We start from the raw sequence: 81,887 nt of genomic DNA on the forward strand, positions 1-81,887 counted from the left end.
TTGCAACTACTTCAAGCATATATGTTTTTCCACCATCTAATCCTGCAAGCGTAAACGTAAGATCTTTTGGTACTGGATCACGATAAAACTCTGAGAATGCTAACAATTTATTCTTTATTTCGCCCGTTTGCTTATCTCTAGCTTGTACACGATAAGAGTGAACAAGAAGGTTATCCAACGCTTGTGGGAATGTTACTGTTGCCGCATTTTCTGTTACATTTGATACCGAAAGCTTTGCATCCTTAGCAAAGTAAGGTTTTTCTTTATCACGATCTTCTACATGTGTAAAAGTTTCTTTCTTTGCTGGTAATTTAATTTTCCAAGGCTCACCTGTCCAAGAATTTGTATGGAAATCACGACGATTGATCGTTACTTCTTCATCATCTACTTCTACTAATAAACCTTGGCTTAATGTACTAGCTCCTGGCGGGATCGTCCCTTGTACTTTACCACCTTCAACTTCCATATAACTTACTGAAGATGTACCAACTGATGTAAAGTCTTTTTGATGAATCGATCTCGGATCATCTAACGGATAATGTGAATGACCTGAAAACGTAATAACTTGTGGATATTCTTTTAACACCTCGTTAATTTTCGCACTATCTTTTGTTCCCCACTCTTGGCTACCGTATACTGTATCTTTAATATGTTGGTGTAAAAATACGAAAATTGGTTTTTCTGGATCATCTTTTTGTGCCTTTGCCATTTCTTCTTTTAACCAATTAATTTGCTTGTCTGAATAATATCCATGAGTTGTCCCATCTTCCGGAGACATGACAAGGAAATGATACCCTTTTACCACTTTGTGATAGTAAATCGATTCCATTCCTGTTTTTTCTAAGAAACGCTTCTGTGCGCCCTCTACAGATAAACCGTTCCAATAATCATGGTTACCAAGAGAATTCATTCGCACAGCATCTTTATTTGCATTTTCATTATACACTTGCATGAAACGATCATATTGTTGCAGTGATCCTGAATCAGTAAAATCTCCCACAATTACAAACGCATCTTGTTTAGGTGCAAGTGTATTTAGTTGCTCGATTGCTCGTTTCCAACGAAACGTATCATCTGTTCCACTATTCTTAATATGTACATCACTTACAACCGGAAAAACGATCTTCTTCTCACTCGGTGCCTTTTCTTGCTTCTTCTCTTCCGCTTTAACTGATGTACCCCACGGAAATGATACAAATGCTAATACAAAAACCATTAATAATCCAATAAGACCTTTTACTTTGCGTAAAGCTGTTCTTTCCACATGAATCCCCCTCATATAATAAATTAATTACATTGGTTATTGTATCGAACATATATTAACTTAATTTAAACTAAAAATTTATTTTGTTTAAATTTTGTAAATATACAGTCAATTTTATATTAAATGCCACATTTACATAAAACAAGTACTTTTTGTCTAATAGATAACTAACTTTTTCCTATAAAAACTATGAAGAGATATAAGCCTATGAAACTATCACGATTTTATTTTTTTTATCCATTCTTAACACATCGGCCATGCTTCCACATTTAATAGTAGTAAAAGACTACTTAAAAAGGAGGGGGTTGTATTGAAGAATAAAAAAAACATTGGCTGTTTTGCTCCTTTGTCTATCATTTGCCCAGATCCTTGTCCACCTCCCCCTCCTCCAGATCCAGATTGCGAGCGAGTAACAAATGAATTTGCAGGAAATTTCCTTATAACGAATAACAACATTCCCTCCGCCAAAGATGAATCACAATCGATGATACTGTGGCAAAGTGATGGAATGCTGCCTATATCAGGCACTGTCTCGGTTTACAATAGTACTAGCAGCACAGAAGCAATTACCATTGAAATCGTTGGAGCAGTAACCAATATTTTCACTGTGTTTCCTGGTAATACAATATCGTACACAGGAAAAGACTTACAGTCAGTTAATATTGCTAATATCCAACATAACCCTTCACTATATTTAGAAGGCAAGTACTGTTGCCAATTTACATGTTGTTTATAAAATACCAATCTTATTACTTCCTCAATTAAAAAAGCATACCATTTGCGGTATGCTTTTTTATGAAATCGGATAACGTACTGTAATACAAAACTCACCTTGATTAACAGTTGTTCCTGTTGTAGTAATTCGAACAGTCGTAAAATATCGTACAGTGAAAGTACCACTACTTTGTGGTTGTACGGTAATTGTATCAATTACTGTAGCACCTACTAAAAAATCAACTGTAATTGGAGCCGCACCTACATCATATTTCACGTAACCTGAACCATATACTTCTTGCGTGATATTATTTGTATATACAATTTGAGTACCAGCACCTGTAATAGACCAGTCTGTACATACTTGATCTTGTACAAGCGTTTTATTAGAACAACAAGACAAACTGGAACTTCTCATTCCCATTTTAATCCTCTCCTATTCTGCTATGAAAGTGGATAACGTGTTGTAATACAAAATTCTCCCTGATACGTTCCAGCAGGTGTTGCAGGTAACACAACTTGTATAATGTCAAAACGCCGATACGTAAACCCGATACTCGTTCCTGGGTTTAATGTTTGTGTATCTATTACAGTACCAGCAGAATCAAGCGCCTCTACAGTAATTGGTCCTGGTCCAACATCATATTTAACAAAACCAGTCCCCACTACGTTTTGGTTAATATTATTTGTATAGAGAACATTATCAATTGCTGTTGCAACTACAGTAGCAGACCACGGACTACACACTTTATCTTGTACATAATTTTTATCTGGACAACAAGTTAATGCTGCCCCTGAGCACTCACAAGACATAGTTGTTTCCCCTCTCTCTTTTATATTCCCTATATGTGTATGTCCTTCAGAGTCTTTTGCCTGTACTATTCATCTATTTTCAAAAAATATACAAATATCAATGACTAGATAGATTCCGTGCTGTTCCTTTTTTTCATAAATTTATAGGTTAATATACCACCGACAACGATAACGACGACTAGTAATATCGGTAGCATATATTGCCCCACAACATCCGCCGCTTTTTCCCAATGCGGACCTAATTTCATTCCAAAATAGACATATAAAGTTGTTAACGGGAACATTGCTACAAATGTATATATACTAAATTTCCATATGTTCATTTTCGCCATACCACATGGAACAGAAATAAGCGTTCGAACGCCAGGTACAAAGCGTCCAACAAATGCTACAACTGGTCCATATTTCTCAAAGAAATCATCTGCTTTTTGGATTTGTTCTTCTTTAATAAAGAAGTATTTCCCGTACTTTATTAATAGAGGACGACCACCGTAATAACCGAGTGCGTATAACGTTAACGGTCCTGTCGTTCCGCCAAGCGTTCCAGCTAATACAGCTAGCCAAAAATTCATATCACCCTCGTACACCCAATATCCAACCATAGGCAAAACAACTTCTGCGGGAATAAATTCAAACGTTAAAGCCAATACAACTCCAAAATAAGAAAACTGCTTTAAAAACTCAATTATATCTAAAATAATTTGCTCCATATTTTAACTCCTATCCTACATTTACGTTATGCTTTTCTTGTAATTGAACTGGCGCCATTTTTACAATTCGGTTCAAAATAAATAACACAATCCCAATATCATCTAAAATACCGATGAACGGTAAGAAGTCTGGAATTAAATCGAACGGCATCGCTACATAACCAACTAAAAAAGCAATGGATAAGATTTTCTTCTTTATTGAAACCTCTTTTGAAGTAAAAAAGTCAAATAGGAATGGAACAAATCGGCGAACATGAAATACAACTCTTAATCTACTAATAAGTTTTTTCATTTTTATTTCTCCTCTCTTTGTATACAAAAAGGCCCCTACCAAATATGGTAAGGGTCCTAAAAAAGACAATAAGGGGCCTTTACCATTGCTGGTAAAGGTCTCACTAACAACGAAACGTTGCCAATAAAGCCGAGGGTTTCTCCCTGTAATGACGACTTTACTGTAATAAGTTACTCCCCTTTATATACACAATTTTATACAATCACATTAAAATATTTTAGAGGGCTTGTCAATATCTTTTATATTCCAATCCCTTCTGTAAAAAACAAAAAACGTATAGGAAATTTCTTACTATCTCATAATATACATAATCATTTTTGAATGAAAGGAGAGATTTCATTTGCATACCGTATGGAAAGGTGCACTTTCACTTGGACTATTAAATATAGGAATTAAACTATATAGCGCCGTAGAAGAAAACGACATAAAATTTTTAAGTCTCCATAAAGAATGCTTAACACCTATTAAATATAAAAAATTCGCTCCCGATTGTGCGGATGAAGAAGTCGATGATAAAGATATTGTAAAAGCCTATGAATACGCCCCCCATAAATACATTATTATGGATGAAAAAGAATTATCTGCGTTGCAAAAAGCTCACGAACCACGATCTATTCGTATTATATCTTTTATCCAAAATAACGAAATTGATTCTGTTCTCTATGATCGTTCTTATTTTATAGGCCCTACTCCAGGACACGAAAAATCATATCTATTATTAAAAGAAGCCCTTGAGCGTACAAATAAACTTGGTCTTATCCATATTTCCATTAGAAAAAAACAACATTTAGCTATTATCCGTAACTTTGAAGATGGACTTATGTTGCAAACTATTCACTACCCTAATGAAATTCGCGATATAACAAATACACCTAACTTACCAAGTAATGAAAATTATCCTATCCAAAAACAAGAACTCACCGCAGCAATCAACTTAATTCACCACCTTACAAATCCTTTTGAACAAGAAATGTATACAGATGAGTATAAAGAAGCCCTTACCGAATTAATCGAAGAGAAAATTGAACAACAGGAAAAAACGGAAACAATCTCTCCTGCTCCAAACATCATCAATATTATGGAGACATTACAAGCAAGTATTGAACAAGCAAAAATAAAAAGAGACAATAAAACAGAAAAAGAGGCCAAATAAAATTGACCTCTTTTTCTTTAAAGCGGATTACATTTCGGCATTTCAAGTCCAGATGATTGAGCTAATTTTAATAAATAATAACATTCCTCTCTTGCCATATGATCTGCCATTCTCGCTGATAATACACTTAATACTTCATTCGACAACTCGAGTTCTTCCACTTCATGTAAAAAATGTGAAAATAATTTTAATTCAAGTGAAACATCTTTTGTAAACTTCTTTAATGCAGGAAAATGATGAAGCTCTGTTCTTAAATACCCCGTCATTTCAACTGCCTTCAAATAAAACCGTTCAAAGTGCTTCTCGAATTCTTCACTTTTCTCTTTTAATCTTTTTTCAACAAGATCTAACCCACCAGAAATAGAGCCTGCATGACCAGCTGCATCTGTTAACCAAACGAGATGATAATGAAGTTCATGAAAAACAGGTGGAATTTCCCCCTTCTTCAAAAACTCTAAAACTGTTATATACTCTTCCACTTCGTTTACCATATGATTAATAAAAGTCGGCGTAAAATGAATTGTAATTTTCCCTTCCAACTGTTTCTGTATAATATTTAATTTAAACGTCCGGATCTCCTTAGCTGCTTGTTCTGCCTCTTTGGAAAATGCCACAAGATTCACATTACGAACTTTATTTAACAGATTCGTAAATGTTTCAACAAAATAAGTAGCTTTCTTTATATCTTCTTTTTCCTTTGGAGCTAACGCATCAAGTAAAAACTGCGCATGATCAGTAAGTACCTTTAGCCAAAATTGATGCTCAAACAACGCACTTTCTTCATAATTTCTCTCCACCAAATCCCCTCCGTCTATTCATCCTTCTCTACCACTTGAAGTTTATATCCATCTGGGTCTTGTACTACAATACTCCTCGCGCATTCATTTTCTGTATATAAAATTTCATAAAACGCTAGCTTCTTTTTCAATTTCTCTATGTCAGAAATCGTAAATGTTAAATCCTCACATGAATCTGTAACACTTTTTTCCTGCCCACCTAACATGCGATTCATAACAAAACTAATTCTCGTTGAATCGGCATCATACCAAACCCCCGTTACATCTAATTGTGGTCTTTCTAAACTAGGTTTAATTCCTAAAATCCCTTCGTAAAAATATAACGTTTCCTTTAAGTTTTTCACTTCCAATACAATGAATTGTTTCACAGTCTCCACATTCATTCCCCCCGTACCTATTACTTTTTTATATGTGTCATAAATGCTCATTATGTCTGAATACAATACGTAGTAATGAACATGTAAGGAGGTTTATTCGTGAATAAATATATGAGATCATTCGTGCCCTATCATAGTCCTCAAGATCCTTGCCCTCCTATCGGAAAAAAATATTACTCTACTCCTCCTAATTTATTTTTAGGCTTTCAACCGCCAAACTTACCACAATTCACGCCAAAAGAAGCGCTACAAAAAGGGACTTTATGGCCTGTTTTTTATGACTATTATGAAAATCCTTATAAAAAAGGGCGGTGACTACTGACGTGACTCAATCGCTACCAGAAGAATATTATGAGCTGTTACTGGAGCTTCAAGAACTAGACTTTGTACTAGTCGAACTCACTCTTTATTTAGATACACATCCAGATGACACTGCCGCGATTAATCAATTTAATGACTTTTCCTATAAACGAAGAGTATTAAAACAAAAGATGGAAGAAAAATACGGGCCACTCCAACAGTTTGGAAACAGCTATTCTAATGCCCCTTGGGAATGGAGCAAAGGTCCTTGGCCATGGCAAATATAAAGGAGAGAAACTATGTGGATTTATGAAAAAAAATTACAATACCCTGTTAAAGTAGGAACTTGCAATCCCGCACTTGCAAAATTATTAATTGAACAATACGGCGGTGCAGATGGAGAATTAGCTGCTGCACTCCGTTACTTAAATCAACGTTATACAATTCCTGACAAAGTCATTGGCCTACTTACTGATATTGGTACAGAAGAATTTGCTCACCTTGAAATGATTGCTACAATGGTTTATAAGCTGACGAAAGATGCGACTCCTGAACAAATGAAAGCTGCTGGTCTTGACCCTCATTACGCTGATCATGATAGTGCACTCCACTACCATAACGCTGCCGGTGTTCCATTTACTGCAACCTATATACAAGCTAAAGGTGATCCAATTGCCGACCTATACGAGGATATTGCGGCTGAAGAAAAAGCACGCGCAACATATCAATGGCTTATTAACTTATCAGATGATCCAGATATAAATGACAGCCTACGCTTCTTACGTGAACGAGAAATCGTCCATTCACAACGTTTCCGAGAAGCGGTTGAAATTTTAAAAGAAGAACGTGATAAAAAAATATTTTTTTAAAACACGTATCCTAGTGATATGTGTTTTTTTACGCTATAAGTTAAATCCTTCCTATTAAACATATAAATAGTATATTTATTCGATTTAATGCATTATTTTTTAATTTTTTCAAAATTCCCTATTGCTTTCTAGTCATCAGACCTTTAAAATAATAACAGTTACTCGACAAATTGTTTGAATTTTCGACAAAAACACTCATTAGGAGGATTTTCTTTATATGCGTACAACTTTAAAACCAGCGCAAATACTTTCGATTAGTTTATTACTATTCGCAGTTTTCTTCGGTGCTGGTAATATGATTTTCCCGCCCCTTCTTGGCCTTTCTTCCGGAGAAAATATGTGGATTTCCATTACAGGATTTATTATTACAGACGTCGGTTTATCTTTACTAGCTATCGTCGCTGTTGCCCTTGCCGGTGGTAGTTTTAACACTTTAGCAAGCCGTGTTCACCCAAAATTCGCAGCAATATTTGCTATCATTATTTATCTTTCAATCGGCCCACTATTTGTTATTCCACGAACTGGATCTGTATCTTACGAAATTGGGATTGCACCACTTTTCCCAGACCAATGGTACTCTATGTTAGTTTTTAGTGCGATTTTCTTTACAGTCGTCTACTTCTTATCATTAAATCCATCAAAATTAGTAGATCATATCGGAAAAATATTAACACCAATTTTACTTGGAATTATTGCGATTATGGCAACAAAAGCAATTCTTTCACCAGGAACGTTTGCAGAACCTGTTGGTGACTATAAAGAAATTCCGTTTTTCAAAGGATTTCTTGAAGGATTTTTAACGTTAGATGCAATCGGTGCACTCGTACTATCAACAATTGTTGTAAATGCAATTCGCCAAAACGGTATACAAGAGAAGAAATCTATCGCCAAATATACAATTATTTGCGGAAGCATTGCAGCTCTATTTTTAACAATTGTGTACTTCTTACTCGGTTATATCGGGGCTTCAAACGGCAACTTAGGACAATTCGAGAACGGTGGTCAACTATTAGCGACTGTTATGTACCACTTCTTTGGGACAAGCGGTAATGTTTTATTAAGTATCGCCATTATCTTTGCTTGTTTAACGACAGCAATCGGTGTTGTAAGTGCATTTTCCAACTATTTCGCAACAGTACTAACAAATGTTTCTTACAAAAGGCTCGTACTATACGTTTGTATTTTCAGCTTCGTGATTTCAAACTTAGGTTTAAGTTTATTAATCAAAATTACATTACCTGTATTAATTATTTTATATCCAATTACGATTATTTTAATTTTCGTATCATTTATAGATAAATATACGAAACGTAAACCTTCTGTCTACATCGGGGCAATGATCGCAGCATTCCTTATTAGTTGTATTCATGCACTTGATAATGTGGGAATGATACCAAGTTTTATCGCTAATATCGTACACACGATTCCTTTTTATAACTTAGGAATCGGTTGGATCGTTCCGGCAATAATTGGTGGTATAATCGGATACTTTATTCCGCAAACAGAAGCTGAAGGCGAAGTTTCTACAAAATAAAGTAAAGAAGCAAGCATGAGATACATGCTTGCTTCTTTTTATTTTCACATCGTATGCTTAAAAGTAAATAACTCTTCTTTCGACTGCACAACAGATTGTTCCTCTTCTACAACACCCTTCTTTAGCTCTCCTCCCAACCTTACTTTCATCATCGCCTCTTCGATACTTTTTACAATCATATTTCCTGAAAAAATAGTAAGTCCAAAAAATGTAATCGGAACGAGAGGGATCCACGGATTCACTGTTAATGACCTAAAGTATACTCCAATTAAACCTGACCATTCATGCGTATAAGATTCCACCTCTTTTATTTGTCCACCAAACATTACAGTCCCACCAAAGAACACTTCAAGTAATCCTAAGTGCAGTAAAATAGTAAGAGTCTGCGTAAACTGCTGAAGAAATACGAGTATAAACGTCATATAGAGGTGCGGAAAAAGATGTTTTATAACAATATGTCTTCTCGATCCACCTAATATGCGTGCGGCATCAACAAATTCTTCCGTTCGCAATTTACGAACTTCCTTCGCAACATACAGTGCAATAACTGGCATTACAAGCAGTACAAGTAATACCACTTGAAACGAAGCCCTTTCAAAAAAGGTTGTTGTCTCCTCTCCGCTTCCAAATGTATTTGCAGATTGAAGAAAAAAATACGCAATCATAACTGTCGGAATAACTGTAAAACTATCAAAGAAAGCCTCAATTTTTGAAAATTCTCTTTTTATATACGTTCCGAGTACGACACCGAAAAACACACCTATTACCATTCTAAGTGCCGCAATTAAAATAGATATACCAATCGTCCACTTCGCGCCCTCAATGACTAAATGTAACAGGTCATACCCTTTCCGGTCTGTCCCGAGTAAAAATTGTAATGAAGGTGGAAACGGTGGCACTTGTGGATTTTCATCCGCATCATATTGCAATGTAACTTGTCTAATATGTCCATCATTCCATAACGTATTTCCGATGCTCAAAAGAACTAATAGGAGAAGAAACCCAATACTTATCCAAAATCTTTTATCACGTTTTATATACGTCCACATATTATAATCTCTCCTTCATCGCAGCCGGAATGAGATAATGAAACAATTTAAATAAAATAAAAATCGGAATATATATAAGAAGTACACTAACAATGAAAACCTCAACTCTAATACCGAAATACGATTTCAAAAACATAAAAATACCACCCGTATTAAAAATCCATTCTATAATATATAAATTAGATAACATAAAAAAGATATTCGTTTTCGCAAAGAATAATGTACTAAGCAACACATTTCGTAAAATATGGCGATTTAAAATATGAAAGCGCCCCAGCCCTTTCGCCTTAGCAAATAGTACATAATCTTTTTCTAGTTCATTTTCAAAACGAAGCACGATCATTTTTACAAACATAATCGTAGTCGGGATGCTCAAACACAATATTGGCAACCCCCTAATCGACTCGCCTCCAATTGAAGCAATTTGAAAAGGTAAAAAACCTGTTTGTTTAAAAAACCATACAACTAAAATTTGTGATACTAAAATAAGAAGGATATCTGGAATGGATTCTAGGAAGATAAGAAATGATTTAATTCGATGTTGTATACGCGGTGAACTACTCATAATTACATAAACAATACAAAATGCTACAAATAATGAAATGAAAAAAGCAGCTAAAAATATAATAATTGTTTCTTTATAATGGACAAACAACTGTGGAAATAAAAATTTATCTCCCACATATTTAAAATTGGAGATGTCCATTAAATTCACAAACACTTCTTGTAAACTCTTTATGTACTGTGATGCATGCAGCTCAAATCCATAAAATAGTTTCGGCAATGTCCCTAAACAAATAATACCCAAAATCGAAATAATAAATTGAAACGTCACTTCCATCCCATTCAAAAATACTTTTTTGACCATTTTCGCCCTTCTCTCTCTATAATTTACCCCTTAATTTTATTCTTAATTTTCTGAATTGTAAATATTTAATATATAAAAAATCGCTAGGTTATGACCCTAACGATTCTTTATGTAACTGTTTTTCTCTTTTCGCAAACGGCATATACAAAATAAAACATCCAATAAGCGCTGCGAGTTCTAATGAAATAATATAGTAAGGATGTGGTCCTAACATATCAAGTAATGAAGCTGTTTCTGGCTTATGAGCTAAAAACATATAATTACCACCTGTTTTGTAATTTACAAACGAAACAATCGGAATCAATATGTTTAAAAATATCATTGTGCGTTTAATAGATTGTACTGTCGGACGATATCCTTCCACCCAAGTCATAAAGAGTGGCGCCCAAATGAGCAATATATGCGCGATAAAATATTCAATGAACCGAAAATGCGGAAAAGCATACTGCAAGTTTGGCGTTAAAATGGCTTGTGATGCACCAATAATTCCTGTAAAAAATACAATCTCATATATACGGTAACTTTTCGTTATGATCATAATTGAAGCTAACAACAAACTAATCGTACATAACTCAAACGGTAATGAAGTGGCTAGCTCAAAAATCCCTGCTTTCCACTCCCACATATGAAGTCCAATTTCACTCCCTATAAATAGAAATGCAATCGCATATCGAACCGTTATATTCCACTCATTTTGACGTAATACATCTTGGTATTGATATAAAAAAACGATTCCCACCAACAGAATAAATAATATAATGGCATGTTGCCTTGAGTAGGGAATAAACGGTTTTAATGGATGCGCACTAAAATAAGCTTCCATCTTCCTTCCTCCTCTCCTTCATACAATATTATTGTAAGAAAAAAAACACTCGTCAATTCATTTGCTTACACTGGGACAAGCTCTACCTTACATTTACATATTCATACCTTACAAAACTGTAAGGTTATTGTAAGCTAAAACGATTTGTCAGATTCTTTCCCTCTTCTATACTTAATGTAGATACTAAAACGAACGAAAAGGTGATAAATAGATGAAGAAGAAAAATAAAGTGTTAATTACTAGTGTAGTAGCAATCGGAATTGCAGCTGGATCATACTTTGCATTTGCTGGCGGCGGTTCAGAAGTAGCAATGGCATATAGCGGATATAAAGTAACAGAAAAAAAAATTGAAAACGCACAAAAATTTGGCGGTGAAGTCATTCCAAACGGCATCGAAACAATTTCATTTGATCCAACAAAAGGAACGTATGAATTAGCTGTAAAAAAAGGTGATGAAGTAAAAAAAGGGCAACTCCTTTTTAAATACAATGACCCTACTGCGAAACAAGGTGTAACAGAAGCAGAAATGCAAAAGAAAATCGCACAAAAAGAAGTAACATTGTTCCAAAAACAAATTGATGCTGCGAAACAAAAATTACAAAAAGATAAAAATGCAGGCCTTCCTGCTGAAGCATTAAAAGCATCAGAAATCGAGGTACAACAATTAGAATCACAGCTTGAAATGAAAAAGTTTGAAGTTGAAAAAGCTGATGAAATGATTAAAGCAGCAAAAGAGAAAGTAAACACACTTTCTGTAACGAGTCCTGCTGATGGCGTAATTGATGATATCGTAAAAATCGCTGATGAAAAAACAGGTATGAGCGGTATTACACTTCGTCATGCTGGTCCATTTAAAGTAAAAGGTCAACTTTCTGAATATGAGCTTGCTAGTATGAAAGTTGGGCAAGAAGTTACTGTTTCATCAAAAACCGTTGCTGGTAAGACTTGGACAGGAAAAGTAACAGAAATCGGTTCTACTCCATTAAAGAGTATGGACGAAAACAAAACAGTTTCTAACTATCAATTCACTGTCACGTTAGATAATAGTGAAGAATTACAAAACGGCTTCCACGTTTACGTAACAAGTAAATCTGGCGAAGCAACTGGTACAATTGTTCCGAAAAGCAGCATCGTGAAAAAAGGTGATAAAAATGTTGTGTTTGTTGTAAAAGACGGTAAAGCGAAAGAACAAGCAGTTACTGTTGAATTCGAGACTGATAGCGAAGCAAAAGTTTCTGGAGTGAAAAAAGGAGAGGAAATTATTTCTAAACCTGAAAAAGACTTAAAAGATGGTATGGAGGTTGTCGCCCAGTGATTAACTTAAAAGGCATCACGAAATCCTTCCAAAATGGTGCAGAGTCCGTTCAAATATTACACGGAATTGACGTAACACTGAACCAAGGAGAATTCACTTCGATTATGGGACCTTCTGGTTCTGGTAAATCAACATTAATGAACATTATTGGTTGTTTAGATAAACCGACGACAGGTACGTACGAACTAGCTGGTCAAAACATTTCAAACATGTCTGAAACAGAACTTGCACACGTACGTAATAAAGAAATCGGATTCGTATTCCAAAACTTCATGTTATTACCAAGACTTACAGCACTTCAAAATGTAGAGCTACCTCTTATTTACGCTGGAGTTGATAAAAAGGAAAGACGTGAGCGCTCATTAGCTGCTTTAACAAAAGTAGGTTTAGCTGATCGTGCTACTCACTTACCGAACGAATTATCAGGTGGACAAAAACAGCGTGTCGCTGTTGCACGTGCAATCGTAAATAACCCGAAGTTTATCTTAGCCGATGAACCAACGGGGGCACTTGATACGAAAACAAGTACACAAATTATGGACCTCTTTTACGAATTAAATAAACAAGGCTCAACAATCATTATGATTACCCATGATCGTGAAATTGGGGAAGCAGCAGCACGTCAAATTGTAATTCGTGACGGAAATATCGTCCAAGATTGGAGAGGTTAATTTTGAACACGAGTGAAAATATACGCATGGCCCTTTCCTCTATCTTTGCTCATAAAATGCGTTCTATTTTAACGATGTTAGGTATTATTATCGGTATTAGTGCCATTATTACTATCATTTCAATGGGTGATGGTACAAACGCAAAGTTTAAAAAAGAGTTAGGCCAAGGGAAAGATAACGAAGTAACGATTTACTACAACAATCCTGACTATGGAACAGATAATGCCAAAATTACAGCTGATATGCTAAACCGACTGCAAACTGTACCAGGCGTTAAAGATGTATATCCAGATGTAAGTATGAAAGTAAAAGCATCTGCTGGTTCAAAAGATGTAAATCTTGATTTAAAAGGCGGAACAGGCGCCTTTATGACAGATTCGAAGATAAAATTAGTTCACGGTCGTGAATTAAACGACAGTGAGCTAAACCAAGCAATCCCTGCTGTTATATTAAATGAAGAAGCTTTCAACAAATTATTTAGTGGTTGGGAATCAAATCAATACGCAGATATAAAAGGAAAGCCGTATAAAATAGTCGGTGTATACGAAACGAAAAATGACTTTGGAATGCCTATGCCTGAGGGTTATACATCACTTGAAAACGCGCCTGTCATTTCAGGAGTAACTGAGTATGACTCTGTAAGATTAACAATGACCTCTCCGGCCGAACGTAAAAGTGTAGAAAAACAAGCCGTTTCTGTTTTAAACGAAATGAAAGCTCCTAAATTTGAGCACAAATTCGAAGCACAAGACTTAGGTGAATTTACGAAGCAATTAGATGAATCAATCGGTATGATGAAAATGGTATTCGGTGGTATTGCCGCTATCTCCTTACTTGTTGGTGGTATCGGTGTAATGAACATTATGCTTGTATCTGTAACAGAGCGTACACGTGAGATCGGTATTCGTAAAGCTCTTGGTGCAACGCGTGGTAAAGTATTAACACAATTCTTAATTGAATCTTGTATTTTAACAGGACTCGGTGGTTTCATCGGTTTCATGCTCGGTATCTTCTTCGCTTGGATCGTCTCCATCTTTGCTGGATGGCCACTCGTTGTCTCAAAAGAACTTGGACTTCTTGCAGTAGGTATCTCCATGTTAATCGGTATTATATTCGGTCTACTACCAGCTAACAAAGCTGCAAAACTGGATCCAATTGAATGTTTACGATATGAATAAACAAAAACGTAGGAGTATATACTCCTACGTTTTTGTTTATCTATTAAATCATGTTTCTTCTATTATATATGTTTCACGTTATAAACATCTTTCATTATTTTAATCTACTAAATCTATTATAGAATCCTATTATTGCAAAAATACTATGTGAAAGTCGAAAATCAAGGCGTAATTTTTTCCATCCCTCGACTTATTTTGTAACAATTATAGCGATATTTTATTAAATTTCACCTCATTTTTATTTCTCCACAACTAAAATAGTTATTTTTACATAACTACTTTTCTGTTCCGACAGCAAAATACGCCATTTTTGTAATGATTACGAAATAATTACGTAATACTATAGAAATACTATTAACCTATCAGAAATTGAAATACTACCTTTTTTATGCATCATATGCTCTAACCTCCCCTAAAAACTATAAGAAAGCGCTTTTAGGATATTACTGGAATTATTACAAAATATTAATGACCCGTTACGAAAGCTTTGTAATTTTATGTTTTTCGCAAATAAGAAAATAATGGTTGCTATAATGAGGTCAACGAAAACAAATGCAATGGAGGCTATTATGAAAAAATTTATGGGTATAGCAACAGCAGCGGTTTTTGGTCTTGGGATTTTCACAACATCTGCTAAAGCAGAAACAATCGTAACGACTGATGTACTAAATGTACGAGAAAACCCAACTACTGAATCAAAAGTTGTAGGAAAATTATTAGATGGATATAAAGTTAACGTTTTACATACAGAAAACGGATGGTCAAAAGTGAAATTGAATAGCGGTAAGGAGGCTTTCATTAGCGCTGACTACACAAAAGACACTTACTACGTAACAGCTAACGTATTAAACGTACGTGCTGGTGCAAACACAGACTCAGAGATTCTTGGGAAATTGAAACAAGATGACGTAATCGAAACAACACACCAAGTTGAAAATGGTTGGATCCAATTTGAATATAACGGAAAAACAGCTTACGTTCACGTTCCTTACTTAACAGGTAAAGCTCCAGTTAAAGTTCAACCAATAGTTAAAGCTGAAAAAACAACTACAGTTCAAGACACAGCTAAAGCCGTGGCAACAACTAAAGCTCGTGAAGTAGCTGAAACGCAAGCAAAAGCTAAAGCGGAGGAAGCAACTAAAGCTCGCGAAGCAGCTGAAGCTCAAGCAGCAGCTAAAGCTCGTGAAGCAGCTAAGGCTCAAGAGACAGCTAAAGCTCAGGCAGAAGCTAAAGCTCAAGAAGCAGCTGAAGCTCAAGCAGAAGCTAAGGCTCAAGAAGCAGCTGAAGCTCGTGAAGCAGCTAAAGCTCAAGCAGCAGCTGAAGCTCAAGCAGCGGCTAAAGCTCAAGAGGCAGCTAAAGCTCGTGAAGCAGCTAAAGCTCAAGCAGCAGCTGAAGCTCGTGAAGCAGCTAAAGCTCAAGAAGCAGCTAAAGCTCGTGAAGCGGCTAAAGCTCAAAAACCAGCTACACAACAACCTGTTGCAAAAGAAACTGAAACAAGTGCACCATCATCTTCTCGTGAGTTACGCGTTGTAGCAACAGCTTACACAGCAGATCCACTTGAAAATGGTTATAAAGCAGGCGACCAAGTAAAATCAGCTTTAGGTCACAACTTAACAGCTAATCCAAATATGAAACTTATTGCAGTTGACCCAAGTGTCATTCCATTAGGTTCAAAAGTATGGGTTGAAGGTTACGGAGTAGCAATCGCTGGTGATACTGGTGGAGCTATTAAAGGAAATAAAATCGACGTTTTAATGCCAGATAAAGGCACATCTAGTAACTGGGGACGTAAAACAGTTACAGTTAAAGTATTAAACTAGTTTGTAAAAAAAGAGTCAGTCTCATTGAGGCTGACTCTTTTTTTATGATTCTTACATTCTTTCTCCTTCACTCCCGTCCAATTCTATATACGATAGACTACCATTTCAACAGAAAAAAGAGGATGCCACAGCATCCTCTCCTTCTCTCCCCTATTCCACACAAGTAAACTGCGTCCAAGCTCCTACATAATCTAGTAAGAATAACTCTTCTTCTGCAATTGTACCGACAATATTTTTTCGTTCATCTATCGGCATTTCTTTTAGAATGATTTGTAATTCGCCTTTATACTTACCAAATGAGTTGTTACCAATCACAACTTGCCCTCTTTCCTGTCGTACACTTTCGCGCACCGGGAAGTCATAGTCTTTGTACTTTTTACGTACTTCTGTAGAACGTACCATATATTCTGTTATGTCACCGCGTCTTACGTGTAATTCTTGCAGCGTAGCTCTCTTCTCTACTTCAGTCGCCTCGTCTACAAAGTTTACTTTCAGCTGTAACATGTAACGATTTAAGTTTCCTAGTTTCTCTAACTCTTCTTCACTCGCATAAGCATTTCCTATAATCACATCATCAATTAACCCTGTTGCCCATAAATGTTTTGCTTGTACTTCAATTGGTAAATTACGATGCTGTTCTAACGTACATAATCCGTCATTAATATCCCATGGACCGATGTCACCTGCATGTGACGTAATAAATGCTGCTGTGCGAATACCATACTTTTTAAAGCGTTCACTACAGCGAATGAAATAGTCATACGGAAGTCCAGTAAATTTTTGCGGATAGAAGTTATGACAACCGATTAAAGCTGACTTATTCGCTTGATGCGAAAGAATATTTTCTAAGTACGCAATATCATTACTTACGTTCAGCTCAATTTTTAAGCCGTACGGATTATTCGTCATTTTCGCTTCAGTTAATCCGTCAAACCCTAAATCTAATCGAATACCGTCTGCACCTAACTCTGCGAAAAATGATAGATCACTATAACTAATACCGAGCTGATCAAAGACAGCCGGAGCTACATCTAAAATCACTTCCATATTGTTATCTTTTGCGTGATGAATAATTTCTTTAAATTCAGCTACAATCTCTTCTTTCGGACGATTCACAGACAATAAACAAGTGAATATTCTTGAAAAACCGTGGCGTGCCGCTGCCGAAATGTATGCCATATCTTTTTCTTTCGTTGAATGCTCTGGATAAAGTGAAATTCCTAATTTACGCTCCATGCTTTTGCATCTCCTTCACACGTTGTATTAATGCCATGCTCGTAAATCTATATTTTGCAGATAAACATGTTGCACATAAAATCGTTGGTACAATAATTACGTACGGTGATTGTAAGCTTAGCATTACATAGGCACCCATTGAACTACCGATAAATACAATTGATACTAGTAGTAAAACTAATAAAGATTTACTTTGTACCCATTTTGAATAATGTGCAATACACTGCCCCGCTACAAATGTAATTAAGATGATAATTGCTCCGAGCATTCTGTTTTCTCCTCTCCTGCTAATTGTTGTTTCTCATACATTTTGAAGAACGGATAGTAAATAACGAATGAGATAACAAAGTTAACAAGTACAAGTACACCAGCCATAATTGTCCAGTCCGTACTAATAATCGCTGCAATTGGTGCTAACATCGTAAATGGCAGTTTCGCCATCATCATCGGAATCATACCTGAAACAACTGCGAAATATGATACTGTCGTTGTCACTAACGGTGTAATAACGAACGGAATAATTAAGATTGGGTTCATTACAATTGGTGCCCCGAAAATAATTGGTTCGTTAATATTGAATAAGCCTGGCACGAATGATAATCTACCTAACTCTTTTAAGAACTTAGATTTAGAGAACATAAACATAATTACTAAAGCTAACGTTGAGCCTGATCCACCAATCCATACGAACCATTGAATAAATTGCTCTGTAAATAAGTTTGGTAATTGATGTGCATTTCCTGTAGCTGTGAATACTTCCATATTTTCAAGAATTGCAGAATCCCACATTGGACGAATGATCGGTCCTAAAATCGCAGGGCCATGTATACCGAATGACCAGAAGAATACGATTAAGAATACTGTTAATAAACCGCCGAATAAATTATTTCCTACTAATACTGATTTTAGTGGTGCGATTAAATATGTGATTGTTGTATTTACATCAAATTTCAAACCGTAGCGAATGCCCCAGAATAAAAGAATAACTGCTAACGTTGGAATTAATGCTGCAAACGAATTTGAAACTGCTGGTGGTACACTATCTGGTAATTTAATTGAGATATTATGCTTAATCATAAAGTGATAAATTTCTACTGCAATTAAAGCTGTAACAATTGCGCCGAATAAAGATGTTGCACTTAATGTTCCTACTGAAATGTATCTACCTGCATCAATAACACCTGGTACGGCTTTCGTAATTTGAATGGGTTCAACTGATGCTAGTAAAAAGGCGAGTACAGATAATAACCCTGCACTTAACTGATTGAGCTGATAAAAATTCGCGAGCGAAGCGCCTACCCCAAATGCTGCGTATAACGCCATTAGTCCTACTGTAAATCGGAATGGAATATCTAAAATATGGCGAAACGGTGCAATCCATTCCATATATGCATCAATTGGTAAGTTTAAAAAGATAACGAAAAATGATCCGACAATCGTTAACGGTAATGTAGAAATAACCCCGTTTCGAATTGCTAATAAATGTCGCTGTCCGGCAATCTTTTGTGTTGTTGGCATAATCTTTTGTTCCATAAAACTCATAAAGCCATTCATCAAAACCCCTCCTCTTTCTCTTTTCTATGAAAGAATGAAATAAAGTTATAACATTATAATGTTTATATTTAAAAAAATATAATTATGCTAAAACTAATTGTTCTGCTTGTTTCAATACTTTCAAACCATCACACATGCCATAATCTCGTTGGTCTATAATCGCAACTGGTATATTGTATGAATTTGCAAGAAACTCTACGGCTGGAAATAAATATTTCACCTGTGGCCCAATTAAAACAACATCAGCATTTTTTATTTCCAGTTTCACAAGTTCTGAATCAACTGCTTTAATTTTATAATCCTTCCCTTGTTTCATTGCCTCTTCTTGCATTTTTCTTACAACCATACTCGTTGACATGCCTGCTGCACAACATAATAAAATGTACATCTTATACTGTCACTTTCTCTTCTATTCGTTTATGAAGAGTGATAAATTCTTCAGCAAGTTCTTTCACTGTAATTGCATTCATTAAATGATCTTGTGCATGCACTAACAGTAAACTGATTTCTGCATGATTTCCTCTTGCTTCTTCTTGAATTAAGTCTGTTTGAATACGATGAGCTGCTGAAATTTCTTCCCTAGCAAGTTTCATCTTTTCACTCGCATTCTCAAAATCTCCCTGTCTTGCAAAAGCGATTGCTTCAAGTGCCGCGCTTCTCGCGTTGCCACCATGTAAAATTAACGCAAATGGAGTTTGCATATCAGTCATTTTAAATTCCCCCAAGCCATCTTTTTTCTATATTGTTATCTTATTATGAAAACGCATACAATTAAACATAAAAAACTTCCGTTGTGTAACGGAAGTTTTTATATACTTCTCTTATAACGATAATAATATCTCTTGAAAATCTTCAACCACTTCAGCCTGAGCTAATTTCTCTATCGTATTTTGATTAGACATAATATCATATAAAAAATCATAAAGCTTTTGTAAATCTTCATTATTATTGCGCTTTACACTAAATAAAATAATAACTTGTACTTTCTTATCTCCCCAGTCAACCGCTTTATTAAGTGTACAAAACATCAAAAATGTTTTCTCACTTAATAACTGCATCGGATGTGGAATCGCAACTAAATTTCCAACCGCTGTAGGAGATGTATTCTCTCTTTCCATAACAGAGTCATAAAAGTGTTCTGGTACATAGTTTTTCTCAGCAGCTTTCTCACATAAAAATCGGATAACCTCTTCCTTCGTAGAAGCATTGTGATTTAAAAAGATTAAATCTTCCTTCATATATTGCTGTACACTAGTATTCACATGCGTAAATAACTGCTGACCAATTGACTTAATCTCTTTATCATCAAATATTGAGTTTACTTTTATAACAGGCACAGGTAAACCACTTGGTATATGAATCGTACTAATAATACAATCTATCTTTTCTTTGTAGAGATCTTCTACTTTCAATTGATAATAACCGGTAATTCCCACAATCTCTAATTTATCTCGGAACTGTGATAGAATTTTATATTTCAATAGTTGGGCACTTCCTTGACCAGTTGCACAAACTAATAAACATCTTTTCTTTTGATTCTGTTCCTGTAAACGGCTCATCGCTCCGCCGAAGTGAATCGCAATATAACCAATTTCACTTTCCGGAATCGATTCTCCCGTATATTCACCAATTATATCTCCAACGAGAACCGCAATTTCAAAAGCATACGGATAATTCTTTTTCACTTCTGCCAAAAGAGGATTTCTCGTATTTAACTTATACTTCAAACGATTTAATAACGTTTTTAAATGAACACCAAACCCAAATAATAATTCTTCATCATAATAAAAAATAAGATTCCGTTCTTCCGCTACTTTAAAAAGAATATGTTGCATGAATGCATATAGATCTTTTCCTAATAGTTCTTCCACATTTTCATAACGATCTTTCGCTGTAACAGCAGTACTTAATAAATGCATCGTCACATATAAAACTTCTTCTTCTGGAAATGAAAGATGCAACTCTTTCTCTAAATCCCCTAAAATCTCTTTCGCAATTGTGTATTCTTTCTTTATTATAAGTTCAGCTTGCTCTACATGTAGTCCTTTCATATAATGTTGATCTTCACAACGCTTTAATGCAATTGCAATATGAATGACTAAATTATCAATTTCTATATCTGATAAGTATATCGTTCCTCCTTCGATATACTTTAATATAATCGAACGGATAAGCGGTATATGAGGTAGCGATAAGTATGTATCATTCTGCTCAAATTGCTCATGAAACGGAGTATGGTCATAACGCGGTAAACCATATTGTGATAAACAAGAACGAATATGAAACTCCTCTCCGACAATACGTATACCATAATACGGTCTCTTTTCAATTTGTAATTGATAGCGACCACATATATCTGTCACATCTTTCATAATTAAATTTACAGTCGATTTACTTACATAAATCTCCTCTGCTAACTGTGAAAGCTTCACATACCCATCTGTCGTTAAAATACGTTGTAGAATGTAAGCTATCCTTTCTTCGTAAGAAGTTGGGATCTTTTCCGTCTGTTTTTGAAATAGACTCACGCAAAACTCTTCAAACTTCTTCGCTTGTATAATTTCTAGTTCGTATCCAGTCCCTCTTTGCGATTCAATTTTCGCTCCATTTTCTTCCAATATATCATTTAATAATTTTATATCTTTTTGAATCGTCTTCGTTGATACATGTAAACGGCTCGCTAAAAAAGCTCGATTTAACATCGATTTCTCTTCTAAAAACTCCTCTAAAATAGAAACTAATCGCTGATGCACCTTTGTCATAGCTCTTCCTCTCGCAATTTATATATAAAAAGGAAAAAGCTGCTGAAATCAGTAGTTTTTCCCTTTTATTTTATCTATTTCTTTAATGTAAATCCGAATTTATCCCATGCTTGCAAATAATCTAATAAGAAAATCTCTTCTTCTACAATTCGACCAACTACATTTGTTTTTCCTGTATTCACCATATCTTTTAATGCAATTTGCAATTCACCTTTATATTGGCCATATTGCTCATTATCAATTAGAAGATCGCCGCGCTTAATTTCACGTGTATGATGAGGTTTAAACTCTTCTTTTTTATATTTCACACGGCTTTGTGTAGAGCGAATCATATATTCAGATACATCCCCGCGATAAAAATGAGGTTCGTCTAATACGATAATTTTTTCTAGTTCTGTCGTTGTATCATATAACTCTATATCAAATGTTTGTTTCTCTTTATTTAATGCACCTAGTGCTTGTAATTCTACTTCTGATGCATAAGCATTCGCAATAATAACATCATCAATTAATTCTGTTGCAAATAAATGCTTCGCTTGTGTTGTCATTGGTAATTCACGATGCTGCTCTAACGTACATAATCCTTCTGTTACTGGCCAAGGTCCATATGTTGCATCAAATGATGAAATAAAAGCAGCCGTTCTCATACCGTAATCTTTAAATTGTTTCGAGCATTTCATAAAATGATCATATGATAATCCGGAATAACGATGCGGATAAAAATTATGGCAACCAATTAAATTTTCGCGATTTGGTCTATGACTCATAATGTTATCTACATACTTCGTACCGTTACTCATATTGATCTCAATTTTTAAGCCATACGGATTGTACGTCATAATTGATTCTTCTAATCCTGAGAAGCCAACATCTAAACGAATACCGTACGCACCTAGTTCATGGAAAAACGATAAATCGTTATATGAAATACCTAATTGCTCAAAAACAGCTGGACTAATATCAACTAACACTTGGAATCCTAATGCATTTGCATGAGAAATCGTTTCTTTAAACTCTTCTATAATTTTCTCTTTTTCACCATCTACAGATAATAAACATGTAAATACACGAGTAAATCCGTATTTACTTGCTAATGTTAAATACTCTTTATCTTTCTCTACTGTTGAATGTTCTGGATAAATAGAAATACCTAATCGTCTCATATGTACACGCCTCTTTCTTCATCATATTGTAAACCTTTTCAAATATATGTAGCGAAAAAGTATATATCCCCTTCTCATTCACTACTTTTTGAATCCGCTTTCTTTAAAGAAAAAACAATTTCTATCATTCATAACAACTACCAGTCTATACATCTATACTTTACATCTTTTTTTCATAGTTGTGTAGTCTTTCCACAAATTTGTCAGTTTTTTACCTCGAAAATTGTTGTACGTTTTCAAGGCACCTTCCTTGACTGTTTCATTGGCCAATACATATACTCGAAAGAAAAGAGAAATTTTTTATATAGGGGATGAATATATGGGAGAAGCAATACTCGTAAAACGAGAACCGTTATGGACGAAAGAATTTGTTGCGCTAATTCTAGCAAACTTATGTATGTTTTTAGGATTTCAAATGTTAATTCCGACTTTACCTGTTTATGTGAAAGAAATTGGAGGTACAAGTTCCAATATTGGATTTGTTGTCGGTATGTTTACTGTTGCGGCACTTTTTGTTAGACCGCTAACTGGAAATGCCTTGCAAAAATTCAGCAAAAAAATCATTTTAATGATCGGTACTGCTATTTGTTTACTCGCTATGGGTAGTTATCTTTTCGCTTCAACTGTTTTCCTATTGCTTGCCGTTCGAATTTTACACGGAGCTGGTTTTGGTATTACAACGACTACATATGGAACTGTCGTTTCCGATTTAATTCCGCAAGCTCGCCGCGGTGAAGGCATGGGATATTTCGGTCTTTCTGGAACGATTGCAATGGCGCTCGGTCCACTTATCGGACTTTGGCTTATGCAAACATATAACTTCACGATTCTTTTTTTATGTGCACTTTCCTGTACAATTGTTTCATTAATATTAACGAAACTACTTCAAATCAAAAAATCGCCGCAATCACCACAGCAAACATCTGGTACCTTTCTCGATGGATTTATTGAGCGCAAAGCTTTACTTCCTTCATTATTAATATTATGTATTACATTAATGTACGGGGGAATCGGAAGCTTTATTACGTTATTTGCTACGGAAGTCGGCATTGCTGATATAAGCCTCTTCTTCTTATTTAATGCACTTGCAATCGCTGTTACTCGTCCATTTTCCGGAAAGTTATATGATGCAAAAGGTCATTCCTTCGTAATTATTCCAGGAGTTATTATTACGTTTACAGGGATTATTTTATTGTCGTATACAACTACCATTCCAAGCTTAATTATTGCAGCAGCATGCTACGGAAGTGGTTTCGGAGCGATTCAACCTGCACTACAAGCGTGGATGATTGACCGAGTAGCACCGCACCGACGAGGAGTCGCAACAGCTACATTCTTCTCAGCATTTGACCTTGGAATTGGTGCTGGCGCGATTATTTTTGGATTCATTGCACATTTTACAAACTACGCAACTGTATATCGTTATTCCTCTCTACTACTTATTGCTTTCCTGTTCATTTACATTACAAGTGTAAAAAAACAAAAGCATGGTGATAAAAATACGGAAAAAGCTGCTGGATAATTCCAGTGGCTTTTTTACGTATTTTTGACTTTATAAAACTACATGCATTTTCCTACATATTTTTTTACCTTTCATCAAAAAATATACGATGAACTCACAGACGCTTTCCTTCATATACAAATGAAAAAAACTATTCTAAAGAGTGTGATTTCTTTACAAAAATACGATTTACAAAAGATAAAAACCAATAAAATACAGCTGTTTCTTTAAAGAATTGTAAACTTTTTATCCCTTTGTAAATTTAGTGTAAATTTTACTGATAAATCGTTTACAGTGGCTCACGGTTTAGTTAATAATTACATCGTACATGAAATTTAAGGAGTGGAATGCGTGGAATACAATGTTCAAGATATGATCTTCCAGTTCATTGGTGGATTAGGTATTTTCTTATTCGGAATTAAATACATGGGCGATGGACTGCAACAAGCTGCTGGAGATCGTCTTCGTGATATTCTAGATCGCTTTACAACAAACCCACTGATGGGTGTACTAGCAGGTATGTTAGTTACCGTATTAATCCAATCAAGTTCAGGAACAACCGCTTTAACAGTCGGACTTGTAAGTGCTGGGTTTATGACATTAAGACAAGCAATCGGTGTTATTATGGGTGCGAACATCGGTACGACAGTTACTGCATTTATTATTGGAATTAAAATCGGAGAATATGCTCTTCCAATTATGGCAGTTGGAGCTATCTTACTATTCTTCTTTAAAAATAAAAAAGTACATTCTTTAGGTCAAGTTATATTCGGTTTTGGTATGTTATTCTTCGGTTTAGAACTAATGAGCACAGGTATGAAGCCTCTTCGCTCTTTAGAATCATTCCAAGAATTAACGGTTAGCATGAGTGATAATCCAATTTTAGGTATTGTTGTTGGTACAGTCTTCACTTTAATTGTACAAAGCTCAAGTGCAACAATCGGTATTTTACAAGAACTATTCGGTCAAGGTGCAATCGATTTACAAGCTGCCCTTCCTGTATTGTTTGGTGATAACATCGGTACAACAATTACAGCTGTATTAGCAGCAATCGGTACTTCAATTGCTGCAAGACGCGCAGCATTAGTTCACGTTATCTTTAATATTGTCGGTACAATCATCTTTACAATTTTATTAATACCTTTTACAAATTTAATTCAATACTTCCAAACGTCATTAAACTTAAATCCAGAGATGACAATTGCATTTGCACACGGAACATTTAACGTAACGAATACAATTATTCAGTTCCCATTCATCGCTGTATTAGCATGGATTGTAACGAAAATTATTCGCGGGGAAGATGCTGCTATCGATTTCAAACCGCAACATTTAAATCCAATCTTTATTGAACAATCTCCAGCTATTGCTTTAACTGAAGCACAAAAAGAGATTATTCGTATGGCTGAGTTTTCATTACATGGATTAAAAGAAGCAAACCAATTTTTAAACACACAAGATAAAAAACACGCTGACATGGCTACTCAATTAGAAGGAGCTATTAACAACTTAGATAAAAAAATTACCGAGTATTTAGTTTTACTATCAGAAAAGCCGCTTTCACCTACAGATTCTGAAAAACATTCCGTTTTAGCAGGTGTCGTTGGCGATATTGAACGTGTCGGTGATCATGTAGAAAACCTTGTAGAACTTGTTGATTTCCAAATTTCAAACCGTGTTTCCCTATCAAACGAAGCACTAGCTGAATTAAATGAAATGCTTGAGTTAACGATTTCAACATTACAAGACGCAGTTGAAGCTTTAACAAACTTCGATACTGAACTAGCTCAAACAGTTATTGCAAAAGAACGTAAAATCGACCAAATGGAACGTGTTCTTCGTAAACGTCACGTATTACGTCTGAACGAACGTAGCTGTTCAGGTGATGCAAGTATCATCTTCGTTGATATGGTAAGTAACTTAGAGCGCATTGGCGATCACGCTGTAAATATCGCTGATGGTGTTTTAGGTGAACAAGGTAAAGTCCATTTAAAACAATCATTATAATAGGAAAGAGACGCTAACATGAGCGTCTCTTTTTTCATTTCATATTTACAACCGTTCTACCTTTTAACTTTCCTTGCAATATAAGTGTAAACTTCTCATCTAATTCTTCTAATGTACATTCTTCTGTATAAAATAGTAACTCTTTGTTTTCCCATTCATTTGCTAGGAGCGTCCATACATCTCTTCTCACATCTACTGGGCACTGTACAGAATCTACTCCTAACAGGCTTATGCCTCGCAAAATAAACGGATATACCGTTGTTTGTAATTCATGGCCTGCCACATTACCGCATGTCGTTATGCACCCGCCATACTTTACCGTTTTTAAAACTGTTTCTAACATATGCCCACCTACAGTATCGATAACTCCGGCGTATATTCCTTTAAGCATTGGTCTTCCTGATTCATCATTCAATTCTGCGCGATGAATCACCTTTTTCGCTCCTAGACGTAGTAGCATCTCTTCCTCTTCCATTTTTCCTGTCGCTCCTACTACGCTAAACCCTAACTTACTTAAAATACTAACAGCTACACTTCCTACACCACCTGTAGCACCCGTTACTAGTACATCTCCCATACTAGGCATTACTCCTGCTCTAATAAGTTTATATACTGATAAAGCGGCGGTAAAACCGGCTGTCCCGTACATCATACTTTCCTTTAATGACATTCCCTCTGGTAAAGGGACAACCCAAGACGCCGGCACGCGAATATATTCTCCGAAACCACCAGAAGTATTCATCCCTAAATCATATCCCGTTACAATGACTTGATCTCCCGCCTTAATGGTAGCATCTTTACTACTCACAACCACTCCTGCTGCATCAATTCCTGGCGTATGAGGATATGTTCTCGTAACACCTTTATTACCAGTGGCTGAAAGAGCGTCTTTATAATTTAGTGAAGAATAATGAACCTGTATGAATACGTCCCCTTCAGGTAAACTACTTACTTCTCTCTCGACAACGTTTCTTACAAACTGCTTATTTTCTGTTTCGTTCACAACGATTGCTCGGAATGATGTATGATTCATTATGTTCTCTCCTTTATCCGTCAAATTCTTCTTTATTATATAGAAGAAACAAGTAGACCTATTCATTTCTTCTTGGCTATATTTCAACAAATCTTACTTCTCTATTACTTTCTCACAATACATATTTTCATTTCTACTAAAAAACCTTATACTTATTCTACATCTGAAAAATAAAATATAGAATATCTGACTTTTTATAAATAAATTGAATTTTTACGAAATGTAAATGATTTGTAATGTTTTTTTTCGCTAAATTTCATTATAATAAGTGGATATGAGTGTCGTATTTCAATCCAAATGAAGGAGTACAGGAAATGGAGCAAAACCCATCTTTGCAAGAAAATACACGCAGTAACCCGAAAAAAAATAAGAAAAAAATAAAAGTTATTATAAGCGCTATACTATTCGTTTTATTAATAGGCGGCGGTTATACTTGGTTTTTAGTAAATAAAGCATCTTCTGCTGTTCGAAATGCCGCACATGATTTAGCGCGCGGTGATAAATCTGATTTACGTGATAGAGCTGTAAAACCTATTACAAACAATGTATCTGTCTTAGTAATGGGTGTTGATGAAAGCGATGTCCGAGGAAAAGAATATGGTGAAGCTATTAGAACAGATGCGCTATTGCTTGCAACGTTTAATAAAGATAGCAAAACTGTAAAACTATTAAGTATCCCACGTGACACATATACTTATATTCCAATAGAAAAGAAAAAAGATAAAATTACACACGCTCATGCATTCGGTTCTGCTAAAAATGGAAAAAATGGTGGACCACAAGCAAGCATTGATGCAGTTGAAAAATTAATGAATGTTCCTGTCGATTATTTTGTGAAATTTAACTTTAAATCATTTATAAAAATCGTCGATGACTTGGGCGGTATTGAAGTTGATGTACCAGTTGAATTTACTGAGCAAGATAGCAATGATAATGCAGAGGCAATTCACCTAGAAAAAGGTGTTCAAAAGTTAAATGGCGAAGAAGCTCTTGCTCTTGCTAGGACAAGACACATCGATAGTGATGCAATGCGTGGACAACGTCAACAACTCGTTATCGAGGCTATTTTAAAGAAACTAACAAGTGTTGGTTCTGTAACAAAAGTTGGCAACATCATTGATGATATTAACGGACAATTCGTTACAAACTTAACATTTGATGATATGCTTTCATTCTATAAGTACGGATCGGATTCAGAAATCGAGAAATTACAAATTCAAGGTGACGACTGCTATATGGAAAAAGGGGACGATACATGTAGCAAATCCGCTGGTGGCGGCCGAACGTATTACTACAATCCAGATAAAAAAGAATTAGCAAAGGTTACAAACGATCTTCGTACTCATCTTGGATTACCTGCATATACAAAAACAGACTCTGATTCGAAAAAAACAAGTACAGAGAAAACAAAAGAATCTAAGTCTGAAAATACAAGTGAACGCGAATCAAGTAACAATGAAATGAAAAATAAAAATAGCAATGAAGATACAGAAACATCGTCTAACGACAATGAATAATAAAGAAGCAGTTCTCTATGGAGGTAGAGTACTGCTTCTTTTTATTCCGTCACAATTAAAAATCAGAACTTTCTAACTATCTTTTTTAATATTTTTAAATTATAATAAATAGTAGCAATCTATTCCAATTATCAGGGGGCTCATACATATGAAAGCTGCAGTAAAACATAACATCTCAGATTTTAAAGACTACTTAAAGTCAAACGATATATACATGGAAGAAAATATAGATGAAAATGATGGTTCTGTTCATTTTTCAGTAGGATTAGAGACAGAAGCTGGCGCAAAAATTCAACTTATCGCTGCTTTCCAAAACGAACATCCTACTGTAGATATATACTGCTTCAATGTTGCTCACGTACCTAATGAAGCAGCAACAAATGATGTTTTACATACCATTAATGAATTAAATACATCTTATCGATTTGCAAAATTCACATTAAACAAGCAAAATGCAATTGATATTTCAACATCTCTTGCATTCTCAGAGCCAAACTTTAATCCAGCACTTGTCTTTGAACATACGAGAATGCTATATAAATTAGCAAATGACGAATATAAAAACTTAATGAAAGTGATTTGGGCATAAATAAAAGGATGGGCTGCAAGCAGCGCCATCCTTTTATTTCAATATCATATCAATCCACATCTTAATAGCTGTACCTACAATCAAAATCGATAACATATATTGCAGTGCTTTTTGATTGATCTTTTTCCCTACTCGCGCTCCAAGCGGCGCTGCAAAGATACTTGCAATCGCAATAATAAGAGCTGGAATTACAACTACTTGTCCAGTTATTACTTTTCCAGTTGTAATCCCTACTGAAGAAATAAACGTAATAGCGATAGATGTTGCTATCGTTGTACGTATCGGCAATTTTAAAATAACTAGCATAATCGGAACTAAAAGGAACGAGCCTCCAGCACCTATAATGCCTGATGCTCCGCCTACAATAAAGGCCAACAAGCTTGCTAACCATTTATTATATTTCACTTCATCACCATTATTTCGTTTCGGTACGAACATCATAATAGCAGCAATTGTTGCTAACGCTGCATAAACAACATTGACCGTATGTTCCTCCAATGCATTAGCACCAAAACTACCTATGAAACTTCCTATTAATATACTAGCTCCCATATACACAACGAGCGTTTTATCCATATCATTACTTTTCCGATAAGCCCATGCCCCTGCAAAAGTTGCAAAGAATACTTGCACCGCTGTAATACCACTCACTTCATGTGCAGTATAGCCAGTAAATCCTAGCAATACCGGAATGTATAAGATCATCGGATAATTAATAATCGCACCGCCAATTCCAACCATTCCTGATATAAACGATCCTATAAACCCAATTATAAAAAGTAATACGACTAAACTCACCTTATATCCCCCGCCTTCTAAAAAGAAGGTGATTTAAATGAATAAGTTTACATTCCCATCCGAAGCATCTGCTAAATAAGCTCCTACTCCTGCAAACTCTACCCCTTCCATAATCTCTTCCTCTTTTAACCCTAATAAATCTACTGTCATTTGACAAGCTACAAGTTTAATCCCCTGTTCTTTCGCCAAATCAATTAAATCTGGTAACGGCATCGCATTATGTTTTTTCATAATACCTTTAATCATCTTTGGTCCCATACCAGCAAAATTCATTTTAGATAATCCCATCTTATCAGCGCCGCGTGGCATCATCTTTCCAAACATTTTTTCTATGAAAGTTTTCTTTACCTCTACATGTTCATCTTTCCTTAAAGCATTTAATCCCCAGAAAGTATGAAAAATAGTTACCTCTTGATCATACGCCGCTGCACCATTTGCAATAATATAAGCAGCCATCGCTTTATCATAATCTCCGCTAAATAAAACGATTGTTGTTTTCTTCTGTTGTTCCATGTTGTTTTCCCTCCAATTACCTATAGGGGTATTTTTATTTTTATAAAAAATTGTTTCACCCTATTCTACTTTACCTTCCCACGCTAACATACCACCTACCATATTGATTGCTTGAAAACCGTAGCTCTCTAAAAATTGAACAGCTCGTGCACTTCTTCCGCCAGAACGACAAACGATAATATACTCTTTCTTTTTATCCAACTCATGCATACGAAACTCCAATAATCCTAGTGGAATGTTACACGCTTCTGGAATTTTCCCTTCAGCTACTTCTTCTACTTCACGTACATCTACGATATTTACTGCTTCTTTACGTACCAATTTTTCTTCTAATTCTTTTGCTGTCATTTCTTTCATTTACATTTCCTCCTCACAAACCATTCATACCGCCTGAAACATTGATAACGTGCTGAAATCCTAATTTTTTTAATACTTTTGCAGCCTGCTTACTTCTCATTCCACTTTGACAAAGAACAATAACTTCTTTCTGTTTATCTAATTGTTGCGCCTTATTAGCTAGTTCATTTAATGGGATATTCCGAAACCCTTTAATATTGTTCCCTCTATACTCACCAGCTGTTCGCACATCAATAAATTGTTTATTATTTTGTCCCATCATACGTTTTAATTCTTTTCCTGAAATGTTTTTTACTCCTCTAGCTGGTAAGAATCGAGAAATAATAAACCACGATACAAGTACAATTAAGATTATATTCAATATTGTCTTCACATCCATAAAGCTATTCAAACTCCTTCTATACTTTTTTCCTATCCAAATACATACTATAACTTTGAATATGGAACCCCTTCTTTCTTAAAAAGCGTATACTTAAATTCCGATCCACTTTATTATGAACAATAAGATGCAAAGGCTTATTTGGTATTTCATGATAATACCGTTTTAAATACGCATATGGTATACACATAATTCTAGAATTGTTATCACTGTCGCTCTCTGTATAATTTCGTACATCTACAATAACACTTTCAATTTTCCTTACTTGTTCTAACGAAATATATGCAACATTTAAAACGGGAATGTAACGTTTTACTAAACTTCCCAGCACCAATACTATTAGGGGTATAACTATATAGAACATATATGATTATCCTCTTTACTTTCAATAATAAGCAGATGATTTGCTCCTCCGCCTATTATTGAAATGCTATGCTTTCTTGATCCAGAACTTTAATTCACCATCTTCTTCCGTGTGTTTTAACACTTCATGACCGCCTGTTTGTGACCATGCTGGAATATCTTTAATCGCACCTTTATCTGTTACGTGTACTTCTAACACTTCTCCTGATTGTAATGCTTCCATTGCCTTCTTTGTTTTTATAATTGGCATTGGACACGCTAATCCTTTTACATCTAATACTTGCTTTACATTCATCTCATATACCTCCTGTTTTTATCATTAAGCCTTCTTAATCCAGAACTTTAATTCGCCTTTTTCTTCTGTATGCTTTAACACTTCATGACCGCCTGTTTGTGACCATGCTGGAATATCTTTAATCGCACCTTTATCTGTTACGTGTACTTCTAACACTTCTCCTGATTGTAATGCTTCCATTGCCTTCTTTGTTTTTACAATTGGCATTGGACACGCTAATCCTTTTACATCTAATACTTGCTTGGCATTCATTTCATATACCTCCTGTGTTTATTTCATTTGAAACCGAATTAATTATGAACAGCACAACGGTTTGGACCAATCTCCATTTCACGCTCTTCGTCTTCATTTGGATTTAATTGTCCCATATTTGTTTGACGAATTTCTTGATATGCATTCGGTTGAGGTGGTAAATTCTCTGTTACAACTTTACGGAACCCTCCCTCATCCTCAATATTTAAACCTGCATTATGCTCAAATAAATCTTTTAATTTTGCACTAACAATACCACTTTCGTCCATTTCACTTATTTTTGAATAATGAGCCGGTAACACAATTAAACTTTGAGATAGTTCTTTATATCGGCTATACAAAGTATTACGTAAATCACTTACCCAATCTTCAGCTTTCCCAGCAAGATCTGGACGCCCGATTGAATCTACAAATAAAATATCGCCTGATAATAAATAGGAATCATCTACAATAAATGACGTACTTCCAATCGTATGCCCTGGTGAGTATAATGCGTCAATTTCAATTTTAGTACCTCCCACCGTAATAACAGATCCTTCAACAAGCGGTTCGTATGAGAAAACAACTTCCTCCGCATCTTTTGGCGGTAACCAATACGTACCACCTACTTTTTCCGCTAACTTACGTCCTCCAGAAATATGGTCTGCATGTAAATGTGTATCCATTACATTCGTAATCGTAACAGCATGCTCTTTCGCAAATTCTTCATACGCTTCAACTGTTCTTACTGCATCAATAACTGCTGCTTCACCGTTTGAAACGACCATATAAGATAAACAGCCTTTTCCAAGACGGTTAAACTGATACATACTTCCGCCATTTTTTAAATCTCCAACTTTTACAGGCTTTACATATTCACTCCATGCCTTCATACCACCAGCTAAATAATAAATATTTTCTAATCCAGCCTCTGTTAATTGCTCTGCCACAAATATAGAAGACCCTTCTTTTGCGCATACTACTAAAACATCTTTATCTTTAGGTAATTCACTTACAATATGATCTACACCATCTAACAAATCAAAATACGGTTTATTTATAGATGAGATTTGTTTCCCTTCAATTTTCCAATCTTCATAATCCGTCTCATTACGAACATCTAAAATAAACAACTCTCCGAATAAAACTTTCTCTGCAACATCTTTTGCTTGTAATGATTTAACACTCATCTTTTTACCCCCTATGGTATATTTACATTTAAAAAAATTTAATTCTTTATATTCCCTTGCCACTCTAACATACCTGGAATGACATTTTTCACATTTTCATAACCTTTCTCTTTCAACATATGGCAAGCTACATCACTACGGTTACCAGTTCGGCAAACAACATAAATTTGTTTCGTCTGATCTAAAACTGCACTGTCTAACTCTCCTAACGGCACCGAAATGGCCGATGGAATATGACCAAAAGCGAATTCCGCTGCTTCTCGAACATCTAATACAATACACTCTTCATCGCTTAATAATATCTCTTCCAACTCCGTATTCGTAATTGTATGAGGATACTTTGCTACTTCGTTCACTTCATGCTCATGTGCTTTCCTAATGTAATGCATCAAAACATCGCCCTCTTGTTTCGTCCCGATATATTGATGCCCTACTTTATTTGCCCAGCTTTGTATATCTACTGTAGATCCTTTATCTGTTGCCTTAATTTCAATCACTTGTCCTGATGCCAATCCTTCTATCGCCTTCTTCGTTTTCACAATCGGCATCGGACAAGCTAACCCTTTACAATCTAAACTCATATCCACTTTTATACTCATAGTGATTCCTCCATAACTTATATACATATACCTGTAGGGGTATATTAAAATGTTTTTGAAAATCTGTCAACACTTACGTTTGACAGATTATCGGCTTTTTACAAGTAATTGAACAGCTTCTTTAATTAACTCTTCATTTGAACCATTACCACTTTCAAACTGTTCACGCAAGCATTGCTCTAAATTCGTTCCAACAACAAGTCCAATTGTACGATCAAGTGCAGAACGAGATGCCGTTAACTGTGTAATAACCTCTCGGCAATCTTTTCCTTCTTCCATCATACGAAGCACACCACGAACTTGCCCTTCAATACGTTTTAATCTATTTTTCATGTCTTGATTATATTCCATTGTATAATCACCTCATTACCATTATGTCACCATTTATAGCTTATGACAATATATTATACCCTGTAGGGTATTTTGTAAACCCCTATTTTAAACTTTTACCTTATACATTCACAAAATACAAAGCGAAACCTTCATCTATAGGCTTTCATCTTCCACCAAATTTTGAAGTGGAAGATGAAAAAATATCAATATACAATACGTTCTGTTGAGACTCCCACGACTAAAGTCGCAAGCCCTAATCCTTACGGATTGACGGGTGGGATTCTTGAATGACTAAACGTTCGCAGTCCATTTCTGTTTTGAACAGACTTCAAGATGAGGGCATCTCATTGCCCCTCCTAAGACAGTGCGTATAGCATCTTAGGCTGATTGACTGTTACCATCAATCACAGTTGCGTAGCGAATATTCATCGCCCCAACAATATCACGATGTTTCTCAAATCCACATCGGCACTTGTATTTTCTGTCTGGTGCTTTGTTCTTTTCAGAACATTTCGGACATGTTTGACTTGTATAAGCAGGGTTCACATATTCTACCTTAATACCAACTAAATTCGCTTTGTATTCAATGAATTGTGCTAAACGATAGAATGACCAAGTGTGTAGATTTTTCTCGTTTTTACGGCTTGTTCTTGCCGTCTGTCTAATATTCGTTAGTTGTTCTAAACGAATAACAGAAATGTTATTATCGGTTGCAAAGTCAATGATTTCACGACTTACTTTGTGGTCTTGGTCTTGCATCCATCTTTGTTCTTTATCATCAAGTTGTCGAATGGCATTTAATTTCTTATTTTCACCTAACTTCTTACGAACACTACGAAACTTACGTTTCATATATTTGTTTTGTCTACCATTGCCGAAGAAACGAACTTTATCATCGTCTGTGATGGCTACCGCAGGGACTTTAAGACCTAAATCTACCCCTAAAATCTTCGTTCCTGTTTTTTCATTTGTAGGAATTGTGACAGATATTTGAGCAATCCACTTATTAGATTTCTTCGTGATGCGAAGTGTACCTAGCTTGTGTGTTAACAAATTAAAATTGCGATTATATTTATCAGTTAATAAAGCACGAACCTTTAAGCGAGTTGATTTTCCATTTACCATGAGTGGAACTGAAATGTGCGTGAAGTCAAACGAATAGTTTTGATTGTTCCATACACAAACAGGTCTCTTTAGAATCGGAATAACTTTGTATTTACTTTTTTTCACCTTTGTAGAAAACACACTTTTAGCGTCTTTAATTGCTTGGTTCTTCACTGCGCTTGGAAGATTAGCTTCAACATCTTTTGTACTTTTCTTAGTGCTCTTCTTCGCTTCAGCCATTTCAGATACAAGTGTATTAATGACTTTGATATACTCATAGCTACTTTGTTCCAACAACTGAATTTGTTCTTTTGTTGGAAGCAATTTAACTTTGACTGTGATTGTTTGTGACACAATTTTCACCCCCTCGTCTTTTGATTTTCAACATACTGTTTAATTGTCTCAGTCGATACATTTCCAGCAGTAGAAACAAAATAGGAACGTGTCCATAGACTTGGCAAGTGTTGAAGATGAGGAAACTCTCCTCTCAAACGCTTCGATGTCACTCCTTTAATTTTCGCCATTGTGTCAGCGGGATAAGTGTTGGTAGTGTATGTAAGAACAAGTGAACGTGGTTTTTGTCGCATTCCATTGCGACAATAGCAACATCCATTTCTCCGCATATTTCTTGAACCAACTCTTTGAAACGTTCTTCTACTTTTGTGTTAAGAAAAATCTTTCTTCTGTATCGCGGGCAAAACACAAAATGGTAGTTAATTAATGACACAGTTGTTTTGGTTCTTCTATAATCATTTATCATATTCACATTGTATCAGTTTTACTTTTAAACTACACCACAAAAGATACCAATATTTTGGATACTTAAAGTACCACAAACTTAGCGATTTTAGTGGTACTCCGTATCCAACCTCACTTTCATCCCATGCCTAAAGGCGATGGGCTTTCCCGTTCGGAAAGGGCTGTAATACTGTTCCATACAATTTAAAACCACCATCTACATTCTTTACCTTATATCCTTTTTCCATTAACATGCGCGCTGCAACATATCCTCTCATACCGAGTTGACACGTAATATATATATCTTTATCCACTGGCACTTCATCCAAACGATCACGTAATTCATCTAACGGAATATTAACAGAGCCTTTAATCATTCCTTGTTTGAGTTCATTAGGCTCTCGAACATCAATAAGATATCCACCATTTTCAACAATACGATCTATTTCATGCCATTGTACTGTGTCCACAAAACCATCTACTATATTACTTGCCACATACCCTACCATGTTTACTGGGTCTTTTGCAGAAGAATATGGCGGGGCATATGATAATTCTAAATCTGGCAAATCAAGTACAGTTAAATTTGCTTTTATTGCCGTTGCGATAATATCCATACGCTTATCTACACCGTCACGTCCTAACGCCTGTGCTCCATAAATTTTTCCGCTATCTTTATTAAAAATTAATTTTATTAGCACTGGCGTAGCATTCGGGTAGTATCCCGCATGAGAATTTGCCTGTACATGTACTACCTCATAGGGTATATTTAATCGTTTTAATATTTTCTCATTTACTCCAGTCGAAGCAACTGTTAGAGCAAAAACTTTAGCTACAGAAGTTCCGAGCGTACCTTTATATAAAGAATCCGTATGACCATGAATAATATCTGCTAACATACGACCTTGACGATTAGCTGGCCACGCTAAAGGAATCATCGTTTCTATTTCTGTAACAAAATCTTTCACTTCTATCGCATCACCAATTGCATATATATGTGGGTCAGACGTTTGAAATTTCTCATTTACTTTTATCGTCCCTCTAACTCCTAATGCTAATCCTGCATCCTTCGCTAAACTACTCTCTGGTTGTACACCAATTGCTAAAATAATCATATCTGTTTTTATAACTGAGCCACTTTTTAAACGTACAACAGTCCCGTTCTCTTCTAACGTATCTACACCATCTTCAAAAACGAGCTCAACATCGTGTTTTTGAAGATGCTCATGCACATATGCCGCCATTTCATAATCGATTGGTGGCATCACTTGATTTGCCATCTCTACAAGAGTAACATCAATTCCACGTTCTCTTAAATTTTCAACCATCTCCACACCAATAAATCCGCCACCAATAACCGTCGCATGACGTGGTTTCTGCTCATCAACGTATGCTTTAATACGATCTGTATCCGGTACATTTCGTAACGTAAACAGTGCCTTCGCTTCTTCAATACCCGGGATAGATGGAACAATTGGTTTTGCCCCTGGTGAAAGAATTAACACATCATATTTCTCGTTATATGTTTCATTTGTCGTTACATTCTTTATCGTAATTGTTTTCTCTTCTTTATTAATCTGTACTACTTCACTCAATACACGTATATCTAAATTAAAACGCTTCGACATTCTTTCAACAGTTTGTACTAATAATTTTTGTCTTTCTGTAATGACACCGCCAATATAATATGGCAATCCACAGTTTGCGAATGAAATGTATTCACCGCGTTCAACCATAATAATTTCATCTTCCTCACTTAAACGACGAAGCCTTGCAGCTACTGATGCGCCGCCAGCAACTCCGCCTACTACAACTATTTTTCTGGACATATTTTAAACCTCCATAGTATTTAATTTTCTCAAACTTCACAAAAACCTATACCTGTATGGGTATATAATAAATTATAAAAAAGTTAATTTCAATCAATATGGCTTTCTTTCACAAATTTGAAACAAATAAAGTGAAACTTTAATCATCCCTCACCAATCGGGCTTTTACGGACAGTTGATCCCCCACCTAACTTCTTTGCTTCCGCTGAATTTTGAGGTGGGGGTCTTACTGCCCGGCAAATAGTGAGATAAAAAAGAACTTAGACCTTTCCAAGTTCTTTTGCGTGTAGTTCTATAACTTTCTGTAAGATTACACCAATGTATAAATATACGTTTTTAATAACTGAAATACACCTGTATTTAAATTTTCAAAATCAATAGCTTCTTCACATAAGGCTAGATCCATTCCACGTAAAATTCTTTAATGCCACAACCTGAGAAAACGGATCCCAACGGATTCGTTTTCTACAATGATATGTTTATTTTTTTCGTTTCATCTCTGTCATTAATCATAACCATCTGCGCCTTATTATTTGGCAAAAATACGATATATTTTCCCGTTCTCACATTCCTCCAAATAACTTTTCCTTCTTCGTCTGTTTTCCCTATTGAGATCCCAATTTCTCTACTGGGCTGAGGTGATTCGTCTTTCATAAGTATAATTTCAAAATCTTTTATTGGCTGTTTTTCTTTATTTTTCACATGAAAAGTTACAGAATTAACAACCTTACTAAACTTCTTTTCTTTATTTGCTATAGAACTAGACACTATGATGATGACCAATACACAACATAAAATCCATAAAAACTTATTATATTTATTCAGACCATTTTTTAAGATTATTAAAAACATCGTCTGTCACCCGGTTTCCAGAATTCCAAGAATTACTTCCTACTGTATGGGTAGCTATTATTGTTACACCCGTACGAGAATAGTCATGATATACAGGTGCTCCACTTTGACATCCATAAGTGTCCATCCTATATGTTAACATTCTAGGACTAGTGCCTTCAATTGGTCCATAATCTGTCCACATAGTATATTTTTCATTTCCTACTTTATCACACGGATACCCTGGAACTACTGCGAGTAACCCCTTTGGAGACTCTACATTAGTAGTTCTATATCCTAACCAACCTGTATAATCTCCAGGAGATCCATTTAATTTAATGGCTCCATAATCAAATTCCGAATCTCCATCATCAGTCCATCCACTTACTGAATAAAGCTTTGTCCAACTATAAGGCAAATACGGTGCTTGGTTTCCATTTCTACCAGGAGTCACAATAACATTTTTTGCCCATCCACCAAGCTTTTTATTGTAAACACAGTGCCCAGCTGTAAATACTGTATCTTTACTAATTAGCGCTCCTGTACACCCATAAACCTCTTGTCCATTAAATTGAATTACTAAGTGTACTATAGCCCTATAAGGATACAAAGTTGTATCAGTAACTCTAATTCGATCATCTCTTCCTATTATAGAATGTGTAAGGATATTAGATGGATAATTAAAATTACTGTCTCTTAATAAGTATCCCCAATCTTCCCCACCATGTTTACGCCCTTCAAATGAAGGTGAAACAAGATCTTCTCCCCTTCGATCATTACTATACAAAGATTGTTCTTGAAAAAGTACACGTTCCCCCTCATTTGAAACTGATGTCCACGGTACATCTTCTGCATACACCTTCTGATTCACCAAAAATACTGTACAAAAAAAGATAAAAAGAACACCAAAACTATAAAGAGCCAACCTACATCTTATAGAAATAAAGCTATCCAACATAACTTACCTCCTATACAAATGATAGCGAACAATTGAAGATCCCTTTATAAATTCTAGTTTTTCTTTTTTCAGAAGTCAATGTAATTAATAATGATAATCATTATTAATTACATTGACTTAACAAAATCACACAATTAGTCATATTCTTTACTCTGCGTTCAAAAATCTGTCTCATTAAAGGTTCACTTTATTACATAAACCCGTAACCTTCTTCACAATCAGCTCCGCAGTATTTTCCTCCGGTGGCATCAATAAATTTGTAACCGGCCCATACACAACAGGGCTTAATTCCACTTCATAACCACCATATGAAATTTCTTCCTTTGTCGGCAAGTAACCAATATATCCGTTCATATATCCACCAAAGAAAGCCAATTCATTTTGAAGATTCTCTTTCACTTCTAATGCCGTTTCCGAAAAAGGTTCCATCGGTATACCTGAAAACATACCATCATTCACTTGAAACAGTTGCACTTCTAAATCAATAGTTAAATGCCGAATACCTTGCTTATATTTCTCTAAAACGATAGTAAGCCATTCATCCGTATTCACGCCCCACTGCTTCTCAGCTAACCAAGCCATGCTTCGTATCTCATCAATTTCAGGGATATTCTTCAACTTCATTTGCACCATACTCGAAATCGTTCTTACATTTACAATTGGGCTATATGTAACTGTCGGTAACATCGTTAATACATGTCCACTAAGCGTGTAAGCCATTTGTGTTAATGCTTCCTTAGAACCTCGATACTTCGCATTCACATTACCAGCAGCACCTTGCACAATCATAACAGGACAGTTTACGATCTTCTCAAGAATCTCTCTTGTCATCCCCGGATAGTCTGCTGATAATGCATCACTATCACCTTTTAAAACATTCGGATGGGCCGTACAAAATACTATAATCCCAGTTAATTCCTTCGTTTCAGCATCTTTTATTGCTAACATACCAATTCGTTTATCTACAACACCCTCTATATTTGTTCCCATCTTCGCTCTTCCATCAGATGTTCTCTCTCTTCGGTTTACTCCAATATCACCTGTCGTAACACCCCAGCCAACTTCACATCGCTTCAAGTTGTTATTCGCAGTAACAGCACCTTGCACCACATTATTTACTAAAATCGTTTTATACGACCTTACTAAAGGTTGCTCACCAACAGTTTCTGGACCAGAATGTGTATGTGTATAAACAACTGTTATTCGCTCAAATGGAACATGAAGCCTACTTGCTACTCGCTCACGAATCATATTCGTATCTTCTACTAACATTCCAATATTATCAATACTTATAAACACAGTTTTCATTTCATCTTTTTCAAATACAAAAACCGTCCCATAAATACGCTCTTCAACATTATTTATTCCTGTCTCTCTATGGTATCCAACAAAATCAATGCCAACAGGCGGCGTAATATCCACCTTGCATACCCCTATTTTGCTCATTTGAATCGCTCCATTTCTCTATGTAACTCCCTTTTTTCAAGAATAGCATATTTGACTTTGTTCCAAATAAAAAAAGAACGAACATAGCATCCTATGTCCGTTCTTCCCCTCACACATACTTCCGATGCACCATCTTCCCATCATAAGAAAACACAACGCCCTTACTCTCTACAATTGACTCCATATGCACTGTTCTTCCCCACAGTTGATGAAGATATGGTAATACCTTTTCTAAGTATTTTAAATCGAGCTCGATTCCTTCGTAACTATGTTTAATGTATAATTCTCCGTTCTTTAAGTAGTCTCCATCTTCTACTACTAAGTACGGGAAACCACCATTTGTACGCATATTTACGAGTTGATCACGCACATGTTCCCACTCTTTATCTATTACTTTATATTCTTTTCCTTGGCGCTGGAATAAGTACATATCTTCTCGCATAACAAGATCTTTATTTAAATAGTTTCTTAGGAACGATACATCCCATTCGATTTCGCGTACTTCAAAGATTTTGTCTCGACCAGATCCTGGTTTTACGCCGCGTCGTTTCATTTCTTCAGTAGGGTTATTGTAGCGCTCCTCTATATCTTCAAACATTTTAATACCGAGGTAGTATGGGTTAATACTCGTTTTTGATGGCTGAACGACGCCCGCATTTAATTTTGCAAATTCGATTGCTTCATCAGATGTTAAGTCCATTTCGCGAAGTATGCGTTGATGCCAGAAGGATGCCCAGCCTTCATTCATAATTTTCGTTTCAAGCTGCGGCCAGAAATATAACATTTCTTCACGCATCATCGTTAATATGTCCCGCTGCCAATCTTCTAGCTCACGGCTATATTCTTCAATAAAGAGAAGTAAATCTTTTTCTGGTTGTGGTGGGATTTTCTTCTTTTTACGCACATTGGAGCGTTCCTGTTTTTTATTTCGATTATCTAAATTCCACAAATCATCGTATTGCGATGCCTTTTTCTTTTCTACTTCTTCCTCTTCTAAATCATCAATACTCCACGCAAGTTTTGGACGCATAAGCGACGGATCAATATGCTCTTGAATGGCAAGTACGGCATCTAAAAATGTTTCTACCTCTTCTTTTCCGTACTTATGCTCATATGCTTTCACCCGTTCAGCTGTCGCTGACATACTTTCTACCATATCCCGCTTCGTATTTGAAAAACGAATATTATTTTTAAAGAAATCACAGTGCGCTAACACATGCGCTACAATTAATTTATTTTGAATTAACGAGTTCGTATCTAATAAAAAGGCATAACATGGATCAGAGTTAATAACGAGTTCGTATATTTTACTAAGACCTAAATCGTATTGTAATTTCATTCTGAAAAACTGTTTTCCAAAACTCCAATGTGAAAACCGTGTCGGCATCCCATATGCACCAAATGTATAAATAATTTCCGCTGGACATATTTCATAACGCATCGGATAAAAATCAAGCCCAAATCCAGTCGCAATTTCCGTAATTTCCGCAATTGCATATTGCAGTGCTTTATCGTCACTTGCTCTCATTATTTTCCCTCCTTACACTTTCCCTTAAGAAAGTGTATGATTGAGAACAAGCTTTCATGAGGATTGATTGCATAATAAAAAGACACCCTCATAAAAACGAGAATGTCTCATCTATTAACCCTCAATAATCTCCATCTTCTCCGTAATCGGTGTACGAGCTTTTCCTTCTGGTGCTTTATCGAAATAGCCAAGGTGAAGAATTCCAACGATGCGTTGACCTCTAGTTAAACCAAGTCCTTCTATAAATAATGGATTGTAGTTTAATCCACCTGATTTCCAAACACAACCTAAACCGCGTTCCCAAGCAAGAAGTTGGAAGTTTTGCATAAATGCACATGTTGCAGCGTAATCTTCGTCACGTTGAATTTGACGTGGATCTTCATTTATGTAAACAACAATTTGTGCTGGCGTGCTTAAGAAACGATCCGATAAAATTTTACCGCGTTTCGCTCTTTCTTCTTCTGTGAAAGAGTTTAATACTGCGTCTACTAATTTCTGACGACCTTCTCCAATGTATAATTTACAATTCCATGGTTCACGATGTTTATGATTCGGTGCCCACGTTGCGTCGTTTAATAGTTCAATTAATAACTCTTTGTCTACTGCTTTATCTGTAAATGTACGAACAGAACGTCTTTCTTTAATCACATTTGCGATGGAAGTATATGTAGTCATATTTTTCTCTCCCTTATTTTTATCTATATGTATACGTTTATTGTTGATATTAATTTTCAATTTCGATTATACCTTAGTTTTTTAGTATTAATCAATGTTTTATGTTGGAAAACTTCCAAAAACTTCAGTTCATACTGTGAATAAAAAAACTTGATTTGTTCACAAGTATTTCACATTTTATGGAAATAATATGTGTACAGTTTTTCACATTATCCATCTAGGAGGAGTTTACATGTACAAAAAAATCGCAGTAAGTATGACTATGGCAGCATTATTATTCGGTGCAACCGTCTTCCCCACTTTCGCTGCTACGCCAAAAGAAGTCACATTGCATCATCATAAACCAATTTCAGAAGAAGAAATGCAGTCGCTCGAAAAACTCGGCTATAACAAACATGAAATTTGGAAAGCTGCCCACATTGCAAAAATGAGTAAAAAAGAAATTAAAGACGTTTTAGCTTACTATAAGCAAAATAATTCTTGGGAGAAAACAGCAGAGCATTTCGGGGTAGATCCAAGTAAGTTGAAAAAGCATCATATGAATAAAGAAACAAAAAAAGCACTACTGCAACAATTAGCAAATATGCAAAAATCTACACCAGACGGGCTAAAACAAAAAATGAAAGAATATAATATCGGATTACGTCAGCTCACGGTATTAACAATCATCTCTCAAAAAAGTAATACTCCCCTTGATGATGTACTAAAAATGAAAAAAGACGGAATGGATATGAAACAAATTGCAGAAAAATTAAATGTAAAAAAAGAAGATATACGAGCAGAAATGATTAAATTAGTGAAGTCTATTAAGGAAAAGAAAACAAATTAATATGCCAAAAAGGAAGAGTTTTTCAATACTCTTCCTTTTCTTTATGAACTTTCAATTTTTAAGTATAAATTCCCGTCTTTCCCAAAAACTAACACAAGGAAATGATATATGTTAGGGGTGAGAAAATGTTCGGTTTATCATCTAAGAAATCCAAAAATACTAATCCAAAAACACTTTGTTCTATTCCAGAATTTATACAAAGCATGACAGAATCTAGCGATTTTGTCTCTTATAACGTACTTGAAAATGAAACATTATGTTTGTTTTATTATAAATCTGTCGTGGAAGCACTTATTATTAAACAATTTATTTTAACTCCTCTAAAAAAGGAATCGGATCGAATTCAAAACATCTCTGATTTATGTAATATCGTCTCTATTGAAGATATTATTACCTCCCCTTCTATTGATGATATTCGTGAGAAATTATTAGGGGGATATATTTTATTACGCTTAAAAAACAATTCGAATCCCGATCAATATGCTTTAATTCGTGCCGAAAGTACTGTTTTAGGAATACGATTAAATAACGATACAGAAAATGAATATAGCGTAATCGGGCCTAAAATCGGTTTCGTTGAAAACCTTGATACAAATATACACTTATTACGCCGAAATATTGTAACAGAGCAACTCATATTTAAAGAAATGACCGTCGGAACTATGTCAAAAACGAAAGTAGCAGTTGCTTATATAGAAGGCGTTACAAATGAACAATTTATCAACACCGCCATACAACGGCTAGAAGACATTGACTTTGATGTCCCATTTGACGCAACTATGATTGAGCAATTTATTAGTGATAATAGCAATTCACCGTTTCCTGTTTTATTGCCTACAGAACGATTAGATCGAGCTGTATATGCATTGGTTAACGGACAAGTTTTAATTTTAACAGATGGCTCTCCATATGCTTTATCAGGACCGACAACGTTACTAGATTTTTTCATTTCTCCAGAAGATTATTATTTACCGTGGATGATTGGATCGTTCTTTCGCATTATTCGTTTTTTCGGAGCTATATTTTCTCTTTTTTCATCCGCTATTTATACAGCGGCTTTAACGTATCACTATCAAATGATTCCTGCTGATTTACTAGGACCTATTATTTTCTCAAGAGCGAACGTACCTTTCCCACCTATTTTAGAAGCACTCTTTTTAGAAATTACAATCGAATTGCTTCGTGAAGCAGGAGCACGTTTACCTACGAAAGTAGGACAAACAATTGGTATTGTTGGCGGGATTGTAATTGGGCAAGCATCTGTTGAAGCTGCTTTAACAAGTACAATTTTATTAATTGCAGTTGCTTTATCCGCTCTTGCATCTTTCACAACACCGACTGTAAAGATGTCTTCTACTATCCGGTTGTTACGCTTTCCACTTATTCTTTTAGCCGGCGCATTTGGTGGATTAGGTCTTATTGTCGGGTTTGTATTTATTTTAGCTCATTTAATTAAATTAAAATCACTTGGATCACCTTATTTATTACCTTTATATCCATTTCGTGGTTTAGGTACAGCAGAAGGTTTTCTTCGACTACCATTTAGTCAAACAGCACAAAGGCCTTCCTTCCTTAGACCCACATCAAAATGGCGCTATAACCCGAACAAAGTGAAGCAAAAACGTGATGGTGATAATCAATGAAAAAACTTTTCTTGTTCCTTATTATAATCTTTTTTGTTCTACAAACTGGTTGTACACAAACGTATATAGTGGATACACAGCGTATTATTCATATTGCTGGATTTGACATCACAAAAAATAAACAATTCCAAGGAACTATCTTATTCCCAGAATACACACATGGTGTAAAGTCTAAGCCAGAGACGCAATCAACATCTGCTCGTTCACTTGAAACAATCGCTTCACGATTGAACGCTAAATCTCCTCACAATGTTGTTGTAGGTCAAATGCGTGTCGTCCTATTTGGAAAGGCTCTAGGAGAACGCGGAATGGGAGAAATTATTACTAACTTACAACGTGATCCAAATATCGGACGTGACGTTCAACTAGCAATTGTAGATGGAACGGCCGAAGAGCTTTTAAATTACGGAAAAAAAAATGGTTCATTATATATCGCTGATTTACTCGAGCAAAATATAAGAAATGAGAACATTCCACAAACTGAATTAAACGTCTTTTTATATAATTACTACTCTTCTGTATGTGATGCCTATGTTCCTTATATAAAAATGGGTGATAATCATTCCGTCGCTGTTAAAGGGCTTGCTTTTTTAAGAGGCGATAAAGTCGTCATGTATACGGATAAAAGACATTCTGTTTTAGCAAAATTACTAATTAATCCTACAAAAAATGGGCGTTACGAAGCAGCAATAAAAAAGAATAAAAATAAAGGTATAGTGGTCATACAAAACTTAGCTGGGAAAAATAAATATGATATAGATCAAACTGGCGACATACCAAAAGTAAAAATCCATTTAAAATTAAATGGTTTAATTAAAAACTCTCCTAATTGGATTGATTTAAGAAAAGAAACAAATATCAACTATATAAAGAAACAAATTGAACGAAATGTTGAAAAAGACTGTGAAGATTTAATAAAACAATTTCAAAAAAAGGAAATTGATCCTTTAGGCATACGCGATGAAATTAGAAGTCATACGAGAAAATGGAATATAAAACAAATTCGAAATATGTATAAAAACGTAGCCGTAGATATAAATTTAGATCTTAATATTGTACAATCTGGAATCGGGGAATAGTGAGGTGAAATAAGCAATGAATACAATGAATAAAGCAAAGACAGTCTCTCCATACTTTGCCTTTATATTATTACATTCGCTTCAAATTGGAATAGGAGTTCTTGGGTATCAGCGTGTAATTTTAAAAAACGCTGGTTATGATGCCTGGATTTCTCTTATTATTGCGGGGATTACAACCCATATTGTGCTGTTTTGTATGTTAAAAATGTTAGAAAAAGACGGAGATTTAATTAGCATTCATACAACAACTTTTGGAAAATGGATTGGTTCTATATTTTCCGTGATTTTCACTCTTTATTGCTTATTATTTTGCCTTACTGTTCTTCGTACATATATGGAAGTGATACAAGTTTGGATTTTCCCTACCATTAAATTATGGAAACTAACCTTTATGTTTTTATTAGTGACTTGCTATATTATAAAGGGTGGATTTCGCTCTGTAACCGGAATATGTTTTTGGGGAGTCGTTCTTCCTATTTTCGTTGTATTCTTTTTAATTTATCCAATGAAATACGCTCATTTCCGTAATATTTTACCTATTTTTACACATTCACCTTTTGACATGCTTATATCTGCAAAGCAATCTGCATTAGAGTTTCTCGGCTTTGAAACAATCCTTATCTTCTATCCATTTATTGAAAAAGGTAAGTCTTTAAAAAGATGGGCTCATGCAGGAATTTTTTTTAGCACTTTGATTTATGTAGTTTTAGCTATTGTATCTTTTATGTATTATAGTGAAGGACAATTAAATCATACTATTTGGCCTACTTTAACGATGTTAAAAATAATTAAAGTTCCTTTCATTCAACGGTTTGAATATATTATTATTTTTGTTTGGTTTCTGATTATTTTGCCAAACCTTTGTTTAACTATTTGGTCATCATGCCAAACGATGAAGCGTTCATTTCATATTTCATTTAAATTTACATTACCGTTTTTTATTTTCATCGTTTTTACAGCTTCTTTATTTTTTAAAAACCGTGAAAGTATCAACACATTAAATACAGTACTATCTCAAGCTGGTTTATATATTGTATACGCTTATATCCCAATTTTATTTCTATTCCATTCAGTTCGATGGCATTTCAAAAATCGGTCAAAAAAATCTTCACCCGACACACCGTAATCTCTGATACAATTTGATTAATACATTTGTAAAGGGGACAAGCGAATGAAAAAGTATGTATTTTCTTTACTTGCAGTACTGAGTTTAATTCTTGCTGGATGCGGAAGTACTAGTACAAATGACCAAAAATCTTCTGAATCAAAAAAAGAAGAACATGACCACGCATCGCACACTCAGCAAGCTGACATTCAAGAGAAAACAAAAGGAGTCGACACACTTCCTACCTTCCTAGACAAGCTTGATCCACAAATGAAAGATATCTACACTGTCGCTGGACAAAATGCAGAACTATTAGATTGGATTCCATGTTACTGCGGTTGCGGTGAAAGTGTAGGACATAAAAATAATAAAAATTGTTTTATTCGTGAAATTAAAAAGAATGGTGAAGTTGTTTGGGATTCTCATGCAACGACTTGCGTCAATTGCCTAGAAATCGCAGTTGAATCTGCTTCGATGAAACAAAAAGGAAAATCAACGCTTGAAATTCGTAACTATATCGATAATAAATACAAAGAAAGCTATGGCAAACCAACACCTACGCCAATGCCAAAAGCTTAAAAAACGAGGACATACCTCGTTTTTTTCATTCACTTTTTTTCTTAACAAATTCTTTCAAGTGTATTTCTCCTTACTTATCACACACTATATATAACTCTCGGTAAGGAGGGTACACAGTGCAAACATATAACGACTATGATAAAGCTCTCTATTACACGTATTGCTGTAATTGGGATAAATTACTCGTTCTCATGGTTCAAACGAACGATCAATTATTTTCTAAGCGTATTGAGCATTTTTTACACGCTTATCAATACAGTAAAGAACTGCCAGAAGTTGATAAACAATTGCAGCTCCTATTTCAATATATTGACCACGCATCCCAAAAGTCACATATAGAAGAAGTAGAGCAAATTCAAATGTAAACTATAGCGCTATTCTCTTCTGGAGAATAGCGCTTTTTTTAAAATGTTCATATCAATAAAAGTTTCCCCGTATAAAACTTTTATTGATAAACATATTTTTTCTTTCTTTTCTGTACCACTTCATACTATAATTTAGTATGTAACTATTATAAGAGAGGTATAAAATATGGGACGAGAAAAAAAGCAAGAATATGCTTTATTTACCGCGTGGGGAGCTTCGTTTATTGCTACACTAGGAAGTCTATACTTTTCCGAAATCATGAAATTTGAGCCTTGTGTCCTTTGTTGGTATCAACGCATTTTCATGTATCCATTCGTTTTATGGCTCGGTATCGCTGTAGTAAAAAAAGATTATCGCATCGCAAGTTATTCTTTACCGATCGCAAGTATTGGTGCTTGTATTTCTTTATATCACTATGCAATTCAAAAAGTCGCAGCATTTTCGGCTGCAGGGGCAGCTTGCGGCCGTGTACCATGTACGGGAGAATACATAAACTGGTTCGGCTTTGTGACAATCCCGTTTTTAGCACTTATCGGCTTTATTACAATCGCTGTTTGTAGCTTTATTGTCATCAAAAACAAATAAGGAGATGAAAGAATGAAAAAAATGCTTATATTTGGCGGTATTATTATCGTCTTATTTGCGGCAATCTTTGCTGTAACTCAAATGGAAAAGAAAAATGCATCGACAGATGAAAAAGGTTACTACTCAAATAAAATTTCTCTTGAAGATCTCAATAAAAATATAGAAGATAAAAAAGAACAAACGATTTACTTTTATCAAACCTCTTGCGTTCATTGTCAAAAGGTCTCTCCTATTGTTGTACCTTTAGCGAAAGATTTAAATGTTGATATGAAAGTAATTGATATTGAAAATTTAAACGAGCCTTGGGATAAGTACGATATTAAAGGAACGCCAACGATTATTCATTTTAAAGATGGTAAAGAAGTAAGCCGTATTAGCGGAGAACAATCAAAAGAAAAGTTTAAAGAATGGTTTGAACAAACGAAAAAATAACGAGAAAAGGAAACTCCTTCTACACATGAAATGGACGTAAAATTCCAAACTAATGTATAAGGAGGGGGTTTTATGCCAGAAGTAAGATGCTCTGTTTCCAATTGTTCATTTTGGGGACAAGGTAACTTTTGTCAAGCAAGTGCGATTATCGTTCAGCCAGATGCGGATGAAACTGGTCAAACTGAAAATGAATCGTATACAAGTGCAGTTTTAACGAACGAGACGCTAGAAAGTTCTGTAGCAACAAGTGTAGAGACTTGTTGTCATACATTTAAGCCAAAATATTAAACATAAAAAGCATACGACTAATCGTATGCTTTTTTACATTCCCCTCCAAAAATCATGCATAATAAAAAAGTACAAAATAACGAGAACGGCTGTCCCGCATAACGTAATACGCCGATATATACTTTTCTCCCCTTCCCTTGCCTTAACAAATGCCCAAATAAATCCGAAGAACAATATTAAATCAACGTATGGAACATAAAACGAAAAGACGAGAAAAGCATACAAATACACGATAAATAAACAGGTCGTTACTAAGAAAACTTTAAACGCAAATTCACTTTTCATAATGTAACCGCCCCCTATCTGTACTGTATTATATTCAGCAAAGTACAATAGTTGCAGTTAAACTGGAAGTAGAAATAAGCTACCGTCTATAATACGGTAGCCTATTACGGAACATTATATTTTCGTTTATATATATTACTTAAAATCGAAGAAGGAATTTGCTCATAACGAATTTTTTCTCCTGTTTCATCCACTATATACAAATTGTTTCCTATATAATATATTCCATCTTTTCGTTTTGAGTACACTGCATATCTTTCGTTTGGCAATACCATTTTCACTTTCGTTAGCTGTCCATTCGGTTCTTGCCAATATATATCCACGCGATCTACTAACGTAAGCATACCAATTTGCTCTTCTTCTACTTTACGACCATTCCAGCTCACAACACGATAACCAAGCTTATTCGCTTCATATTCCGGGCTCGTATGAAACCGAGAAATGATTACTTTCGTCTGTAATTGAACTCGGTCATATAACCACTGTATATCCCTGTCATGCATACGAATACAGCCATTTGATTCCCTACTTCCAATTGTCCATTCCCGATTTGTCCCATGAATCGCATATTCATTTTTATCTAGTCCAAGCCATCTCGTACCAAGAGGATTATTTGGTGCACCACCAGCTATTTTTTTTCGATGGTATTCTTTATTTTTATATTTAGTTATAATACAAAAATTACCTTCAGGCGTAGGTGTACGATCTCTTCCAGTTGTTACGGGGAATGTTTTTGTATAATTTCCATTTTCAAAAAAAGACAACTGGTTTGTCGTAAGATTCACTAATATTAAATGATCTGTACTAGCAAAAGCACTAACCGGTAGAATGAAAAATAATAGTATGACGAAACATAGCTTTTTCATCTATACCCCCCCCTAGCGCTCACTATAATAAGTGGAATTAACTTTACTTTGCTCTTATAAATGAAAACTATCCATTTACAATAACGCCCCCATTTACATGTATCATTTGCCCGGTAACATAGGATGAATCATCAGACGCTAAATATACGTATGCTGGCGCTAATTCATATGGTTGACCAGGTCTTTGCATTGGAACATTGCTTCCAAACTGTGATACTTTTTTCTCATCAAAGCTCGATGGAATAAGTGGTGTCCAAATTGGTCCTGGCGCAACACCATTTACACGAATCCCTTTTTGCACTAATGACTGAGAAAGTGATCTTGTGAAAGCAACGATTGCCCCTTTCGTTGCGGAATAATCAATTAATGTTTCATTTCCTTCGTATGCAACGATAGACGCGGTATTTATAATGACATCCCCTTGCTTTAAATGAGAAAGTGCGGCTTTCGCAACGTGAAAATAAGAAAAAATATTAATACGAAAAGTCTTTTCTAGCTGTTCTGCTGTAATATACTCTAGTCCTTGCTGCGGATATTGCTGCGCAACATTATTTACTAAAACCTGTAAACTACCTAGCTGCTGGACGGTCTCTTGAACAACATCTTTACAATGCTGTTCATCACTTAAATCACCCGGCAACAATACGCACTTTACGCCTTCTTTCTCAACATATTGTTTCGTCTCATTTGCATCCCCCTCCTCATCTAAATAAGCAATCGCAATATTTGCTCCCTCTTTCGCAAAAGCGATGGAAACAGCTCGTCCAATCCCACTATCTCCCCCTGTAATTAATACATTCTTTCCTTTTAACTTTTCGCTACCTTTATAATTTGGATCTTCAAACTGTGGTAGAGGATTCATTAATGATTCAATACCAGGCTGTTTATTTTGATGTTGCGCTGGCATTGTTACAAAGTTTTTTTGCTGCGGCATAATTTCTTTCAACTCCTTTTTCTTATAATGTGCATAATAAAAACTGAAATTCGCACATCATATTACGATTAATATTCGAATTTAAGACACAAAATATGAATTGTTGTAAACTTTTTATGCAAAACTATTGCAAAATAGATAAAAAACGAATATTATATATAACTGTTGTGAAAATTATTCGTAAACAGAAAGGATGTTTATATGTTTAACCTTTCAAAACATAAAACTTCTATTAAAACTGAAATTATGGCAGGTATTATTACCTTCTTAACAATGGCATATATCATTGTCGTAAACCCAGTTATCCTTGGGGATGCAGGTGTTCCATTTGAACAAGCATTTACAGCAACAATTATCGCTGCTGTTGTCGGAACATTATTTATGGCGATCTTTACAAACTTACCAATCGCAATTGCACCAGGTATGGGATTAAATGCTTACTTCTCTTACTCTGTTGTAAAGGCTCATGAAGGCATGACTTTCGCAATTGCATTCTCTGCTGTATTCGTAGCAGGTATGATTTTAATTTTGTTATCATTCACATCTTTCCGTACAAAATTAATGGAAGCAATTCCTGAAAACTTAAAACATGCAATTACTGCTGGTATCGGTCTTTTCATCGCCTTTATCGGTTTACGTTTAACAGGTATCGTTACAAAAAATGAAGCAAACTTAGTTGGACTTGGTGATCTTCACTCTGCTCCAGTACTACTAGCATTAGCTGGACTTGGAATTACGATTGTTCTTATGTCTTTAAATGTAAATGGCGCACTATTTATCGGTATGTTATTAACTGGTATTATCGCTTTCTTCACGGGACAATTATCATTCTCAAACGGTGTTACATCAATGCCTGGATTACCAGAAGGAATTATCGTTTCAAATCCAATTACTGCTGTATCTGACGTAATTAACTACGGATTATACGGCGTTGTATTCTCATTCTTCCTTGTTACATTATTCGATACAACAGGTACATTACTTGGCGTTGCTCAACAAGGTGGATTTATGAAAGATGGAAAACTTCCAAAAGCTGGACGAGCTCTTCTATCTGACTCATTCTCAGCAACAATCGGTTCTATGTTCGGAACAACACCATCAACAGCTTACATTGAATCTTCTGCTGGTGTTGCAGCTGGTGGTCGTACTGGTTTAACAACTGTTACAGTAGCTGTTCTATTCGCACTAGCAGCATTCTTCGGACCATTAGTAAGTGCCGTTTCTGGTGTATCAGCTATTACTGCACCATCATTAATTATCGTTGGTAGTCTTATGATGGGTTCAGTTCGCCACATCGATTGGGACGCATTTGATGAAGCATTCCCAGCATTCTTAGTAATCTTAAGCATGCCACTTACATCAAGTATCGCAACAGGTATTGCACTTGGATTTATTTCATATCCACTTATGAAAGTGGCAAAAGGTAAATTCCGTGCTGTTCACCCACTTGTATATGTATTTGGAATTTTGTTTGCTTATCAATTGATATTCTTACCACATTAAAAAAGTAGAGCATCGGATTTCGATGCTCTACTTTTCTTTTATAACAATCATTCAAACTATAACGGTCCCTCCAAAATATGAAGGAGCTTATAATCTTTTAATATTTCTCTTCTACCTGTAATTCTTTACTATACTTTTGAATGAAAACTGACGAAACAACCATTACCATTCCTACACTAAATCCAATAAGCTGATCCAGTAGCATTTCATCATGAATGAACCAGCGCAGTAAAAATACCCCACCAAAAATAAGCATCATAATAAATCCAGTATGTCTAAGCCCTTTATATACATTTTCCATATGTATCACCTCTCCACATACCCTTTATCCATATTATACCATAAATTTTATTGAATATTGCCATCAAGTAGTCGTATCGTCCTCTGACAATATGCAGCTACCTTTTGATCATGTGTAACAACTAGCACTGTTTTTCCTTCTTTATTAATCTCTTGTAAAATACTCATAATTTTTTCCCCATTTTCTTGATCAAGAGCACCAGTCGGTTCATCAGCAAGTATAATTTTTGTATCTTGTGCTAAAGCCCTTGCTATCGCTGTTCTTTGCTGTTCTCCTCCTGATAACTCGTAAGGATATTTGTTAATATGCCTCTCAAGCCCTACCATTTTCAGCATTTCTTTTGATATTTGCATACGTTTCTTATGAGAAATTCTTCTATATATAAGTGGAAGCATTACATTTTCAATAATCGTATAATCATCGAGTAGCGAAAAGTTCTGAAACACAAATCCAACTTCCGTGTTTCTATACTTATGATAGTTTTGCTTTAATGTACTCGTATCCATTCCATCTAAAAAATACTTTCCAGCAGAGGGGCTATCGATTAAGCCAATAATGTTAAGGAGAGTAGACTTCCCCGAACCAGAGGGGCCCATAATGGCTATCATTTCGCCTTTTTCTATTGTAAGATTAATATCTTTTAAAGCACTAAAATTATTCTTTCCAAAGCCCTTAGCCACATTTGCGAGCTGAATCATCTATAACACCTCTTTCATATATGTATTTTTTATTTTTATTACATTGAAATAAATGATTGCATATATAACGAGGATCATTACAAGTGATAAAGCACCTATAACAACCAATGATTCTATAGAAACTTTTAACGTTCCAAAGAAAGATACTATACTATTTTCTAGCCCTTTCTGAATTTCAATTACTCCGCTATTCTCCCATTGAAAATACATTATTCCTATACATATCGCTAAAACGAATAGCAACATATACTCAATAATAAATGGAAGACATATTTGAAAAGTGCTTGCACCTAACGCTGATTTAATAGAAATATTTTTACGCTCCATATAAAGTTCTGCCATTGATGTCAATACAATAGATAGAAATGAAAAAAATAAGACTGTACCGCTTAATAATAAGGGGTATGACATATTATCAATACCTTGTTTTTCATTTTCTAACAATTTATTCGGGTTTGTAACATAATACGAATACCCCTTACCTTCTGTTACCTTTAATACTTTCTTTTGAAATTCATTTATATTTATCTTCTCATTTGTTTCTATAATTAACCCATTGTATAACAGTTCTACACTATAGAACTCTATTTCTTCTGTTCCAATTGGTAAAATAGCCATGTCATCTAATAATGTAATACGATTATCCGATATTTCACCGCTCCGAGGATATGTAAATGGTGAATTTTTTTCTAAAAAGCCAATTACTTTTAGCTTCATTTTTCCAGATGGTATAACATCACCAATAGATACCTTTTCTTTATAATTAGCCCCTAATATAACAGGTCTAATATCAAATACTGATTTATGAAATTCTGATTCCTCAAAATACCTTCCTTGTGAAAGTCGGATATGAAAGTACTTATTAATATCTTTATCAATAATAAGAGTCTTTATCGTTCCATTTGCTTTTTTTAAGCTAAGTGAATAGTTACGGAACAAATAATTTGTTGTATTTGTTATTGGTATCGTATTAGATAACCCTTGCATGAATTGTTGATAATCATTTTTCGCTTTTTCTTCGCTAAACAATGTTATATCTTGCGTCGCATAAAGTTCATAGAAATTTTTATGGGTCGATAAATTATTTGCTACTTTCATCATTTTTTGATATCCCGACAGATTACTAATAAATTCTATAGCTGAAGAAAATGAAATAATTAAAGAAATTACTATAATCAAACTTGGTAACAACCGTTTTTTCACAGATCGTATAGAATCAAATATAAAAAACATGACGACCACCTACGTTCTTAAATGTTTTCCAGGATATATATTTATAATGTGCTTGATTGGAATTACAGTAACAAACATTGTAAGAAAAATTATAAAAACAATATTACACACGAATACATATGGTGTTAACGGTTTTAATAAGTATGTCTGAAAATAAGTATGAATTGTTCCAGAAAACATTTCTAACACCAGAAAAACCAACAACATCGCCACTAGAGAAATAAACAAAATTTGAACATATAGTTCACAGTAAATAGATATATTAGAAGCACCTACTGCTTTTTTTAATGAAATCTCCCTTTCTTTTTTATAAATCCAAAACAACACCGCTGAAATACCCGAAACTACTGCAACAAGAATAAATTTATAATAATACTTATTTGCTGGATCTACATGTGTTACATTTAGTTCCTGAAAATCTCTTTTATTCAATATTTGAACCTCACCCGAAATTACTTCTTTGCTCTTATTCATAAATGTTTTTATTTCTTTATGGATAGATGATGTAGGGTTAACAACTGTTAATTGTAATTGTTTATTCGCGATAATACCTTTTTTAGATATAGTAGGTAAATTTTGAAGTGGAATGTATATGTCTGATACACCGATGTCACTGTCTTTTCTCGATATAGTGCCTATCTTTTTATATGTATCATCAAATTCATATAACTCCTTTACATTCGTTTGATCACCAACAACCATATTATTTACATTTTCACGATGAAAATATTGCCCTTCAGAAATATATGGCGTCCAATAATAATTATCTTTTAAGTTCACAGCTACAATTTTTATTGCACCTGAACTATTCAATGCTTTTAAATGCTCTACGTAAATATCACTTTTTACAAAAATATCTTGTATGACAGGAATTATCGCTTCCAATTCAATTGCATTCGCTATCGGAACATTTAAAATTTGATTTTTTTCTGGGAAACCAATTTGAAAAGCAGATATAAAATTCCGTTTAGACTCTGTTAAAAGTGCGGCTATTGATATGGAAAGAAAAGAAATAAAAAATGCCATAAGAAGAATGACTGAAAACAGTTTGTTGTTTTTTATATTTTTAAAGGCTAAATACATGTCTCTGCTCCTTTTAGATAAGAAGGAGATGATGCACATCCCCTTCTCCTTATCCAAATATTTATAAAGACAACTGTTTAATGCTTTTTACCACTGTAATCGTAAGTTACCGTTACTATCAAAAGTACCTTTGTGTGTATCTTCTTGATAGTCATTATTCTCATTAGCATAGTGCTCAGAATACAGGCCCTTTGCACCAAAAGCGTTATATGCACCATTACTAACCGTGGCATTTAATGCTCTTCCAGATTCATGTGATCCTAATTTATCCGAAGCACTTTCAATATATGAATAACTTCCTTTTGAATTAATAAAAGAAATTGCTACTGAACAACGAGATGCATTTTGATTCGTAGTTGTTTGAGCTCTGTAAGATAGTAGATTACCGCTTTTGTGACCGCTTAGAGTTGGATAGAATGCACTTGTTGAGATTGATGTTGCTAATAACATTAAAGTCGCAATCGAAAAAACCTTTCCCTTCATTCAACAATCACCTCGTAAATTAAATAGTTTTGTAGCGCTACATCGTCATAATACCTCTCAAGTAAATTCTCCTCAATAAGACACCCATATGTTTTACAAACTCTTTAAACACTTAAACATTCATACATTTTTAAAAAGTAACGGATAAGCAAGCAATACAAAAAAGACTGCAGAGAATTTCTTCTCCACAGCCTAATACTTATTTTTGCAAGAACGCTTTTAAATCTGCAAACTGTCTCTTTGCATCTTCATAGCCTTGCTCATATAGATTTTGTAGTTTTGCTGTATCTTTTTCCATACGATCTACTTGAAGCGGTACTTCTGGACGAATAACAAATAAATTACCCGCTTGTTCTTCTTTTTCAATGTAGTGAAGTGTTTCATTATACACTTCATAGCGATTTAGCATCGTGTTAACAAGATTCGGATATTTTTTATAAGCTTTCGCAGCAACCCACCCAAATCTTGATTTTTTCTTTGCGTAGCCATGATTTCGTGTTAAAATTACGACTGATTTTTTAAATCCATCTTCCTGTGCTTTACGAACTGGAATTGGATCAGAAATCCCGCCATCTAACAGTTGCTTACCACGATAATTTACTACTGGTGCAATGAAAGGCAATGAACTAGACGCTTGTAATAAATTTAGTGCATCATCATTCGTTCCTTCTTTTTCAAAATAAACAGACTGTCCTGTTTCACAATCCGTCGTTCCTACAAGGAAACGTTCTGGGCTATTAAAGTATGTTTCAAAATCAAACGGCACATGCTTTTCTGGAATTTCATGAAAAATGAAATCCATATCAAATAGCTGACGTTTTCTCCATAAATTTTTATACGATAAATATTTTGGATGTGATGCATAATCAATATTGACCGTTTTATTTCTATTTCTTTGTCTGGAAAGATACGACGCTGCATGACAAGCACCAGCTGATACACCGATTACATATGGAAAATATAAATCTTGTTCCATAAAGTATTCTAATATCCCGCCCGTATATACACCACGCATACCGCCGCCTTCTAATACTAACCCTGTATTTTCAAGCATGTTACTCTCTCCTCTATATATATTGACTCTTTAATTATTCACCATGTTAAGTATCTTTTTCTATTATATATGAGTTCTTTCAGAAATTATATTTAAAAGACTTGAGAAAATGGAATTTTTTCTTCCAATTATATTTCCAAATGATCGGAGACATCCTTTACGAACCTTTGAATAAAATCTTGTTCTTCTTTCGTGTATCTATCTAAAAGTAACAGCCACTTTTCTTCAGCTTGTTTATGCAATTTCTCATGAGCTTTATATATTTCATTTCCACTTTCCGTTAAGCGAAAGAAAATTTCTTTTTGATTGTCTAACATTTGCATCTTCTCAACGAATTTCTTTTGGAACAACTTTGTACAAACTTTAGAAATCGCACCCTTCGTCATTCCCATTTCTATCGTAATTGCCGTTACATTCATCAGACCATTTTTCCCGATACACTCGATTACATGTAACTCAGATAAAGACATACCACTTACACCTGTCTCACGAAGAAACTTCTCATTTTGTCCTTTCAAATGTTCTTCTCTTTTATGCAAAAGTGTACGAATGTCCGAAAGTATTTCCATTTGTTTCGTTGCATAATCCAATCTGTTCACCCCCTAAGTTTCCAAAGAAACAATTTAACTATATACCATTTTAAAATCATTTTTTCATATTTACAAGTGAGAAAAACATGTTAAACTAAATTTAGTTTCCAAGGAAACTAAAAAGAGGAGGTTAACATAATGAAAAAATCCAAACTACATTTCATTTTATATGTTGTCTGTATTAGTGCCTTACTTGGTTCCTTTGCTCAAAATATTTACACACCTATCTTGCCCATGATTCAAGGTTCTTTTCATACTTCTCTTTATCTTGTAAATGTAACAGTTTCACTTTTCACGTTCATTCTTGCAATTATGCAGCTCGTATATGGACCTTTCATTGATACAAAAGGGAGAAAATCTGTCCTTATCCCTAGTTTAGTCATTAGTACAATTGGTTCAATCGGATGTGCTTTTTCGGCAAACATTTATTTATTTCTCTTTTTTAGAGCTGTTCAAGCTATAGGAATAGCGGCTATACCTGTAGTTTCAGCAACGATTATCGGCGATTTATTTGAAGGAAAAGAACGCGGAGAAGCGATGAGCCTATACCAAATGTTACTTGCCCTCGCACCTGCGATTGGTCCTCTCATTGGTGGTTATCTCGGCAGTATAAATGGCCACTTATCTGTATTTCTATTTTTATCTATACTTGGCATTCTTTTATTAATGATAAACCTTTCACTACTTCCAGAAACAAAACCTACTGTAATGAAGCAACCGCAAGCAAAAAAGAATTACTGGTTTATCTTAAAAAATAAAACTGGATTTTCTATTACTCTTATTGGCTTCATTCAATTTTGTATTTACTTTTGCTTTCTCGTTTTTTTACCGAGTATTTTAACAAATTCATTTCATTTAACTGTAAAGGAAATTGGTCTTATGTTTGTACCAATGTCTCTTTCTATCATGCTGGGAAGTTTTTGCTACAAGTTTTTGCAAAAACGCCTCACAACAAAGCAAACTTTATTTATTACGAGTTTCTTCAATATTATATGTGTCGTTTTATTCTCTTTCACATATAGCATTAATATCCCATTCATCATTATCGTTACATCTTTGTACGGTTTTAGTATGGGACTTTCTATGCCAACTCACACTACTTTGTTAACGGAAGAATTCGTACAAGAACGCGCAACAGCTATCGGTATGTACAACTTCATCCGCTATCTTGGTATGGGCACAGGCCCACTTATAGGTGGATTTCTTTTATTTAACCAAAATTACTTTTGGATTTTCTTCCTAGGCGCAATTATATTTTTACTTGTAATCTTATATGCAATGAAAATGCTACGCTTCCCTGCCACACAAAAAGCAAAATAGAGACCTACAGATGGTCTCTATTTTAAACTCTTTGATCCGCAACAATATGAATATCAATATGTTTCGTCTGTCTCATAATTTCATTTACAATAGAACCTTTTCGAATTTCTTCCCACCGCGTTCTCGCTGATTGCCCAAGTAAAATTTGTGTTACTTGCAATCTTTTCGCGACTTCAATAATAACATCCGCTGGCTTTCTTCCTTTTGCTTCTTCTAATACAAAACTTGCATCAAATTGATTCGTGAGCGCCTTCCACTCTTCAATTGTTTGTTTTTTACTAGCTGAAAGAGAATCTATATTTTCTCTTTCAACATTGAATACATACAATTCAGCGTTTAAGCGATCAGCCATGCGCCAGCCCCGTCTTATTAATTTCTCTGCTGTTGAACTGTACTGTACACAAACGAGAATTTTTTCTTTCACTCCGATTGGTTCTATCACTGTTTGACTAATCTTTTCGTCCATATCGTCAGCGACTTCCCGAAGTGATAATTCTCTTAGTGCTCCTAAATTATTAAGCGTAAAGAAATTTTGTAAGCTTTGCTGTATTTTTTCTTCCTTATATATCTTTCCATCTATTAGTCTTTTCCTTAACACTTCCGGCGTTGCATCAACGAGCTGAATTTCATTTGCTTTTTGTAAAATAAAATCTGGAATTCGTTCTCTTACTTTTACATTTGTAATTTGAGCTACAATGTCATGAACACTTTCTAAATGTTGAATATTAAACGCTGACAATACGGATATACCAGCCTCTAACAATTCTTGTACATCCATATAACGCTTCTTATTTTTAGAGCTGGGAATATTACTATGTGCAAGTTCATCCACTACAACGACTTGCGGCGCACGCTTTATAATTCCTTCCACATCAAGTTCATAAAACACTTTCCCTTTATACTCTATTTCTTTTAAAGGAACCTTTTCTAAATCAGCAATTGCGTCTTCTGTCTCTTTTCTCCCGTGCGTTTCAATTAAACCAATTACAATATCCATACCGTCCTTTTTCATCTCTCTAGCATCATAGAGCATTTTATAGCTTTTCCCTACTCCTGGAGCTGCTCCTACATATAGCTTTAACTTCCCACGATTTTGCTGACGAATATATTCTAAATATTCCTCTGGCATTCGCCTTTGAAACGTCGGTTTATAGTCATCTGCATACAAAACACACACAACCTTTCTTTCGAAACAACACTACCTCAATCCGTTAGATTGAGGTAGCACTGTTACTATTTCAGTAGTTTCTGTAATTCTAAATTTAACTTTAAGACGTTTACGCGGGTCTCTCCAAATAAACCAAGTGCCGCACCTTCTGTTTGATCTTTAATCAATTGCTCTAGCGTTTCTTTCGGAATTTTCGTTAATTTCGAGATACGCTCTACCTGTACGGAAGCTGCCTTCGGACTAATATCAGGATCAAGCCCTGAACCTGAATTTGTCACTAAATCGATTGGTACTTCTGTAACTGGAACGCTCGGATTTTGTTTCTTCCACTCTTCAATACTTTTCTCTACTCGTTTCTCTAAATCTGGATTAGACGGTGCATAGTTATTTGAACCAGACGCTTCTGCTTTATATTCAATACTAGAAACACGCCCATGAAAATAACGTGGATCTATGAAATTTTGACCGATTAATTTAGAACCAATCACTTCATTTTTATCATTATATATTAGACTTCCATCCGCATTATCCTTCATTACTGCTTGTGCAATACCAGTAATAATAAGCGGATATACAAGTCCACACAACACTAAAAATGTAAAAGTAATCCGGATGATTGGTGATAGTATACTTTGTTTCTTCGCCATCTCTTTCCCCTCTTCCTTATATGAACAAGCCGACAATCATATCAATTACTTTAATTCCAATGAACGGTACAATCACTCCACCAAGCCCATAAATAAGTAGGTTTCGGCCCAGTAGTGCATTCGAACTCATCGGTTTATATGCGATACCTTTCATCGCCAATGGAATGAGTAATGGAATAATAACTGCATTAAATAGTAATGCTGATAAAATCGCTGACAGTGGTGATGTTAGTTTCATAATGTTCAATGCTTCCATTTGCGGAATCGCAAGTGTAAACATTGCTGGAATGATTGCAAAATATTTCGCGATATCATTTGCAATACTAAACGTCGTTAACGCACCGCGTGTCATTAACAATTGCTTACCGATTCCTACTACCTCAATAATCTTCGTTGGATTCGAATCTAAATCAATCATATTCGCTGCTTCTTTCGCAGCTGTCGTACCACTATTCATCGCCAATCCAACGTCAGCCTGCGCTAATGCCGGTGCATCATTTGTACCATCACCTGTCATCGCTACAAGTTTCCCTTTATCCTGCTCTGCTTTAATAACTGCAATTTTATCTTCTGGTTTGCACTCAGCAACAAACTCATCTACTCCTGCTTCTTTTGCAATGGTTGCTGCTGTTAATGGGTTATCCCCTGTACACATAACCGTTTTAATCCCCATTTGACGTAACTGTTCAAAACGTTCACGCATACCAGGTTTTACTGTATCTTTTAAATAGATTAAACCGTAAATACGATTATTCACTGCAACTACAAGTGGTGTTCCGCCCTCTTTTGAAATGAAATCTGCTTTTTGATTTACATCTTTCGGAATTGTTCCACCTTGTGACTGAACCCATTCAATCACGCTACCGACAGCACCTTTTCTCACTTTCGTTCCGTCCTGTAAATCAACACCACTCATTCTCGTTTCTGCTTTAAATGGAACAAACTCACCTTGTTCCGCAAGTTCTCTATTATATGATATAGATTTCGCTTGCACATACTCGATAACAGATCGACCTTCTGGTGTTTCATCTAAAACTGAGCTAATCGCAGCCCACTTTCCAACTTGCTCAATCGTTTCATTTCCTACAGGTAATAATGTATGAGCCATTCTGTTCCCGAAAGTAATCGTACCCGTTTTATCTAAAATAATTGTATTAATATCGCCAGCAGCTTCTACTGCTTTACCCGACATTGCTAACACATTAAACTTTGTCACACGGTCCATCCCGGCAATACCAATCGCTGATAATAATCCACCAATTGTCGTTGGAATTAAACAAACTAACAATGCTACAAGTACAGCTGTATCAATTTGAAACCCTAAATAATTTGTGAAAATCGGCAGCGTCACAACAACGATTAAGAAAATAAGCGTTAAACTCGTTAATACTGTATTTAAAGCAATTTCATTCGGTGTTTTTTGGCGAGCAGCCCCTTCTACTAAAGAGATCATTTTATCAATAAATGATTCACCAGGATTACTCGTAATGATAATCGTAATCTCATCACTTACAACCATCGTACCGCCTGTTACGGAACAAAAATCACCGCCAGCTTCTTTTATTACAGGAGCTGATTCCCCTGTAATCGCAGATTCATCAACAGATGCTAATCCTTTTATGACTTCCCCATCACTTGGAATCATTTCTCCTTGTTTTACAATAACAACATCACCTTTTCTTAGATCCGTTGCTGAAACTTGAACAATGTTCCCATTTTCTTTTACAACATTGGCAAACACATCTTTCTTCGACTGTTTTAAAGAATCGGCTTGCGCTTTCCCCCGTCCTTCCGCTAATGCTTCTGCAAAATTAGCAAATAAAACTGTAAATAAGAGAATGAAAGAAACTGTTATATTAAACCATCCTGGTACACTACTAGAATGACTTGGAAGAAACGATAAAATGAACGTAATGATAAATCCAATTTCTACAACAAACATAATCGGATTCTTTATCATGACTTTTGGATTCAATTTCGCAAAGGATTGTTTCATCGCATTTGTTACGATATCACGATCCATCGTTTTCGCTTGTCTAACTTCATCTTCTACAACATGCATTTGTGACTCATTTACCCTTTTTTCTTTTACTACTACCGGTCTCATCATTTACCCTCCATTACTTCAATGTAAGAAATTCTGCAATTGGACCGAGTACCAACATTGGGAAGAATGTTAATGCACCGACAATTACAATTGTTCCGATGAAAATGCCGCCAAATAAACTATTATCCGTACGGAACGTTCCGACTGTTTCTGGCACAACCGTCTTCTCTTTCAATGAAGCTGCAACAGCTAGCATCGTAATTAAACTGAAATAGCGTCCTAAAAACATAACTAAACCAGTTGTAATATTCCAAAACGGTGTATTATCTGCTAACCCTTCAAATCCAGATCCGTTATTCGCAGCTGATGACGTATACTCATAAACAACTTGTGTTAAACCGTGGAAGCCCGAGTTAGAAATCGCTTCTGTTCCTAAATGTGTAGAAAGAGCTAATGCCGAAAATCCTAAAATGAGCAATGGATGAAATAGTATCGTTACCGCAATTAATTTCATTTCCTTACCTTCAATTTTCTTACCTAAAAACTCTGGTGTCCGTCCAACCATTAATCCAGATATAAAAACTGCGATGATCGCATACATAATAATGTTCACAAAGCCTGCTCCAACGCCGCCGTATACTGTATTTAACATCATATTTACGAGCGGAACTAGACCGCCAATTGGTGTTAACGTATCATGCATCGTATTCACCGCTCCAGTTTCAGCAGCTGTCGTTACTGTTGCGTATAGTGAAGAAAATACGGTTCCGAACCTTACTTCTTTTCCTTCTGTACTTCCTTGTACATGTTCAATACCCATTTCATTTAGTGCTGGATTCCCGTTTAGTTCAGATGTCGTAATTGTTATAAACCCTAGTAAAAACACCATGAATAGTGAAATGAAAAGGATGCGACCTTGTTTTTTATTTCCTACCATTCGTCCGTACGTAAATGGAAGTGCTGTTGGCAATAACATCATAAGCATCATTTGCAAAATATTACTCATTTGCCCTGGATTTTCGAAAGGATGCGTAGAGTTGGCTCCGAAAAATCCACCGCCGTTATTTCCAAGTTCCTTAATGGACACGAATGATGCAACTGGCCCGCGTAAAATACTTTGTTTCGCGCCATCAATCGTTTGCGCCGTAACTGCCCCGTCTAACGTTTGTGGTACACCAAGTGCGACAAAGACTAGTGCCGCCATAAATGCGATAGGAAGAAACACTCTCGTTAATGCTCTCGTAAAATCAACGAAAAAGTTACCGAGTTCTTTTCCAGCAAGCCCTCTTATAAATGCCATAACGAGCGCTAACGTCGTTGCCGGTGCTGCAAACATTAAGAATGTAATTCCGATTAATTGTGATAAATAAGATAAACCATTTTCACCGCTATAATGCTGTAAGTTCGTATCAGCCATAAAACTAATTGCTGTATTAAAAGCGAGCGTAGGCTCCATTCCTTCAATGTGTGCTGGATTTAATGGCAATACTCCTTGTAGTCTGAAAATGAAATATACGACAACAATCATAAATCCATTTAATAAAACTAATGATAATGCGTACTGTTTCCACGTTTGATTGTATGCTTTTACACCCGTAATTTTAAAAATAAGTTTTTCAAAAGGCCCGAATACTTTATCTAGCTTTTTACTACCTTGAAAGGCTTTCTCTAAATAAATTCCCGTTGGCTTTGCCACAAGAATAAACAATAGCATTGTAATAACGACTGCAACCCAGATCATAATGAATAACTCCCCCTAATTAAAACTTTTCCGGATTTAATAATGCATACACTAAGTACACCGTAATTGCTGCAACAATAACTGATAAAACAATCATCATGATTGCTTCCCTTCTTTCACAACTTTATCTGACCAACTTGCAAGGCTTATCATCGATGCAACTAACACAACAAAAATCCCGATCATTACAACATCTAACATGGCTATTCCTCATTTCTAATTGTTAAAATTTACCATTAAAATATTAAAAAAGAACACTGAGCTCTACTCAGTGTTCAAAAAATGAACAACAAAAAGTAAACCTCCTCTCTAAACGCTTACGAGGTTAGCTGTCGGATTCGGGCCTAAAGAGTAGCCCTACTTTCAAAACTGAAAGATTCACCCCAAGTGACGATGCACAAAATTGGTTCCCCCGCTCCATTTCTGGAACTCAGCGATTTTAGGTTTTTTTGGAAATTTTATGAATGATTTATGAGAGTAAATATACTCCTCTATATTTCACTTGTAAAGAGCTAAATTACTGAAAATAAGAAAATATCTATCTGTTTAAACGCTTACATTGAGTGTTATTAATATTTTTTCATCTGTTTTCTCGTCTTTTCTTTCTTTTTCACATAAATGATCTTTTAAATACGAAATAAAAAGAGCGAATGACATGAAGTGCATAGCTTGTTGCACTTAGCATTCGCTCTATTTTTATTCACTATTTATTCTCCTCGTAAAAAAGCACGTAAATTTCTCCCGCGAATATAAACTTGTGACAATTCTGCATGTAGCTGCTCATATTCGATAACATCTGTTTTTAAATATAAAGCATCTTTCGATGGCAATATGATATAGGGCCTTGGAAAAATAGGATCAAGTACCACCAATTCTTGAACTCGCTCTACCGATACCGCCCAACGATTCGCTATATCTCCTAGTAACAACACCTTCATCTTCTTCTCCCCCGCCCTATTCAAAAAATAAAAAAGAAATATTATCACAATTCGTAAACACGACAAATGTAGCTCCAATTGTTTCATAGAGCCTCGCTGGGTATCGTTTATTCCTTGTAACAACAGTAATAGGTGCTTGAAAAGAAAAGCGAATGTGTTCTGTAAAGAAGCTAATAATTGGAAGCTCATCTCCTAGTAAAATCACCTTCTTAATACACTCACAAACACTAGCAAAATCCTGCTCCTTACTACAGCTATACGTCCAATCAAACCCACAATTCCTCACTTCAGCCGCTATCTCTTCATTTGCGGTAAAAATAATTAACTCATGTTGAAACGCTACTAAATCTATTAAACTATTTACCTTGCTTTCTTCTCCAACACAAATAAGTGTTAGTTCCATATACCTCATCCTCCTTAGCATAAAAGAACTCAAACATAGATTGATATTCCCCTATACTAATCAGATCGATGAGGTGATGTATCCATCATGGCACCATCCTCTCTCAAGACGCTTACGAAGTTAGCTGTCGGATTCGGACTTTGAGAGTAGCCCTACTTTCAAAATTGAAAGATTCACCCCTAGTGACACTGCACAAATTGGTTCCTCCGCTCCATATAATTGGACTCAGCGTATTACAAAAAATATATTCTGGCTGATATATTACTCTTGTATCTAGAAAAAGTAAACAGAAAAAAAAGCCAGTTATACAACTGACTTTTGTCTACTTATACATGTGCTTTATTCAATTTATATGCAAAATGATTCGTCGGTCCATGACCACTTCCAATATGTAGCGGCTCTTCAATTGCTATACTAATAAATTGTTTTGCTTCTTGAACTGCCTCTTCAATTGAGTATCCTTTCGCAAGTCCAGCTGTAACCGCTGAAGCAAATGTACACCCGCTTCCATGCGTTTGCTTTGAAGGAATTCGTTCACTTCTAAATTCAATAAACTTTTCTCCATCAAAAAGTAAATCAATTACTTCATTACCTTGATATTCTGCATGTCCGCCCTTCATAAGTACATATTTCGCCCCTAATTCATGCAATACTTTTGCAGCCTCTTTACTATCTTCAACGTTATGAATTTCTAGCCCCGTTAACACTTCTGCCTCAGGAACATTCGGCGTTACAACTGTTGCTACTGGCAATAAATATTCTTTTAACGCTTGTACTGCTTCTTGCTGTAATAATGATGCACCGCCCTTAGCAATCATAACAGGATCTAGTACAATATTATTCCAGCCAAATTTATTAATATGTTCTGCTACAATTTGAATAATTTCGCTGCTAAATAACATTCCTAATTTCACAGCATCTGGTGTTAAATCCGTACCAATTGAATTCAACTGTTCCGTAATACCTTCTAACGAAACTGGATATACCCCTTGAACGCCAAGCGTGTTTTGAGCAGTAATTGCCGTAATAGCCGTCATCCCATACACACCAAGCTCTTGGAATGTTTTTAAATCTGCTTGAATGCCGGCACCGCCACCGCTATCAGATCCTGCAATTGTTAAAGCTTTATTTACTTTCATCCCACTCATCCTTTTCTATCCAAAATAACGATGATAAACTGTTTTTGCTTCACTTATATCTTTCGTTCCATGTACAAGTACACGACCATCTTTAAAAGCAACTAATCTCTTTTCTTCCACAGAAAATGATAATAAATATGGATTTACATTTAAATCATTTACACGATCATGCAGCAGCTCTTTGTATCGTTCAAAATCCATTTCCTCTTTATGAGGTGGTCTAATTTGAACTGTATTTCTCCCGCATAACACTGCTGTTTTCGATGTATTTTCTTTGTTTAAATAAGGATATAATGCATTCTCTCCGCACGAAGGGCAATTATGTTTACGAAGCTTTTGCACATTCATACATGAATATTCATTCTTCCATACATCAAACGATACAAGTCCATCTCGAAGTGATTCGTAATCTTCCACTAACAGTTTAAGTGCTTCCGTTACTTGATGAGAAACGACGAGAGATACAGCAGGTGATATAATCCCCGCTGTATCACATGTCGCTCCGCCAAGCGGAATCGATTGTAATAAACAAGATAAACATGGCGTTTTACTAGGAAGGATTGTGTAAGAAAGACCATAACTTCCTACACATGCTCCGTAAATCCATGGAATAGCATATTTTTGTGCCATATCATTCACAATGAAACGCGTTTCGAAATTATCAGTTGCATCAATCATTACATTAACGTTTGTAACGAGTTCTTCTAACTCCTCAGCTGTTACATCTTGAACGAGCGCTTCTACTCTTACTTCACTATTAATCTCTTCTAGACGCTTCTTCGCTGCTACAGCTTTCGGAAGATTATTTTTCACATCACTCTCTGCATACAATTGCTGCCTTTGTAAATTACTCCAATCGACATAATCCCGGTCAACAATCGTTACTGTACCAACACCAGCTCTTACAAACATTTCTGCATTTGCACTACCTAGTGCGCCTGCACCGATAATAAGCACATGCTTTTCCCTTATCTTTTGCTGTCCTTCTTCTCCAATTGGAGAAAATAGTTCTTGGCGAGAATATCGATTATTCAACTACGCTCATTCCTTCTAAAGGACTACTTGCCGTTGCACAACGTTTACGTGCAATACGACCTGCTTCAAAGCCTAAACGGCCTGCCTCAATACTTAATTTCATTGCTTGTGCCATTTTAATAGGATCTTTTGCTCCTGATACAGCTGTATTTAATAACACACCATCTGCTCCTAATTCCATCGCAAATGCCGCATCAGCCGGGCTACCGATACCAGCATCAACGATAACTGGTACTGTCGCTTGTTCAATAATAAAGCTCAAATTCAATGGATTTACAATACCAAGTCCTGATCCAATTGGAGATGCTCCTGGCATAATCGCATGCACGCCAAGTTCTTGTAATTTACGTGCTAATACAACATCATCAGATGTGTACGGAAGTACGATAAATCCTTCTTCTAGTAACATTTCAGATGCCTTTAACGTCTCTACCGGATCAGGTAATAACGTTCTATCATCACCAATAACTTCTACCTTTATCATGTCGCAAAGCCCTGAAGCTTTTGCTAATTTTGCAATACGAACAGCTTCTTCAGCATTTTTTGCTCCGGCTGTATTCGGTAATAACGTATATTTTTTTACATCAAGTCTCTCTAATAAATTAGGCTGCTTTGCATCAAATATATCCATACGACGTACTGCGAACGTTAAAATTTCTGCCTCAGATACATCAATTGCCTTTTGCTGCACATCAAAATCAGGGAATTTTCCTGTTCCTAATAAAAGTCTAGAATGAAATGAAAATGGTCCAATGTTTAACATAATCAACCGCCTCCTACGAAAGTTACAATCTCAATTTGGTCTCCATCAAAAACAGATGTATCTGTATGATCATCTTTTTGTAAAATATCTTTATTACGCTCTACTACAACAATTCTGTTATCTAACTCTAAATGTGTAAGTAGCTCAGCTACTGTTTTCACACTCTCTGGCACTTCAATTTGATTACCATTAATTTTTAAATTCAAACTTCCATCCCCTTTCTAAACTGTTTTAGAAAGCAATGAATCTAGCAAGTGATTCTCCTGCTTTCCTTCTATTAAATCAGCCATATATTGACCAGAAACAGGACTTAATAAAATGCCGTTTCGATAATGGCCTGTGCAAGCATATAAACCTTTTATTTCTTCATGCTCTCCCATATAAGGAGCTTCATGATTCGACTGTGGTCTTAATCCTGCCCATGCGCTTTCCCATTCCGCTTCTTTTAATGCTGGCAATATTGTATACGCGCGCTCTAATATAGAAGTAATACTCTCTGGTTGCACAGTTTTATTGAATGTACGGGGCTTCATCGTTGCTCCAATTACGTAACGTCCGCCACGCTTTGGTGCAATGTAAAATCTTTCTTGGAAAATAGGCGCCTTTAAAAGTGGTTTTCTACTTCTGACCGCTACTACTTCTCCTTTAACTGGATATGTACCCCATTCGCGGTGAAAATAACCTAGTAACTTCGTGCTCCATGAGCCACCCGCAATAACAACTTTTTCGCAAGCGATCATACCTTCGCTTGTCACAATTCCAGTCACTTTCTTATTTTCAATACGGATATCAAATACTTCTGTTTGCTCATATATATCAGCACCCGAGAATGATGCGGAATGTGCGAATGCTTTCGTAAGCTCTGGTGCAATAACATGACCATCTTTCGGATAATATACAGCCCCTATAATTGACTCAGATAGATACGGCTCTTTCTCTCGCAAACGATCTCCCGCTAGGAAATAAGAATCTTCACCGGTTTTCTGCTGCCAATCCATAATGTGAAGAATTCTTTCCTTCTCATCTTCATTTTGAGCAATGCGATAAATGCCTTTCTCTTCATACCCAATATCGATGCCTGTTTTTTCGCGTAAAACTTCTGCAAGTTGTGGAAATATAGCACGGCTTTCTCTCGCAAGTTCAAATAGCGGGTCATATTCATCCCATTCTGCCTGCACCCCAAGTAAACCAGCGGCTGCTTTCGAGGCTTCAGATGCAATCTGTTGCTTCTCTACAATCGCTACTTTATGGCCTCTTTCTGCTAGAAAATGTGCAACTGAACTACCAATTACACCACCGCCAATTATCGCTACATCATACTTCTTACACATGTTTTTCCGCCCACTTTCTTATTGATTCCTTATAAGATTTCGCTTTGCTATACGGGTTACTACTACTTATAATCCCAGACATAACAGCAATACCACTGACGCCGTTAGTAAGAACATCTCCAGTGTTTTCCGGAGTGATTCCTCCAATTGCTGTAATCGGTATGGATAAACACTTTGCAATGTCTGAAATTTCTTCAAGCCCTCTCGCTGGCACACCTTTTTTACAATCTGTCGGAAATACATGACCATAGACGAGTGAATCCGCGCCATTCTTAAATGCATCAATCGCCTCTTCTAAAGAATGCACAGAATAACCGACATGCAAATAAGAAAACTTTTCTTTCACTGACCTTACATCAGCGCTTCGATATCCTAGCTGCACGCGCGGAATATTTAATAAAATAGCAATATCAATTCGATCATTTATCACTATTTTCGATGCTGGAAAGCCCTTCTTCAAAAGACTTTCCACACCTTCATACAATTCCTTCGTACTTTTCTCACGCTCACGAATATGCAAATAATCAATTTCACTTTCAATTTGCATCGCTACATTCACTAACTCTTCGAATGACATGTGACCATTTGAGATTACATGAAGCTCATTTTTCATATTCATTCGCCTACTTTAAAATGTTTTCGAATAACTCATCGGCCGGAACGATTTCTTTCGTCATTCCTTTATCTTTCAACCATTTATTTTGTTTCTCCCATGACTCTTTTGAATCTGATAAAAATGGCTCATCTTTCGTTTCCATCTTCTCTAATAAAATTTTCATACTTTCCTTTTCAACTTCTGGCACAAGTGGGAAGTTTTCTTTTTCTTGATGATTTAATAAAATATTCAATGCTTCATCTGGGTTTTTCTTCATAAAATCATAGCCTTTTTTCGTACCACGCAAGAAAGCTTGCAAAGCTTCTTTATCTTTTTTCAATGTTTTATCACCTGTTACAAATACGAGCTCATGATAATTCGGTACACCATAATCTGCTGGATTAAAGTATGCTGGTTCATGACCTTCATGACGCATAACAGGTACTTCGTGGTTAATATATGCTCCTGTTACCGCATCCACTTTTTTCGTAATTAATGCTGGTACTAAATCAAAACCAACATCGACTACTTTCACTGTATCTGGATTACCACCAGCTTCTTTTACCATCGTTTTTAAATACATCTCACTTAAAGGTGTTCCAGAATACCCAACTGTTTTACCCTCTAAATCTTTTGGCGATTGAATGCCTGCAGACTTCAGCGATACAACATGATTTAATGGTGAACGTACGACGGCTCCAATTGATTTCACTGGAATTTGTTCATTTGCTTTTGCCATGACAACATCTGGCTGATAATATAAGCCAACTGTTACTTTTCCTGCAGCTGCTAACGTTAATGGGTCAGTCGGATTAGAAGGGAATTTAATATTTACCTTTACTCCTTCTTCTTTAAAGTAACCTTTTTCAATTGCCGCATAAATAAAGCTATGTACCGCATTTGGGTACCAATCAAGCATGACCGTTATTTCTTTCTCTTTTTTATTCTTATCTGATGCTGAATTACTCGAACATCCAGCAATCATTGCAACTAATAATGTAAGCACAAAGATGCGTTTTAAAAATTTCATGAATGCTTCCTCCAACTAATGAATTTCTTTTCTAATACCGAAATAAGTACGACGAAGAAAATAGCTAATAATGATAACAATACAATGGGTGCAAATACACCTGCCCCGTCTAATTGCGTCATCATTCTCTTACTGAAATATCCTAGCCCCGCTTGTGCACCGAGCCATTCACCAATTGCCGCCCCAATTACACTAAGCGGTACTGCAATTTTTAAAGCTGAGAAAAAATAAGGAAGAGCAGACGGCAATTTTAATTTAAGAAAAACATCTTTTTTCGTTGCCCCATACGTAACTAAAAGCTCTTCCCATTCTTTTTTCGTACTGCGCAGTCCATCATACGTATTAACCGCAATTGGGAAAAACGTAATTAAAACCGTAACAACAACCTTACTCCAGATCGTATATCCAAACCATAAAACGAAAAGCGGAGCAAGCGCTGTAATAGGAATCGTTTGTGAGGCAACTAATAATGGATAAAATGCTCTCTCCATCCAATTACTCGCATTCATTAACATCGCTAGCCCTACCCCAAGTACGATAGAAATAGCCACCCCTATTAAAACGACATATAATGTTGCTGGCAAATGAACCGTAAATAATATGTCTTTTAGTTTCCATATCTTCATTACAATTGCAGACGGTGACGGTAAAATGTACATTTCATCTACAATTCTTGCGCCTACTTCCCAAAGAGCAAGTAAAATACTAGAAAGTGTAAGAGCAGGTAATAGCTCCTTCAACCGGTTCATCATACGAGTACCTGCCTTTGCAACATACTAAGAAGCTCATCTTTCAGCGCTAATACTTCCGGTTTATATAAATCTTTTCTTGTCCGATTATGATCAAGCGGTACAATCCTCTCGGTTAAAGTAGTTATCGGTTGCTGCTCTACCACTAAAATTCGATTAGAAAGAAACAATGCTTCTTCCACATCATGAGTGATAAATAAAATTGTTTTTTCCCACTCTTTCCATTGTTCAAACAACCATTCCTGCAAAGATGCCTTCGTTAAAGCATCCAACGCGCTAAACGGTTCATCTAAGAGCAATATCTCTCCGCCTGTTAATAAAGTTCGAATGAAAGATACGCGTTGCCTCATACCACCAGATAAATCTTTCGGATATTTTGTCTCATATCCTTGTAAACCAAATTTGTGTAACAGTTCCTTTGCCTTTATTTGTGCTTCTTTCTTCTGTACACCTTGGCACTCTAGCGGCAGGGCCGCATTCTCAATAATCGTTCTCCATGGCAGGAGCATATCTTTTTGGGGCATATACCCTACAGGATGGCTCTTTGTTTCTGTTAGTTCTATCTGTCCCGTACTCGCTTCTTCTAAACCTGTAATAAGGCGAAATAAAGTACTTTTCCCGCATCCACTCGGTCCGATAATGCTTACAAACTCTTTATCTTGTATAGAAGCATTTAATTCATTAATGATTGGCTTCTCATCATAATGAAAAGAAACATTATGAAACTGTAGTATGTTCTTGCTCCTCAAATCCCCACATCTCCTTACGGTAGGACATATCCCAGAATAAATATTCAAATCGACTGGAATATAGGAAAATCTCCTCTAATCGATCTAGCTCTTTTTCAGACTTTCCAACTGCCATTTCATTTAATAAATCTATTAACCAAATACAAAGATTACCGTATTCTTCCGAACTATATCCTTGAATCCACTCACCAAAGAACTCATGATCTCTTGCTCCAGGAATATCATTTAAACGCTTTCCAATCTCCCAGTAGCTCCACATACATGGAAGAAGTGCTGCTATTAATTCCGCAAGTGTGCCATTTTGAGATACAGACATCATGTAATTTGTATAAGCTAAATTTTTAGCAGATGGCTTTGCAGACTCTATCTCCTCTATAGAAATTCCAAGTCTTTTTGCATACTGTTTATGAATTGTCATTTCTCCATTTAATATCCCATCAATTTGTTCAGCAAATTTCCCCATAACTTGTGGATTTGTTGCCTTTACAACACCGATCGCATATAACTTTGCATAATCTAACAAGTATAAATAATCTTGAATAATATAATACTGAAACTTATCTTTTTCTAACGTACCATCCCCCATACCTACAACAAATGGATGATTATGACTCATCTCCCAAACTGGTTGTACAGTTTCTAATAATCTATCGCAAAATTTCATTTCTCTATCCCCTTTCAATTTATATATCTAAATAAAAAACCACTTCTAAATAAGAAGTGGTTACAGCAAATAAAATTATAATTTATTCGTTGCTCCACTTCCCTTCGCTAGTATTATCTAGATCAGGTCTGTAAGGGTTAAGGATTATTCCTCTCTCAGCACAACAAGCACCCCTAGTGGTTTCAATATGAAATTTTCAAATAAAAAAGCCCCGTTTCTATACGCAAAGAAACGGGGACTCATTATTAGTGTCCGAATTGCTTCCCTACGCTAGCATAATCTAGATCAGGTAATAAAAAGGATCAAAGACTTAAGGTCTTACTCTCAGCTGGCAACACCAGCTCTCCTAGCAAACTATAAAATTATCACTGTCAGTATAACACCGTAATAAGACATCATCAACTGTTTTAATTTTCTCAATTGTCAACAAAATAACAAAACCATATAACACTTATATTCTATCTTAGAAATTATTATCCTAATAAATTGGATAAAAAGGAATCATTATCCTCAAAAAATTTATTTTTATATTGATTTCATATTACATTTATGTGAATACACCCACTATATTATATCTTTATACTATAATAAAATTACAACTATACAACTAGAGGAGGTCTCTATTATATGAATATGAAAGCTACTGCTTTAACAGCAACTACTGTCGCAATTGCTTCTTTACTTCCTTCTATGGGAGAAACAAATGTACAAACAGCCAACGCTGAACAATTATCTAATGTGAAAACTGGATATGTCAAAGTCGATCAAGTAGCCTTACATACAAAAGATAACGCAAATAGCTCATCAATTGATACAATTCGCTTTAATACGAAAGTGAATATACTTGAAACAACTAATGGCTGGTATAAAGTATCTGTTAATAATAAAGTAGGTTACGTACAAAAAGATTCTATTCTACTAAAAAACAAACTTCAATCTAATAATCAATATATCGTCAATGCCAATGCATTAAACGTTCGTTCTGAACCTAATTTAGAATCTTCAATTTTAGATGTATTACCAAATGGGAAATTCGTTACTATTCAAGAAGAACAAGGTGAATGGTATAAAATTTTACATAATGGCAAAACAGGTTACGTACAAAAGGCATTCGTATCTAATGGTTCACAGCCTTTAGTAAAAGGCATCACAGTTCAAAATAATACGAAATACACAGTTGCAACACCTAAACTTAATGTGCGTAGCAACGCTAGTACAAGTAGCGCACTACTTGGTTCATTACAAAATGGTACACAATTACAAGTAGTGGAAACTGTAGGAACTTGGTATAAAATTCGTTTTGGCACAGGATACGGATATGTGGCAAAGCATTATGTAGTGCAAAATCAAACGCAATCACAAGCTCAAACGACTCAACCTACTTCCATTCCAGCCGTTTTCAAATTCCCTACTCAAGGAAAAATTAGCTCAACATTTGATATGCGCTGGGAACAAATGCATTATGGTATAGATATCGCAGCTCAGGGTAATGTCTCTATCCAGGCTGCTGCGGCAGGTAAAGTCGTGAAATCATATTATTCAGCTAGCTATGGCAATGTTGTGTTCATCGCCCATCAAATAAACGGGAAATTATATACAACAGTCTATGCTCACATGAAAGATCGCACTGTACAAGCTGGTGATCAAGTACAAGCTGGACAATTAGTAGGTCATATGGGAAACACAGGTCATTCATACGGGCAACATCTTCATTTTGAATTACACAATGGAGAATGGAATTTTGAAAAAACAAATGCAGTAAACCCACTGCCATATTTAGTTAGGTAAATTGTATGCCACGCAATATCAATATACCTCTCTTAATTGAATACTTAGCCTTTTTAGGCTTAATCTGTTGCTTAGTAATTTATAATACAAATACTGTATTTTTATCTATTATCATTGCTTTTGTTGCTTTAGAAATTATGATGGAAGCTTTTCAAGTTCAACTAAAACAAAAAATTGCCCATATTTATAATGCCATTTTTCTATTAAGTGCTTTAATAACAAATATTATTAGTAATGGTTTTTATTTATCTACCGTATTTCCCGTATTTTTTATGGCTGTTTTATTATTCATAGCTAGATACATTCATGTCCCTAATAACAAAAAACACGAACAAGAAGCTTAGAAAGAGGAGACACTGTGTACCAATCTTTCAAAGATAATCCGATAAAATATATATTGAATTTATACAAAAAAACAAATACTTTTTTTGGTATACAAGGAAGCTATACGGCACAATTTCTCCTTTATGGAATGTTATTTCTCGTCTTAATTACATTCTCCTTGCTTTACTAATAAAAAAAGGATCTCACAATTGAGATCCTTTTTAATTTATATAGAAAGTGCCCTTTATCCACAAGCATATTTTTCATAAATAAAGCTAAGATTATATTTTTTCTCTAAGCTCATTCTTTGTTCATCATCACACCAATAGAACAGAATATCATGAATCGTTGCATAACGCTTATTTTTAAGAAACAGTTTAAAGAAAGATGGTAAACAGTCATGTAATTGTATAAATATATAATTGCGTAATATTTCTTCTTTATATTTAATGCCCTTACAAATATACAATAATTCTTCACAATAATATGCATGTTGTGGAACTTGGATCATTTCAAAAAATGGCACATATGATAATAACTTTCCAATAAAATGATCATATCGATCCATTATCCCTATCGTCATATGCTCCATCATATCTTTCATTACATATAAATAATCATCTACATGAGTAGTCTTGAGTGGGTCTAATCGATCTGAAATTTGAGAAAGTACAGCCCTTTGGCAAGCTAACACCGCTTGGCTAGGTCCATAATATGATAGAAAGTCTGTACACTTACGATACTTTCGTAATAAATCATATGTATATAAGTCATAAACAAAAGTATTACAATACATCGCTAAACTCATCATATCACTATTTAATTGCTCTTTTGATAGTGACTTAGCTCTCTTACACATATAAAAAAATGTAAATTCTAATACTTCTTTATGGGATAATAAATGTTTACAGTCTGTTATACATTTCTCATTAAATTTAACTCTATCCCAAATTTCTACATCTCCATCAGTTAATTCACCAATACGATATTTAATTATTAAATAGTTTAAAGCAACCGCCTGCGTCAAAAGATCCCACGTTTCATATTCCAATGAAGTATGAACAAACTCAGCTAGCCCTTGAGTTACCATAAAAGTATTCGCTTCTTCATACCAACCAATTTCTTGGCATAAGCGAAGAATACGTACTAAAGTTGGAATTTCGTCTTTATGAAATTGCGGTAAATTCTTTGCTTTATTCATTCCATATACGATAAATGCCGCTAAATTTTCTTCTTTATAAAATTCTTTTTCTTTCCACACTAATATAGTTCGTTCTTTCCCTTCACCTTTTGGATGACAAGGTACAAGCAAAGAAAATAATTCAGCGAAATTATTTGGTTCTATATATGTATCTGTAACCAAATTCCAATTTGGATCGCGCTGTACAGCCTTCATATAATTCCCCTTCCCTTTTATCTACATAGGAAATATTAATCCATTATCACATCATTAACAATAAATATTGTTATATTCGAAATCAATCATAATACTTATATCTATCAGTATATCATTTTTTCTCTTATTTATAATTAGGAATGACAAATTTAAATAAACTGTCGAAATTACTAACTGTATACTTATTATATAATGGCTCAGATACATCATGCTAACATATTAGCTTAACCCTATATACTAGAATAATGTATCTGATTTTTATACGTAACGTATTACACTAATTAAAGTCTCACTTCATTCCGTATGCTCTGATATTTCACTTAAAGCAAATCCCGCTTGATCATCTGCCGATTCTTTTATAGCTAAATCTCCTAGTGCTAACATCCCAACGAGTTGACCACTCTCAACTACTGGCAATCGTCTAATTTGATACTGTGCCATTAACTCTGTAGCCTTTTCAATAGGATCATCTGGAGAAACTGAAACAATGTTTTTTGTCATTACATTTGTAATTTTATTAGATCCAGGATGTTTTTCAGCAATCCCTCGAACAACTAAATCTCGGTCCGTAACAAGACCAACAACTTGTTCATTTTCAACAACCGGGATCAATCCAATCGATTCTTCTTTCATCTTTACAGCAGCTTCATATACATTGTCTAACGGTGTACACTGTACAATATGAGTGCTCATCAAGTCTCTCACTCGTGTCATTTGTATCTCCTCCTTTTTATACATACCATAGCTTTTCCTAAATCCCTTTATTTATTTCAGGAAAATCAGTTGATAAAGGAGAATGAACGCACAATAAAAAAGAGTCAGCATATTGCTGACTCTTTTTTTATGACCCGTACGGGATTCGAACCCGTGTTACCGCCGTGAAAGGGCGGTGTCTTAACCACTTGACCAACGGGCCATGGCTCCGCAGGTAGGACTCGAACCTACGACCGATCGGTTAACAGCCGATAGCTCTACCACTGAGCTACTGCGGAATAATATATGGTGGGCCTAAATGGACTCGAACCATCGACCTCACGCTTATCAGGCGTGCGCTCTAACCAGCTGAGCTATAGGCCCATATACTTTACAGGGGCAGTAGGAATCGAACCCACACTGGAGGTTTTGGAGACCTCAGTTCTACCTTTAAACTATGCCCCTAAAGGATGCCGACTAGAGGACTTGAACCCCCAACCTACTGATTACAAGTCAGTTGCTCTACCAATTGAGCTAAGTCGGCATAAAAAAATGGTGGCTCGGGACGGAATCGAACCGCCGACACGAGGATTTTCAGTCCTCTGCTCTACCGACTGAGCTACCGAGCCAAACATAAATGGCGGTCCCGACCGGGGTCGAACCGGCGATCTCCTGCGTGACAGGCAGGCATGTTAACCACTACACCACGGGACCATTTGGTTGCGGGGACAGGATTTGAACCTGCGACCTTCGGGTTATGAGCCCGACGAGCTACCGTGCTGCTCCACCCCGCGATGATAAAATATTTACTTTATAAAAAATGGAGGAGGTAGAGGGATTCGAACCCCCGCGCGACTCTCGCCGCCTGTCGGTTTTCAAGACCGATCCCTTCAGCCGAACTTGGGTATACCTCCATGAAGGAAAAAATATTTTATTATTTATGTCTAAACCATTTCAAAAGAAAATGGAGGAGGTAGAGGGATTCGAACCCCCGCGCGATTCTCACCGCCTGTCGGTTTTCAAGACCGATCCCTTCAGCCGAACTTGGGTATACCTCCGAGACATATAATAAAGAAAGTGGAGCCTAGCGGGATCGAACCGCTGACCTCCTGCGTGCAAGGCAGGCGCTCTCCCAGCTGAGCTAAGGCCCCATGTTTTTGGGAATATCGGGAAGACAGGATTTGAACCTGCGACCCCCTGGTCCCAAACCAGGTGCTCTACCAAGCTGAGCCACTTCCCGTTATTAAAAGCGCGCCCGAGAGGAGTCGAACCCCTAACCTCTTGATCCGTAGTCAAACGCTCTATCCAATTGAGCTACGGGCGCATATGGTGCCGAGGGCGGGGGTCGAACCCGC

At 35.6% G+C, this 81,887-nt stretch carries 92 protein-coding genes, 13 tRNA genes, 1 pseudogene and 4 riboswitches (1 of these 110 only partly in view); of the genes and pseudogenes, 27 read left to right on the forward strand and 79 right to left on the reverse strand.

What is annotated here, in order from left to right; genetic code table 11:
• Positions 1-1,264 carry the 5' portion of a LamG-like jellyroll fold domain-containing protein gene (locus PDQ40_RS23910; RefSeq protein ID WP_270691695.1) on the reverse strand. It extends 1,196 nt beyond the left edge of the window, so only the first 1,264 of its 2,460 coding nucleotides appear in the window; it begins with the start codon at positions 1,262-1,264; its stop codon lies beyond the left edge, outside the window.
• Positions 1,265-1,574: 310 nt separating this feature from the next.
• Between PDQ40_RS23910 and PDQ40_RS23915 the strand changes: the two genes are divergently transcribed.
• Complete coding sequence (locus tag PDQ40_RS23915; RefSeq protein ID WP_000791313.1) at positions 1,575-2,000, forward strand: S-Ena type endospore appendage; 426 nt, start codon at positions 1,575-1,577, stop codon at positions 1,998-2,000.
• A gap of 57 nt (positions 2,001-2,057) precedes the next feature.
• Here the strand turns inward: PDQ40_RS23915 and PDQ40_RS23920 are convergent, their stop codons facing one another.
• From PDQ40_RS23920 to PDQ40_RS23935, 4 genes are all read right to left on the reverse strand, one after another.
• The gene (locus tag PDQ40_RS23920) at positions 2,058-2,402 is read right to left on the reverse strand and encodes a DUF3992 domain-containing protein (RefSeq protein WP_000525809.1); all 345 of its coding nucleotides are present in this window, start codon (positions 2,400-2,402) and stop codon (positions 2,058-2,060) included.
• 20 nt (positions 2,403-2,422) lie between these two features.
• Entirely contained in the window at positions 2,423-2,791 is a 369-nt protein-coding gene (locus PDQ40_RS23925; RefSeq protein ID WP_001277529.1) for a DUF3992 domain-containing protein, read from the reverse strand.
• Positions 2,792-2,895: 104 nt separating this feature from the next.
• Positions 2,896-3,501, reverse strand: a complete 606-nt coding sequence (locus tag PDQ40_RS23930; RefSeq protein WP_000435022.1) for a DedA family protein — start codon at positions 3,499-3,501, stop codon at positions 2,896-2,898.
• A gap of 10 nt (positions 3,502-3,511) precedes the next feature.
• Positions 3,512-3,793 (reverse strand): YkvA family protein, encoded by a 282-nt coding sequence (locus tag PDQ40_RS23935; RefSeq protein WP_000733841.1) that lies wholly within the window; start codon positions 3,791-3,793, stop codon positions 3,512-3,514.
• 340 nt (positions 3,794-4,133) lie between these two features.
• On the opposite strand from PDQ40_RS23935, the gene ku reads away from it, so the two are divergent.
• Positions 4,134-4,946 (forward strand): non-homologous end joining protein Ku, encoded by an 813-nt coding sequence (gene ku / locus PDQ40_RS23940; RefSeq protein WP_000557722.1) that lies wholly within the window; start codon positions 4,134-4,136, stop codon positions 4,944-4,946.
• Positions 4,947-4,963: 17 nt separating this feature from the next.
• Here the strand turns inward: ku and PDQ40_RS23945 are convergent, their stop codons facing one another.
• Positions 4,964-5,743: a DUF2935 domain-containing protein gene (locus tag PDQ40_RS23945; protein WP_076855656.1), complete on the reverse strand. Its 780-nt coding sequence runs from the start codon at positions 5,741-5,743 to the stop codon at positions 4,964-4,966.
• Between the two features lie 14 nt (positions 5,744-5,757).
• A complete protein-coding gene (locus PDQ40_RS23950) occupies positions 5,758-6,171 on the reverse strand; it encodes a VOC family protein (protein WP_001996766.1) in 414 nt (137 codons plus the stop codon).
• Positions 6,172-6,219: 48 nt separating this feature from the next.
• On the opposite strand from PDQ40_RS23950, the gene PDQ40_RS23955 reads away from it, so the two are divergent.
• From PDQ40_RS23955 to brnQ2, 4 genes are all read left to right on the forward strand, one after another.
• On the forward strand, positions 6,220-6,435 hold the full coding sequence (locus tag PDQ40_RS23955) for a spore coat associated protein CotJA (protein ID WP_001046260.1): 216 nt from the start codon (positions 6,220-6,222) through the stop codon (positions 6,433-6,435).
• A gap of 8 nt (positions 6,436-6,443) precedes the next feature.
• Positions 6,444-6,707, forward strand: a complete 264-nt coding sequence (locus PDQ40_RS23960) for a spore coat protein CotJB (RefSeq protein WP_000194490.1) — start codon at positions 6,444-6,446, stop codon at positions 6,705-6,707.
• 12 nt (positions 6,708-6,719) lie between these two features.
• Positions 6,720-7,289, forward strand: a complete 570-nt coding sequence (cotJC, locus tag PDQ40_RS23965; RefSeq protein WP_000265273.1) for a spore coat protein CotJC — start codon at positions 6,720-6,722, stop codon at positions 7,287-7,289.
• A 217-nt stretch (positions 7,290-7,506) separates the two neighbouring features.
• Positions 7,507-8,823 (forward strand): branched-chain amino acid transport system II carrier protein BrnQ2, encoded by a 1,317-nt coding sequence (gene brnQ2 / locus PDQ40_RS23970; RefSeq protein ID WP_061536183.1) that lies wholly within the window; start codon positions 7,507-7,509, stop codon positions 8,821-8,823.
• 44 nt (positions 8,824-8,867) lie between these two features.
• Here brnQ2 and PDQ40_RS23975 read toward each other — a convergent pair whose 3' ends face one another.
• From PDQ40_RS23975 to PDQ40_RS23985, 3 genes are all read right to left on the reverse strand, one after another.
• Complete coding sequence (locus tag PDQ40_RS23975) at positions 8,868-9,872, reverse strand: ABC transporter permease (protein WP_270691696.1); 1,005 nt, start codon at positions 9,870-9,872, stop codon at positions 8,868-8,870.
• 1 nt (position 9,873) lies between these two features.
• Complete coding sequence (locus PDQ40_RS23980; RefSeq protein WP_270691697.1) at positions 9,874-10,740, reverse strand: ABC transporter permease subunit; 867 nt, start codon at positions 10,738-10,740, stop codon at positions 9,874-9,876.
• A gap of 88 nt (positions 10,741-10,828) precedes the next feature.
• Positions 10,829-11,563 carry a YwaF family protein gene (locus tag PDQ40_RS23985; RefSeq protein ID WP_061131360.1) on the reverse strand — a complete coding sequence of 245 codons (735 nt, stop codon included), beginning with the start codon at positions 11,561-11,563 and terminating at the stop codon, positions 10,829-10,831.
• 211 nt (positions 11,564-11,774) lie between these two features.
• On the opposite strand from PDQ40_RS23985, the gene PDQ40_RS23990 reads away from it, so the two are divergent.
• The 4 genes from PDQ40_RS23990 to entC all read left to right on the forward strand — a co-directional run bounded on the left by PDQ40_RS23990 (position 11,775) and on the right by entC (position 16,547).
• On the forward strand, positions 11,775-12,878 hold the full coding sequence (locus PDQ40_RS23990; RefSeq protein WP_270691699.1) for an efflux RND transporter periplasmic adaptor subunit: 1,104 nt from the start codon (positions 11,775-11,777) through the stop codon (positions 12,876-12,878).
• Positions 12,875-13,549: an ABC transporter ATP-binding protein gene (locus PDQ40_RS23995; RefSeq protein WP_000609100.1), complete on the forward strand. Its 675-nt coding sequence runs from the start codon at positions 12,875-12,877 to the stop codon at positions 13,547-13,549. Before PDQ40_RS23990 ends, PDQ40_RS23995 begins: the two co-directional genes overlap by 4 nt.
• A gap of 26 nt (positions 13,550-13,575) precedes the next feature.
• The gene (locus tag PDQ40_RS24000; RefSeq protein ID WP_001996759.1) at positions 13,576-14,727 is read left to right on the forward strand and encodes an ABC transporter permease; all 1,152 of its coding nucleotides are present in this window, start codon (positions 13,576-13,578) and stop codon (positions 14,725-14,727) included.
• Positions 14,728-15,173: 446 nt separating this feature from the next.
• Entirely contained in the window at positions 15,174-16,547 is a 1,374-nt protein-coding gene (gene entC / locus PDQ40_RS24005; RefSeq protein ID WP_270691710.1) for a cell wall-binding protein EntC, read from the forward strand.
• Positions 16,548-16,697: 150 nt separating this feature from the next.
• Here entC and PDQ40_RS24010 read toward each other — a convergent pair whose 3' ends face one another.
• From PDQ40_RS24010 to PDQ40_RS24040, 7 genes are all read right to left on the reverse strand, one after another.
• Positions 16,698-17,783 (reverse strand): DUF871 domain-containing protein, encoded by a 1,086-nt coding sequence (locus tag PDQ40_RS24010; RefSeq protein WP_000440034.1) that lies wholly within the window; start codon positions 17,781-17,783, stop codon positions 16,698-16,700.
• The gene (locus PDQ40_RS24015; RefSeq protein ID WP_000900037.1) at positions 17,773-18,051 is read right to left on the reverse strand and encodes a hypothetical protein; all 279 of its coding nucleotides are present in this window, start codon (positions 18,049-18,051) and stop codon (positions 17,773-17,775) included. The genes PDQ40_RS24010 and PDQ40_RS24015 overlap by 11 nt, the downstream gene beginning before the upstream one ends.
• Positions 18,027-19,337: a PTS sugar transporter subunit IIC gene (locus PDQ40_RS24020; protein WP_001013054.1), complete on the reverse strand. Its 1,311-nt coding sequence runs from the start codon at positions 19,335-19,337 to the stop codon at positions 18,027-18,029. The genes PDQ40_RS24015 and PDQ40_RS24020 overlap by 25 nt, the downstream gene beginning before the upstream one ends.
• 82 nt (positions 19,338-19,419) lie before the next feature.
• Positions 19,420-19,725, reverse strand: a complete 306-nt coding sequence (locus tag PDQ40_RS24025; protein ID WP_000275647.1) for a PTS sugar transporter subunit IIB — start codon at positions 19,723-19,725, stop codon at positions 19,420-19,422.
• Between the two features lies 1 nt (position 19,726).
• Complete coding sequence (locus PDQ40_RS24030; protein ID WP_270691700.1) at positions 19,727-20,047, reverse strand: PTS lactose/cellobiose transporter subunit IIA; 321 nt, start codon at positions 20,045-20,047, stop codon at positions 19,727-19,729.
• A 111-nt stretch (positions 20,048-20,158) separates the two neighbouring features.
• The gene (locus PDQ40_RS24035; RefSeq protein WP_214328608.1) at positions 20,159-22,099 is read right to left on the reverse strand and encodes a BglG family transcription antiterminator; all 1,941 of its coding nucleotides are present in this window, start codon (positions 22,097-22,099) and stop codon (positions 20,159-20,161) included.
• Positions 22,100-22,173: 74 nt separating this feature from the next.
• Positions 22,174-23,262: a DUF871 domain-containing protein gene (locus PDQ40_RS24040; protein ID WP_001253343.1), complete on the reverse strand. Its 1,089-nt coding sequence runs from the start codon at positions 23,260-23,262 to the stop codon at positions 22,174-22,176.
• 319 nt (positions 23,263-23,581) lie between these two features.
• On the opposite strand from PDQ40_RS24040, the gene PDQ40_RS24045 reads away from it, so the two are divergent.
• Both PDQ40_RS24045 and PDQ40_RS24050 read left to right on the forward strand, forming a co-directional pair.
• On the forward strand, positions 23,582-24,784 hold the full coding sequence (locus PDQ40_RS24045) for an MFS transporter (protein WP_000503265.1): 1,203 nt from the start codon (positions 23,582-23,584) through the stop codon (positions 24,782-24,784).
• 330 nt (positions 24,785-25,114) lie between these two features.
• A complete protein-coding gene (locus PDQ40_RS24050) occupies positions 25,115-26,770 on the forward strand; it encodes a Na/Pi cotransporter family protein (protein ID WP_000456257.1) in 1,656 nt (551 codons plus the stop codon).
• Positions 26,771-26,804: 34 nt separating this feature from the next.
• On the opposite strand, the gene PDQ40_RS24055 is transcribed toward PDQ40_RS24050, so the two are convergent.
• Positions 26,805-27,803, reverse strand: coding sequence for a YhdH/YhfP family quinone oxidoreductase (locus PDQ40_RS24055; RefSeq protein WP_270691701.1), 999 nt, complete (start codon positions 27,801-27,803; stop codon positions 26,805-26,807).
• A gap of 314 nt (positions 27,804-28,117) precedes the next feature.
• Here PDQ40_RS24055 and PDQ40_RS24060 point away from each other — a divergent pair, with 314 nt between their 5' ends.
• Both PDQ40_RS24060 and PDQ40_RS24065 read left to right on the forward strand, forming a co-directional pair.
• Entirely contained in the window at positions 28,118-29,320 is a 1,203-nt protein-coding gene (locus tag PDQ40_RS24060) for an LCP family protein (protein ID WP_000437431.1), read from the forward strand.
• A gap of 148 nt (positions 29,321-29,468) precedes the next feature.
• Positions 29,469-29,909 (forward strand): YbjN domain-containing protein, encoded by a 441-nt coding sequence (locus PDQ40_RS24065; RefSeq protein ID WP_000642365.1) that lies wholly within the window; start codon positions 29,469-29,471, stop codon positions 29,907-29,909.
• A gap of 33 nt (positions 29,910-29,942) precedes the next feature.
• On the opposite strand, the gene PDQ40_RS24070 is transcribed toward PDQ40_RS24065, so the two are convergent.
• The 18 genes and pseudogenes from PDQ40_RS24070 to PDQ40_RS24150 form a co-directional block, all read right to left on the reverse strand.
• Positions 29,943-30,707, reverse strand: a complete 765-nt coding sequence (locus PDQ40_RS24070; protein WP_000060727.1) for a sulfite exporter TauE/SafE family protein — start codon at positions 30,705-30,707, stop codon at positions 29,943-29,945.
• 33 nt (positions 30,708-30,740) lie between these two features.
• Positions 30,741-31,220 carry a DsrE/DsrF/DrsH-like family protein gene (locus tag PDQ40_RS24075; RefSeq protein WP_000437719.1) on the reverse strand — a complete coding sequence of 160 codons (480 nt, stop codon included), beginning with the start codon at positions 31,218-31,220 and terminating at the stop codon, positions 30,741-30,743.
• Positions 31,221-31,280: 60 nt separating this feature from the next.
• A complete protein-coding gene (locus PDQ40_RS24080) occupies positions 31,281-31,577 on the reverse strand; it encodes a rhodanese-like domain-containing protein (RefSeq protein ID WP_000661803.1) in 297 nt (98 codons plus the stop codon).
• Positions 31,578-31,590: 13 nt separating this feature from the next.
• Complete coding sequence (locus tag PDQ40_RS24085; RefSeq protein WP_000382692.1) at positions 31,591-31,956, reverse strand: rhodanese-like domain-containing protein; 366 nt, start codon at positions 31,954-31,956, stop codon at positions 31,591-31,593.
• 19 nt (positions 31,957-31,975) lie between these two features.
• Entirely contained in the window at positions 31,976-32,320 is a 345-nt protein-coding gene (locus PDQ40_RS28150; RefSeq protein ID WP_000499413.1) for a hypothetical protein, read from the reverse strand.
• A gap of 66 nt (positions 32,321-32,386) precedes the next feature.
• Positions 32,387-32,614, reverse strand: a complete 228-nt coding sequence (locus tag PDQ40_RS24090) for a sulfurtransferase TusA family protein (protein WP_270691702.1) — start codon at positions 32,612-32,614, stop codon at positions 32,387-32,389.
• Between the two features lie 24 nt (positions 32,615-32,638).
• Positions 32,639-32,866: a sulfurtransferase TusA family protein gene (locus tag PDQ40_RS24095; RefSeq protein ID WP_000992270.1), complete on the reverse strand. Its 228-nt coding sequence runs from the start codon at positions 32,864-32,866 to the stop codon at positions 32,639-32,641.
• Positions 32,867-32,904: 38 nt separating this feature from the next.
• Complete coding sequence (locus tag PDQ40_RS24100) at positions 32,905-34,035, reverse strand: MBL fold metallo-hydrolase (protein ID WP_270691703.1); 1,131 nt, start codon at positions 34,033-34,035, stop codon at positions 32,905-32,907.
• Positions 34,036-34,073: 38 nt separating this feature from the next.
• Positions 34,074-34,634: a sulfurtransferase TusA family protein gene (locus PDQ40_RS24105; RefSeq protein WP_000023963.1), complete on the reverse strand. Its 561-nt coding sequence runs from the start codon at positions 34,632-34,634 to the stop codon at positions 34,074-34,076.
• An 87-nt stretch (positions 34,635-34,721) separates the two neighbouring features.
• Positions 34,722-34,985 (reverse strand): metal-sensitive transcriptional regulator, encoded by a 264-nt coding sequence (locus tag PDQ40_RS24110; RefSeq protein WP_000456206.1) that lies wholly within the window; start codon positions 34,983-34,985, stop codon positions 34,722-34,724.
• Between the two features lie 360 nt (positions 34,986-35,345).
• Positions 35,346-36,425: an RNA-guided endonuclease TnpB family protein gene (locus PDQ40_RS24115; protein ID WP_014893289.1), complete on the reverse strand. Its 1,080-nt coding sequence runs from the start codon at positions 36,423-36,425 to the stop codon at positions 35,346-35,348.
• 5 nt (positions 36,426-36,430) lie between these two features.
• A pseudogene (gene tnpA / locus PDQ40_RS24120) lies at positions 36,431-36,831 on the reverse strand (IS200/IS605 family transposase).
• A gap of 127 nt (positions 36,832-36,958) precedes the next feature.
• A complete protein-coding gene (cdr, locus tag PDQ40_RS24125; RefSeq protein ID WP_270691704.1) occupies positions 36,959-38,638 on the reverse strand; it encodes a CoA-disulfide reductase in 1,680 nt (559 codons plus the stop codon).
• Between the two features lie 465 nt (positions 38,639-39,103).
• On the reverse strand, positions 39,104-39,490 hold the full coding sequence (locus tag PDQ40_RS24130) for a DUF2606 family protein (RefSeq protein WP_000478582.1): 387 nt from the start codon (positions 39,488-39,490) through the stop codon (positions 39,104-39,106).
• Positions 39,456-40,427: a trypsin-like serine peptidase gene (locus PDQ40_RS24135; RefSeq protein ID WP_000887280.1), complete on the reverse strand. Its 972-nt coding sequence runs from the start codon at positions 40,425-40,427 to the stop codon at positions 39,456-39,458. Before PDQ40_RS24135 ends, PDQ40_RS24130 begins: the two co-directional genes overlap by 35 nt.
• A gap of 174 nt (positions 40,428-40,601) precedes the next feature.
• Positions 40,602-41,873 (reverse strand): neutral/alkaline non-lysosomal ceramidase N-terminal domain-containing protein, encoded by a 1,272-nt coding sequence (locus tag PDQ40_RS24140; RefSeq protein WP_270691705.1) that lies wholly within the window; start codon positions 41,871-41,873, stop codon positions 40,602-40,604.
• 109 nt (positions 41,874-41,982) lie between these two features.
• Positions 41,983-43,401: a stage V sporulation protein SpoVR gene (spoVR, locus tag PDQ40_RS24145; RefSeq protein ID WP_001202710.1), complete on the reverse strand. Its 1,419-nt coding sequence runs from the start codon at positions 43,399-43,401 to the stop codon at positions 41,983-41,985.
• Positions 43,402-43,515: 114 nt separating this feature from the next.
• On the reverse strand, positions 43,516-44,076 hold the full coding sequence (locus PDQ40_RS24150) for a nitroreductase family protein (RefSeq protein ID WP_000214810.1): 561 nt from the start codon (positions 44,074-44,076) through the stop codon (positions 43,516-43,518).
• A gap of 232 nt (positions 44,077-44,308) precedes the next feature.
• Between PDQ40_RS24150 and PDQ40_RS24155 the strand changes: the two genes are divergently transcribed.
• The 9 genes from PDQ40_RS24155 to PDQ40_RS24195 all read left to right on the forward strand — a co-directional run bounded on the left by PDQ40_RS24155 (position 44,309) and on the right by PDQ40_RS24195 (position 50,982).
• The gene (locus PDQ40_RS24155) at positions 44,309-44,905 is read left to right on the forward strand and encodes a hypothetical protein (protein ID WP_000276992.1); all 597 of its coding nucleotides are present in this window, start codon (positions 44,309-44,311) and stop codon (positions 44,903-44,905) included.
• A gap of 125 nt (positions 44,906-45,030) precedes the next feature.
• Positions 45,031-46,548, forward strand: coding sequence for a spore germination protein (locus PDQ40_RS24160; RefSeq protein WP_000467501.1), 1,518 nt, complete (start codon positions 45,031-45,033; stop codon positions 46,546-46,548).
• Positions 46,545-47,627 (forward strand): Ger(x)C family spore germination protein, encoded by a 1,083-nt coding sequence (locus PDQ40_RS24165; RefSeq protein WP_000732619.1) that lies wholly within the window; start codon positions 46,545-46,547, stop codon positions 47,625-47,627. The genes PDQ40_RS24160 and PDQ40_RS24165 overlap by 4 nt, the downstream gene beginning before the upstream one ends.
• 16 nt (positions 47,628-47,643) lie before the next feature.
• Positions 47,644-48,753: a GerAB/ArcD/ProY family transporter gene (locus PDQ40_RS24170; RefSeq protein ID WP_001095025.1), complete on the forward strand. Its 1,110-nt coding sequence runs from the start codon at positions 47,644-47,646 to the stop codon at positions 48,751-48,753.
• Between the two features lie 45 nt (positions 48,754-48,798).
• A complete protein-coding gene (locus tag PDQ40_RS24175; RefSeq protein WP_214328603.1) occupies positions 48,799-49,311 on the forward strand; it encodes a PCYCGC domain-containing protein in 513 nt (170 codons plus the stop codon).
• Between the two features lie 116 nt (positions 49,312-49,427).
• Positions 49,428-49,676 carry a YhdB family protein gene (locus PDQ40_RS24180; RefSeq protein ID WP_001195458.1) on the forward strand — a complete coding sequence of 83 codons (249 nt, stop codon included), beginning with the start codon at positions 49,428-49,430 and terminating at the stop codon, positions 49,674-49,676.
• Positions 49,677-49,842: 166 nt separating this feature from the next.
• Positions 49,843-50,262 (forward strand): disulfide formation protein C, encoded by a 420-nt coding sequence (locus PDQ40_RS24185; RefSeq protein ID WP_000532258.1) that lies wholly within the window; start codon positions 49,843-49,845, stop codon positions 50,260-50,262.
• 12 nt (positions 50,263-50,274) lie between these two features.
• Entirely contained in the window at positions 50,275-50,694 is a 420-nt protein-coding gene (locus PDQ40_RS24190; RefSeq protein WP_000738457.1) for a thioredoxin family protein, read from the forward strand.
• Positions 50,695-50,766: 72 nt separating this feature from the next.
• Positions 50,767-50,982, forward strand: coding sequence for a DUF1540 domain-containing protein (locus PDQ40_RS24195; protein ID WP_001115486.1), 216 nt, complete (start codon positions 50,767-50,769; stop codon positions 50,980-50,982).
• Between the two features lie 33 nt (positions 50,983-51,015).
• On the opposite strand, the gene PDQ40_RS24200 is transcribed toward PDQ40_RS24195, so the two are convergent.
• The 3 genes from PDQ40_RS24200 to PDQ40_RS24210 form a co-directional block, all read right to left on the reverse strand.
• Entirely contained in the window at positions 51,016-51,267 is a 252-nt protein-coding gene (locus tag PDQ40_RS24200; RefSeq protein ID WP_000834195.1) for a hypothetical protein, read from the reverse strand.
• A gap of 104 nt (positions 51,268-51,371) precedes the next feature.
• Entirely contained in the window at positions 51,372-52,133 is a 762-nt protein-coding gene (locus tag PDQ40_RS24205) for a L,D-transpeptidase (RefSeq protein ID WP_000732025.1), read from the reverse strand.
• 67 nt (positions 52,134-52,200) lie between these two features.
• Positions 52,201-53,067 (reverse strand): SDR family oxidoreductase, encoded by an 867-nt coding sequence (locus PDQ40_RS24210; protein ID WP_270691706.1) that lies wholly within the window; start codon positions 53,065-53,067, stop codon positions 52,201-52,203.
• Positions 53,068-53,268: 201 nt separating this feature from the next.
• On the opposite strand from PDQ40_RS24210, the gene PDQ40_RS24215 reads away from it, so the two are divergent.
• Positions 53,269-54,570: an NCS2 family permease gene (locus PDQ40_RS24215; protein ID WP_000482726.1), complete on the forward strand. Its 1,302-nt coding sequence runs from the start codon at positions 53,269-53,271 to the stop codon at positions 54,568-54,570.
• Positions 54,571-54,667: 97 nt separating this feature from the next.
• Here PDQ40_RS24215 and PDQ40_RS24220 read toward each other — a convergent pair whose 3' ends face one another.
• The 7 genes from PDQ40_RS24220 to PDQ40_RS24250 form a co-directional block, all read right to left on the reverse strand.
• On the reverse strand, positions 54,668-54,871 hold the full coding sequence (locus tag PDQ40_RS24220; RefSeq protein ID WP_000432811.1) for a hypothetical protein: 204 nt from the start codon (positions 54,869-54,871) through the stop codon (positions 54,668-54,670).
• A gap of 47 nt (positions 54,872-54,918) precedes the next feature.
• Positions 54,919-55,569 (reverse strand): ABC transporter ATP-binding protein, encoded by a 651-nt coding sequence (locus PDQ40_RS24225; RefSeq protein WP_000615280.1) that lies wholly within the window; start codon positions 55,567-55,569, stop codon positions 54,919-54,921.
• A complete protein-coding gene (locus tag PDQ40_RS24230; RefSeq protein ID WP_270691707.1) occupies positions 55,570-56,802 on the reverse strand; it encodes an ABC transporter permease in 1,233 nt (410 codons plus the stop codon). It lies immediately after the preceding gene.
• 9 nt (positions 56,803-56,811) lie between these two features.
• Positions 56,812-57,885: an ABC transporter permease gene (locus tag PDQ40_RS24235; RefSeq protein ID WP_270691708.1), complete on the reverse strand. Its 1,074-nt coding sequence runs from the start codon at positions 57,883-57,885 to the stop codon at positions 56,812-56,814.
• Positions 57,886-57,972: 87 nt separating this feature from the next.
• On the reverse strand, positions 57,973-58,368 hold the full coding sequence (locus tag PDQ40_RS24240) for a hypothetical protein (RefSeq protein ID WP_000676979.1): 396 nt from the start codon (positions 58,366-58,368) through the stop codon (positions 57,973-57,975).
• A gap of 199 nt (positions 58,369-58,567) precedes the next feature.
• Positions 58,568-59,422 carry a patatin-like phospholipase family protein gene (locus PDQ40_RS24245; RefSeq protein WP_000892680.1) on the reverse strand — a complete coding sequence of 285 codons (855 nt, stop codon included), beginning with the start codon at positions 59,420-59,422 and terminating at the stop codon, positions 58,568-58,570.
• Positions 59,423-59,550: 128 nt separating this feature from the next.
• Positions 59,551-60,012, reverse strand: coding sequence for a MarR family transcriptional regulator (locus PDQ40_RS24250; protein ID WP_270691709.1), 462 nt, complete (start codon positions 60,010-60,012; stop codon positions 59,551-59,553).
• A 138-nt stretch (positions 60,013-60,150) separates the two neighbouring features.
• Between PDQ40_RS24250 and PDQ40_RS24255 the strand changes: the two genes are divergently transcribed.
• The gene (locus tag PDQ40_RS24255) at positions 60,151-61,332 is read left to right on the forward strand and encodes an MFS transporter (RefSeq protein WP_000748676.1); all 1,182 of its coding nucleotides are present in this window, start codon (positions 60,151-60,153) and stop codon (positions 61,330-61,332) included.
• Positions 61,333-61,354: 22 nt separating this feature from the next.
• Here the strand turns inward: PDQ40_RS24255 and kdpDN are convergent, their stop codons facing one another.
• The 18 genes from kdpDN to tenA form a co-directional block, all read right to left on the reverse strand.
• Positions 61,355-62,509: a KdpD-like non-kinase potassium sensor gene (gene kdpDN / locus PDQ40_RS24260; RefSeq protein WP_214328600.1), complete on the reverse strand. Its 1,155-nt coding sequence runs from the start codon at positions 62,507-62,509 to the stop codon at positions 61,355-61,357.
• Between the two features lie 56 nt (positions 62,510-62,565).
• Positions 62,566-63,147: a K(+)-transporting ATPase subunit C gene (gene kdpC / locus PDQ40_RS24265; RefSeq protein WP_214328599.1), complete on the reverse strand. Its 582-nt coding sequence runs from the start codon at positions 63,145-63,147 to the stop codon at positions 62,566-62,568.
• A gap of 16 nt (positions 63,148-63,163) precedes the next feature.
• Positions 63,164-65,254 carry a potassium-transporting ATPase subunit KdpB gene (kdpB, locus tag PDQ40_RS24270; protein WP_001248035.1) on the reverse strand — a complete coding sequence of 697 codons (2,091 nt, stop codon included), beginning with the start codon at positions 65,252-65,254 and terminating at the stop codon, positions 63,164-63,166.
• Between the two features lie 13 nt (positions 65,255-65,267).
• Positions 65,268-66,935: a potassium-transporting ATPase subunit KdpA gene (gene kdpA, locus PDQ40_RS24275; RefSeq protein ID WP_074543993.1), complete on the reverse strand. Its 1,668-nt coding sequence runs from the start codon at positions 66,933-66,935 to the stop codon at positions 65,268-65,270.
• 19 nt (positions 66,936-66,954) lie between these two features.
• Positions 66,955-67,035: a K(+)-transporting ATPase subunit F gene (gene kdpF, locus PDQ40_RS24280; RefSeq protein ID WP_000973728.1), complete on the reverse strand. Its 81-nt coding sequence runs from the start codon at positions 67,033-67,035 to the stop codon at positions 66,955-66,957.
• Complete coding sequence (locus tag PDQ40_RS24285) at positions 67,032-67,136, reverse strand: hypothetical protein (RefSeq protein WP_000887891.1); 105 nt, start codon at positions 67,134-67,136, stop codon at positions 67,032-67,034. Before PDQ40_RS24285 ends, kdpF begins: the two co-directional genes overlap by 4 nt.
• A 99-nt stretch (positions 67,137-67,235) precedes the next feature.
• Positions 67,236-67,381: riboswitch (cyclic di-AMP (ydaO/yuaA leader) on the reverse strand.
• Between the two features lie 261 nt (positions 67,382-67,642).
• Entirely contained in the window at positions 67,643-67,873 is a 231-nt protein-coding gene (locus tag PDQ40_RS24290) for a hypothetical protein (RefSeq protein ID WP_000866315.1), read from the reverse strand.
• A 16-nt stretch (positions 67,874-67,889) separates the two neighbouring features.
• The gene (locus PDQ40_RS24295; RefSeq protein ID WP_000424071.1) at positions 67,890-68,276 is read right to left on the reverse strand and encodes a hypothetical protein; all 387 of its coding nucleotides are present in this window, start codon (positions 68,274-68,276) and stop codon (positions 67,890-67,892) included.
• Positions 68,277-68,369: 93 nt separating this feature from the next.
• A riboswitch (cyclic di-AMP (ydaO/yuaA leader) is annotated at positions 68,370-68,517 on the reverse strand.
• Positions 68,518-68,602: 85 nt separating this feature from the next.
• Positions 68,603-69,415 (reverse strand): bifunctional hydroxymethylpyrimidine kinase/phosphomethylpyrimidine kinase, encoded by an 813-nt coding sequence (thiD, locus tag PDQ40_RS24300; protein ID WP_000867406.1) that lies wholly within the window; start codon positions 69,413-69,415, stop codon positions 68,603-68,605.
• 15 nt (positions 69,416-69,430) lie between these two features.
• Positions 69,431-70,450 carry a thiazole biosynthesis adenylyltransferase ThiF gene (gene thiF, locus PDQ40_RS24305; protein ID WP_001065443.1) on the reverse strand — a complete coding sequence of 340 codons (1,020 nt, stop codon included), beginning with the start codon at positions 70,448-70,450 and terminating at the stop codon, positions 69,431-69,433.
• A complete protein-coding gene (thiG, locus tag PDQ40_RS24310) occupies positions 70,443-71,213 on the reverse strand; it encodes a thiazole synthase (protein ID WP_000931988.1) in 771 nt (256 codons plus the stop codon). Before thiG ends, thiF begins: the two co-directional genes overlap by 8 nt.
• 2 nt (positions 71,214-71,215) lie before the next feature.
• Positions 71,216-71,419 carry a sulfur carrier protein ThiS gene (gene thiS, locus PDQ40_RS24315; protein ID WP_001049505.1) on the reverse strand — a complete coding sequence of 68 codons (204 nt, stop codon included), beginning with the start codon at positions 71,417-71,419 and terminating at the stop codon, positions 71,216-71,218.
• A 15-nt stretch (positions 71,420-71,434) separates the two neighbouring features.
• Positions 71,435-72,544 (reverse strand): glycine oxidase ThiO, encoded by a 1,110-nt coding sequence (gene thiO, locus PDQ40_RS24320; RefSeq protein WP_098487573.1) that lies wholly within the window; start codon positions 72,542-72,544, stop codon positions 71,435-71,437.
• A complete protein-coding gene (gene tenI, locus PDQ40_RS24325) occupies positions 72,537-73,157 on the reverse strand; it encodes a thiazole tautomerase TenI (RefSeq protein WP_000787179.1) in 621 nt (206 codons plus the stop codon). The genes thiO and tenI overlap by 8 nt, the downstream gene beginning before the upstream one ends.
• Positions 73,158-73,167: 10 nt before the next feature.
• A complete protein-coding gene (locus PDQ40_RS24330) occupies positions 73,168-74,169 on the reverse strand; it encodes an ABC transporter substrate-binding protein (protein WP_000670443.1) in 1,002 nt (333 codons plus the stop codon).
• The gene (locus tag PDQ40_RS24335) at positions 74,166-74,918 is read right to left on the reverse strand and encodes an ABC transporter permease (RefSeq protein ID WP_044790963.1); all 753 of its coding nucleotides are present in this window, start codon (positions 74,916-74,918) and stop codon (positions 74,166-74,168) included. Before PDQ40_RS24335 ends, PDQ40_RS24330 begins: the two co-directional genes overlap by 4 nt.
• Positions 74,918-75,667 carry an ABC transporter ATP-binding protein gene (locus tag PDQ40_RS24340; protein ID WP_001256806.1) on the reverse strand — a complete coding sequence of 250 codons (750 nt, stop codon included), beginning with the start codon at positions 75,665-75,667 and terminating at the stop codon, positions 74,918-74,920. The genes PDQ40_RS24335 and PDQ40_RS24340 overlap by 1 nt, the downstream gene beginning before the upstream one ends.
• On the reverse strand, positions 75,636-76,331 hold the full coding sequence (gene tenA, locus PDQ40_RS24345; RefSeq protein ID WP_000666826.1) for a thiaminase II: 696 nt from the start codon (positions 76,329-76,331) through the stop codon (positions 75,636-75,638). Before tenA ends, PDQ40_RS24340 begins: the two co-directional genes overlap by 32 nt.
• 82 nt (positions 76,332-76,413) lie before the next feature.
• A riboswitch (TPP riboswitch) is annotated at positions 76,414-76,516 on the reverse strand.
• Between the two features lie 60 nt (positions 76,517-76,576).
• Positions 76,577-76,689, reverse strand: a riboswitch (TPP riboswitch).
• Between the two features lie 269 nt (positions 76,690-76,958).
• Between tenA and PDQ40_RS24350 the strand changes: the two genes are divergently transcribed.
• Positions 76,959-78,119, forward strand: a complete 1,161-nt coding sequence (locus tag PDQ40_RS24350; RefSeq protein WP_001056061.1) for an SH3 domain-containing protein — start codon at positions 76,959-76,961, stop codon at positions 78,117-78,119.
• Positions 78,120-78,124: 5 nt separating this feature from the next.
• Complete coding sequence (locus PDQ40_RS24355; protein WP_001137811.1) at positions 78,125-78,463, forward strand: hypothetical protein; 339 nt, start codon at positions 78,125-78,127, stop codon at positions 78,461-78,463.
• A gap of 224 nt (positions 78,464-78,687) precedes the next feature.
• Here PDQ40_RS24355 and PDQ40_RS24360 read toward each other — a convergent pair whose 3' ends face one another.
• The 15 genes from PDQ40_RS24360 to PDQ40_RS24430 form a co-directional block, all read right to left on the reverse strand.
• On the reverse strand, positions 78,688-79,839 hold the full coding sequence (locus PDQ40_RS24360) for a DUF3965 domain-containing protein (RefSeq protein WP_000648924.1): 1,152 nt from the start codon (positions 79,837-79,839) through the stop codon (positions 78,688-78,690).
• A 294-nt stretch (positions 79,840-80,133) separates the two neighbouring features.
• Positions 80,134-80,553 (reverse strand): CBS domain-containing protein, encoded by a 420-nt coding sequence (locus PDQ40_RS24365; protein ID WP_000199015.1) that lies wholly within the window; start codon positions 80,551-80,553, stop codon positions 80,134-80,136.
• A 130-nt stretch (positions 80,554-80,683) separates the two neighbouring features.
• Positions 80,684-80,755: transfer RNA gene (locus PDQ40_RS24370), tRNA-Glu, on the reverse strand.
• A 1-nt stretch (position 80,756) separates the two neighbouring features.
• Positions 80,757-80,831: transfer RNA gene (locus tag PDQ40_RS24375), tRNA-Asn, on the reverse strand.
• Positions 80,832-80,839: 8 nt separating this feature from the next.
• A tRNA-Ile gene (locus tag PDQ40_RS24380) sits at positions 80,840-80,916 on the reverse strand.
• A 10-nt stretch (positions 80,917-80,926) separates the two neighbouring features.
• A tRNA-Trp gene (locus PDQ40_RS24385) sits at positions 80,927-80,997 on the reverse strand.
• 6 nt (positions 80,998-81,003) lie between these two features.
• Positions 81,004-81,076: transfer RNA gene (locus tag PDQ40_RS24390), tRNA-Thr, on the reverse strand.
• 9 nt (positions 81,077-81,085) lie between these two features.
• Positions 81,086-81,161, reverse strand: a tRNA-Phe gene (locus PDQ40_RS24395).
• Positions 81,162-81,170: 9 nt separating this feature from the next.
• A tRNA-Asp gene (locus PDQ40_RS24400) sits at positions 81,171-81,246 on the reverse strand.
• Positions 81,247-81,249: 3 nt separating this feature from the next.
• A tRNA-Met gene (locus PDQ40_RS24405) sits at positions 81,250-81,326 on the reverse strand.
• A gap of 27 nt (positions 81,327-81,353) precedes the next feature.
• Positions 81,354-81,446, reverse strand: a tRNA-Ser gene (locus PDQ40_RS24410).
• 51 nt (positions 81,447-81,497) lie between these two features.
• Positions 81,498-81,590: transfer RNA gene (locus PDQ40_RS24415), tRNA-Ser, on the reverse strand.
• A 20-nt stretch (positions 81,591-81,610) separates the two neighbouring features.
• Positions 81,611-81,683, reverse strand: a tRNA-Ala gene (locus tag PDQ40_RS24420).
• Positions 81,684-81,698: 15 nt separating this feature from the next.
• A tRNA-Pro gene (locus tag PDQ40_RS24425) sits at positions 81,699-81,772 on the reverse strand.
• 10 nt (positions 81,773-81,782) lie between these two features.
• Positions 81,783-81,856 (reverse strand) — tRNA-Arg (locus PDQ40_RS24430).
• Between the last annotated feature and the right edge of the window lie 31 nt (positions 81,857-81,887).

The sequence above is a fragment of the Bacillus cereus group sp. Bc061 genome (genome assembly GCF_027715825.1).
GTDB lineage: Bacteria > Bacillota > Bacilli > Bacillales > Bacillaceae_G > Bacillus_A > Bacillus_A paranthracis.

Coding starts and splice junctions, on each gene's coding strand:
- PDQ40_RS24165 (WP_000732619.1), top strand. CDS start 46,545: ATGAAAAAACTTTTCTTGTTCCTTATTATAATCTTTTTTGTTCTACAA.
- PDQ40_RS23990 (WP_270691699.1), top strand. CDS start 11,775: ATGAAGAAGAAAAATAAAGTGTTAATTACTAGTGTAGTAGCAATCGGA.
- PDQ40_RS24045 (WP_000503265.1), top strand. CDS start 23,582: ATGGGAGAAGCAATACTCGTAAAACGAGAACCGTTATGGACGAAAGAA.
- PDQ40_RS24225 (WP_000615280.1), bottom strand. CDS start 55,569: ATGATTCAGCTCGCAAATGTGGCTAAGGGCTTTGGAAAGAATAATTTT.
- PDQ40_RS24160 (WP_000467501.1), top strand. CDS start 45,031: ATGTTCGGTTTATCATCTAAGAAATCCAAAAATACTAATCCAAAAACA.
- PDQ40_RS24185 (WP_000532258.1), top strand. CDS start 49,843: ATGGGACGAGAAAAAAAGCAAGAATATGCTTTATTTACCGCGTGGGGA.
- PDQ40_RS24140 (WP_270691705.1), bottom strand. CDS start 41,873: ATGAGCAAAATAGGGGTATGCAAGGTGGATATTACGCCGCCTGTTGGC.
- PDQ40_RS24055 (WP_270691701.1), bottom strand. CDS start 27,803: ATGAATCATACATCATTCCGAGCAATCGTTGTGAACGAAACAGAAAAT.
- PDQ40_RS24100 (WP_270691703.1), bottom strand. CDS start 34,035: ATGAGTGTTAAATCATTACAAGCAAAAGATGTTGCAGAGAAAGTTTTA.
- PDQ40_RS24220 (WP_000432811.1), bottom strand. CDS start 54,871: ATGGAAAATGTATATAAAGGGCTTAGACATACTGGATTTATTATGATG.
- thiO (WP_098487573.1), bottom strand. CDS start 72,544: ATGTGTAAGAAGTATGATGTAGCGATAATTGGCGGTGGTGTAATTGGT.
- PDQ40_RS24010 (WP_000440034.1), bottom strand. CDS start 17,783: ATGGAGCGTAAATTAGGAATTTCACTTTATCCAGAGCATTCAACGAAA.
- PDQ40_RS24245 (WP_000892680.1), bottom strand. CDS start 59,422: ATGCTTGAAAATACAGGGTTAGTATTAGAAGGCGGCGGTATGCGTGGT.
- PDQ40_RS24040 (WP_001253343.1), bottom strand. CDS start 23,262: ATGAGACGATTAGGTATTTCTATTTATCCAGAACATTCAACAGTAGAG.
- tenA (WP_000666826.1), bottom strand. CDS start 76,331: ATGAAATTTTGCGATAGATTATTAGAAACTGTACAACCAGTTTGGGAG.
- kdpF (WP_000973728.1), bottom strand. CDS start 67,035: ATGATGATTGTTTTATCAGTTATTGTTGCAGCAATTACGGTGTACTTA.
- PDQ40_RS23950 (WP_001996766.1), bottom strand. CDS start 6,171: ATGAGCATTTATGACACATATAAAAAAGTAATAGGTACGGGGGGAATG.
- thiD (WP_000867406.1), bottom strand. CDS start 69,415: ATGAAAGTAAATAAAGCTTTAACAATTGCAGGATCTGATAGCGGTGGC.
- PDQ40_RS24025 (WP_000275647.1), bottom strand. CDS start 19,725: ATGTACATTTTATTATGTTGTGCAGCAGGCATGTCAACGAGTATGGTT.
- PDQ40_RS23935 (WP_000733841.1), bottom strand. CDS start 3,793: ATGAAAAAACTTATTAGTAGATTAAGAGTTGTATTTCATGTTCGCCGA.
- PDQ40_RS24085 (WP_000382692.1), bottom strand. CDS start 31,956: ATGGATGTGAAGACAATATTGAATATAATCTTAATTGTACTTGTATCG.
- PDQ40_RS24235 (WP_270691708.1), bottom strand. CDS start 57,885: ATGTATTTAGCCTTTAAAAATATAAAAAACAACAAACTGTTTTCAGTC.
- PDQ40_RS24075 (WP_000437719.1), bottom strand. CDS start 31,220: ATGGAACAACAGAAGAAAACAACAATCGTTTTATTTAGCGGAGATTAT.
- kdpC (WP_214328599.1), bottom strand. CDS start 63,147: ATGGCGAAGAAACAAAGTATACTATCACCAATCATCCGGATTACTTTT.
- PDQ40_RS24230 (WP_270691707.1), bottom strand. CDS start 56,802: ATGTTTTTTATATTTGATTCTATACGATCTGTGAAAAAACGGTTGTTA.
- PDQ40_RS23920 (WP_000525809.1), bottom strand. CDS start 2,402: ATGGGAATGAGAAGTTCCAGTTTGTCTTGTTGTTCTAATAAAACGCTT.
- PDQ40_RS24080 (WP_000661803.1), bottom strand. CDS start 31,577: ATGAAAGAAATGACAGCAAAAGAATTAGAAGAAAAATTGGTACGTAAA.
- PDQ40_RS24175 (WP_214328603.1), top strand. CDS start 48,799: ATGAAAAAGTATGTATTTTCTTTACTTGCAGTACTGAGTTTAATTCTT.
- PDQ40_RS23925 (WP_001277529.1), bottom strand. CDS start 2,791: ATGTCTTGTGAGTGCTCAGGGGCAGCATTAACTTGTTGTCCAGATAAA.
- cdr (WP_270691704.1), bottom strand. CDS start 38,638: ATGTCCAGAAAAATAGTTGTAGTAGGCGGAGTTGCTGGCGGCGCATCA.
- PDQ40_RS24335 (WP_044790963.1), bottom strand. CDS start 74,918: ATGAACCGGTTGAAGGAGCTATTACCTGCTCTTACACTTTCTAGTATT.
- PDQ40_RS23930 (WP_000435022.1), bottom strand. CDS start 3,501: ATGGAGCAAATTATTTTAGATATAATTGAGTTTTTAAAGCAGTTTTCT.
- PDQ40_RS24155 (WP_000276992.1), top strand. CDS start 44,309: ATGTACAAAAAAATCGCAGTAAGTATGACTATGGCAGCATTATTATTC.
- PDQ40_RS28150 (WP_000499413.1), bottom strand. CDS start 32,320: ATGTTCTATATAGTTATACCCCTAATAGTATTGGTGCTGGGAAGTTTA.
- PDQ40_RS23985 (WP_061131360.1), bottom strand. CDS start 11,563: ATGGAAGCTTATTTTAGTGCGCATCCATTAAAACCGTTTATTCCCTAC.
- PDQ40_RS24095 (WP_000992270.1), bottom strand. CDS start 32,866: ATGAATGCCAAGCAAGTATTAGATGTAAAAGGATTAGCGTGTCCAATG.
- PDQ40_RS24135 (WP_000887280.1), bottom strand. CDS start 40,427: ATGTTGGATAGCTTTATTTCTATAAGATGTAGGTTGGCTCTTTATAGT.
- PDQ40_RS24195 (WP_001115486.1), top strand. CDS start 50,767: ATGCCAGAAGTAAGATGCTCTGTTTCCAATTGTTCATTTTGGGGACAA.
- PDQ40_RS24200 (WP_000834195.1), bottom strand. CDS start 51,267: ATGAAAAGTGAATTTGCGTTTAAAGTTTTCTTAGTAACGACCTGTTTA.
- cotJC (WP_000265273.1), top strand. CDS start 6,720: ATGTGGATTTATGAAAAAAAATTACAATACCCTGTTAAAGTAGGAACT.
- PDQ40_RS24210 (WP_270691706.1), bottom strand. CDS start 53,067: ATGCCGCAGCAAAAAAACTTTGTAACAATGCCAGCGCAACATCAAAAT.
- PDQ40_RS24240 (WP_000676979.1), bottom strand. CDS start 58,368: ATGAAGGGAAAGGTTTTTTCGATTGCGACTTTAATGTTATTAGCAACA.
- PDQ40_RS24295 (WP_000424071.1), bottom strand. CDS start 68,276: ATGGAACTAACACTTATTTGTGTTGGAGAAGAAAGCAAGGTAAATAGT.
- PDQ40_RS24365 (WP_000199015.1), bottom strand. CDS start 80,553: ATGACACGAGTGAGAGACTTGATGAGCACTCATATTGTACAGTGTACA.
- PDQ40_RS24355 (WP_001137811.1), top strand. CDS start 78,125: ATGCCACGCAATATCAATATACCTCTCTTAATTGAATACTTAGCCTTT.
- kdpB (WP_001248035.1), bottom strand. CDS start 65,254: ATGAGACCGGTAGTAGTAAAAGAAAAAAGGGTAAATGAGTCACAAATG.
- PDQ40_RS24360 (WP_000648924.1), bottom strand. CDS start 79,839: ATGAAGGCTGTACAGCGCGATCCAAATTGGAATTTGGTTACAGATACA.
- PDQ40_RS24030 (WP_270691700.1), bottom strand. CDS start 20,047: ATGACTGATATGCAAACTCCATTTGCGTTAATTTTACATGGTGGCAAC.
- spoVR (WP_001202710.1), bottom strand. CDS start 43,401: ATGAGAGCAAGTGACGATAAAGCACTGCAATATGCAATTGCGGAAATT.
- PDQ40_RS24060 (WP_000437431.1), top strand. CDS start 28,118: ATGGAGCAAAACCCATCTTTGCAAGAAAATACACGCAGTAACCCGAAA.
- PDQ40_RS24150 (WP_000214810.1), bottom strand. CDS start 44,076: ATGACTACATATACTTCCATCGCAAATGTGATTAAAGAAAGACGTTCT.
- PDQ40_RS24110 (WP_000456206.1), bottom strand. CDS start 34,985: ATGGAATATAATCAAGACATGAAAAATAGATTAAAACGTATTGAAGGG.
- PDQ40_RS24285 (WP_000887891.1), bottom strand. CDS start 67,136: ATGTTAGATGTTGTAATGATCGGGATTTTTGTTGTGTTAGTTGCATCG.
- PDQ40_RS24065 (WP_000642365.1), top strand. CDS start 29,469: ATGAAAGCTGCAGTAAAACATAACATCTCAGATTTTAAAGACTACTTA.
- PDQ40_RS24255 (WP_000748676.1), top strand. CDS start 60,151: ATGAAAAAATCCAAACTACATTTCATTTTATATGTTGTCTGTATTAGT.
- PDQ40_RS24215 (WP_000482726.1), top strand. CDS start 53,269: ATGTTTAACCTTTCAAAACATAAAACTTCTATTAAAACTGAAATTATG.
- PDQ40_RS24330 (WP_000670443.1), bottom strand. CDS start 74,169: ATGAAATTTTTAAAACGCATCTTTGTGCTTACATTATTAGTTGCAATG.
- PDQ40_RS24090 (WP_270691702.1), bottom strand. CDS start 32,614: ATGAATGTAAAGCAAGTATTAGATGTAAAAGGATTAGCGTGTCCAATG.
- PDQ40_RS23980 (WP_270691697.1), bottom strand. CDS start 10,740: ATGGTCAAAAAAGTATTTTTGAATGGGATGGAAGTGACGTTTCAATTT.
- PDQ40_RS24290 (WP_000866315.1), bottom strand. CDS start 67,873: ATGAAGGTGTTGTTACTAGGAGATATAGCGAATCGTTGGGCGGTATCG.
- kdpA (WP_074543993.1), bottom strand. CDS start 66,935: ATGATCTGGGTTGCAGTCGTTATTACAATGCTATTGTTTATTCTTGTG.
- PDQ40_RS24190 (WP_000738457.1), top strand. CDS start 50,275: ATGAAAAAAATGCTTATATTTGGCGGTATTATTATCGTCTTATTTGCG.
- PDQ40_RS24170 (WP_001095025.1), top strand. CDS start 47,644: ATGAATACAATGAATAAAGCAAAGACAGTCTCTCCATACTTTGCCTTT.
- PDQ40_RS24015 (WP_000900037.1), bottom strand. CDS start 18,051: ATGCTCGGAGCAATTATCATCTTAATTACATTTGTAGCGGGGCAGTGT.
- PDQ40_RS24350 (WP_001056061.1), top strand. CDS start 76,959: ATGAATATGAAAGCTACTGCTTTAACAGCAACTACTGTCGCAATTGCT.
- PDQ40_RS24020 (WP_001013054.1), bottom strand. CDS start 19,337: ATGAATGGCTTTATGAGTTTTATGGAACAAAAGATTATGCCAACAACA.
- PDQ40_RS24205 (WP_000732025.1), bottom strand. CDS start 52,133: ATGAAAAAGCTATGTTTCGTCATACTATTATTTTTCATTCTACCGGTT.
- PDQ40_RS24130 (WP_000478582.1), bottom strand. CDS start 39,490: ATGTTTTTAATAATCTTAAAAAATGGTCTGAATAAATATAATAAGTTT.
- PDQ40_RS24035 (WP_214328608.1), bottom strand. CDS start 22,099: ATGACAAAGGTGCATCAGCGATTAGTTTCTATTTTAGAGGAGTTTTTA.
- PDQ40_RS24105 (WP_000023963.1), bottom strand. CDS start 34,634: ATGAGTATAAAAGTGGATATGAGTTTAGATTGTAAAGGGTTAGCTTGT.
- brnQ2 (WP_061536183.1), top strand. CDS start 7,507: ATGCGTACAACTTTAAAACCAGCGCAAATACTTTCGATTAGTTTATTA.
- thiG (WP_000931988.1), bottom strand. CDS start 71,213: ATGTTAAACATTGGACCATTTTCATTTCATTCTAGACTTTTATTAGGA.
- tenI (WP_000787179.1), bottom strand. CDS start 73,157: ATGAAAAATGAGCTTCATGTAATCTCAAATGGTCACATGTCATTCGAA.
- PDQ40_RS24000 (WP_001996759.1), top strand. CDS start 13,576: ATGGCCCTTTCCTCTATCTTTGCTCATAAAATGCGTTCTATTTTAACG.
- PDQ40_RS23975 (WP_270691696.1), bottom strand. CDS start 9,872: ATGTGGACGTATATAAAACGTGATAAAAGATTTTGGATAAGTATTGGG.